The organism is Streptomyces sp. NPDC053541, assembly GCF_044544705.1.
Taxonomy (GTDB): Bacteria; Actinomycetota; Actinomycetes; order Streptomycetales; family Streptomycetaceae; genus Streptomyces.
The window spans coordinates 122918-234021 of sequence record NZ_JBITXM010000004.1 but is presented as its reverse complement, the minus strand read 5'-3'; the positions used below and the strand labels follow the sequence as shown (position 1 = coordinate 234021).

At 73.0% G+C, this 111104-nt stretch carries 104 protein-coding genes, 1 tRNA gene and 1 pseudogene (1 of these 106 cut by a window edge); 66 read left to right on the top strand and 40 right to left on the bottom strand.

The genetic code is table 11. The features are described 5' to 3' along the window. Window positions 1–795, bottom strand: partial view of a heterodisulfide reductase-related iron-sulfur binding cluster gene (locus ACIGW2_RS11610; RefSeq protein ID WP_391654136.1) — the beginning only. It extends 1461 nt beyond the left edge of the window; only the first 795 of its 2256 coding nucleotides appear in the window; it begins with the start codon at window positions 793–795; its stop codon lies beyond the left edge, outside the window. Window positions 796–915: 120 nt separating this feature from the next. Next, window positions 916–1425: a sugar transferase gene (locus tag ACIGW2_RS11605; RefSeq protein ID WP_391654137.1), complete on the bottom strand. Its 510-nt coding sequence runs from the start codon at window positions 1423–1425 to the stop codon at window positions 916–918. A gap of 230 nt (window positions 1426–1655) precedes the next feature. On the opposite strand from ACIGW2_RS11605, the gene dnaK reads away from it, so the two are divergent. From dnaK to ACIGW2_RS11585, 4 genes are read left to right on the top strand one after another with little or no spacing between them, the layout of a single operon-like run. Further along, on the top strand, window positions 1656–3497 hold the full coding sequence (gene dnaK / locus ACIGW2_RS11600) for a molecular chaperone DnaK (protein ID WP_356063441.1): 1842 nt from the start codon (window positions 1656–1658) through the stop codon (window positions 3495–3497). Next, a complete protein-coding gene (grpE, locus tag ACIGW2_RS11595; RefSeq protein WP_399842987.1) occupies window positions 3497–4147 on the top strand; it encodes a nucleotide exchange factor GrpE in 651 nt (216 codons plus the stop codon). The genes dnaK and grpE overlap by 1 nt, the downstream gene beginning before the upstream one ends. Window positions 4148–4177: 30 nt before the next feature. Next, window positions 4178–5359 (top strand): molecular chaperone DnaJ, encoded by a 1182-nt coding sequence (gene dnaJ / locus ACIGW2_RS11590; protein WP_356063436.1) that lies wholly within the window; start codon window positions 4178–4180, stop codon window positions 5357–5359. A gap of 4 nt (window positions 5360–5363) precedes the next feature. Beyond that, window positions 5364–5813, top strand: a complete 450-nt coding sequence (locus ACIGW2_RS11585; RefSeq protein WP_356063433.1) for a heat shock protein transcriptional repressor HspR — start codon at window positions 5364–5366, stop codon at window positions 5811–5813. A 96-nt stretch (window positions 5814–5909) separates the two neighbouring features. Here the strand turns inward: ACIGW2_RS11585 and ACIGW2_RS11580 are convergent, their stop codons facing one another. Beyond that, window positions 5910–6974: a helix-turn-helix transcriptional regulator gene (locus ACIGW2_RS11580; RefSeq protein ID WP_399842982.1), complete on the bottom strand. Its 1065-nt coding sequence runs from the start codon at window positions 6972–6974 to the stop codon at window positions 5910–5912. Window positions 6975–7295: 321 nt separating this feature from the next. Between ACIGW2_RS11580 and ACIGW2_RS11575 the strand changes: the two genes are divergently transcribed. Further along, entirely contained in the window at window positions 7296–7631 is a 336-nt protein-coding gene (locus tag ACIGW2_RS11575) for a (2Fe-2S)-binding protein (RefSeq protein WP_356063428.1), read from the top strand. 200 nt (window positions 7632–7831) lie between these two features. On the opposite strand, the gene ACIGW2_RS11570 is transcribed toward ACIGW2_RS11575, so the two are convergent. After that, window positions 7832–8245 carry a pyridoxamine 5'-phosphate oxidase family protein gene (locus tag ACIGW2_RS11570; protein WP_356063425.1) on the bottom strand — a complete coding sequence of 138 codons (414 nt, stop codon included), beginning with the start codon at window positions 8243–8245 and terminating at the stop codon, window positions 7832–7834. 121 nt (window positions 8246–8366) lie between these two features. Between ACIGW2_RS11570 and clpB the strand changes: the two genes are divergently transcribed. Further along, window positions 8367–10961 (top strand): ATP-dependent chaperone ClpB, encoded by a 2595-nt coding sequence (gene clpB / locus ACIGW2_RS11565; protein ID WP_391654140.1) that lies wholly within the window; start codon window positions 8367–8369, stop codon window positions 10959–10961. On the opposite strand, the gene ACIGW2_RS11560 is transcribed toward clpB, so the two are convergent. Next, window positions 10958–11392 (bottom strand): hypothetical protein, encoded by a 435-nt coding sequence (locus ACIGW2_RS11560; RefSeq protein WP_399842979.1) that lies wholly within the window; start codon window positions 11390–11392, stop codon window positions 10958–10960. The genes clpB and ACIGW2_RS11560 overlap by 4 nt on opposite strands. Before the next feature lie 104 nt (window positions 11393–11496). On the opposite strand from ACIGW2_RS11560, the gene ACIGW2_RS11555 reads away from it, so the two are divergent. Further along, window positions 11497–12039 (top strand): YbjN domain-containing protein, encoded by a 543-nt coding sequence (locus tag ACIGW2_RS11555; RefSeq protein ID WP_356063419.1) that lies wholly within the window; start codon window positions 11497–11499, stop codon window positions 12037–12039. A 21-nt stretch (window positions 12040–12060) separates the two neighbouring features. Here ACIGW2_RS11555 and ACIGW2_RS11550 read toward each other — a convergent pair whose 3' ends face one another. From ACIGW2_RS11550 to ACIGW2_RS11540, 3 genes are all read right to left on the bottom strand, one after another. Next, window positions 12061–13197, bottom strand: coding sequence for a glycosyltransferase family 39 protein (locus ACIGW2_RS11550; protein ID WP_399842975.1), 1137 nt, complete (start codon window positions 13195–13197; stop codon window positions 12061–12063). A gap of 150 nt (window positions 13198–13347) precedes the next feature. Next, entirely contained in the window at window positions 13348–15111 is a 1764-nt protein-coding gene (locus ACIGW2_RS11545; RefSeq protein ID WP_399842972.1) for an NlpC/P60 family protein, read from the bottom strand. An 85-nt stretch (window positions 15112–15196) separates the two neighbouring features. Continuing rightward, entirely contained in the window at window positions 15197–16366 is a 1170-nt protein-coding gene (locus tag ACIGW2_RS11540; protein WP_399842969.1) for a pyridoxal phosphate-dependent aminotransferase, read from the bottom strand. Between the two features lie 114 nt (window positions 16367–16480). On the opposite strand from ACIGW2_RS11540, the gene ACIGW2_RS11535 reads away from it, so the two are divergent. From ACIGW2_RS11535 to ACIGW2_RS11455, 17 genes are all read left to right on the top strand, one after another. Continuing rightward, complete coding sequence (locus tag ACIGW2_RS11535) at window positions 16481–16684, top strand: hypothetical protein (RefSeq protein ID WP_356063408.1); 204 nt, start codon at window positions 16481–16483, stop codon at window positions 16682–16684. A 313-nt stretch (window positions 16685–16997) separates the two neighbouring features. Beyond that, window positions 16998–17516, top strand: coding sequence for a DUF2617 family protein (locus ACIGW2_RS11530; RefSeq protein ID WP_356063405.1), 519 nt, complete (start codon window positions 16998–17000; stop codon window positions 17514–17516). Window positions 17517–17591: 75 nt separating this feature from the next. Then, window positions 17592–19361 (top strand): spermidine synthase, encoded by a 1770-nt coding sequence (locus ACIGW2_RS11525; RefSeq protein ID WP_391654146.1) that lies wholly within the window; start codon window positions 17592–17594, stop codon window positions 19359–19361. Window positions 19362–19489: 128 nt separating this feature from the next. Beyond that, window positions 19490–20479, top strand: a complete 990-nt coding sequence (locus ACIGW2_RS11520) for an SRPBCC family protein (RefSeq protein WP_391654148.1) — start codon at window positions 19490–19492, stop codon at window positions 20477–20479. A gap of 96 nt (window positions 20480–20575) precedes the next feature. Next, window positions 20576–21370 (top strand): aldose 1-epimerase, encoded by a 795-nt coding sequence (locus ACIGW2_RS11515; protein WP_391654149.1) that lies wholly within the window; start codon window positions 20576–20578, stop codon window positions 21368–21370. Window positions 21371–21403: 33 nt separating this feature from the next. Next, entirely contained in the window at window positions 21404–21943 is a 540-nt protein-coding gene (pyrE, locus tag ACIGW2_RS11510; RefSeq protein ID WP_356063395.1) for an orotate phosphoribosyltransferase, read from the top strand. A 421-nt stretch (window positions 21944–22364) separates the two neighbouring features. Beyond that, the gene (gene fbaA / locus ACIGW2_RS11505; protein ID WP_361584866.1) at window positions 22365–23387 is read left to right on the top strand and encodes a class II fructose-bisphosphate aldolase; all 1023 of its coding nucleotides are present in this window, start codon (window positions 22365–22367) and stop codon (window positions 23385–23387) included. A 270-nt stretch (window positions 23388–23657) separates the two neighbouring features. Continuing rightward, the gene (locus ACIGW2_RS11500) at window positions 23658–25592 is read left to right on the top strand and encodes an Ig-like domain repeat protein (RefSeq protein ID WP_391654150.1); all 1935 of its coding nucleotides are present in this window, start codon (window positions 23658–23660) and stop codon (window positions 25590–25592) included. A gap of 87 nt (window positions 25593–25679) precedes the next feature. After that, window positions 25680–27167 carry an MFS transporter gene (locus ACIGW2_RS11495; RefSeq protein ID WP_399842962.1) on the top strand — a complete coding sequence of 496 codons (1488 nt, stop codon included), beginning with the start codon at window positions 25680–25682 and terminating at the stop codon, window positions 27165–27167. A gap of 15 nt (window positions 27168–27182) precedes the next feature. Further along, window positions 27183–27596: a DUF3151 domain-containing protein gene (locus ACIGW2_RS11490; RefSeq protein WP_356063383.1), complete on the top strand. Its 414-nt coding sequence runs from the start codon at window positions 27183–27185 to the stop codon at window positions 27594–27596. A 314-nt stretch (window positions 27597–27910) separates the two neighbouring features. After that, a complete protein-coding gene (locus ACIGW2_RS11485) occupies window positions 27911–28702 on the top strand; it encodes a DUF3152 domain-containing protein (RefSeq protein ID WP_391654152.1) in 792 nt (263 codons plus the stop codon). A 117-nt stretch (window positions 28703–28819) separates the two neighbouring features. Continuing rightward, window positions 28820–29692, top strand: coding sequence for a tryptophan 2,3-dioxygenase (locus ACIGW2_RS11480; RefSeq protein WP_361584878.1), 873 nt, complete (start codon window positions 28820–28822; stop codon window positions 29690–29692). Continuing rightward, complete coding sequence (kynU, locus tag ACIGW2_RS11475) at window positions 29685–30953, top strand: kynureninase (RefSeq protein WP_391654153.1); 1269 nt, start codon at window positions 29685–29687, stop codon at window positions 30951–30953. The genes ACIGW2_RS11480 and kynU overlap by 8 nt, the downstream gene beginning before the upstream one ends. Before the next feature lie 147 nt (window positions 30954–31100). Continuing rightward, on the top strand, window positions 31101–31970 hold the full coding sequence (locus tag ACIGW2_RS11470; protein WP_356063372.1) for an alpha/beta hydrolase: 870 nt from the start codon (window positions 31101–31103) through the stop codon (window positions 31968–31970). A gap of 106 nt (window positions 31971–32076) precedes the next feature. After that, window positions 32077–33459: a sensor histidine kinase gene (locus tag ACIGW2_RS11465; protein WP_399842956.1), complete on the top strand. Its 1383-nt coding sequence runs from the start codon at window positions 32077–32079 to the stop codon at window positions 33457–33459. Continuing rightward, a complete protein-coding gene (locus ACIGW2_RS11460; RefSeq protein WP_391654156.1) occupies window positions 33456–34118 on the top strand; it encodes a response regulator in 663 nt (220 codons plus the stop codon). Before ACIGW2_RS11465 ends, ACIGW2_RS11460 begins: the two co-directional genes overlap by 4 nt. A 143-nt stretch (window positions 34119–34261) precedes the next feature. After that, window positions 34262–35473 carry a cytochrome P450 gene (locus tag ACIGW2_RS11455; protein ID WP_399842952.1) on the top strand — a complete coding sequence of 404 codons (1212 nt, stop codon included), beginning with the start codon at window positions 34262–34264 and terminating at the stop codon, window positions 35471–35473. Between the two features lie 110 nt (window positions 35474–35583). Here the strand turns inward: ACIGW2_RS11455 and ACIGW2_RS11450 are convergent, their stop codons facing one another. Further along, the gene (locus ACIGW2_RS11450) at window positions 35584–37092 is read right to left on the bottom strand and encodes an ABC transporter permease (RefSeq protein WP_391654261.1); all 1509 of its coding nucleotides are present in this window, start codon (window positions 37090–37092) and stop codon (window positions 35584–35586) included. Between the two features lie 56 nt (window positions 37093–37148). Further along, complete coding sequence (locus ACIGW2_RS11445; protein ID WP_391654158.1) at window positions 37149–38042, bottom strand: ATP-binding cassette domain-containing protein; 894 nt, start codon at window positions 38040–38042, stop codon at window positions 37149–37151. 296 nt (window positions 38043–38338) lie between these two features. Between ACIGW2_RS11445 and ACIGW2_RS11440 the strand changes: the two genes are divergently transcribed. After that, entirely contained in the window at window positions 38339–38773 is a 435-nt protein-coding gene (locus ACIGW2_RS11440; RefSeq protein ID WP_399843519.1) for a GbsR/MarR family transcriptional regulator, read from the top strand. Between the two features lie 52 nt (window positions 38774–38825). On the opposite strand, the gene ACIGW2_RS11435 is transcribed toward ACIGW2_RS11440, so the two are convergent. After that, window positions 38826–39635, bottom strand: a complete 810-nt coding sequence (locus ACIGW2_RS11435) for a diacylglycerol kinase (RefSeq protein WP_399842948.1) — start codon at window positions 39633–39635, stop codon at window positions 38826–38828. A gap of 143 nt (window positions 39636–39778) precedes the next feature. Here ACIGW2_RS11435 and ACIGW2_RS11430 point away from each other — a divergent pair, with 143 nt between their 5' ends. Next, a complete protein-coding gene (locus ACIGW2_RS11430; protein ID WP_356063355.1) occupies window positions 39779–41062 on the top strand; it encodes an adenylosuccinate synthase in 1284 nt (427 codons plus the stop codon). 206 nt (window positions 41063–41268) lie between these two features. On the opposite strand, the gene ACIGW2_RS11425 is transcribed toward ACIGW2_RS11430, so the two are convergent. After that, the gene (locus ACIGW2_RS11425; RefSeq protein WP_356063352.1) at window positions 41269–42102 is read right to left on the bottom strand and encodes an oxidoreductase; all 834 of its coding nucleotides are present in this window, start codon (window positions 42100–42102) and stop codon (window positions 41269–41271) included. Window positions 42103–42188: 86 nt separating this feature from the next. Here ACIGW2_RS11425 and ACIGW2_RS11420 point away from each other — a divergent pair, with 86 nt between their 5' ends. From ACIGW2_RS11420 to ACIGW2_RS11410, 3 genes are all read left to right on the top strand, one after another. Further along, window positions 42189–43100, top strand: a complete 912-nt coding sequence (locus ACIGW2_RS11420; RefSeq protein ID WP_391654160.1) for a LysR family transcriptional regulator — start codon at window positions 42189–42191, stop codon at window positions 43098–43100. A gap of 189 nt (window positions 43101–43289) precedes the next feature. Further along, window positions 43290–43871 carry a DUF6232 family protein gene (locus tag ACIGW2_RS11415; RefSeq protein ID WP_399842944.1) on the top strand — a complete coding sequence of 194 codons (582 nt, stop codon included), beginning with the start codon at window positions 43290–43292 and terminating at the stop codon, window positions 43869–43871. Then, complete coding sequence (locus ACIGW2_RS11410) at window positions 43871–44209, top strand: hypothetical protein (protein WP_361584905.1); 339 nt, start codon at window positions 43871–43873, stop codon at window positions 44207–44209. Before ACIGW2_RS11415 ends, ACIGW2_RS11410 begins: the two co-directional genes overlap by 1 nt. A 36-nt stretch (window positions 44210–44245) precedes the next feature. Here ACIGW2_RS11410 and ACIGW2_RS11405 read toward each other — a convergent pair whose 3' ends face one another. Then, window positions 44246–46114 (bottom strand): serine/threonine-protein kinase, encoded by a 1869-nt coding sequence (locus ACIGW2_RS11405; RefSeq protein ID WP_399842940.1) that lies wholly within the window; start codon window positions 46112–46114, stop codon window positions 44246–44248. 40 nt (window positions 46115–46154) lie between these two features. Beyond that, window positions 46155–47630 carry a substrate-binding domain-containing protein gene (locus ACIGW2_RS11400; RefSeq protein WP_399842937.1) on the bottom strand — a complete coding sequence of 492 codons (1476 nt, stop codon included), beginning with the start codon at window positions 47628–47630 and terminating at the stop codon, window positions 46155–46157. Window positions 47631–47796: 166 nt separating this feature from the next. Here ACIGW2_RS11400 and ACIGW2_RS11395 point away from each other — a divergent pair, with 166 nt between their 5' ends. Continuing rightward, a complete protein-coding gene (locus tag ACIGW2_RS11395; protein WP_391654167.1) occupies window positions 47797–48750 on the top strand; it encodes an NADP-dependent oxidoreductase in 954 nt (317 codons plus the stop codon). A 181-nt stretch (window positions 48751–48931) separates the two neighbouring features. On the opposite strand, the gene ACIGW2_RS11390 is transcribed toward ACIGW2_RS11395, so the two are convergent. Further along, a complete protein-coding gene (locus ACIGW2_RS11390; protein WP_399842934.1) occupies window positions 48932–49438 on the bottom strand; it encodes a MarR family transcriptional regulator in 507 nt (168 codons plus the stop codon). A gap of 231 nt (window positions 49439–49669) precedes the next feature. On the opposite strand from ACIGW2_RS11390, the gene ACIGW2_RS11385 reads away from it, so the two are divergent. After that, complete coding sequence (locus tag ACIGW2_RS11385; RefSeq protein ID WP_399842932.1) at window positions 49670–50110, top strand: MarR family winged helix-turn-helix transcriptional regulator; 441 nt, start codon at window positions 49670–49672, stop codon at window positions 50108–50110. A 109-nt stretch (window positions 50111–50219) separates the two neighbouring features. Further along, on the top strand, window positions 50220–51113 hold the full coding sequence (locus tag ACIGW2_RS11380; RefSeq protein WP_399842930.1) for a glycoside hydrolase family 19 protein: 894 nt from the start codon (window positions 50220–50222) through the stop codon (window positions 51111–51113). On the opposite strand, the gene ACIGW2_RS11375 is transcribed toward ACIGW2_RS11380, so the two are convergent. Both ACIGW2_RS11375 and ACIGW2_RS11370 read right to left on the bottom strand, forming a co-directional pair. Beyond that, window positions 51110–51637 carry a MarR family winged helix-turn-helix transcriptional regulator gene (locus ACIGW2_RS11375; protein WP_399842928.1) on the bottom strand — a complete coding sequence of 176 codons (528 nt, stop codon included), beginning with the start codon at window positions 51635–51637 and terminating at the stop codon, window positions 51110–51112. The two genes, ACIGW2_RS11380 and ACIGW2_RS11375, sit on opposite strands and share 4 nt — an antisense overlap. Next, window positions 51634–52239 carry a DJ-1/PfpI family protein gene (locus ACIGW2_RS11370; protein ID WP_391654173.1) on the bottom strand — a complete coding sequence of 202 codons (606 nt, stop codon included), beginning with the start codon at window positions 52237–52239 and terminating at the stop codon, window positions 51634–51636. Before ACIGW2_RS11370 ends, ACIGW2_RS11375 begins: the two co-directional genes overlap by 4 nt. A gap of 151 nt (window positions 52240–52390) precedes the next feature. Here ACIGW2_RS11370 and ACIGW2_RS11365 point away from each other — a divergent pair, with 151 nt between their 5' ends. From ACIGW2_RS11365 to ACIGW2_RS11355, 3 genes are all read left to right on the top strand, one after another. Next, a complete protein-coding gene (locus ACIGW2_RS11365) occupies window positions 52391–53752 on the top strand; it encodes an aspartate aminotransferase family protein (protein WP_391654174.1) in 1362 nt (453 codons plus the stop codon). A gap of 195 nt (window positions 53753–53947) precedes the next feature. Further along, entirely contained in the window at window positions 53948–54658 is a 711-nt protein-coding gene (locus tag ACIGW2_RS11360; protein WP_361584931.1) for a GntR family transcriptional regulator, read from the top strand. Between the two features lie 95 nt (window positions 54659–54753). Beyond that, window positions 54754–55407, top strand: coding sequence for a hypothetical protein (locus ACIGW2_RS11355; RefSeq protein WP_361584934.1), 654 nt, complete (start codon window positions 54754–54756; stop codon window positions 55405–55407). Window positions 55408–55464: 57 nt separating this feature from the next. On the opposite strand, the gene ACIGW2_RS11350 is transcribed toward ACIGW2_RS11355, so the two are convergent. Next, on the bottom strand, window positions 55465–56235 hold the full coding sequence (locus tag ACIGW2_RS11350; protein WP_399843516.1) for an SLATT domain-containing protein: 771 nt from the start codon (window positions 56233–56235) through the stop codon (window positions 55465–55467). A gap of 281 nt (window positions 56236–56516) precedes the next feature. Here ACIGW2_RS11350 and ACIGW2_RS11345 point away from each other — a divergent pair, with 281 nt between their 5' ends. The 3 genes from ACIGW2_RS11345 to ACIGW2_RS11335 all read left to right on the top strand — a co-directional run bounded on the left by ACIGW2_RS11345 (window position 56517) and on the right by ACIGW2_RS11335 (window position 58284). Continuing rightward, window positions 56517–56855 (top strand): YbaB/EbfC family nucleoid-associated protein, encoded by a 339-nt coding sequence (locus ACIGW2_RS11345; RefSeq protein ID WP_356063626.1) that lies wholly within the window; start codon window positions 56517–56519, stop codon window positions 56853–56855. A gap of 125 nt (window positions 56856–56980) precedes the next feature. Next, window positions 56981–57580, top strand: coding sequence for a recombination mediator RecR (gene recR, locus ACIGW2_RS11340; protein WP_361584939.1), 600 nt, complete (start codon window positions 56981–56983; stop codon window positions 57578–57580). Window positions 57581–57630: 50 nt separating this feature from the next. Continuing rightward, window positions 57631–58284, top strand: coding sequence for a DUF5063 domain-containing protein (locus ACIGW2_RS11335; RefSeq protein WP_356063308.1), 654 nt, complete (start codon window positions 57631–57633; stop codon window positions 58282–58284). Between the two features lie 112 nt (window positions 58285–58396). Here the strand turns inward: ACIGW2_RS11335 and ACIGW2_RS11330 are convergent, their stop codons facing one another. Genes ACIGW2_RS11330 through ACIGW2_RS11320 form a run of 3 tightly spaced genes read right to left on the bottom strand, consistent with a single transcriptional unit; the run spans window position 58397 to window position 61142 of the window. Then, window positions 58397–59224, bottom strand: a complete 828-nt coding sequence (locus ACIGW2_RS11330; RefSeq protein WP_399842922.1) for an amino acid ABC transporter ATP-binding protein — start codon at window positions 59222–59224, stop codon at window positions 58397–58399. Then, window positions 59221–60171, bottom strand: coding sequence for an amino acid ABC transporter permease (locus ACIGW2_RS11325; RefSeq protein ID WP_399843513.1), 951 nt, complete (start codon window positions 60169–60171; stop codon window positions 59221–59223). The genes ACIGW2_RS11330 and ACIGW2_RS11325 overlap by 4 nt, the downstream gene beginning before the upstream one ends. Window positions 60172–60200: 29 nt before the next feature. Continuing rightward, complete coding sequence (locus ACIGW2_RS11320; RefSeq protein WP_391654177.1) at window positions 60201–61142, bottom strand: ABC transporter substrate-binding protein; 942 nt, start codon at window positions 61140–61142, stop codon at window positions 60201–60203. A gap of 291 nt (window positions 61143–61433) precedes the next feature. Here ACIGW2_RS11320 and ACIGW2_RS11315 point away from each other — a divergent pair, with 291 nt between their 5' ends. From ACIGW2_RS11315 to ACIGW2_RS11300, 4 genes are all read left to right on the top strand, one after another. Continuing rightward, entirely contained in the window at window positions 61434–62705 is a 1272-nt protein-coding gene (locus tag ACIGW2_RS11315) for an aspartate kinase (protein WP_361584947.1), read from the top strand. Window positions 62706–62745: 40 nt separating this feature from the next. Continuing rightward, entirely contained in the window at window positions 62746–63786 is a 1041-nt protein-coding gene (locus tag ACIGW2_RS11310) for an aspartate-semialdehyde dehydrogenase (protein WP_399842918.1), read from the top strand. Between the two features lie 303 nt (window positions 63787–64089). After that, the gene (locus tag ACIGW2_RS11305; RefSeq protein ID WP_391654179.1) at window positions 64090–64767 is read left to right on the top strand and encodes a SigE family RNA polymerase sigma factor; all 678 of its coding nucleotides are present in this window, start codon (window positions 64090–64092) and stop codon (window positions 64765–64767) included. Then, a complete protein-coding gene (locus ACIGW2_RS11300) occupies window positions 64764–65957 on the top strand; it encodes a hypothetical protein (RefSeq protein WP_391654180.1) in 1194 nt (397 codons plus the stop codon). The genes ACIGW2_RS11305 and ACIGW2_RS11300 overlap by 4 nt, the downstream gene beginning before the upstream one ends. Window positions 65958–66121: 164 nt before the next feature. Here the strand turns inward: ACIGW2_RS11300 and ACIGW2_RS11295 are convergent, their stop codons facing one another. Continuing rightward, on the bottom strand, window positions 66122–66862 hold the full coding sequence (locus ACIGW2_RS11295; RefSeq protein WP_356067660.1) for an SURF1 family protein: 741 nt from the start codon (window positions 66860–66862) through the stop codon (window positions 66122–66124). Between the two features lie 23 nt (window positions 66863–66885). Beyond that, window positions 66886–68703 carry a prolyl oligopeptidase family serine peptidase gene (locus ACIGW2_RS11290; protein ID WP_399842915.1) on the bottom strand — a complete coding sequence of 606 codons (1818 nt, stop codon included), beginning with the start codon at window positions 68701–68703 and terminating at the stop codon, window positions 66886–66888. Between the two features lie 71 nt (window positions 68704–68774). Here ACIGW2_RS11290 and ACIGW2_RS11285 point away from each other — a divergent pair, with 71 nt between their 5' ends. Beyond that, window positions 68775–69611 carry a class I SAM-dependent methyltransferase gene (locus tag ACIGW2_RS11285; RefSeq protein ID WP_391654183.1) on the top strand — a complete coding sequence of 279 codons (837 nt, stop codon included), beginning with the start codon at window positions 68775–68777 and terminating at the stop codon, window positions 69609–69611. Between the two features lie 22 nt (window positions 69612–69633). On the opposite strand, the gene ACIGW2_RS11280 is transcribed toward ACIGW2_RS11285, so the two are convergent. Then, a complete protein-coding gene (locus ACIGW2_RS11280; protein WP_399842912.1) occupies window positions 69634–69918 on the bottom strand; it encodes a DUF6191 domain-containing protein in 285 nt (94 codons plus the stop codon). A gap of 124 nt (window positions 69919–70042) precedes the next feature. Here ACIGW2_RS11280 and ACIGW2_RS11275 point away from each other — a divergent pair, with 124 nt between their 5' ends. Both ACIGW2_RS11275 and ACIGW2_RS11270 read left to right on the top strand, forming a co-directional pair. Further along, complete coding sequence (locus ACIGW2_RS11275; protein WP_399842909.1) at window positions 70043–71062, top strand: YdcF family protein; 1020 nt, start codon at window positions 70043–70045, stop codon at window positions 71060–71062. Window positions 71063–71182: 120 nt separating this feature from the next. Then, a complete protein-coding gene (locus ACIGW2_RS11270; RefSeq protein ID WP_361584968.1) occupies window positions 71183–71464 on the top strand; it encodes a hypothetical protein in 282 nt (93 codons plus the stop codon). 9 nt (window positions 71465–71473) lie between these two features. On the opposite strand, the gene ACIGW2_RS11265 is transcribed toward ACIGW2_RS11270, so the two are convergent. From ACIGW2_RS11265 to ACIGW2_RS11250, 4 genes are all read right to left on the bottom strand, one after another. Then, window positions 71474–72562 (bottom strand): serine/threonine-protein kinase, encoded by a 1089-nt coding sequence (locus ACIGW2_RS11265; RefSeq protein WP_399842906.1) that lies wholly within the window; start codon window positions 72560–72562, stop codon window positions 71474–71476. A gap of 333 nt (window positions 72563–72895) precedes the next feature. Beyond that, window positions 72896–72969, bottom strand: a tRNA-Pro gene (locus ACIGW2_RS11260). Between the two features lie 37 nt (window positions 72970–73006). Beyond that, window positions 73007–73687 (bottom strand): Pr6Pr family membrane protein, encoded by a 681-nt coding sequence (locus tag ACIGW2_RS11255; RefSeq protein WP_361584973.1) that lies wholly within the window; start codon window positions 73685–73687, stop codon window positions 73007–73009. 50 nt (window positions 73688–73737) lie between these two features. Further along, a complete protein-coding gene (locus ACIGW2_RS11250) occupies window positions 73738–74676 on the bottom strand; it encodes a metallophosphoesterase (RefSeq protein WP_399842903.1) in 939 nt (312 codons plus the stop codon). Window positions 74677–74750: 74 nt separating this feature from the next. On the opposite strand from ACIGW2_RS11250, the gene ACIGW2_RS11245 reads away from it, so the two are divergent. Then, window positions 74751–75215, top strand: coding sequence for a GatB/YqeY domain-containing protein (locus ACIGW2_RS11245; protein WP_361584978.1), 465 nt, complete (start codon window positions 74751–74753; stop codon window positions 75213–75215). 258 nt (window positions 75216–75473) lie between these two features. Here the strand turns inward: ACIGW2_RS11245 and ACIGW2_RS11240 are convergent, their stop codons facing one another. Continuing rightward, the gene (locus ACIGW2_RS11240) at window positions 75474–77705 is read right to left on the bottom strand and encodes a transglycosylase domain-containing protein (RefSeq protein ID WP_361584981.1); all 2232 of its coding nucleotides are present in this window, start codon (window positions 77703–77705) and stop codon (window positions 75474–75476) included. A gap of 554 nt (window positions 77706–78259) precedes the next feature. Here ACIGW2_RS11240 and ACIGW2_RS11235 point away from each other — a divergent pair. Further along, window positions 78260–78604 (top strand): WhiB family transcriptional regulator, encoded by a 345-nt coding sequence (locus ACIGW2_RS11235; protein WP_046910200.1) that lies wholly within the window; start codon window positions 78260–78262, stop codon window positions 78602–78604. A gap of 134 nt (window positions 78605–78738) precedes the next feature. Here the strand turns inward: ACIGW2_RS11235 and ACIGW2_RS11230 are convergent, their stop codons facing one another. Further along, window positions 78739–80115 carry an ArsA family ATPase gene (locus ACIGW2_RS11230; protein ID WP_399843512.1) on the bottom strand — a complete coding sequence of 459 codons (1377 nt, stop codon included), beginning with the start codon at window positions 80113–80115 and terminating at the stop codon, window positions 78739–78741. A gap of 86 nt (window positions 80116–80201) precedes the next feature. Further along, complete coding sequence (locus tag ACIGW2_RS11225) at window positions 80202–81164, bottom strand: ArsA family ATPase (RefSeq protein WP_399842899.1); 963 nt, start codon at window positions 81162–81164, stop codon at window positions 80202–80204. A 157-nt stretch (window positions 81165–81321) separates the two neighbouring features. Here ACIGW2_RS11225 and ACIGW2_RS11220 point away from each other — a divergent pair, with 157 nt between their 5' ends. The 5 genes from ACIGW2_RS11220 (at window position 81322) to ACIGW2_RS11200 (ending at window position 85126) form a co-directional block, all read left to right on the top strand. Beyond that, window positions 81322–81483 carry a DUF4177 domain-containing protein gene (locus ACIGW2_RS11220; RefSeq protein ID WP_005314434.1) on the top strand — a complete coding sequence of 54 codons (162 nt, stop codon included), beginning with the start codon at window positions 81322–81324 and terminating at the stop codon, window positions 81481–81483. Next, window positions 81480–81956, top strand: coding sequence for a RidA family protein (locus ACIGW2_RS11215; protein WP_356067605.1), 477 nt, complete (start codon window positions 81480–81482; stop codon window positions 81954–81956). The genes ACIGW2_RS11220 and ACIGW2_RS11215 overlap by 4 nt, the downstream gene beginning before the upstream one ends. A gap of 91 nt (window positions 81957–82047) precedes the next feature. Beyond that, window positions 82048–83172 (top strand): NUDIX hydrolase, encoded by a 1125-nt coding sequence (locus tag ACIGW2_RS11210; protein WP_399842897.1) that lies wholly within the window; start codon window positions 82048–82050, stop codon window positions 83170–83172. Then, entirely contained in the window at window positions 83169–83999 is an 831-nt protein-coding gene (locus tag ACIGW2_RS11205) for an MBL fold metallo-hydrolase (protein ID WP_361584989.1), read from the top strand. The genes ACIGW2_RS11210 and ACIGW2_RS11205 overlap by 4 nt, the downstream gene beginning before the upstream one ends. 242 nt (window positions 84000–84241) lie before the next feature. Beyond that, window positions 84242–85126 carry a prohibitin family protein gene (locus ACIGW2_RS11200; protein WP_391654190.1) on the top strand — a complete coding sequence of 295 codons (885 nt, stop codon included), beginning with the start codon at window positions 84242–84244 and terminating at the stop codon, window positions 85124–85126. Window positions 85127–85202: 76 nt separating this feature from the next. Here ACIGW2_RS11200 and ACIGW2_RS11195 read toward each other — a convergent pair whose 3' ends face one another. Then, entirely contained in the window at window positions 85203–85877 is a 675-nt protein-coding gene (locus tag ACIGW2_RS11195) for a Crp/Fnr family transcriptional regulator (RefSeq protein WP_046910193.1), read from the bottom strand. Between the two features lie 249 nt (window positions 85878–86126). Here ACIGW2_RS11195 and nth point away from each other — a divergent pair, with 249 nt between their 5' ends. The 3 genes from nth to ACIGW2_RS11180 are packed head-to-tail and all read left to right on the top strand — an operon-like array spanning window position 86127 to window position 89114. Continuing rightward, window positions 86127–87107 (top strand): endonuclease III, encoded by a 981-nt coding sequence (nth, locus tag ACIGW2_RS11190; protein ID WP_391654191.1) that lies wholly within the window; start codon window positions 86127–86129, stop codon window positions 87105–87107. A gap of 60 nt (window positions 87108–87167) precedes the next feature. Continuing rightward, window positions 87168–87866 (top strand): NUDIX hydrolase, encoded by a 699-nt coding sequence (locus ACIGW2_RS11185; RefSeq protein ID WP_399842895.1) that lies wholly within the window; start codon window positions 87168–87170, stop codon window positions 87864–87866. A 48-nt stretch (window positions 87867–87914) separates the two neighbouring features. Further along, window positions 87915–89114, top strand: a complete 1200-nt coding sequence (locus tag ACIGW2_RS11180) for a MarP family serine protease (protein WP_391654193.1) — start codon at window positions 87915–87917, stop codon at window positions 89112–89114. A 367-nt stretch (window positions 89115–89481) separates the two neighbouring features. On the opposite strand, the gene ACIGW2_RS11175 is transcribed toward ACIGW2_RS11180, so the two are convergent. From ACIGW2_RS11175 to ACIGW2_RS11155, 5 genes are all read right to left on the bottom strand, one after another. After that, window positions 89482–90432, bottom strand: coding sequence for an alpha/beta fold hydrolase (locus ACIGW2_RS11175; RefSeq protein WP_391654195.1), 951 nt, complete (start codon window positions 90430–90432; stop codon window positions 89482–89484). After that, a complete protein-coding gene (locus ACIGW2_RS11170) occupies window positions 90429–90926 on the bottom strand; it encodes a phage holin family protein (protein ID WP_399842891.1) in 498 nt (165 codons plus the stop codon). Before ACIGW2_RS11170 ends, ACIGW2_RS11175 begins: the two co-directional genes overlap by 4 nt. Before the next feature lie 37 nt (window positions 90927–90963). Next, entirely contained in the window at window positions 90964–92367 is a 1404-nt protein-coding gene (gene nhaA, locus ACIGW2_RS11165) for a Na+/H+ antiporter NhaA (RefSeq protein ID WP_399842889.1), read from the bottom strand. A 260-nt stretch (window positions 92368–92627) separates the two neighbouring features. Continuing rightward, the gene (gene acs / locus ACIGW2_RS11160) at window positions 92628–94583 is read right to left on the bottom strand and encodes an acetate--CoA ligase (protein ID WP_399842887.1); all 1956 of its coding nucleotides are present in this window, start codon (window positions 94581–94583) and stop codon (window positions 92628–92630) included. Window positions 94584–94778: 195 nt separating this feature from the next. Continuing rightward, complete coding sequence (locus ACIGW2_RS11155; RefSeq protein ID WP_399842885.1) at window positions 94779–97214, bottom strand: SulP family inorganic anion transporter; 2436 nt, start codon at window positions 97212–97214, stop codon at window positions 94779–94781. 319 nt (window positions 97215–97533) lie between these two features. Between ACIGW2_RS11155 and ACIGW2_RS11150 the strand changes: the two genes are divergently transcribed. Continuing rightward, window positions 97534–98853: a hypothetical protein gene (locus ACIGW2_RS11150; RefSeq protein ID WP_399842882.1), complete on the top strand. Its 1320-nt coding sequence runs from the start codon at window positions 97534–97536 to the stop codon at window positions 98851–98853. A gap of 40 nt (window positions 98854–98893) precedes the next feature. Here the strand turns inward: ACIGW2_RS11150 and ACIGW2_RS11145 are convergent, their stop codons facing one another. After that, complete coding sequence (locus tag ACIGW2_RS11145; protein WP_391654201.1) at window positions 98894–99880, bottom strand: ATP-binding protein; 987 nt, start codon at window positions 99878–99880, stop codon at window positions 98894–98896. 102 nt (window positions 99881–99982) lie between these two features. Here ACIGW2_RS11145 and ACIGW2_RS11140 point away from each other — a divergent pair, with 102 nt between their 5' ends. Then, the gene (locus ACIGW2_RS11140; protein ID WP_356067578.1) at window positions 99983–100801 is read left to right on the top strand and encodes an oxidoreductase; all 819 of its coding nucleotides are present in this window, start codon (window positions 99983–99985) and stop codon (window positions 100799–100801) included. 376 nt (window positions 100802–101177) lie between these two features. On the opposite strand, the gene ACIGW2_RS11135 is transcribed toward ACIGW2_RS11140, so the two are convergent. Continuing rightward, window positions 101178–102038 (bottom strand): HAD family hydrolase, encoded by an 861-nt coding sequence (locus ACIGW2_RS11135; RefSeq protein WP_391654202.1) that lies wholly within the window; start codon window positions 102036–102038, stop codon window positions 101178–101180. A 590-nt stretch (window positions 102039–102628) separates the two neighbouring features. On the opposite strand from ACIGW2_RS11135, the gene ssd reads away from it, so the two are divergent. The 7 genes and pseudogenes from ssd to ACIGW2_RS11100 all read left to right on the top strand — a co-directional run. After that, entirely contained in the window at window positions 102629–103672 is a 1044-nt protein-coding gene (gene ssd, locus ACIGW2_RS11130) for a septum site-determining protein Ssd (protein ID WP_399843509.1), read from the top strand. Continuing rightward, window positions 103669–104820, top strand: a complete 1152-nt coding sequence (locus ACIGW2_RS11125) for a TadA family conjugal transfer-associated ATPase (protein WP_361585024.1) — start codon at window positions 103669–103671, stop codon at window positions 104818–104820. Before ssd ends, ACIGW2_RS11125 begins: the two co-directional genes overlap by 4 nt. Next, window positions 104817–105662, top strand: coding sequence for a type II secretion system F family protein (locus ACIGW2_RS11120; RefSeq protein WP_399842877.1), 846 nt, complete (start codon window positions 104817–104819; stop codon window positions 105660–105662). The genes ACIGW2_RS11125 and ACIGW2_RS11120 overlap by 4 nt, the downstream gene beginning before the upstream one ends. Window positions 105663–105780: 118 nt before the next feature. Continuing rightward, window positions 105781–106563: a type II secretion system F family protein gene (locus ACIGW2_RS11115; RefSeq protein ID WP_399842874.1), complete on the top strand. Its 783-nt coding sequence runs from the start codon at window positions 105781–105783 to the stop codon at window positions 106561–106563. Window positions 106564–106709: 146 nt separating this feature from the next. Then, window positions 106710–106847: a DUF4244 domain-containing protein gene (locus tag ACIGW2_RS11110; protein ID WP_361585035.1), complete on the top strand. Its 138-nt coding sequence runs from the start codon at window positions 106710–106712 to the stop codon at window positions 106845–106847. Beyond that, window positions 106834–107190, top strand: coding sequence for a TadE family type IV pilus minor pilin (locus tag ACIGW2_RS11105; RefSeq protein ID WP_391654205.1), 357 nt, complete (start codon window positions 106834–106836; stop codon window positions 107188–107190). Before ACIGW2_RS11110 ends, ACIGW2_RS11105 begins: the two co-directional genes overlap by 14 nt. Continuing rightward, window positions 107187–107453: pseudogene (locus tag ACIGW2_RS11100) on the top strand (Rv3654c family TadE-like protein); the annotation flags it as partial. The gene ACIGW2_RS11105 and the pseudogene ACIGW2_RS11100, both read left to right, overlap by 4 nt. A 40-nt stretch (window positions 107454–107493) precedes the next feature. Here ACIGW2_RS11100 and ACIGW2_RS11095 read toward each other — a convergent pair. Further along, a complete protein-coding gene (locus ACIGW2_RS11095) occupies window positions 107494–110076 on the bottom strand; it encodes a DEAD/DEAH box helicase (protein ID WP_399842869.1) in 2583 nt (860 codons plus the stop codon). A gap of 77 nt (window positions 110077–110153) precedes the next feature. Between ACIGW2_RS11095 and ACIGW2_RS11090 the strand changes: the two genes are divergently transcribed. Beyond that, the gene (locus ACIGW2_RS11090) at window positions 110154–110507 is read left to right on the top strand and encodes an STAS domain-containing protein (protein WP_345487142.1); all 354 of its coding nucleotides are present in this window, start codon (window positions 110154–110156) and stop codon (window positions 110505–110507) included. 55 nt (window positions 110508–110562) lie between these two features. Next, window positions 110563–111027, top strand: a complete 465-nt coding sequence (locus ACIGW2_RS11085) for an ATP-binding protein (protein WP_391654207.1) — start codon at window positions 110563–110565, stop codon at window positions 111025–111027. The last annotated feature ends 77 nt before the right edge of the window (window positions 111028–111104 follow it).

The window sequence follows — 111104 nt, the reverse complement described above, 5'->3', positions numbered from 1 at the left end:
CATCGGCTGCAGCGGGCCGAGGGCGGTGGAGCCGTCGGCGTTGCGCTTGAACCAGATGTTCGGGAAGCCGAGGAAGCGGTGCCAGGCGACGCCCATGTTGGTGTTGAGCGACACCACGATCATCCAGATGAACGAGGTGCTGATCTTCACCATGGCGGTGAAGTAGATGAGGTTCTGCAGGGCCGCGGTGCTCAGGCCCTTGAAGGCGAGGACGAGCGGGTACGAGGCGAAGTACGCGGCCTCGTAGTGCTCCACGTGGTGGATCGCGCCCTCGAGGCCGCGCAGCACGTAGATCGCGAGGCCGATGGTGAGGATGACGTACTCGACGAAGTAGGCCTGGCCGGCCTTGGAGCCCGCGAAGCGGGACTTGCGGCCCGCGCGCGAGGGCAGGTTCAGCAGGCGGATCACGATGAGCACGGCGATGCCGATCGTGGTCATGACGCCGATGAACTCGATGTACAGCTCGAACGGCAGGAAGCCGCCGATGACCGGCAGCGTCCAGTCGGCCTGGAAGAGCTGTCCGAAGGCCTGGGCCAGGGTCGGCGGCAGGGTCAGGAAGCCGACCGCCACGAACCAGTGGGCGAAGCCGATGATGCCCCAGCGGTTCATCCGGGTGTGGCCGAGGAACTCCCGCACCAGCGTCACGCTGCGCTGGTAGGGGTTGTCGGTCCGGGTGCCGGCGGGGACGGGCTGGCCGAGCTTGAAGTAGCGGACGAACTGACCGATGGCGCGAGCGAGCAGGGCAACGCCGACCACGGTCAGGGTCAGCGACACGATGATCGCGGCGAGTTGCATGACGGGCTCCTCGAGCGGGCCTCTGCTTCGGGCCTACTAAGCGGTAACTTATTGAGTCCGTGCCGAGATTACCCGGGAGAGCGCCGCCCTTGTAGCGGATCTCACGGTGATCTGTGTCGCTCAGGCAACCCTTGCCGTGGCGAGCGGCGTCCGCGCGGCCGCGCGACGTTTACGGACTGCTGGAAGCGTACGCGCCAGGATCGCCAGATCCATCCCCAGCCAGTGGTGGTCCACATAGTGGAGGTCCAGCAGCTCGCGCTCCTCCCAGGGCAGCTCGGAGCGCCCGCTGATCTGCCACAGGCCGGTCATCCCCGGGCGTACGGAGAGCCGGCGCCGTCCCTCGCCGGTGGACTCGCGGTGGCCGGGTGCCAGCGGGCACGGCCCGACGAGGGACATCTGGCCGCGTACGACGTGCAGCAGCAGCGGCAGCGAGGCCAGCGGGCTCCTGGTGCGGAAGGTCAGCATCGTGAAGGTGCGGCCGCCGAGGCCCGCGACGGGGCGGCGGCGCAGCGCGCCGGCGGCGCTGCCGGTCCCGAGGGTCAGGGAGAGGGCGACGCCGGCGATCAGCGGGGACAGCAGGAGCAGGAGCGCGAGCCCGCCCGCGACGTCGACCGCGCGCTTCACCGTCATGCGTTCACACCCTCTGGCGGGAATCATGGGACGAGAATCATGGGATATGTCCGGACTCTCGGTCCGGACTCTCTCACGCGCGCGTGGACGAGGCCGGGAGCGACATGCGCCTTTGAGTGGGCGGGGAAAAGAAGACTTGAGCGACCCACGCTCAAGTCTGTTGACTCTTTTCCCGGCGTCATGCATCCTTGAGTCAGTTCCACTCAAGTCAGTCAGCTGGAGGAATCGAAATGGCACGTGCGGTCGGCATCGACCTGGGCACGACTAACTCCGTCGTCAGCGTTCTCGAAGGCGGCGAGCCCACCGTCATCACCAACGCCGAGGGCGCCAGGACCACGCCGTCCGTCGTCGCCTTCGCCAAGAACGGTGAGGTGCTCGTCGGCGAGGTCGCCAAGCGCCAGGCGGTCACCAACGTCGACCGGACCATCCGGTCCGTGAAGCGCCACATGGGCACCGACTGGAAGATCGAGCTGGACGGGAAGAGCTTCAACCCGCAGCAGATGTCGGCCTTCATCCTCCAGAAGCTGAAGCGCGACGCCGAGGCCTACCTGGGCGAGAAGGTGACCGACGCGGTCATCACCGTCCCGGCGTACTTCAACGACTCCGAGCGCCAGGCCACCAAGGAGGCCGGCGAGATCGCGGGCCTCAACGTCCTGCGCATCGTCAACGAGCCGACCGCCGCCGCCCTGGCGTACGGCCTCGACAAGGACGACCAGACCATCCTCGTCTTCGACCTCGGTGGCGGCACCTTCGACGTGTCCCTCCTGGAGATCGGCGACGGCGTCGTCGAGGTGAAGGCCACCAACGGTGACAACCACCTCGGTGGTGACGACTGGGACCAGCGCGTCGTCGACTACCTGGTGAAGCAGTTCCAGTCCGGCCACGGCGTGGACCTGTCCAAGGACAAGATGGCCCTCCAGCGTCTGCGCGAGGCGGCCGAGAAGGCGAAGATCGAGCTGTCCTCCTCCACGGAGACCTCGATCAACCTGCCCTACATCACGGCCTCCGCCGAGGGCCCGCTGCACCTGGACGAGAAGCTCACCCGCGCCCAGTTCCAGCAGCTCACCGCCGACCTGCTCGAGCGCTGCAAGACCCCGTTCCACAACGTCATCAAGGACGCGGGCATCCAGCTCTCCGAGATCGACCACGTCGTCCTCGTCGGTGGCTCCACCCGCATGCCGGCCGTCGCCGAGCTCGTCAAGGAGCTGACCGGCGGCAAGGAGGCCAACAAGGGCGTGAACCCGGACGAGGTCGTCGCCATCGGCGCCACCCTCCAGGCCGGTGTCCTCAAGGGCGAGGTCAAGGACGTCCTGCTGCTCGACGTCACCCCGCTGTCCCTCGGCATCGAGACCAAGGGCGGCATCATGACCAAGCTGATCGAGCGCAACACCACGATCCCGACCAAGCGCTCCGAGATCTTCACGACGGCCGAGGACAACCAGCCGTCCGTGCAGATCCAGGTCTACCAGGGCGAGCGCGAGATCGCGGCGTACAACAAGAAGCTCGGCATGTTCGAGCTGACCGGCCTCCCGCCGGCCCCGCGCGGCGTCCCGCAGATCGAGGTCGCCTTCGACATCGACGCCAACGGCATCATGCACGTGACCGCGAAGGACCTGGGCACGGGCAAGGAGCAGAAGATGACCGTCACCGGCGGCTCCTCGCTGCCGAAGGACGAGGTCGACCGGATGCGCCAGGAGGCCGAGCAGTACGCGGAGGAGGACCACCGCCGCCGCGAGGCCGCCGAGACCCGCAACCAGGGCGAGCAGCTCGTCTACCAGACCGAGAAGTTCCTCAAGGACAACGAGGACAAGGTCCCGGGTGACGTGAAGACCGAGGTCGAGGCCGCCGTCGCCGAGCTGAAGGAGAAGCTCAAGGGCGAGGACTCCGCCGAGATCCGCACCGCCACCGAGAAGGTCGCGGCCGTCTCCCAGAAGCTCGGCCAGGCGCTCTACGCGGACGCCCAGGCCGCCCAGGCCGCGGGCGGCGACGCCGGCCAGGCCCAGGCGCAGGACGACGACGTCGTCGACGCCGAGATCGTGGACGAGGACAAGCCGAAGGGTGGCGCTGCCTGATGTCGGAGGACACCCCGGGCTTCGAGGAGAAGCCCGACGTCCCCGCCGACGGCACGCCCGAGGAGACCGAGGCCGCCGACTCCGCCGCCCGGGCGGAGGGAGCGGCCCCGGCCGGGGACGCAACGGACGCAGGCCTGCTGGCCCAGCTGGACCAGACCCGGACCGCGCTCTCCGAGCGCACCGGTGACCTCCAGCGCCTCCAGGCCGAGTACCAGAACTACCGCCGCCGCGTGGAGCGGGACCGGGTCACGGTCAAGGAGATCGCCGTCGCGAATCTCGTGACCGAGCTCCTTCCCGTGCTCGACGACATCGGCCGGGCCCGGGACCACGGCGAGCTCGTGGGCGGGTTCAAGTCGGTCGCCGAGTCGCTGGAGACCGTCGTCGCCAAGATGGGTCTGCAGCAGTTCGGCAAGGAGGGCGAGCCCTTCGACCCGACGATCCACGAGGCCCTGATGCACAGCTACGCGCCGGACGTCACCGAGACGACCTGCGTGGCGATCCTGCAGCCGGGGTACCGGATCGGCGAGCGTACGATCCGCCCCGCGCGGGTGGCCGTCGCCGAGCCCCAGCCGGGCGCCCAGCCCGGCTCGTCGGCGAAGGCGGAGGAGTCGGAAGACCCCGACGACTCCGAGAAGGACAACGATCAGTAGCCGTACCCGCACGCGGGAGGAGGGACGTCGATGAGCACGAAGGACTTCGTCGAGAAGGACTACTACAAGGTTCTCGGCGTCCCCAAGGACGCCACTGACGCCGAGATCAAGAAGGCGTACCGGAAGCTCGCACGCGAGAACCACCCGGACGCCAACAAGGGAGACACCCAGGCGGAGGAGCGCTTCAAGGCCATCTCCGAGGCGAACGACGTCCTCGGCGACCCGAAGAAGCGCAAGGAGTACGACGACGCGCGCGCCCTGTTCGGCAACGGCGGCTTCCGGGCCGGCGGGCCGGGCGGCGCGGGCGGCTCGTTCAACTTCGACCTGGGCGACCTCTTCGGCGGCGCCCAGGGCCCCGGCGGGGCCGGCGGCTTCGGCGGCGGTCTCGGGGACGTCTTCGGCGGACTGTTCAACCGCGGCGCGGGCGGTGCGGGCACCCGCACCCAGCCGCGCCGCGGCCAGGACATCGAGTCCGAGGTGACGCTCAGCTTCACCGAGGCGATCGAGGGGGCGACCGTGCCCCTGCGGATGTCCAGCCAGCAGCCCTGCAAGGCCTGTTCGGGCACCGGCGACAAGAACGGCACGCCCCGGGTGTGCCCGACCTGTGTCGGCACCGGCCAAGTCTCGCGCGGCAGCGGCGGCGGCTTCTCGCTGACCGACCCGTGCGTGGACTGCAAGGGCCGCGGCCTGATCGCCGAGACCCCCTGCGAGGTCTGCAAGGGCAGCGGCCGGGCCAAGTCCTCGCGCACCATGCAGGTCCGCATCCCGGCGGGGGTCAGCGACAACCAGAAGATCCGGCTGCGCGGCAAGGGCGCCCCGGGCGAGCGCGGCGGACCCAGCGGCGACCTCTACGTCGTCGTGCACGTCGACGCCCACCCGGTGTTCGGCCGCAAGGACGACAACCTCACCGTCACCGTGCCCGTCACCTTCGACGAGGCGGCGCTCGGCGGCGAGATCAAGGTGCCGACCCTCGGCGGCCCGGCGGTGACGCTGAAGCTGCCCGCCGGCACCCCCAACGGGCGCACCATGCGCGCCCGGGGCAAGGGCGCGGTCCGCAAGGACGGCACCCGCGGCGACCTCCTCGTCACGGTCGAGGTCGCGGTGCCCAAGGAGCTGGGCGACAAGGCCCGTGAGGCCCTGGAGACCTTCCGCGAGGCCACCGCGGACGAGGACGTCAGGGCAGAGCTGTTCCAGGCCGCGAAGGGAGCTTGAGGAGATGGAAGGACGCCGCCGCAACCCCTATGAGCTGACCGAGGAGACCCCGGTGTACGTCATCTCGGTGGCGGCCCAGCTCTCCGGTCTGCACCCGCAGACGCTGCGCCAGTACGACCGCCTCGGCCTGGTCTCGCCGGACCGCACGGCGGGCCGGGGCCGGCGCTATTCGGCCCGGGACATCGAGCTGCTCCGCCAGGTGCAGCAGCTGTCCCAGGACGAGGGCATCAACCTGGCCGGCATCAAGCGCATCATCGAGCTGGAGAACCAGGTCGCGGCCCTGCAGGCCCGGGTGGCCGAGCTGTCCAGCGCGGTCGAGGGCGCGGCGGCGGCGATGCGCCAGCGCGAGGCCCAGGTGCACGCCTCGTACCGGCGCGATCTGGTGCCGTACACGGACGTGCAGCAGGCCGGCGCGCTGGTGGTCTGGCGTCCGGGCCACAAGCGCGGCGAGTAGCCGGTGTCCTGAGTCCCGTCCGGTCCCCGTAGAGGCCCCCTCCGCAGCAGCGGAGGGGGCCTCTACGCGCGTCGTCGGCCCGTCGTCGCCCCGCCGTCAGTCCTGCGCCTGCGCGCCCCGGTCCTGCTCCCGGTCCTGCTCCTGGTCCTGGTCCTGCTCCTGGTCCTGTTCGAGGATGCCGGACTGGGCGATGAGGTAGCCGAGTTGGGCGCGGCTGCCGCTGCCGAGGGCGGCGGCGAGCTTGGCGATGTGGGCGCGGCAGGTGCGCACGTTCATGCCGAGGCGGCGGGCGATGGCCTCGTCGACGTGGCCCTCGACGAGCAGTTTGGCGATGGAGCGCTGGACACCGCCGATGCCGTCCACGGAGGGCGTGTAGGGCACTTCGTCGTCCCAGGGGACGGCGTGCAGCCAGAACTGGTCGAAGACGCCCACGAGATACCGCACGAGGCCCTCGTGGCGCAGTTCGAGGGCGACCTGGCGGTCGCTGCGGGCCGGCACGAAGGCGACCTTGCGGTCGACGATGATCAGCCGGTCGATGATCTCCTCGAGCGTGCGTAGTTCGAGCCCGTAGGGGGCGACGCGCTCGACGTAGGCCAGCGTCGCGGGGTGGTGCCGGGCGGTGTGCTGGTAGAGCGTGCGCATGCGGACGCCGCGGTCGAGCAGCGGTTCCATGCGGCGCAGGGCGGCTTCGAGGGTGTCGGGGCGGCGGCCGCTGCCGGGCTGGATGGTGAGCAGTTCCTCCATGCACTCGCTGATGACGCGGTCCAGGGTGGCGTTGATGGCGCCGAGCCCTTCGAGGACGGTGATCGCGTTGCCGGTGGAGGACTCGCGGGTGCTCATCGCCATGAACGGCTCGAAGGCGTCGGCCAGCTCGATGGCGTGTTGCCGCCGGGTCTGGATCTCCTGCTCGATGGGGTGTATGAGCTGGTTGAGGGCGACGGAGGGCGGGACCGGGTACAGCCAGGCGGCGTCGTCCGGGTCGGGGCGCAGAAGGGCCAGCTCAGTGAGGCACGGCGCGGAGTCGGCCGCGGCGCGGGCGAGGCGACCCGTGCGCAGGGCGTGCGCGTACAGCTCTTTGGCCACGTCGCACAGTTCACCGCGACTGTGATTATGTCTGGATTCGCTGGTTTCTGGCCTCATTTGCACCCCCCTCAGGGTCATGAATTACAGGAACATGATGCCCGGCGCGGCTGGTGTGGGGAGCGATCGTGGGCCATCGTTTTGGACGCGGGGGGGAGGTAGTGATCAAAAGAGGTGGAGATCGGCCATGACCAGGATGGTTCGTGCACTTGGCGCCATAGCCGTTGCGGCGGCTGCTCTCGGCGCACTCGCCCTGACCGGCGAGCCCTCGTGGGAGATCCCCCCGTCGCACTCGGTGGTGGCGGGACCGAACGAGCCCTCGTGGGAGAGCGCACCTGCGGACGTCGTCCTCGCAGCCCCTGGTGAACCCTCCTGGGAGTTCACCCCGGCGGGCCAGGAAGCATGATCGTCCCGCCGGACGACCGGTCCTTCCGCCGGGAGATGGCTTCGGCCTATCGATCCGGGTGGCACTTCATCGATCTCGTCACGGCCATCCCCCACCGTGGCGACTCGTTGATGGTGACCCTCTTCGGAGAACCGATCGTGGTCGCTCGCGAGCAGGACGAGGACGTCCGGGCCTACCGGTGCCTGCGCCGCCCGCGCGGCGCCCCGCAGCCCGTCCGCTGTGCCATCCGGTACGGCATGATTTTCGTCAATCTGGATCAGCGCGACCACCAGCTGGTCGAGTCCCCGTCGATCCAGACCGAGACCATCACCGCCACCCCCCGCAGTGCCTGAGCGATTCCCCCGTCGTTGTAGATCGCTCCGGCACTTCCCCCACACAGCGGCGCCATCGCGGACCTGAAACGCGATGGCGCCGCTGTGCGTCCGCGTGCGGAAACGCCCGGCGGGCCCTCCGGCGCACCGGCCGGCCGGCCGCCGGGCGCGCGCGTCCCGGACGCCGAGCCCCGGGCGCGCGCGTCCCGGGCGCCGGCGTCTCAGGCCCGGCCCATCGCCCGGGTCAGCGCGATCTCGATGACCACCCGGTCCGGGTTCGGCGTCGGGACCCGGTTGTAGCGGGCGGCGTAGCGCTCGACCGCGTCCGCGACGACCTCCGCCTCGGTGCGGATCCGCGCCACGCCCTCCAGCGTGGCCCAGCGCCCCTTGTCCACCTGGCAGACCGCGACCCGCGCGCCGTCCGGGCCCGCCGCCAGGACGTTGGCGACCTTCCGGCTGTGCTTGTTGGTGATGACCCGGGCGATGCCCTTCTCGCCGCCCTCGGGGTCGTACGTGACGCCCACCGCCACCACGTGCGGGGTGCCGTCCGGGCGGGGCGTGGTCAGCGTGCACATGTGGTACTCGCGCCAGAAGCTGAGGTACGAGTCGCTGGGCTTGCTGGGATCGATGGCCATGCCCCGGAAACTACCCCCGGCCGAACCCTCCCGAATACCTTGAGCGGAATAGACTCAACTTTGTGTACGCTGTAAGAGTCATAAAGAAGGAGTCGTCGCATCCGAGGAGGAGAGTCCGCACGTGGACGCCGAACTGACCAACAGGAGCCGGGACGCGCTGAACGCGGCGAGCAGCCGCGCCGTGTCCCAGGGGCACGCCGATCTGACCCCCGCGCATGTGCTGCTGGCCCTGCTGGCAGGCGCGGACAACGAGAACATCACCGATCTGCTCGCCGCCGTCGAGGCCGACCAGGCCGCCGTCCGCGCCGGTGCGGAGCGCCTGCTGGCCGCGCTGCCGAGCGTCACCGGGTCCACGGTCGCGCCGCCGCAGCCCAGCCGTGAGCTGCTCGCCGTCATCGCGGACGCCGACGCCCGGGCCAAGCAGCTCGGCGACGAGTTCCTCTCCACCGAGCACCTGCTGATCGGCATCGCCGCCAAGGGCGGCCGCGCCGGCGAGCTGCTCGACGGGCAGGGCGCCACCGCCGCCCGCCTCCAGGACGCCTTCACCAGGGCCCGCGGCACCCGCCGGGTCACCAGCGCCGACCCCGAGGGCTCGTACAAGGCCCTGGAGAAGTTCGGCACCGACTTCACCGCCGCCGCCCGCGAGGGCAAGCTCGACCCGGTGATCGGCCGCGACCACGAGATCCGCCGCGTCGTCCAGGTCCTGTCCCGCCGCACCAAGAACAACCCGGTCCTCATCGGCGAGCCCGGCGTCGGCAAGACCGCCGTCGTCGAGGGCCTCGCCCAGCGGATCGTCAAGGGCGACGTGCCCGAGTCGCTGCGCGACAAGCGCCTGGTCTCCCTCGACCTCGGCGCGATGGTCGCCGGCGCGAAGTACCGCGGCGAGTTCGAGGAGCGCCTGAAGACCGTCCTGTCCGAGATCAAGGAGAGCGACGGCCGGATCATCACCTTCATCGACGAGCTGCACACCGTCGTCGGCGCGGGCGCCGGCGGCGACTCCGCCATGGACGCGGGCAACATGCTCAAGCCGATGCTGGCCCGCGGCGAGCTGCGCATGGTCGGCGCCACCACCCTCGACGAGTACCGCGAGCGGATCGAGAAGGACCCCGCCCTGGAGCGCCGCTTCCAGCAGGTCCTGGTCGCCGAGCCGTCCGTCGAGGACACCGTCGCCATCCTGCGCGGCCTCAAGGGACGCTACGAGGCCCACCACAAGGTGCAGATCAACGACAGCGCCCTGGTGGCCGCCGCGACCCTGTCCGACCGCTACATCACCTCGCGCTTCCTGCCCGACAAGGCCATCGACCTGGTCGACGAGGCCGCGTCCCGGCTGCGCATGGAGATCGACTCCTCGCCCGTCGAGATCGACGAGCTCCAGCGCACCGTCGACCGGCTGCGCATGGAGGAGCTGGCCCTCTCCCAGGAGACCGACGAGGCCAGCCTCCAGCGCCTGGAGAAGCTGCGCCGCGACCTCGCCGACCGCGAGGAGGAGCTGCGCGGCCTCACCGCCCGCTGGGAGAAGGAGAAGCAGTCCCTCAACCGGGTCGGCGAGCTCAAGGAGCAGCTCGACGAGCTGCGCGGGCGCGCCGAGCGCGCCCAGCGCGACGGCGACTTCGACACCGCCTCCAAGCTGCTCTACGGCGAGATCCCGGCCCTGGAGCGCGAGCTGGAGGCCGCCAGCGAGGCCGAGGCCCAGCAGGAGGCGGCCAAGGACACGATGGTGAAGGAGGAGGTCGGCCCGGACGACATCGCCGACGTCGTCGGCGCCTGGACCGGCATCCCCGCCGGCCGTCTCCTGGAGGGCGAGACGCAGAAGCTGCTCCGCATGGAGGACGAGCTCGGCCGGCGCCTGATCGGCCAGGGCGAGGCCGTGCGGGCCGTCTCCGACGCGGTGCGCCGCACCCGGGCCGGCATCGCCGACCCCGACCGGCCCACCGGCTCCTTCCTCTTCCTCGGCCCCACCGGCGTCGGCAAGACCGAGCTGGCGAAGGCGCTCGCCGACTTCCTCTTCGACGACGAGCGGGCCATGGTCCGCATCGACATGTCGGAGTACGCGGAGAAGCACTCCGTGGCCCGGCTCGTCGGCGCGCCCCCCGGCTACGTGGGCTACGAGGAGGGCGGCCAGCTCACCGAGGCCGTCCGCCGCCGCCCGTACAGCGTCGTGCTCCTGGACGAGGTGGAGAAGGCCCACCCCGAGGTCTTCGACATCCTGCTCCAGGTCCTCGACGACGGCCGGCTCACCGACGGCCAGGGCCGCACGGTGGACTTCCGCAACACGATCCTGATCCTCACCTCGAACCTGGGCAGCCAGTTCCTGGTGGAGCCGCTGACCTCCGCCGAGGAGAAGCGGCAGCAGGTCCTGGAGGTCGTCCGGGCGAGCTTCAAGCCGGAGTTCCTGAACCGGCTCGACGAGATCGTGGTCTTCTCCGCCCTGGAGCAGACCGAGCTGGCCCGCATCGCCCAGCTCCAGATCGACCGCCTGGCCCGCCGCCTCGCCGACCGCCGCCTCACCCTGGACGTCACCCCGGAGGCCCTGGCCTGGCTCGCGGAGGAGGGCAACGACCCGGCGTACGGCGCCCGCCCGCTGCGCCGCCTCATCCAGACCGCGATCGGCGACCGCCTCGCCAAGGAGATCCTGTCCGGCGAGGTCCGCGACGGCGACACGGTCCGGGTGGACCGCTTCGAGGAGGGCCTGATCGTGGGGCGGGCCGAAGGCTAGAAGTCGTAGGCCACGACGCGTACGAGGGCGGTGTCCCCGCCCTCGTACCGCACGTGGATCCCCACCTCGTACGCCTGCCCGGCCTCCGGCGGGTACGAGGCGTGGAGCCCCTCCTCGGAGGACGAGGCCTCCGCCGCGGGAAAGGTTCCGGCCACCCAGCCGGCCGCCTCGGCCGCGGGCATCCGGAACTCGATCTGGATGTAGGTGTCCATCCAGTGCATCTCGGTGCAGTGGGCGTCCCGCGCGCTGACCGGCATCGTGGCGTACGCGAAGTCCGCCGCGTCCTCGCAGTCCACCGGCCACGGCTCACCGGCCTGCGAGAACGAGTACGCGGCCAGACCGGCGCAGCCGGCCGGAAGGAGCAGGAGGGCGCTGAGCCCCAGGGTGATCCAGATCCATCGACGGTCGAGCCGCCTTTTCGTGTCCCCCATGGGGCGAGATCATGTCAGCCCGCAGCTGATCGCGCCGTGAGGACTTGCCACCCCCCGCCCGGCATGGGGGAGGATGGCGGGCATCCGTACGAAGGGAAAACCCGGTGAGCATCGACCCGTCCTCGATTCCTAATTTCGGGGCCCAGCCCCAGCCTCAGGCCGGAGGACCGGCGGGCCCGGTCGTCCCCGACCAGGACCTGGTCAAGCAGCTGCTCGACCAGATGGAGCTGAAGTACATCGTCGACGACGAGGGTGACCTCGCGGCGCCGTGGGAGGACTTCCGCACGTACTTCATGTTCCGCGGCGAGGCCGAGCAGCAGGTCTTCTCGGTCCGCACGTTCTACGACCGGCCGCACGCCGCCGACGACCGCGCCCGGATCCTCGACGCGATCGACGACTGGAACCGGCGCACCCTGTGGCCCAAGGTCTACACCCACCTGCACGAGGAGGAGGACGGCTCCGCCACCCTCCGTCTCATCGGTGAGGCGCAGATGCTGATCGGCACCGGCGTGTCCCTGGAGCACTTCGTGTCCTCCACGGTCAGCTGGGTCCGCGCGTCGATCGAGTTCGACAAGTGGATCGTCGAGCAGTTCGGTCTGGAGTCCCCGGAGGACAAGGCGTCCGGCGAGGGCGACTCCGCCGAGTGACGGAGCCGGCCTGAGGGCCGCTCACAGGGCCATGCGCGCGAGCGTCAGCGCGTACGGCGCATAGGCGAAGGAGAGCCCGGCCAGGCCCGCGACCACCAGGATCGCGGCGCGTGGCCGGGCTCTCGTCATGGCCCGGGCCAGCGGCAGCAGCAGCGGGAAGGCCGGCAGCAGGAACCGCGGCTTCGACTCGAAGAAGCCCGAGCCGCCCACCGTGATCAGCACCAGGACGCCGGTGTAGACGAGCACCGGCAGCGGCGGGCGCTCCTCGCGCCCCCCGGCCACCAGGAGCGCGAAGAGCAGCACCCCGGCCCCGGTGATCACCAGGGCCATCACGTAGCCGAACTGGGTGGGTCCGGTCAGCATGTCCCGGACGAAGCGCAGCGCGCCCCGCCCGAAGTCGAAGCGGGAGGTCCAGCCGTCCTGGACGGCGAAGTAGCCGCCGAGCAGATCGCCCCGCCGGGCCCCGACCCAGAGCAGGTACGAGAGCCAGCCGACGGGCGCGAGCGCGGCCCCCGCCCACACCGCCCCGCCGGCCCGGCCGCGCCGCCGCCACAGCTCCAGGCCGGCGGCGACGAGCACCGCGGCGGCGACGGCCACCCCGTTGGGCCGGGACAGACCGGCGAGCGCGGCCAGCGCCCCCGCCCACAGCCAGCGCCGGGTGAGCACGGCGTACAGCGCCCAGGCCGCGAAGGCGGTCATCAGCGGCTCGGTGTAGGCCATGGACAGCACGACCGAGTGCGGCAGCAGCCCCCACAGCAGGACCGTGAGCACCGCCGCGGGGCGGCCCGCGATCCGCTCCGCGACCAGGAAGATCCCCCAGGCCGCCGCCCCGGCCGCGGTCCAGGACAGCAGGAGGCCGGCCGTGCCGCCGCTGACCGGCAGCACGGCCGTGACGGCCCGGACGAGGCCCGGATAGAGCGGGAAGAAGGCCAGGTCGGACTGGACGACGCCGTCCGGCCAGGTCAGGGTGCGCCCGTAGCCGTGGGCGGCGATCCGGGTGTACCAGTCGGAGTCCCAGGACGTCGCGAGCAGCGCCCGCGGGGACCGGTCGATGTGCCAGGCCCACAGGGCGAGCACCAGGGTCCCGGTGAGCCGGGCGGCGGCGAAGAGCCCGAGGGCGGGCGCCGCGCGGCGCAGCGACGCCCGCCACCGGGGCACCCGCCGGACGGTCGCGGGGGCGGCGGCGGACGTCGGCCGGTCGAGGGTCTCGGCGGACAGGGGGCACCTCCGTGCGCACGGGGAGAACCGATCATTACCCGACAAATCGGTTTACCCGACCGGTGGTCCCCGGCGCCGGAAGCGCGCCCGTCAGAAGCGCCGGATCACCCGCAGCTTGGCCGTGTAGAGCTCGCCCGGCTCCCCGTCCAGGACCGACCGGCCGCCGACGTCGCCGATCGTCGGCCCGTCCGGCGTCTTGCGGCTGGACACGAAGCGCAGCCTGCCGTCCGTGTCCCGGCCCAGGACGATCCCGATGTGGCCGCCCGCGTCCGAGGACTCGTCGGTGTCGAAGAAGACCGTGTCGCCGATCCGCAGCCCGTCCAGCGGCGGCGCCTGGCCGGTGGCCTGGGCGATCACCACACCGGGCCCGGAGGCGGCCAGGTCCTTGGACTCGCGCGGCAGCCGGCCCTCGCCGAAGCGCTGGTAGCGGACCATCGGAAGGCCCAGGTGGTGGCCGTAGACCATCCGGACGAAGCCCGAGCAGTCCAGACAGCCGGCGAAGTCCGGGTTCGCGTCCCAGTGCTCCCCGCTCTCGGTGAAGTCCCAGTCCACCCCCAGGAACTGGTGGAAGTCCGCGCCGACCTTCCGCAGTCCGGTCACCGGGTCGGCCTTGCTGTAGCCGGCGGTGCCGAGCAGCCGCCCGCCCGGCCGTGCCGGATCGGCGACGTCGGGGGCGAAGGGCCGGTACATCGAGGTGTACGCGAGGACGTCCGGCGAGGTGTCGCCGGCCCAGTCCCGGATCCGCTGCTCCACCGCGGGCGTCCACGTGCCGTCGAACGGCTCGGGCAGCACCCGCACCCAGGTGTCGTGGACGACGAGCGGCGGGTCGTCCCACAGCGCCGAGTCGATCCGGAAGTCGTAGATCCGGGCCTGCGGGCTCACCGTCGCGCCGAGCGAGGACAGCCCGCGCACGCCCACGGTGCCGGCGCCGAGCACCCTCGCCGGGTCCGGCTCGGGATCGCGCACCGCGTGCTGCCAGACGGTGGGCTCGGCCACGCCCGCGCCGTGCTTCCAGGCCCGCGCCCGCAGCACGTCGCCGGTCCGCTCGACCCGCACCCACCAGTGGTCGAAGGCGGCGAAGCCGGTGCCGACCGTGACCGCCGGGCCGAGCACCGAGGAGACGTCCGCCAGCTCCTTCTCCAGGACCAGCTGCACCTCGCCCGCCGGGGTCACCACGAGCCGCGCCCGGTAGTGGTTGTCGACGTCCCGCGCGCCGAACACCAGGGCCAGCGAGACCGGCGCCCCGGCCGGCAGCCGGTCGAAGGAGAACCGGGCCGCCGCGGACAGGTCGCCGATGCCGTGGTCCGGGAGCAGCGCGTAGCGGCTCTTGTTGGGGGCCAGGGTGATGGCGGCGCGGCCGGACTCCAGGAAGTAGTCGGTGTCGGCGCCGTTCACGTGGGTCCAGCTGCCGCCGCCCGGCGACATGCCCCAGCCGCCGGCCGGCGGGGTCCGGGCGAAGGCGTCCGCGACCGGCTTCTTCTGCTCGGTGAACCAGCGCCGCGGCCCGCGCACCGTCACCGTCCGCGCCCCGGTGGTCAGCGTGGCGAGCACCCCTCCGGCGTCCGAGACCTCCAGACCGCCGGCCACCGCCCGGGTGGTGAGCGGGCCCGCCGGGTGCGCGGTGAAGTGCCAGGGGTCGGTCGGGTCGACCACCATCGGCAGCCGCCCGCCGGCCCCCGGCCCGGCCGCCCCCGCCGCGCCCTGCGCCCCCGCCGCGCCCTGCGCGCCCGCCGTCTCCGCGGCCGCCGGGGCCGCCGCCCCGAGCGGCAGCGCCCCGCCCGCCGCCACCCCGGCCAGCGCCCCGAGCAGCGCCCGGCGGCTCGGCCGGACCGTCCCCGACTCTCGTGTGGACATGGGTCCCCCTGCTCCGTACGGCCGCCCGCCCCTCGGACGCCGATCAGTCCGGGACCCTACTGGCGGCCGGCTTCCCACGGGCGGGCTACCCCATGCGCTTCAGGCGGTCCACCGCCTCCTGGAGGACCTCGACGCGCTTGCAGAAGGCGAAGCGCACGAAGGGCGCGCCCTCCTCACGGTGGTCGTAGAAGACGGCGTTGGGGATGGCGACCACGCCGGCGCGTTCGGGGAGCGCGCGGCAGAAGGCGAAGCCGTCGGTCTCGCCGAGGGGGCGGATGTCGGTGGTGACGAAGTAGGTGCCGGCCGGGCGGTGGACGCCGAAGCCGGCCGCCGTCAGGCCCTCGCTCAGCAGGTCCCGCTTGGCGAGGAGTTCGGCGCGCAGGCCCCGTACGTACGTGTCCGGGAGGCGCAGGGCCTCGGCGACCGCGTACTGGAAGGGGCCGGAGGAGACGTACGTGAGGAACTGCTTGGCCGAACGGACGGCGCCGGTCAGTTCGGGCGTGGCGGTGATCCAGCCGACCTTCCAGCCGGTGAAGGAGTACGTCTTGCCGGCCGAGCCGATGGTGACGGTGCGCTCGCGCATGCCCGGCAGGCTCGCCAGCGGGATGTGCTCGCCCTCGTCGAAGACCAGGTGCTCGTACACCTCGTCGGTGACGACGAGCAGGTCCCGCTCCTGGGCGAGTTCGGCGATCGCGGTGAGCTCGGCGCGGCTGAGCACGGTGCCGGTCGGGTTGTGCGGGGTGTTGAGCAGGATCAGCCGGGTGCGGTCGGTGACGGCGGCGCGCAGCTCGTCCAGGTCGAGGGCGAAGGCGCCGGCGTGCGGGCGGAGGGTGACGGGGACGCGGACGCCGCCGGCCATGGCGATGCACGCGGCGTACGAGTCGTAGTACGGCTCCAGGGCGATGACCTCGTCGCCCGGCTCGACGAGCGCGAGCAGCGCGGCGGCGATCGCCTCGGTGGCGCCGGCGGTGACCAGGACCTCGCTGTCGGGGTCGTACTCCAGGCCGTAGAACCGCCGCTGGTGCTCGGCGACGGCGGCGCGCAGCTCGGGCACGCCGGGCCCCGGCGGGTACTGGTTGCCCCGCCCGTCGCGCAGCGCGCGGACGGCGGCCTCGCGGATCTCCTCGGGGCCGTCGGTGTCGGGGAAGCCCTGGCCCAGGTTGATCGAGCCGGTGCGCGCGGCGAGCGCGGACATCTCGGCGAAGATCGTGGTGCCGAACTCCGCGAGCCGGCGGTTGAGCAGCGGTCGTGTCATGACCGTCATCCTGGGGCGAAGCTCTGGACTTGCTCAAGTGTGCTTTGACGGTTCGGCGGTGCGGGAATCCCCCTCGCAGAGCCGACCGGGCTCTCTTCACCGACGGGGGACGTCATGGAAATCTTCGTGGTCATCGTGCTGGTGGCCCTGGTGGTGTTCGGCTTCGCGGCGGCGTCGGGCGGCAGCTCCCGGCGGCGCCGGCGGCGGCGCGGGGGCTGGGCGGGCGGTTCCGGCGGGTCCGGGGGCGGCTGTGGTTCCTCGTCGTGCGGTTCGTCCTCGTGCGGGGGCGGCGGCTGCGGCGGCGGGGGCGGCGACTAGGGGGTGTCCGGCGGACGGCTGGTTGGTGTGCCGGGGCAACGGCCTTTCATGAACGTTCCGTTGGACGCTCCTGTGAGCGATGCGATCGATTCCGACTGAACAGTTGAACCCAGAGGCCCCCGAGGGGATGGAAACCACGCCAAGTTGGGCAAAAACGCTGTGAGCCGACCATGGTTCGTGATTCCCTCGCTGTCGAGAACATCCAGCCCTCGGACCGTGTGTGGACCCGAGCCGGCGATCCCCACTCCCGGTCGAGACCCTCGACCGGGACGCCCCCGGCCCACCCGTCAAACCGTGTTTGCGGAGCCGATCCATGCTCACCACCCTGAAGACCTCCTACACCGACACCCGCGCGGCCGACCTGGCCTGGGCGCTGGGGCGCGACCCGCTGCCCGCCCTCGCGGTGCTCGACCTCGAACTCGCCGGGGCCAAGCTGCAGTTGCGGCTGCTCGGCGCCTCCCACCAGGTCCTCCTGGAGGAGGAGAGCCGCAACTGCTCGGAGACCGTCGCCTGCATGCCCGGCAGCAGCACCCCGCTGCCGCTGGGCGTGTCCAAGCGGGTCGGCGAGTGGGAGTACGAGTTCGCCGCCCGCGTCGAGAACCTCACCCAGGGCTCGTTCGCGGGCCGCGCCCAGGAGTTGCTCGCACTCGTCGCCGACCATCCGCACGGCCTCGCGGGGACCTTCCCCGGCTCGCCGCACGCCTTCACCGCGATGCTGGCGCAGCGCCACGAGGGCCAGGTGCGGTGGCGCACCTGGCACGCCTATCCGCAGGAGGGGCAGTTGGTGGTGACCAGGACCCGGATCGGCGCCCGTATGCCCGCCGCGCTCTGACGCGCCGTACACATGCCTCAGGTGCACTCGTGTGGGTGACAAGCGGCGATGGGTGCGTGACGTAGCGTTACGAACATGATCGACCCGCCCGTGACCGTGACCCGCCCTGCCGAACGGGCGGCGCGGGTGCCCGTGCGGCCGGGCGCCGTGCGGTACCCGGTCCTGGCGGTGGTGTTCGTGTGCGCCGCCTGCGGCCTGGTCTACGAGCTCGAACTGGTCGCGCTCGCCTCCTATTTGATCGGCGACTCGGTCACCCAGGCGTCCGTCGTGCTGTCCGTCATGGTCTTCGCGATGGGCCTCGGCTCGCTGCTCGCCAAGCGGCTGCGCTGCCGTGCCGCCGTCGGCTTCGGCCTGGTCGAGTGCGGACTCGCGCTGATCGGCGGCTGCTCGGCGATGGTGCTGTACGCCTCCTTCGCCTGGTTCGGCGCGTCACGCTGGGTGCTGGTGGCCTTCTCGCTGGCCATCGGCGTGCTCACCGGGGCGGAGATCCCGCTCCTGATGTCGCTGATCCAGCGCGCCGAGTCCGGCCGTTCACCGGGGTACGGCGCGGGTCCCGGCCCCCGCCCGGGCGCAGGCCCCGACGCGGGCGGGTGCGCCACCGGCGGCCGCGGCGGGGCCCGGGGCGCGGTACGGGGCGGGGGCGAGCCCCGGCGGCGGCGCGAGGCGCACGACGCGGCCGGCACGGTCGCCGACCTCTTCGCCGCCGACTACGTGGGCGCGCTCGTCGGCGGGCTCGCCTTCCCCTTCCTGCTGCTGCCCTGGCTCGGCCAGCTCACCGGCGCGCTGGTCACCGGCGCGGTCAACGCGATCGCCGGCGGCGGCCTGGTCCTCTGGCTGTTCCGGCACGACCTGACGGCCCGCTCGCGCACCCTGCTCATCGGCGCCAACCTCTCCGTGCTCGTGGTGCTCGCCACCGCGACCGTCCTCGTCGACGACTTCGAGCAGGCCGCCCGGCGCGCGGTGTACGGCGACGGCATCCGGGTCGCCGTCCACACCGAGCTCCAGGAGGTGGTCGTCACCGGCGGCCGCGGCGAACCGCCCGACCTGTTCCTGGACGGCCGGCTGCGGGTCGGCGGCCGGGACGAGTACCGCTACCACGAGGCCCTGGTGCACCCCGCGATGAACGGGCCGCACACGCGCGTGCTGATCCTCGGCGGCGGGGACGGCCTCGCCGCCCGCGAGGTGCTGCGCTACGCCGACGTGGCCGCGGTCACCGTCGTCGAACTCGACCCGGGCGTCGCCCGGCTCGCCCGCACCGACCCCGGGCTCGCCGCCCTCAACGAGCAGGCCCTCCGGGACCCCCGGGTCACCGTCGCCCACGGCGACGCCTTCACCTGGCTGCGCTCGGTCCGGCCCGTGCAGGAACGGTACGACGTGGTGATCTCCGACCTCCCGGACCCCGGCATCACCGCCGGGGCCAAGCTCTACTCGGAGGAGTTCTACGGGCTCGCCTCCCGCGCGCTCGCCGACGGCGGGCGGCTCGTGGTGCACGCCGGCTCGGCGAGCGACCGCCCCCGCACCTATTGGACGATCGACGCCACCCTGCGCGCCGCGGGCTACGCCACCCGGCCCTACGCCGCGGGCGGCCGCACCGCCGGGCTGACCGCCGGGCCCGACCGGGCCGGGCGCTCGACCGGCGGCGCGCCGCCCGTCGAGGGCACCTGGGGCTTCCTGCTCGCCGCGCCCGGCCCCGTACCGCCGCCGCTCGGGCTCGACGCGGGCGCGCCGCCGCTGCGCTCGCTCACCGCGCGGACGCTCGCGGAGGCGGAGAGCCGGGTGGAGCGCAGCCGGACCGGCGCGACGGACGCCCTGCCGCCCTCGACCCTCGTGCACCCGCGGTACTGACGCGGACAGCCCGTGACGCGGACAGCCTGTAGGTGGGGAGTCCGTGAGGTGGGGAGTCCGTGTGGGTGGCGTGCGCCGGGCGCGCAAACAGGCGACGGGCGGGCCGGGCCTGAGTAGGCTCGGCTCCCATGGAGCATGAGGTGTTCGTCCCGGTCCCGGCCGAGGTCCTGCGCGACACGCTGACGGACCCGGCCCGGGTGGCGCGCTGCGTCCCCGGGTTCCAGCAGGACGCCGACGGCACGGCCGGGCCGTTCACGGGCCGGCTCAAGATCCGTGTCGGCGGCAACACCATCACCTACCGGGGCGCCCTGCGGCTCGGCGAGCGGGACGGGCGCTTCGCCGTCGAGGGCGAGGGCACCGAGGTGCGCGGCAAGGGCACCGCGGAGCTGGCCCTGACCCTGGCGCTCACCCCGGTGGCCGAGGGCACCACGATCGGCTTCACCGGCCGGGTCACCGCCGCCGGCCGGCTCGCCGAGGCCGACGCGGAGGCCCGGGCCCAGGCGGGCGCGCGGCTGCTCGACCGGTTCGCGGAGGCGCTGGCCGCCGTGTCGGACGTGGCGGCGGAGGTCGCCGCCGAGGAGGCCGCGGAGGAGGCCGCAGAAGCGGCCCGGGCCGCCGAGGCCGCGGGTGCCGCCGAGGCCGACAGCGACGACGACGGGGTGGACGACGGTGTGGAGGAGCCGGCCCGCCCCTCGGTCTTCGACACCCCGGTGCCGCCGCCGTCCCTGGACCCGCTGGCCGACGCGGACTTCGACCGCGCCGACGGCGAGGACGACGGCGACGGCGACGGCGAGGACGGGGACGAGTACGAGGACGACGAGACGGCGGGCGGGTACGGGGACGAGGACGGCGCGCTGGCGGGCGGCGCGGCCGGAGCCGGGGCGGGGGAGCGGGCCGGGGGCGGCCAGCCCGCCGAGGCCGCGCACGCCCGGCGCACCATGATCGGCCGGAGCGCGGAGGAGGTCGACCACGCCCCGCCGCGCGGCCGTTACGCCCCCGTCCCGGCCGCCGAGGCCGCCGGGAGCGGCGCGACCCTGCGCTGGATCGCCCCGGCCGCCGCCCTCGCCCTCGCCTCCGCCGTCGTCGTCGGCCGCGCCCTGCGCCGCCGCCGCGGCTGACCCCCGCCCGCACCACGCTCGTACCGCGCCCGAGCCACGCCCGCACGCGCCGCGATCGGGCGGCGGAATCGGCCGGGCACGCCGTAGGGTCGGGGCGTGAGCACTCTGACGCGACTGACGGCCGGCGACGCCGAGTTGACCCTCGACCCGGAGCACGGCTGCTGGATCCACAGCCTCCGCATCGGCGGCACCGAACTGCTGCTCTCCGGCGAACGGCACGGCTGCTTCGTGATGGCGCCCTGGGCGGGCCGCACCGGCTACGGGCGCTTCCGCGACGGCGCCACCGTGCACCAGCTCCCGGTCAGCGGGCATGCCGCGCCGCACTCCCTGCACGGCACGGTCCGTGACGCCGCCTGGAAGACCGCGTACGTCACCGGCGCCACCGCCGCCTTCACCACCGAGCTGGGCGAGCCCTGGCCGTACGCCGGGAAGGTCACCCAGGTCGTCGAGCTCGGCGAGGACGAGCTCACCCTGCGGCTCGGGATCGAGACCGCCGGGGAGTCCTTCCCGGCGCAGGCCGGCTGGCACCCCTGGTTCCGGCGCAGCCTGGACGGCGGCCCCGAGGTCGAGCTCGACTTCCACCCGGCCTGGCAGGAGGAGCGCGGCGAGGACCACCTCCCCACCGGACGGCGCATCGACCCGCTGCCGCGCCCCTGGGACGACTGCTTCGGCATGCCGGACGGCGTCGACGTCACGCTGACCTGGCCGGGCGCGGTGGAGCTGAGGATCACCAGCGACGCCCGGTGGGTGGTGGTCTACGACGAGCCGGCCGACGCGGTCTGCGTCGAGCCGCAGTCGGGTCCGCCGAACGGCCTCAACACGCTTCCGCGCCTGGTCACGCCCATCGACCCGCTGGAGGTCACGACCACCTGGTCCTGGCGTCGGCTGTGAGCCCCCGGGGCATCCGCCCTTAAGCTCATGGGCATGACTGACGTACGCGCCGATCTGCTCCAGCAGATCAAGGACAAGGCCGTGGTGCACGGCAAGGTGACCCTCTCCTCGGGTCGTGAGGCCGACTACTACATCGACCTCCGCCGGATCACGCTCGACGGCGAGGCGGCCCCGCTGGTCGGTCAGGTCATGCTCGACCTCACCAAGGACCTGGACTTCGACTGCGTGGGCGGTCTGACGCTGGGCGCCGACCCGGTCGCCACCTCGATGCTGCACGCCTCCGCCGCGCGCGGCGAGCGGCTCGACGCCTTCGTCGTCCGCAAGGCGCAGAAGGCCCACGGCATGCAGCGCCGCATCGAGGGCGCCGACGTCAAGGGCCGCCGCTGCCTGGTGGTCGAGGACACCTCCACCACCGGCGGCTCCCCGCTGACCGCGGTCGAGGCCGTGCGCGAGGCGGGCGGCGAGGTCGTGGCCGTGGCCACCATCGTCGACCGCGGCGCCGCCGGTGCGATCGCCGAGGCCGGTCTGCCGTACCTGACCGGCTACGAGCTGTCGGACCTGGGCCTCTCCTGACGCCTGGGCCTGTCCTGATGCCGGGGCCTGCCCCGTCCGCCGGTCCGCCCCGTCCGCCGGTCCGCCCCGTCCGCCGGTCCGGCCCGTCCGCCGACCCGGGACTGACCGCCGGCCCGACGCTGACCGCCGGGGTCCGGCCATGGACCGCCGGGGTCCGGCCATGGACCGCCGGGGCCCGGCGCTGACCGTCCCGGCGGAACCGCCGCGAACTCGTGACGTGGTTCCCGGGAGCCGGTCATTCAGGCTCTGACCTGCTGTTTTACGAAGGGGCGGGGTGTTTCACGTGAAACACCCCGCCCCTTCGCGTGCCGTGCCCGTGGGAGCCCGCACAAGAGTCTGGAAAGATGGGCCGCGACGATGACGTCGCCCCTAGGTCAGGGACAGCAACGCACACACCCCGCACATCACAAGGAGCGGACGAATGCCCATCGCAACCCCCGAGGTCTACAACGAGATGCTCGACCGGGCGAAGGCAGGCAAGTTCGCCTACCCGGCCATCAACGTGACCTCGTCCCAGACCCTGCACGCGGCCCTGCGCGGCTTCGCGGAGGCCGAGAGCGACGGCATCATCCAGATCTCGACCGGCGGTGCCGAGTTCCTGGGCGGCCAGTACAACAAGGACATGGTCACGGGCGCCGTCGCCCTGGCCGAGTTCGCCCACATCGTCGCGGCGAAGTACGACATCACGGTCGCCCTGCACACCGACCACTGCCCGAAGGACAAGCTGGACGGCTACGTCCGCCCGCTGCTCGACATCTCCGCCGAGCGCGTCAAGGCCGGCCGGAACCCGCTCTTCCAGTCGCACATGTGGGACGGCTCCGCCGAGACCCTTGCGGACAACCTGGCCATCGGCCAGGAGCTGCTCGCCAAGGCCGCCGCCGCCAAGATCATCCTTGAGGTCGAGATCACCCCGACCGGCGGCGAGGAGGACGGCGTCAGCCACGAGATCAACGACGAGCTGTACACCTCCGTCGACGACGCCATCCGCACGGCCGAGGCCCTGGGCCTGGGCGAGAAGGGCCGCTACCTGCTGGCCGCCTCCTTCGGCAACGTCCACGGCGTCTACAAGCCGGGCAACGTCGTGCTCCGCCCCGAGCTGCTCAAGGACCTCCAGGCCGGCGTCTCGGAGAAGTTCGGCAAGACCGCCCCGTTCGACTTCGTCTTCCACGGCGGCTCCGGCTCCACCGCCGAGGAGATCGCCACCGCCATCGACAACGGCGTGGTGAAGATGAACCTCGACACCGACACCCAGTACGCCTTCACGCGTCCGGTGGCGGACCACATGTTCAAGAACTACGACGGCGTCCTGAAGGTCGACGGCGAGGTCGGCAAGAAGTCCACCTACGACCCGCGCACCTGGGGCAAGCTGGCCGAGGCCGGCATGGCCAAGCGTGTCGCCGAGGCCTGCGTGGCGCTGCGCTCGGCGGGCACCAAGCTGAAGTAAGCCCACGTCGGCACCGTCAGCACCGCTGCACGACCGCCCGAGGGCCCGGCACCACGCGAGTGGAGCCGGGCCCTTCGGCATACCGGGGCCCTTTCCGGACAGTGCGGCGGCCCTTGGGGCCCGGTAAGCGGATACCGGGAGGCGGACTGTCGGCGGCGTGATCTAGTCTGCGCTCACCAGGCCTCCGTTGGTGAGAGGCCGGAGACTCATAGGGGGGGTCTCTTCATCGTGCGCAAGCGCACCCTTTCCGCTACGACCGCACTGGCGGTCATGTTCAGCTCCGCGGCACTCGTCGCGACGACGGCGGGCCAGGCGGCCGCCGACACCAGCAAGACCCTGCCCGTGTCGTCCGTGGGCGACATGGTGGTGGACGGCGTCCACCAGAAGGTCTTCATCAGCGACCCGAGCGGCGGCAAGCTCGTGGTCACCGACTACGCGGGCACGGTCCTGGCGACCGTCCCGGACCTGCCCGGCGTCCGCGGTCTGGAGATCGCCGGCGACTCGTCGCGGGTCTTCGCGACCGTGGCGGGCAACGACTCGATCATCGCCGTGAACACGGTGACGCCGACCGAGGTCATGACCTATGACCTGGGCGCGGACGCGCCGGGCGACCTCGCCCAGGCGGGCGGCAAGCTCTGGTTCGCGTACGCGGGCGCCCAGCTCGGCTCCCTCGACCTGTCGGGCGCGGAGCCGGTCGTCACGCTCGCCCACAGCCTCGGCGAGACCAACCCGTGGTCCTCCGGCGCCACGCTGCTGCTGGGCTCCGACCCCGGCGCGCCGAACGTCCTCGCGATCGGCGACCGGGACTCCAGCCCCACCACGCTGGGCGTCTACGACGTTTCCGCCGGGGCCCCGCAGCTCAAGGTCAGCAAGAGCGGCCAGTACGGCAGCCTCCAGGAGCTGGACGTCACCCCCGACGGGCAGAACGTCATCACCTCCAGCGGCAGCCCGTACTACCACCCGGCGTTCTCCACCACGGACCTCTCCGAGGTGACCCGGTACAGCAGCAACACGTACCCGAACGCCGTGGACATCGCGCCGGACGGCACCATCGCCGGTGGCACCAGCTCGTGGTACGAGCCGGACCTCCACGTCTACAAGCCCGGCAAGACGATGCCGGTCCGCGAGTACGACTTCCCGGCGAGCAACGGCAGCACCAGCATGCTCGACACCGGCGCCCTCGCCTGGGCTCCCGACAGCAGCAGGCTGTTCGCCGTCTCGAACGCCTCCGGCGTGCACACGCTGCGCGTCTTCGACGGTCCGGCCAAGTCCGTCCCGACCATCACGATCAAGGCTCCCGCCACCGCGAACCGCGGCGCGCAGCTCACCGTCACCGGTACGGTCACGGCGTCCCTGCCGCTCCCGGCCGGTGCGCCGCTCACCGTGACGCGCTACGACCTGGACTCCCCGCTGGGCAAGTCCCTCGGGACCAAGACGCTCGGGGCGAACGGGGCCTACTCCTTCACGGACACGCCCACCGCGGGCGGCAACGTGACCTACAAGGTCGAGTACGCCGGCGACGCGGAGCACACCGGTGCCTCGGCGAAGACCAACGTCTCGGTCTCGCGGACCAAGACCGCGCTGACCCTCGACCGCAACGGGACGACCGTCAACTTCAACACCCCGGTCTGGTTCACGGCCACCCTCGGCCCGACCTACAAGAACCGCGAGGTGGAGATCTGGGCCGACCCGCTGGGCCCGGAGCCCAAGAAGCTGCTCCGGCGCGGTCTGGTCAACTCCGAGGGCAAGCTGGCGGCCCAGCTGAAGATGACGCGTGACACCTGGGTGTCCGTGACCTTCGCCGGTGACGCGCGCAACGCCCCGGCCGAGGCCCGCTCCGGCGTGTACACGCGGGCCGGCGTGACGAACACGACGAGCCGCCACTACCAGTGGACGAAGATCAGCGGCGTCTGGTACCGGACCTACCACCAGACGACCGACCCGCTGATCTCCGCGTGGCACAACTCGTACCCGGGCCGCAGCACCCGACTGGACCTCCAGGTCTGGTACGGGGGCACCTGGCAGCCCGTCGCCTCGGAGTACTTCGCGCTGAACGCCAACGGCATGGCGTACGTGTCGCTGGACGGCGACGGGGCGGCCGGCCTCCGGTTCCGCGTCCGCGCGGCCTACATCGACGGTGCCGCCGGTGACAACGTGAACACCACCGTCTACGGCGCCTGGCAGTACTTCAACTTCACCCGCTGAGGCCCGGCCCTCAGGCACGAGTGAACCGACGCGCCCCGTCCGCCCACCCGGCGGGCGGGGCTCCGTCGTTCGCGGGACGATGCAGGCATGGACATCAGGCTCGCCTCCGGGACGGGGCGGTGGATCGTCCTCACCACCGTCCTCGGGTCCGCGATGGCGCTGCTCGACTCCACCGTCGTCAACGTGGCCCTGCCGCACATCGGCGAGGACCTCGGGGCCGATCTGGCCGCCCTGCAGTGGACCGTCAACGCCTACATGGTGGCCCTCGCCGGGCTGATCCTGCTGGGCGGGGCGCTGGGGGACCGGTACGGGCGGCGGAGGGTCTTCGTGGTCGGCGTCGTGTGGTTCGCGGCGGCCTCGCTGCTGTGCGGGCTCGCGCCGAACGCCGGCGTGCTGATCACCGCCCGCGCCCTCCAGGGCGTCGGCGGGGCGCTGCTCACCCCGGGCTCGCTCGCGCTGATCCAGGCCAGTTTCCACGAGGACGACCGGGCCAGGGCGGTCGGCCTGTGGTCCGGCTTCGGCGGGGTCGGTGCGGCCGTCGGGCCCTTCGTCGGCGGCTGGCTGGTGGACGGCCCCGGCTGGCGGTGGGTGTTCCTGCTGAACGTGCCGCTGGCGCTGGTCTGCGTGCCGGTCGCGCTGCGGCACGTGCCCGAGTCCCGGGACGTGGCCGCACACGGGCGGTTCGACGTGCTCGGCGCGGTGCTGGGCGCGGCCGCCCTCGCCCTGGTCACGTACGCGCTGATCGACCAGGTCTGGTGGCCCGGCGTCCTCGGCCTGGCGGCCGGCGCGGGCTTCGTGCTCGTGGAGCGGCGGCGCGGCGAGGACGCGATGATGCCGACGTCGATCTTCCGCTCGCGCACCTTCAGCGCCGTGAACGGGGTGACGCTGTGCGTGTACGCGGCGTTCAGCGGCTTCTTCTTCCTGGCCGCGCTCCAGCTCCAGGTGGTCTCCGGCTACTCGGCGCTCGCCGCCGGCACCGCGCTGCTGCCGACCACGGTGCTGATGCTGCTGTTCTCCGCGAAGTCGGGCGAGCTGGGCGAGAAGACCGGGCCGCGGCTGCCGCTGACGGTGGGGCCGCTGCTGTGCGCCGCGGGGATGCTGCTGATGCTGCGGTCCGGGGAGGACGCCGCGTACCTGACGGATGTGCTGCCGGCGCTGCTGGTGCTCGGCCTCGGCATGACGACCCTGGTGGCGCCGCTCACCGCGACCGTGCTCGCCTCCGTGGACGTCTCCCGGTCCGGCCTGGCCAGCGGCATCAACAACGCCGCGGCCCGCGCGGCCGGCCTCGTCGCGGTCGCCGCGCTGCCGCTGCTCGCGGGCATGGGCCCGGAGGCGTACCGCTCGGCGGAGGAGTTCGACGCCACCTTCCGGCGCGCGATGCCGATCTGCGCGGGGGTCCTGGTGGCGGGCGCGATCCTGGCCTTCGCGACCCTGCGGGCCCCGGCCCGTGCGGACTGTCACCCGGAGTGCAAGGTGCACTGCGGGGTCGGTGCCCCGCCGCTCGACCCGGGCCGGGAAGCCGGCACGGACCCGGGCCCCGACCCGGCCGCGGGCCGGGCGAAGGGTGCCGGCTGAGGCAGACTGGGCCCCATGGCCATCCACGAGAACCTGCTGGGGGGACCGCCCCCCACCCACCTGCCCGACGACCCGGAGCCGCGTGAGCTCCTGGCGAGCGGGGCCGCGCCGGCCGATGTCGCGGCGAAGTACCCCACCTCCTCGCTCGTCTGGGCGCAGCTCGCCGACGACGCGTACGAGGGCGGCCGGGTCATCGAGTCGTACGCCTACGCCCGTACCGGCTACCACCGGGGCCTGGACGCGCTGCGCCGCAACGGCTGGAAGGGCCACGGCCCGGTGCCGTGGGAGCACGAGCCGAACCGCGGCTTCCTGCGCGCCCTGCACGCGCTGGCCCGGGCGGCCGGCGAGATCGGCGAGAAGGAGGAGTTCGAGCGCTGCACGACCTTCCTGCGCGACTCCTCGCCCACGGCGGCCGACACCCTCGGCTGACCCGCCGGGCCCGGGGCGTACCCCGGGCCCACCCCCCGACGGCCCCCGCCCTTGGCGGCCCCGACGGCCCGTGCACCGGTGCTGTCACAGTCGCCCCCTGTCGTTCGAGTGGATCGAACACGTGGTTACGATCGCCGGGACGGCACGGCACACCGGGCCGTCGGGGGTGGGCCGTCTCTGCGAGGCGGGCCGGTTTTTGGGGGGAAGGCCGCTTGGGGAAGCGCCGTGCCACACAGCAGAGCCGTCGACAGCAGAGCCGTCGACAGCAGAGCCGTCGGGGCCGCGCGGGCAGATCGCGGGGGAGGCGCCGATTCGTGCTGCCCGTGCTCGCGCTCGTGCCGGTCGCGCTGGCCGGCGGGGCCGCGCTCGCGCACTACGAGGGCCGGGACGGCCCCGCGGCCGCCGCGCCGCCGCCCCGGCCCGTGACCGCGCCCCCGTCGCCGGGGCCCACCACGGCGCGGCCCACGCCGCCGCCCGCGCCGAAGCCCACGGCCACCGCCCGCCCGACTCCGAAGCCCACGCCGAAGCGGACCGCCGTGCCGCAGCACGGCGCGGGCACCTTCACCACCGCCCGGGCCACCGGCGAGCCGGTCGGCAGCGGCGGCACCCTGCGCCGCTACCGCGTCCAGGTCGAGGACGGCATCGACCTCTCCGCCCGCGAGGCCGCCGCCGAGATCGAGGGCATCCTGGCCCACCCGCGCGGCTGGGCCGCGCACGGCCGCGGCCGCTTCCAGCTGGTCAGCGAGAACGCCGACTTCGTGATCAGGATCGCCACCCCCGACACCGCCGACCGGCTCTGCGCCGCCAACGGGATGAACACCCACGGCGAGCTGAACTGCGAGACCTCCACCGGCGTCGTGGTCAACCTCAAGCGCTGGATGCTGGGCTCCCCGACCTTCGCCGGCCCGCCCCACGAGTACCGGCACCTGATCATCAACCACGAGGTCGGGCACGAGATCGGGCTGCGCCGGCACATGGGCTGCGCCGGGCCGGGCCGGCTCGCGCCGGTCATGATGCAGCAGATCAAGGGACTCGACGGCTGTCGTTCGAACGCGTATCCGTATGACGAAGAGGGGATCTACATCGAGGGCCCGCTCGTGTCATGATGCGCGTGGGAGGACGGGCGACGAAGCCCGCCTCCCGAGGGGACCGGGGCTCCCGTGCCGGATGGGCCGGAGGAGAGGAGCGGACCGCTACCCGGTAGTTCGTATCAGGAGACAGAAATGTCGACCTTCCAGGGTTCTCCCGATGCCTCCGGAGCCGGTGCGGTCGCCGACGCCGCCGCCGACGCGCCGAACCTCGACTTCGCAGGCACCACGCCGTACGAGGACTACGTCCAGGCGGACGTCCTCACCCACCTCCAGCACCTCCGCTCGGACGATCCCGGCGAGATGGTCTTCCTGGTCACCACCCAGGTCATGGAGCTGTGGTTCACCGTGATCGTCCACGAGTGGGAGACCGCGAGCCACGCGCTGCGCCGCGACGAGGTCCCGGTCGCCATGGACGCGCTCAAGCGCTCCGTGCGCGAGCTGGAGGCGCTCAACCACTCCTGGCGCCCGCTCGCCCAGCTCACCCCCGCCCAGTTCAACTCCTACCGCGGCGCCCTCGGCGAGGGCTCCGGCTTCCAGTCGGCGATGTACCGGCGCATGGAGTTCCTGCTCGGCGAGAAGTCCGCGTCCATGCTGGTGCCCCACCGCGGCGCGCCCCGCGTCCACGCCGAGCTGGAGAAGGCGCTCCACGAGCCCAGCCTCTACGACGAGGTGCTCGGCCTGCTCGCCCGGCGCGGCCTGCCCGTGCCCGCCGCCGTCCTCGGCCGCGACCTGGCGCAGCGCTACGAGCCCTCGCCCGAGGTCGAGGCGGTCTGGGCCCGCGTCTACGCGGACCCCGACCAGAACGCCGAGCTCGTACGGCTCGGCGAGGCGCTGAGCGACGTCGCCGAACTCGTCTGGCGCTGGCGCAACGACCACCTCGTGGCCACCCGGCGCGCCATGGGCGCCAAGACCGGCACGGGCGGCTCGGCGGGCGTGGCCTGGCTGGAGAAGCGCGCCCAGAAGAACGTGTTCCCCGAGCTGTGGACGGCGCGCAGCCATGTCTGACGACCTGAGGGAGACGGCCGCACTCACCGAAAGGGCCGCCCGTCTCGACGCGGCCGACGAACTGGCCAAGCACCGCGAGAAGTTCGCCCTCGACGCCACCGTCTACCTGGACGGGAACTCGCTCGGCGCGCTGCCCGCGCACGTCCCCGCCGTCATGGCCGACGTCATCAGCCGCCAGTGGGGCGAGCTGCGCATCCGCTCCTGGGACGAGTCCGGCTGGTGGACCGCGCCCGAGCGGCTCGGCGACCGCGTCGCCCCGCTCGTGGGCGCCGCCCCCGGACAGATCGTGGTCGGCGACTCGACCAGCGTGAACGTCTTCAAGGCGCTCGTGGCGGGCGTGCGGCTCGCGGACCCCGGCCGCGACGAGATCCTCGTCGACGCCACGACCTTTCCCACGGACGGGTACATCGCCGAGTCCGCGGCGCGCCTCACCGGCCACCGGATCGTGCCGCTCGACCCGGCCGAGATCCCCGGCGCCGCCGGCGCCCGCACCGCGCTCGCCCTGGTCAACCACGTCGACTACCGCACCGGACGGCTCCAGGACCTGCCCGGCACGACCGCCGCGCTCCACGCGGCCGGCGCGCTCGCCGTCTGGGACCTGTGCCACAGCGCCGGCGCGCTGCCCGTCGGCCTCGACCGGCACGGGGTGGACCTGGCCGTCGGCTGCACCTACAAGTACCTCAACGGCGGCCCCGGTTCGCCCGCGTACCTGTACGTCGCCGAGCGCCACCAGGACCGCTTCGACTCGCCGCTGCCCGGCTGGAACTCGCACGCCGACCCCTTCGGCATGACCCCCGGCTACCGGGCCGCCGACGGCGCCGTGCGCGGCCGGGTCGGCACGCCCGACATCCTGTCGATGCTGGCCCTGGAGGCCGCCCTCGACGTGTGGGACGGCGTCCGGATCGAGGACGTGCGCGCCAAGTCGCTCGCCCTGACGGACTTCTTCCTGGAGTGCGTGCGGGCGTACGCCCCCGAGGGCCGGGTCGTCTCCGTGACGCCCGAGGCGCACGGGGAGCGGGGCAGCCAGGTCGCGCTGCGCTGCGCCGAGGCGCCCGCCGTCATGGCGGAGCTGATCCGTCGCGGGGTGGTCGGCGACCTGCGCCGCCCGGACATCCTGCGGTTCGGCTTCACCCCGCTGTACGTGGGCTTCGCGGACGCGGAGCGCGCGGCGCGGGTCCTCGGCGAGGTGCTCCGGGACGTACCGGCGACCGGACCCGGGGCAGGCTCGGCAGCCGGGCCGGAGGCCGGGCCCGCCGCCTGACCCGGGCCCGCCCGCGCCCAGCCTCGTCACGGGTCGGACGATCCGACGATCACCTGATCTGCGGGGGCCGCACTCCTGGTACGGTCCCCGCAGGTCAGGCCGATGGATCGGTCAATCGGCCCCGTCTGAGGAGAGGTTGGAAGCACCATGCCGGACCCCGCCGCGCGCGACGCCGCCGAAGAGGCATCGGCTTTCTCGCACCCGGCCGTCGCCCCGGACGCCTCCGCCGCGTACGGCGCGCACCCCGACCAGGTCGTCGACTTCTACGCGCCGCGCGACGGCCGGCCGAGCGCGCCCCTGGTCGTCGCCCTGCACGGCGGCGCCTGGCGCGCCCCGTACGACCGGCAGCACCTGACCCCCTTCGTGGACTTCCTGGCCCGCCGCGGCTTCGCCGTGGCCAGCGTCGAGTACCGGCGCGGCAGCGACATCCCCCGCCAGGGCGGCACCGCCCCGGTCGCCGGGCGCTGGCCCGAGACCTTCGACGACGTGGCCGCCGCCCTCGACGCCCTGCCGGAGCTCGCCGCCGCGCACCTCCCGCAGGCCGATCCGCGCCGGACCGTGCTCACCGGCCACTCCGCCGGCGGCCACCTCGCCCTGTGGGCCGCCGCCCGGCACGTGCTGCCGGCCGGCTCGCCCTGGCGGCTGCCCGCCCCGCCCGCGCTGCGCGGGGTCGTGGCGCTCGCCCCCATCGCGCACTTCGCGCGCGCCGTCGAACTCGGCGTGTGCGGCGGAGCCGTCACCGAACTCCTCGGCGGCGAGGCCGAGTTCGAGGCCCGTGCGGCGCTCGCCGACCCGGCCGCGCTGCTGCCGACCGGCATCGCCACCACCCTCGTCCAGGGCCGCACCGACATCGTCGTCCCGCCCGCCGTCGCCGAGGCCTACGCGACCGCGGCGGCCGAGGCCGGCGAGACCGTCGGCTGCACCTTCCTGGAGGACGTCGGCCACTTCCCGCTGATCGACCCGGCGGCGGACGCCTGCGCGGTGGTCGCGGAGGAGATCGCCCAGCTCGCCTTCTGAGCACGGTCGGGCGCTCCGGACGGACCCGGGTAGTCCTCAAGGGGGACCCGCCGGGATCCGTACGCAGCCGGACGACCCCGGCGCGGGCCGCCCGTACGGTGGTCCGGTGACTTCGACCCGGACCACCGACACGAGCCGCAGCCCCGAGCTCCGCCTGACCCTGAAGGCGCTCGGCGGTCTGCGCGCGGACCTCTTCACCGACGCCTTCGCCTACCGCCCGCTGCCCCGCATGGAGGTGGAGCGGGGGCCGCTGCGGTTGCTGCCGGAGCGCATCCGCGACGAACTCGGCGTGCTCCCGCACCTCACCGTCGGCCTCGCCGCGGTGATCGTCTTCTTCCTGGGGCTCGCCGAGGCCAGGAGCTCCTTGAATCCGGCCGTGCTCTTCTACGCCGTCGTACCGGCCGCGACCGTGGTGCTCACCCTGATCCGCCCGATGCTCGCCTTCTGGGCCTCGCTCGTCTCCACGCCCTTCATCGCCTTCCTGGGCGGCCACGGCGGGGACTGGCCGTGGGCCCCGAACTCGCTCGCCGCGCACCTCGTGGTCCTCGTCGTCGTCGCCCTGCGCACCCGGCCGCGCACCGGCGGCTGGATGTGGCTGGTCACCGCCGGCTACGCCCTCTTCGCCACGGTCCTCATCGGTGCGAGCGGCGCCGACAACGCCCTCGCGCTGCTGTTCGTCGCCGGAGTGTGCCTGCTGATCGTCACCACCTCCCAGGTCCGCCGCCAGGCCGCCCGCGAAGTCACCGCCCAGCAGACCGTCACCGCCGCCGAGCGGTCCAGGCGGACCCTGCTGGAGGAGCGCACCACCATCGCCCGCGAGCTGCACGACGTCGTCGCGCACCACATGTCGGTGGTCGCGATCCAGGCCGAGGCCGCCCCGTACCGGGTGGAGAACCCGCCGCCGGAGCTGGAGCAGGCCTTCCTCACCATCCGCGAGAACGCGGTGGCCGCGCTCACCGAGCTGCGCCGCATCCTCGGGGTGGTCCGGGCCGAGGACTACGAGGCCCCGGACGCGCCCCAGCCCACGCTGGCCGACCTCGACGCCCTGGTCGCCAACGTCCGCGAGGCCGGGCTCGACGTGGAGAAGGCGGTGACCGGCGCGGTGCGGGAGCTGCCGCAGGGTGTCGAGCTCTCCGCGTACCGGATCGTCCAGGAGGCCCTGTCGAACGTGTTGCGGCACGCGCCCGGCGCCGCCGCCCGGGTTGAGATCGGCTACGTCCTCGGCGGCCTCGGCCTGCGGATCGCCAACGGCCCGGCGCGCGGCCTCGTGAAGCCCTCGCCCGGGGCGGGCCACGGGATCACCGGCATGCGCGAGCGCGTCACGATGCTGGGCGGCGACATGACCGCCGAGGCCACCCCCGACGGGGGCTACGAGGTCACCGTCTTCGTCCCCGTCAGCCGGGAACGCGACGAGCGCGACGGGCGGCAGGAACAGAAGGAGCGGGACCAGCGGGACGAGCGGGACGAGCGAGAGGAGTCGCGGCCGTGATCCGGGTGCTGATCGTCGACGACCAGATGATGGTCCGCGAGGGCTTCTCGGTGCTGCTGGGCGCGATGCCCGACATCGAGGTCGTCGGCGAGGCGGTGAACGGCCGCGAGGCCGTCACCCAGGTCGCCGCCCTGCGCCCCGACGTGGTCCTCATGGACATCCGGATGCCCGAGCTGAACGGCATCGAGGCCACCCGCGAGATCGTCGCCGCCGACGCGGACGCGAAGGTCCTGGTGCTCACCACCTTCGACCTCGACGAGTACGTGTACCAGGCGCTGCGCGCCGGCGCCTCCGGCTTCCTGCTCAAGGACGCCTCCGCCCGGCAGCTCGCCGAGGGCGTCCGGGTGGTCGCGGCCGGTGAGGCGCTGCTCGCGCCGACCGTCACCAAGCGCCTCATCACGGAGTTCGCCAAGGCGGCGGCCGCCTCCCCGCGCCCGCCCGCGGTCTCCCGGATCGGCGAGCTGACCGAGCGGGAGACGGAGGTCCTGGTGCTGATCGCGCAGGGCCTGTCGAACGCCGAGATCGCCGAGCACCTCGTCGTCGCCGAGTCCACCATCAAGACCCATGTGAGCCGCGTCCTGGTGAAACTGGGCCTGCGCGACCGGACGCAGGCGGCCGTCTTCGCGTACGAGGCTCGCTTGGTGCGGGTAGGCGGGTAGGCCTGTGGACCGGTAGGCCTGTGGACCGGCAGACCCGTGGACCGGTAGGCCTGTGGACCGGCAGGCCTGTGGACCGGCAGGCCTGTGGACCGGTAGGCATGTAGGTCGGTCAGGAGACGGCCGGCACCGGGTAGCGTCCAGCCATGGACGCTGCCGATGCCGCTCACGCCGCCTTCGACCCCTGGTCCCCGGAGTTCGTCGCCGATCCCTATCCGGCCTACGAGCGCCTGCGCGCCACCGGCCGGGCCCACTGGTACGCGCCGACCCGCCAGTGGCTGATCCCGCACTACGAGGACGTGTCGGCGCTGCTGCGGGACCGCCGCCTGGGCCGCACGTACACCCACCGCTTCAGCCACGAGGAGTTCGGCCGCCCGGCGCCCGACCCGGCGCACGAGCCCTTCCACACGCTCAACGACCACGGGCTGCTCGACCTGGAGGGCGCCGACCACAGCCGGATCCGGCGCCTGGTGTCGAAGGCGTTCACGCCGCGGACCGTGGAGCGGCTGGCCCCGACGGTGCGGCGGCTCGCGGCCGGGCTGGTGGCGGACCTCGTGGCGGCGGGGGGCGGAGACCTCCAGGCGGCCGTGGCCGAGCCGCTGCCGGTGGCGGTGATCGCCGAGATGCTCGGCATCCCGGAGGAGGACGAGGAACGGGCCCGGCTGCGGCCCTGGTCGGCGGACATCTGCGGGATGTTCGAGCTCAACCCGTCCGAGGAGACGGCCCGCAGGGCGGTCCGCGCCTCGATCGAATTCTCCGACTACCTGCGGGAGTTGATCGCCCGCCGGCGCGAGGACCCGGGGGAGGACCTGATCTCGGGCCTGCTCGGCGTGACGGAGCTGACCGAGCAGGAGATGATCTCCACCTGTGTCCTGCTCCTGAACGCGGGCCACGAGGCCACCGTGAACACCACGGTCAACGGCTGGTGGACGCTCTTCCGGCACGGGGTCCGGCCCGACGTCGATCCCGGAAAGTTGTCCACAGCTGTGGAAGAACTCCTCCGGTACGACACCCCGCTGCAGATGTTCGAGCGCTGGGTCCTCGACGACATCGAGCTCGGCGGGGTCGTCATCCCGCGCGGCTCCGAGGTCGCCCTGCTCTTCGGCTCGGCCAACCGCGACCCCGCCCGCTTCGGCCCGAGCGCCGACGCGCTCGACCTGACCCGCGCCGACAATCCGCACATCACCTTCGGCGCCGGCATCCACTACTGCCTCGGCGCCCCGCTCGCCCGGCTCGAACTCACCGCCGTCTTCGCCGAGTTGCTCCGGCAGGCCCCCGGCCTGCGGCTCGCCGCCGAGCCGGTGCGCAAGCCGGGGTACGTGATCCGGGGCTTCGAGGAGCTGCTGGTCGAGGTGTGAGCGGGGCGAGGCGTGGGGCGGGGCAAGGTCTGGGGCGGGGCGAGGTGCGGAGCCGGTCGGGGTGCGGAGCCGGTCGGGGCGTGCGCCGGGCGGGCGGGGCCGTACGGGCGTCAGCTCAGCAGGTCCCGGCGGCGCAGGCCCGCCAGGCCGGCCGTCACCAGCGCGGCGGCGAGGGCCGTGAGGACGAGCAGCGGGGTCCAGGAGGGATCCGGGCCGGGCAGCTTCGGCAGGTGACCGAAGGGGGAGAGGTTCAGGACCGCCTGCGGAAGGTCCAGCGCCGGGCCGATCCAGCCCAGCGCCAGGCACACCCCGGCGACCCCCCAGGCCGCCGGCGCCGCCTTCGGGAAGGCGCCCCACAGCAGCACCGCGAGGCCCGCGAGCGTCCACACCGCCGGGAGCTGCGCGAGCGCGGCGCCCAGGACGGGGCCGGTCTCCTTCCCGTACGCGAGGGCCAGGCCGGCCCCGGCGAGCAGCATGATCAGCACCGAACCGGCGAAGGCGACCAGCAGGTGCCCGGCAGCCCAGCGGAGCCGTCCGACCGGGGCGGCGAGCAGCGGTTCGGCGCGCTGCGAGGTCTCCTCGCCGTGCAGCCGGAGCACCGAGCCGACCGCGAACAGGGCGGCGACCATGCCGAAGAGCCCGACCATGGTGGCGAGGAAGGCGTCGGTGAGCGCGTTCTGTCCGCCCATGCGCTCGAAGATCTGCCGGGCCTGTTCGTTGTCGCCGACGATGTCGGCCGCGCCCTCGACCATCCCGCCGAAGACGAGCCCGCCGAGCAGGAAGCCGAGTGCCCAGCCGAGCAGCGTGCCGCGCTGGAGCCGCCAGGCGAGCGCCCCGGCCGTCGCCAGTCCGCCGACGGCCGGTCCGGGGCGGGTGGGCAGGAAGCTCATGCCGACGTCGCGGCGCGCGGTGAGCACGTAGGCGAGGCCCGTCTGGAGCAGCACGGCGGCGCCGGTGAGCAGCAGCACCCACCAGCGTTCGCCGGCGAAGGCGCGCACGTGCTCGGCCCAGCCGATCGGCGAGAGCCAGGTCAGGACGGAGTCGCCGTCGGCGTTCCCGGCGTCGCCGGCCGCGCGCAGGGCGAAGGCGAGGCCGAGCACGCCGGCCGTCAGGCCCTTGGCGAGCCGGGCGCTCTCGGTGAGCTGGGCGGCGATCGCGGCCAGGGTCGCGAAGACCATCCCGGTGCCGCCGATGGCCAGGCCGAGCGCGAGCGCCCCGGCCGGTCCCTGGCCGGCGAGCCCGGCCGCGACGAGGAGCGTCACGGCGGTGTTGGCGGTGAGCGCGGCGAGCAGCGCCGCCGTCAGCGGGGCGCGGCGGCCCACCGCCCCGGCCGACAACATCTCCTGACGGCCCGTCTCCTCCTCCTCGCGGGTGTGCCGGACCACGATGACCAGGCTCATCACGGCGGCGAGCACGGCGGCGAAGGTGCCGAACCGCCAGGCCACCAGGCCGCCGAGGGAGTCGTCGAAGACGGGCCCGTAGAGCGAGCGCATCGAGCTGTTGGCGTTCATGGACGCGGCCAGCTCGGCGCGCTGCGCCGCCGTCCCGTACAGGCCCTGGAGGGAGCCGGCGCCACTGGCGACCATGCCGCCGGTGACCAGGGCCCAGACCGGCAGCATCAGGCGGTCGCGGCGCAGGGCGAGCCGGGTGAGGGTCCCGGTCCCGGTGAGGGCGGTCACGAGGCCACCTCGTCCGCGTAGTGGCGGAGGAAGAGCTCCTCCAGGGTGGGCGGGGTGCTGGTGAGGCTCCGCACCCCCGACGCGGTGAGCGAGCGGAGTACGGCGTCGAGCTTGTCGGTGTCGACCTGAAGCCGGACGCGGTGGCCCTGCACGTCGAGGTCGTGGACGCCGGGGAGGTGGGCGAGGCCGTTGGGGGAGGCGGCGAGCTCGGCGGAGACGCTGGTACGGGTGAGGTGGCGCAGCTCGGCGAGCGAACCGGACTCGACCGTGCGGCCCTTGCGGATGATGCTCACCCGGTCGCACAGCTCCTCGACCTCGCTGAGGATGTGGCTGGACAGCAGCACCGTCGCGCCGCGCCCGCGGGCCTCGGCGACGCACTGCTGGAAGACCTCCTCCATCAGCGGGTCGAGGCCGCTGGTCGGCTCGTCGAGGACGAACAGCTCGGCGTCGGAGGCGAAGGCGGCGACCAGGGCGACCTTCTGGCGGTTGCCCTTGGAGTAGGTGCGGCCCTTCTTGGTGGGGTCGAGCTCGAAGCGCTCGATCAGCTCCGCCCGCCGGGCCCGGTCGAGCCCGCCGCGCAGCCGCCCGAAGAGGTCGATGACCTCGCCGCCGGAGAGGTTGCGCCACAGGGTGACGTCGCCGGGGACGTAGGCGATGCGCCGGTGCAGGGCGACGGCGTCGTGCCAGGGGTCACGGCCGAGCACCTGGGCGGCGCCGGAGTCGGCGCGCAGCAGCCCGAGGAGGACCCGGATGGTGGTGGACTTCCCGGCGCCGTTGGGCCCGAGGAAGCCGTGGACCTCGCCGGTCTCGACGGTGAGGTCGAGGCCGTCCAGTGCGTGGGTGCGCCCGAACGCCTTGTGGAGTCCGGCGACGGTGATTGCCTTCGTCATGCTTCAGAACGTACGCTCATTTCACAAACTTGTGAAGTTAAGGAAGCGTATGGAAGGCGGGTGAGATAGTGGACGGCATGACTGAGGGCACGCCCGGGGGCACGACGAAGCACGCGACGGAGGACATGACCGAGGGCATGACGAAGGGCGTGACGAAGGGCATGACCCAGGACGTGACGGAGGGCGGGACGGACGAGCGGAGCCCGGCCGATACGGGCTCCGGGCCCGGAACCGACGCCGATACGGGCGCGGGCGCCGACGCGACGGCGCGCTTCGTGGAGCGCTTCGCCGCCGAGATGACCGCGGCCGGCATGCAGCGCATGGCCTCCCGCGTCTTCGCGGCCCTGCTCGCCTCCGAGACCGCCTCGATGACCTCGGCCGAGCTCGCCGAACGGCTCCAGATCAGCCCGGCCGCCGTCTCCGGCGCGATCCGCTACCTCTCCCAGGTCGACATGGTCAGCCGCGAGCGCGACCCCGGCACCCGCCGCGATCTGTACGTGCTCCACAACGAGCTCTGGTACGAGACCTTCACCCGCCGCGACCAGGTCCTCACCCGCTGGGAGAAGATCCTCCGCGAGGGCACCGACACCCTGGGCACGACCACGGCGGCGGGCCGCCGCCTCGCCGAGACCGCCGAGTTCTTCGCCTTCCTCCACGGCGAAATGACCGGAATCATGGACCGCTGGCGCGCCCACAGGGAAGCCCAGCACCAGGCCGGGTCCCAGAACTAGGGCCTGTCCGGTGGATCAGGGACGAACCCGGCCCTGATCCACCGGACAGGCCCTAAGCCTCCTCCCGCGGCACCGTCAGCCCCCACGCGCTCGCCCGGACCGTCCAGGTGCGGCGGCGGACCGGGCCCGTGACCGTCGTGTCGGCGCGGTAGCGGAAGTCCGGGCCCGCGACGGTCAGGGTGCGGGCGGTGGTGGTGCGGGGCGGGTCGGTGGTGGGCGGGCGCAGGGTCAGGGCGAGGGTGCCCGCGAGGGCGCGGACGGTGAGGCCGGCCAGCGGGGTGTCGAGATCGCTGAGCAGTTCCCCGTCCGCCTCGACGCGCAGCCGGTGCACGGGCGGGGCCAGGACCGCCGGGGCGGGCCGCACCAGGGTGCGGACCAGGGAGCGGCAGGTGTCCCACACGGTCGGCGGCGCGGGCGCGGGCCCCCCGCCCGAGGCGGGCACGTCGAGGCGGTCGAGCACCACGCCGCCGCTGTCGTCGACCAGCAGGTCCAGGCGTCGTACCGCCCCGTCAAGCACCGCCCGCGCGGCGGCGACCGTGCCCGGCGGCACACCGAGCGCACGGGCGGTCGCCACCCGGTCGGGCGCACCGATCGGAACGAGCGAGAGCGCCCCGCCGGCCGTCTCCTGCTCGCGCTGGAGCAGGGTCACCGTACGGAGCAGCGCGCGGTCGTCGCCGAGGACGACGGGGTGCCGGGAGCCGCGCCGGGCCAGGGCGCGGGCGAATTCCTCGGGACCGTCCGGAAGGCAGATCTTCGCTTCCGCGCCCGCCGACAACACATCTTTCGCGATCCGCACGGACTCGCCGTCACTTCGGCGGGCGACCGGGTCGATGATGACCAGCAGCTGGTCGTGAGCCGACACCTCGGTCCTTCCTCGGGTAGTCTCTTTGTGCAAGAGCCCCTTGCGCTATTGCGCCAGGGGCTTCGTCTATTCCGGGGCACACCGGTGAGGCGGCGTCGGCCCCCTGACCTTGGTCTTGCCCCGCCCGGAAGGGGTGTACGCCTGTGCCCGCACTTGTGCTGCTCGGTGCTCAGTGGGGTGACGAGGGCAAGGGAAAGGCCACCGACCTGCTCGGTGGGTCCGTTGACTACGTGGTGCGTTACCAGGGCGGCAACAATGCCGGCCACACGGTCGTCGTGGGCGACCAGAAGTACGCGCTGCACCTTCTCCCTTCCGGAATCCTCTCCCCGGGGTGCACCCCGGTCATCGGAAACGGCGTCGTCGTCGACCCGGCGGTCCTGCTCTCCGAGCTGAGCGGGCTGAACGAGCGCGGCGTCGACACCTCCAAGCTCCTGATCAGCGGTAACGCCCACCTGATCACCCCGTACAACGTCACCCTCGACAAGGTGACGGAACGGTTCCTCGGCAAGCGCAAGATCGGCACCACGGGCCGTGGCATCGGCCCGACCTACGCCGACAAGATCAACCGCGTCGGCATCCGGGTCCAGGACCTGTACGACGAGTCGATCCTCACCCAGAAGGTCGAAGCGGCCCTGGAGCAGAAGAACCAGCTCCTCGCCAAGGTCTTCAACCGCCGCGCGATCGAGGCCGACCGGATCGTGGAGGAGATGCTCCAGTACGCCGACCAGATCAAGCCGTACGTCGCCGACACCACGTTGATCCTCAACGACGCCATCGACGAGGGCAAGGTCGTCCTCTTCGAGGGCGGCCAGGGCACCCTGCTCGACGTCGACCATGGCACGTACCCCTTCGTCACCTCCTCGAACCCGACCGCCGGCGGTGCCTGCACGGGCGCGGGCGTGGGCCCGACGAAGATCAGCCGGGTCATCGGCATCCTCAAGGCGTACACCACCCGCGTCGGCGCCGGCCCGTTCCCGACCGAGCTGTTCGACGAGGACGGCGAGGCGCTGCGCCGGATCGGCGGCGAGCGCGGTGTGACCACCGGCCGTGACCGCCGCTGCGGCTGGTTCGACGCGGTCATCGCCCGCTACGCGACCCGCGTCAACGGCCTGACCGACTTCTTCCTCACCAAGCTCGACGTGCTCACCGGCTGGGAGCAGATCCCGGTCTGCGTCGCGTACGAGATCGACGGCAAGCGCGTCGAGGAACTGCCCTACTCGCAGACCGACTTCCACCACGCGAAGCCGATCTACGAGATGCTGCCGGGCTGGTCCGAGGACATCACCAAGGCCAAGACCTTCGCCGACCTGCCGAAGAACGCGCAGGGCTACGTGAAGGCCCTGGAGGAGATGTCCGGCGCCCCGATCTCCGCGATCGGCGTGGGCCCGGGCCGGGACGAGACGATCGAGATCAACTCGTTCCTGTAGGCCGTGAGGCCCGTCGTGCGACATGCGGTCGTGCGACATGCGGTCGTGCGACATGCGGTCGTGTGACACGAGGTCGTGCCACTGAGGTCGTGAGGCCGGCCGTGTGACATGAAGTCGTGTGACGTGCGGCCGTGTGACATGCGGTCGTGTGACATGCGGAGGAGGCCCGCACCCCCACGGGGGTGCGGGCCTCCTCCGGTTTCCGCTCAGACGTCGAAGGTGGTCTCCCGGCCGACCTTGTCCCAGGCCTCCAGGTCCGCCCGGACCTGGTCGAGGTGGGCGTGGATCATGTCGATGGAGTCCGCGCCGAGGGCCAGCCGCAGCGGCGGGTGCTCGGCGTCCAGGGCGGTGAGGACGGCCGCCGCGGCCTTGGCCGGGTCGCCGGCCTGGGTGCCGTCGCCGCCCTCGACGAAGGCGCGGGTCGCGCCGACCGTCTCCGCGTAGTCCGGGATGGTGTCCGCGCTGAGGCTCTTGCCCGCGCCGAACAGCGAGGTGCGGAAGGCGCCCGGCTCGACGATCAGGACGTGGATGCCGAGCGGCTTCACCTCGGCGGCCAGCGCCTCCGACAGGCCCTCCAGGGCGAACTTCGTCGCGCTGTACGCCCCGAACCCGGGCAGCGAGCCCTGCCCGCCCACGCTGCTGAGCTGCACGATTGCGCCGGAGCGGCGGGCCCGCATGTGCGGCAGCACCGCGCGGGTCAGCGCCGCGGGACCGAAGACGTGCAGGTCGAAGAGCGAGCGCAGCTCCGCGTCGCCGGTCTCCTCGACCGAGCCGACGTGGGTGCGGCCCGCGTTGTTGACCAGCACGTCGATGCGCCCGTGCCGCTCGGCGACCTCCGCCACCACCCGCTCGATCGCCGCCGTGTCGGTGACGTCCAGGGTGACCGGGTGGACCTGGTCCGGGTGGGCGGCGACCAGGTCGTCCAGGGTGCCCACGCGGCGCGCGGCGGCGACCACGACGTCCCCGGCGGCGACCGCCGCCTCGGTGAAGGCGCGCCCGAACCCGCTGTTCGCCCCGGTGATCAGCCAGACCTTGCTCATGTCCTCGGTTCCCCTCGTCGTCGGTGCAACCAGCCTGCGGGAGCGGGCAGTTGGCCGTCCAAGACCTGTCGTGATAACCCATGGGCATGACCATCACGGACGTGCACGGCCGGGACCTGCGCTACTTCCTCGCGGTCGCCGAGGAGCTGCACTTCACCCGTGCCGCCGAGCGTCTGTACGTGTCGCAGCCCGCGCTCAGCAAGCAGATCCGGGCCCTGGAGCGGCAGCTCGGCGCCCCGCTCTTCGACCGCGACCGGCACGGCGTCCGCCTCACCGAGGTCGGTACGGCCCTGCTGCCGCACGCCCGCGCGGTGCTCGCCGCCTGGGCGGAGGCCGCGGGCGCGGTACGGGCCGCCCGGGCCGCGCGCGAGGCCACCCTCGTCATCGGCATGTCGACCAGCCCCGGCCGCGGCGGCCTGCTGCCCGCGATCCGCTCCCGCTTCACCGAGGCCCGCCCCGGGGTCCGGCTGCGGCTGCGCCAGATCGGCTGGGACGACCCGACCGCCGGCCTCGCCGACCGCACCAGCGACCTGGCCTTCGTCTGGCTCCCGCTGGTCGATGCCGAGCGCTACCGCTGGGTCGTCGTCGCCACCGAACCGCGCCTCGTCGCCCTGTCCGAGCGGCACCCGCTGGCCGGCCGCGAGCGGATCGCCTTCGCCGAACTCCTCGACGAGCCCTTCCTCGCCCTCCCCGGCGACGTCGCCCCCGGACTGCGCGACCACTGGCTGGCCCTGGACGCCCGGGACGGCCGCCCGGCCCGGATCGGCGCCGAGATCGGCTCCACGGACGAGACGTACGAAGCCCTCGTCGACGGCCTCGGCGTCTGTCTGGTCGCCGAGGGCAACGCCCCGCTGCTCACCCGCGAAGGCGTCGTCGTCCGCCCCGTCGACGGCGTCGCCCCGACCCGCTTCGCCCTCGCCTGGCGCGCCGACGACGCCCGCCCGGAGGTGCGCGACTACGCCCGCGTGGTGTCCGAAGTCGTCTCCCGGGAGTCCTGAACTCGCCTTGTGAGGCGGGTGGTTCGGCTGCGTAATGAGTGGCACGTCATTGCCGGCTCCACATCGGGGGAACGCATGGACACGAACGGAACGCCGCCGTCATCGCCACCACCGTCATCGCCGCCACCGCCGTCGTCGCCACCGCCGTCGTCGCCACCGGCACGGGGGCGGGCGCAGACCCCGCCGCCGATGCCGGCCCAGGCACCGCCGCCCGGGTCCGGGCTGGTGATCAGCAAACGGCTGCTGTGGGTGCACGGCGGCGCCTACCCGCTGGAGAACATCGTCCGGGTCTACACCTTCGTGCTCCGGCCCCGGCGCGGCGAGGCCTTCGTCCGCTTCCTGAAGCGGGGCGGGCTCACGGCCCTGGTCCTCCTGCTGCTGATGATGTTCTCGGACTCCTCGTCGTCGGGGTCGTGGGACTCCGGGTCGTACGGATCGAGTGACAGCGGTTCGGAGGGGATCCTCCGCCTCGCCGTGATCCTGGCCGTGATCCTGCTGATCTACTTCTTCGCCGACATGGCGGGCGTGGTCTTCGCCTCGTCCCACGACGTCCTCGCCGTCGAGACGAACGGGCAGTCCACGGCGCTGGTGACCGGCAGGCCCGAGTACCTCAGGGGCCTCGTCCACTCGATCGCCGAGGCGATCGACAAACCGGACGCGGAGTTCCACGCCACGGTGGGCACCCTCGCCGTCACCAACTACGGCAACTACTACTTCGGAGACGCCGTGAACATGTACGGCGGCAGCGGCAACACGGGGGTGGCGAAGTGATGGCCGGTGACCACTACCACGGCGACGTGGTGCACATGAACCAGACCACGAACAGCGTCGGCATCGACAAGCGCACGCTCGTGACGGGCGCGGGCGGCGCCGAACTGGAGCGCGCGCTCGCGGAGTTGCTGCCGCTGCTCCAGGAACTCCACGGCCGGCTGCAGCCCCTGGGCGCCCGGACGGTGGAGACCGCCGTGGCGGAGATCGGCGAGTCCACCGACCCGGCGGTGCGGCGCAGCGCCCTGGAGCGGATCGGTGGCATCCTCGAGTCCGCGGCGCCGCTCGGCGCCCCGGCGCTCGCCCTCATCCAGCAGATCCTGCCGATGCTCGGCGGCTGAGGGGCCGGGTCCCGGAGCCTCGGGGCTCCGGAACCCTCAGGAGCGGTAGTACTCGTTCGGCTCGCTGTCGAGCATCGGATAGAGCAACAGCCGGTCCTTGCCCTTGAACGTGTCGACGACCGCGTAGCGGGACATGCCCTCCTGGCACTCGCGGTCCCAGGCCGTCGCGTCCTTGGTACTCGGGCCGAGGATCAGCTTGTCGCCGACGCCCGCGAGGACCGCCGTGGTGCCGCAGGACCAGTCCTCGGAGGTGTTCACGCCGTCGACGGTGCGCGGATAGCCGTCGATGACGCTGATCACGGGGGCGCCGACCGGGCCCTGGGTGATCGTCACCTCCGAGGTGTAGCGGGAGTCGTCCGCGCCGTACATCTCCGGTGCGGGGACGCGCGACCAGTGGCCGAGGAAGCGGGCGGGGACGACCGCCGGTCCGCTCGGCGCCTTGCGGAACGTCGCCTTCACCGTGCCCGAGGTCCATTCCAGGACGTCGGGGGAGCGCAGGGTGAGGGTCTGCTGGGCGGCCGGGGTGCAGCGGTCGGCGGGCACGCTCGTGGTCACGGCGGAATCGCCGTAGACGACCTTGTCCTCGTCGGCCGAGACGAGCCGGGAGCGCCCCATGCACAGCCGGTTCTCGGTGACCTGCACGTACACGGCGCTCTTGGAGCCCGCGGCGCCCTGGGTGATCTCGATCCGCGCGGTCTCCCGGGGAGCCTCGGCCGAGCCCTGGAGGACGCCCTCCCAGGCGCCGAGGAAGCCGGCCGGAACGATCCCGGCCGGGCGGGCCGAGACCGAGCCGCCGTCCCCGCGCGCCTTGTTCTTCTGCTCGTCGGTGCCGATGCCCGTGTCCGGCCAGAACGTGTACGCCAGGCCGCCCGCCGCTGCCACCACCACGGCCGTGACGGCGGCGAGCAGCGCGGTACGGCCCCGGCGCCGGGGCGCGGCGAGCGCCGCCGGCGCGGTGTCGGCGGCCCGCGACTCGCCTGCGCGGGGCGTGGCGGGGGCGTTCTCGGCGAGAGCCGTGCTCTCCGCCTCCAGCAACTGCGCCGCGTGCCGTCCCAGACGCGCCAGGACGTCCGCGGGGAGCCACGGGTCGGACACCGGGAGCGTCTCGACGATCTCGCCCGCCGTGGGCCGGCCCGCCGGGTCCTTGGTGAGGCAGGCCCGGATCAGACCGGCGAGCTCGGGCGCCAGACCGGTCAGGTCGGGCTCGTCGTGCGCGATCCGGAACATCGTGGCGTGCACTCCGCTGTCCGACCCGCCGAACGGCGAACGCCCGGTCGCCGCGTACGCCAGCACCGACCCCAGACAGAAGATGTCCGCCGCCGGACTGAGCCGCTCGCCCCGCACCTGCTCCGGCGACATGAAGCCGGGCGAGCCGACGACCGCGCCGGTGGTGGTCAGCCCGCCGTCGGTGACGGTGTCGAGCGCACGGGCGATGCCGAAGTCGATGATCTGCGGCCCGTCGACCGTGAGCAGCACGTTCGACGGCTTCAGATCCCGGTGGACCAGGCCCGCCGCGTGGATGTGGGTGAGCGCGCGGGCCAGCCCGGCGGCCAGGGTGCGCACGCTGTCGGGCGGCAGTGGCCCGTACTCGTCGCCGACCACGGCCCGCAGCGAGGGCCCCGGCACGTAACCCACGGCCACCCAGGGAAGTTCGGCCTCCGTGTCGGAGCCGAGCACCGGCGCCGTGCCCGTCCCGCCCACCCGCTCCAGGGCGGACACCTCCCGCGCGAAGCGGCGCCGGAACTCGTCCTGCGCCGCCAGCTCCGGGTGCACGACCTTCACCGCGACGGCGCGCCCGCCGGCCGACCGGGCCAGGTACACCCGCCCCATGCCGCCCACGCCGAGCCGCCCGAGCAGCCGGAACGGGCCTATGGTGACCGGGTCTTCCGCGTTCAAGGGATCCACGTCGCAAGAGGATGCCAGACCCCGGGGCCGGGCCGCCCCGTCATCCCGCGCCGCAGATCCGCAGGCCCTTGGGCGTCGCACACGGCAGGTGCCCGTGCGCGAGCACCACGTCCTGCCCGGCGCCCCGCCCCAGATAGGCGAGGAAGCTCGCGGTCAGCGAACCGGCCTCGGGCAGCCCCCACGTGTAGGCGTACTCGACCTCCCGGTACGGATAGGGCGAGCTGCCCAGCTCCGTCACCTCGGGTCTTCGCCCGTCGACGGCGACCCGGTGCAGTCCCTTCGGCCGGCTTCCGGTGCGCAGCTCCGCGTAGCCGAGGGCACCGGGCAGGGCGGCGACGGTCGACAGCACCTGCTCCGTGCTGTCGAGCTCGCAGCGCACCACCAGGGCCTCCGGATCGTCCTTGGCGGCGCAGTTACGGGAGGAGTTGGCCGGCTCGTTGCGCCCGAGGACCCGGCGCTGGAACACCTCGCGGGTACCGGAGTCCGCGTCCCGGCTGACCAGCCGCACGGGCAGGTCGGGCCCGCCCAGGCTGCGCCAGTTGGTGATGTCGCCGCGGTACAGGGCGCGGATGTTCTCCAGGGTGAGGTTGTCCAGCGGCACCCGGTCGTTGACGACGAGCGTGAAGAGGGAGACGGCGATGCCGGTGTCGCGCAGCTGCGGGTAGCCGTCCGGCTTGGGGCCGTCCGACAGCGCGATCAGTGCGGGCGGGCCGCCCTTGCCCTGTCGCCCGCCCTGCTCGGCGAGCCGCCGTATGCCGGCGGTGGAGCCGCGCGTGTCGACCAGGACGGTGGCTCCCGCGCAGTCCCGCTCGTACTGCCGGGCGACGTCCACGAGGACCGGCTCGAAGGCGGTGGAGCCGATGACGGTGAGCGTGCCCCGGGCGCAGCCGATGGGCGGCGGCACGTCGTCGCGGAGCACGATGATCGCGGCGAGCGTGATCACGCAGGCGGTCAGGGCGACGGTGACCCGCCGGGCGGCGCGGCCGAAGGCGGGCGGCTTGTCGTCGAAGGTCGCGCTGTGGTTGACCCGCACGCTGCCGTCGCGGATCGGCCCCTCGACGGCGATCTCGTCCTTGGCCTCGCCGCCGGTGAGGAGGACCAGCACCTTGAAGTAGTCCCCCGGGTTGAGCGCCACCTTCGGGATGGTGATCCGGTCGGTGCCGACGCCGAGGTCGTTGCTGCCGAACGGCGCCTGGGAGGCCGCCGCCGCCTCGATCCTGCGGTGGGTGAACCGCACGGTCAGCCCGTGGTTCTCCTGGTTGTAGTCCTCGCGCCCGATCGAGACCCCGCCGTCGTTCTCGAAGCGCAGCAGCACGAGGGTGGCGTCGGTCATGTCGTCCCGCCCGTTGAAGAGCCGGGTGACCCGGTCTCCCACCGGGGTGTCCAACTGCACCCGGTAGCCGATGCGCCGGCGGCGCGGGACCCGTCGCTCGATGACGAGCACGGCGAAGGTGACGACCACGCCGAGCAGCGCGGTGACGACGGCGATGACGTTCTCGGGGCTGACCCAGTCCACGGGCGCCACCGTACGGACAGGTGTGCGGTTCGGTACGAGAGCTTGATTCCGGCCATCTGGAGTTCGTCCTTCCGACAGGTTCCCCCGGGCTTCCGTCAGCTGTTGCCGGGGGTGGCGGGCATGGGTGTAATGGGCCACGAGGGGGCTGCCGCAGGAGGAGAACCCCATGCGTGTCGTCGAAGTGACCGCCTACGGCGGACCCGAGGTCCTGCACATGGCCCGCCGCCCCGAGCCCGAGGCGGGCGAGGTGCCGGGCAAGGTCCGGGTCCGGCTGAAGGCGGCCGGTGTGACCGTCGCGGACCTGAGGATCCGGGCGGGCTACTACGCCGACGAGCTGGACCCGCTCCGTCCCCCCTTCGTCCTGGGCACGGACTTCGCGGGCCGGCTGCTCGACCCCGCGCCCGGCCCCGCGGGCACCCTTCCGGCCGGCACGCGTGTGGCGGGCTTCGTGCCGTGGTTCACCGAGCGGACCGGCGAGGGCACCTACGCGGAGGTCATCCGGGTCGACCCCGAGTGGCTGGCGCCGATCGCGGACGACGTGGACTTCACCCAGGCGGCCTCCGTGCCGCTGGCCGCCGCCACCGCCCAGCAGGGCCTGGACGTCCTCCGCCTGACCCCGGGCTCGACCCTCCTCGTCACCGGTGCCAGCGGCGTCGTGGGCCGCTTCGCGGTCCAGTTCGCCTCCGCGGCCGGCCTGGAGGTCGTCGCCGTCGCCCACGAGGGCGACGAGAGCGAGCTCAAGGTCCTCGGCGCCAAGCACTGCGTCACCCGAGGCGAACCCGCCGAGGTGCTGACCCAGGTCCTGGCGGCCGTGCCCGACCGTGTCGACGGCGTCTTCGACGGCGCCCTCGTCGGCTCCCCGGCCCTCCCCGCGGCCAAGGACGGCGGCGCCTTCGTCGCCCTCGCCACGGACCGGACCCCCGAAGCCGAGCGCGACATCCGCGTCGACACCGTCTTCGGCCGCCCCGACCCCGCCGAGCTGGCCACCATCTTCCAGAAGGTCGCCGACCGCGAACTCATCACCCGGGTGGCCGACGTCATGCCCCTCGAAGAGGCCGCCGAGGCCCACCGCCGCGCCGAGGCGGGCCGCCGGCCCGGGCGGATCGTCCTGATGATCTGAGCGCGCGGACCCGCCGGGCACCCGGCGGGCCCCCGACCAAGGCGCCGGGCACCCGGATGGTCCAAGCCCCCCCGTCACTCCGTCCTTCCGTCAGGCGGTCGGTCCATCAGTCGGTCGGTCCGTCAGTCAGTCCGTCAGTCGGTCGGTCGTCCGCCAGTCAGTCGGTCCGTCAGTCGGTCCGTCAGTCGGTCGGTCCGACCGTCCGCGCCGCGAGGCCCGCGAGCTCCGCGTTCGCCCGCTCGGTGACCAGGGCCAGGACCCGGCCCGCGGCGGTCAGGTCCTCGGCCGGTATGCCGGACCAGATCCGGGCCGAGACCGGCGCGGTCTCGGCCGCGACGGCGGCCAGGAGTTCGCGGCCCGCCTCCGTGGGCCGCAGATGGTCGCCGTCCGCGACCAGCAGCCCGCTCGCCAGCAGTTCGTCGAGCGAGGCGTGGACGTCGGCCGGGCCGCACCTGAGGGAGGCCCGCACCTGGGAGACCAGGGCGTCGGCCGGCTGCGGGGCCTCGGCCGTGACCGCCGCGCGCAGGGTGACCTGCTGCAGGAAGGTCGCACCGTGCCGGGCCAGCAAGTGCTCCAGGACGCCCCGGGCGGCGTAGTGGGCGAGACCGAGGGCCCGGGAGTCGGCCGGGGCGGCCGGAGCCGAGACGGTCGTGGGCGTGGTCGCGGTCGTGGACACAGAAGTGGTCATGAGAAGGTCCCCCTCTAACGTTCGCTTCACTAACGTTTGTGGCACTAACGACAGTAAATCGTTCGGGCCACTAACGCAAGAGGTAATCTGCCTCGCATGAGCGAGAGCCCCGACCACGCCGGTGACCCTGACGGCCCCGATCGCCCCGATCGCCCCGATCGCCCCGACCGTCCCGGCGACTCCGGCAGCCCCGACCGTCCTGACGGTCCTTCCAGCCCTGTGAGCCCCGGCGTGGACGAGCACCAGGCGCAGGCCCCCGACCGGCTCCGCGCCCTGCCCAGCCGGCTGCTCGCGCTGACCTCGGCGCGGGCGGACCGTCTGGTCGGCGAGCGGCTGGCCGTCGAGGGCGCCCGCAAGTGGCACTACGCGGTCCTGGCCTCGCTGGACGCGTACGGCCCGGCCAGTCAGGCCGATCTGAGCCGGCGCACCGGCATCTACCGCAGCGATCTGGTCGCCGTCATCAACGAGTTGGAGGCGGGCGGCCATGTCGCCCGCACCCCCGACCCCGACGACCGCCGCCGCAACGTCGTCACCCTCACTCCGCAGGGCGCCGAGCACCTCGAACGCCTCGACGGCATCGTCACCGAGGTCCAGGACGAGCTGATGGCGCCGCTCTCCGTGGCCGAACGCGCCCTGCTCGTCGGCCTGTTGGAGCGTGTGCTCTCCAACTGAGCGGAAAGGTCCGGTCCGGTGCGGACGGGTTCATTCTGGTCCAGACCATTGACAGGTGCAGACCAATCGCGGTTCCGTGGGCCTTCCCCCCACCGGAAGGACGAGCCGCATGCTGCGACGTCTTCTCACCGTCCTGGCCGCGATCTGTACGGTCGCCGGCCTCGCCGTGCTCCTGCCCGCCGCCGCGGCGGGCGCCGCCCCCACCTGCGTGGCCGCCTGGAACTCCGGCAGCGTGTACACGGGCGGCATGACCGCCTCGTACAACGGCCACAACTGGTACGCGAAGTGGTGGACCCAGAACGAGCGCCCCGGCACCGCCGACGTCTGGCGCGACGAGGGCGTCTGCGGAGGTGGCGGCGGTGGCACCACCCCGCCGCCCACCAGTGGATTCGTCGTCTCCGAGGCGCAGTTCAACCAGATGTTCCCGAACCGGAACCCCTTCTACACGTACGCCGGCCTCACCGCCGCGCTCGGCGCGTACCCCGGCTTCGCCACCACCGGCGGCGACACCGTGAAGAAGCAGGAGGCCGCCGCCTTCCTCGCCAACGTCAGCCACGAGACCGGCGGCCTGGTCCACGTCGTCGAGCAGAACACCGCCAACTACCCGCACTACTGCGACGCGAGCCAGCCCTACGGCTGCCCCGCCGGCCAGGCCGCGTACTACGGCCGCGGTCCGATCCAGCTCTCCTGGAACTTCAACTACAAGGCCGCCGGCGACGCCCTCGGCATCAACCTCCTCGCCGACCCCTACCGCGTCGAGCGCGACGCGGCCGTCGCCTGGAAGACCGGCCTCTGGTACTGGAACACCCAGAACGGCCCCGGCACCATGACCGCCCACAACGCCATGGTCAACGGCGCCGGCTTCGGCGAGACCATCCGCTCCATCAACGGCGCGCTGGAGTGCAACGGCGGCAACCCGGCCCAGGTCCAGAGCCGGGTCACCAAGTACCAGCAGTTCACCCAGATCCTCGGCGTCCCCACCGGGGCGAACCTGTACTGCTAGTCGGCCCGCGACCGCTGGTCGCCCCGCGCGCCCAGTCCCTTCGGCCCCTCGGGACCCTCCGGCGCGTCCAGCCTCTCCGGCGCGTCCAGCGCGTCCAGTGCGCGGGAGAGGCGCTCCAGGGTCCGCACGGTCTCGTCGAAGGCCTCCTGGCCGCCCAGTTCGCGCATGAGCCGGGCGGCCAGTTCGGCGTGTCCGGGGTCGATGCGGCGGATCGCGGCCCGGCCGGCCGCGGTCGGGGCGAGGAGCTTGGCGCGCCGGTGGGCCGGGTTCGGCTCGTAGGCGGCGAGGCCCTCCCGCACGAGCAGGTCGGCGACCCGCTGGACGCTCTGCCGGGTGATGCCCATGACCCGGGCGATCCCGGACACCGGGAGGGGCTCGGGCAGTACGGCCCCGAGGACCTGCCACCACGCGGCGGTCAGGCCCGCCGGCTCGGCCAGCTTCTCGGAGAGCGCGAGGAACTGGCCGTTGAGCCGGAAGACGCCCAGTGCGGTACGGGACAGGGCGTCCTGCTGTCGTCGGCTCATCCGTTCAGCTCGGCGTAGGCCGCCGGGTCGGAGTCGTGGAACAGGCGGAACCAGGCGTCCCGCTTCCCCTCGTACGCGCCGAGGCGGGCGAAGATCTCGCGCGCGAAGGCCACCGGCTCGGTCGGCCCCGCGGTGATGAGGTCGCCGTCGCGGACGGCGTCCGCCTCGACGTACCGCTCGCCGCCCCGGTAGCCGGTGGCGGCCAGGTAGCCGGCGGCGGCGCTGGTGTGCGGGCGGTCGTCGAGCAGGCCCTCCCGGGCGAGGCCGGCGGTGGCGCCGCAGATCGCGGCGACCGGCACGCGCGCGTGGAGGAAGGCTCGGGCCTTGGCGGTGAAGGGCGCGAGCTCGTCGCCCTCGTCGTACTTCTCGGCGCCCGGCAGGATCAGCAGCGCGCTGTCCTCGGGGTTCAGGTCGGCGAGGGAGAGGTCCGGGACGATCCGGATGCCCGCGATCGTGGTGACCGGGTCCCCCGCGCGCGTGCCGACGGTTCGCACGGTGTACCCGGCCCGGGCGAGCCAGGCGGTGGCGTGTCCCGTCTCCCAGTCGGCGAGGGTGTCGTAGACGGCGAGATGGACGGTCCTGGGTGTCTCGATCTCAGTCATGACAGCAGACTGTCATCATGGCAGTCTGCTGTCAATAGGTGCTCGTACGGGCCGGCCGCCGCGCCGCCACGGCACTCTGTCTCGTCGCCTCCGGTCTCGGTGGACAAGATGGTCATGGCCGGCCCGACCTGCGCTTCCTTACCCTCGACGCATGACCCCTCATGTCGAACCCGACCCCCAGGCCGGAGCGGCCGTCAAGGCCGCCGACCGCGCGCACGTGTTCCACTCCTGGTCCGCCCAGGGCCTGATCGACCCGCTCGCCGTCGCCGGCGCCGAGGGTTCGTACTTCTGGGACTACGACGGCAACCGCTACCTCGACTTCACCAGCGGCCTCGTCTACACCAACATCGGCTACCAGCACCCGAAGGTCGTCGCCGCGATCCAGGAGCAGGCCGGGAAGCTCGCGACCTTCGCGCCCGCCTTCGCCGTCGACGTGCGCTCCGAGGCCGCACGCCTCATCGCCGAGCGCACCCCGGGCGACCTGAACAAGATCTTCTTCACCAACGGCGGCGCCGAGGCCGTCGAGAACGCCGTCCGCATGGCCCGGCTGCACACCGGCCGCGCCAAGGTGCTCTCCGCCTACCGCTCGTACCACGGCGCCACCTCCACCGCGATCAACCTGACCGGCGACCCGCGCCGCTGGGCCTCCGACACGGCCTCCGCCGGCGTGGTGCACTTCTGGGCGCCCTTCCTCTACCGCTCGCCCTTCTACGCCGCCACCGAGGCGGAGGAGTGCGCGCGGGCCCTCCAGCACCTGGAGGACACGATCGCCTTCGAGGGTCCGGCGACGATCGCCGCGATCATCCTGGAGACCGTGCCCGGCACCGCCGGCATCATGACCCCGCCGCCCGGCTACCTCGCCGGGGTCCGCGAGATCTGCGACAAGTACGGCATCGTCTTCGTCCTCGACGAGGTCATGGCCGGCTTCGGCCGCACCGGCACGTGGTTCGCCGCCGAGCACTTCGACGTCGTGCCCGACCTCATGACCTTCGCCAAGGGCGTCAACTCCGGTTACGTGCCGCTCGGCGGCGTCGCGATCAGCGAGCGGATCGCCGCCACCTTCGAGACCCGCCCCTACCCCGGCGGCCTCACCTACTCCGGGCACCCGCTGGCCTGCGCGGCCGCCGTCGCCACCATCCACGTGATGGAGGACGAGAAGGTCGTCGAGCACGCGGCCCGCATCGGCGAGACCGTCCTCGGCCCCGGCCTGCGCGAGCTCGCCGAGCGCCACCCCTCGGTCGGCGAGGTCCGCGGCATGGGCGTCTTCTGGGCGCTCGACCTGGTGAAGAACAAGGAGACCCGCGAGCCGCTCGTCCCGTACAACGCGGCGGGCGAGGCCAACGCGCCCATGGCCGCCTTCGCCGCCGCGGCGAAGAAGAACGGCCTGTGGCCCTTCGTCAACATGAACCGCACCCACGCGGTCCCCGCCTGCACCATCACCGAGGCGGAGGCGAAGGAGGGCCTCGCGGCCCTGGACGCGGCGCTGAGCGTCGCCGACGAGCACACGGTCTGACGCGTCCGACCCCTCGGACCCGGCCGTGCACCGGCGGCGGCCGCTGTTCACCGGCGGCGGCCGCTGTTCACGGCGCCGGCCGCTGTTCACGGCGCCGGCCCGGGTCGTCATCCCACGGTGACACGTCTGTGATCCGCCCCCTCCCCGGCCCTGGACTAGGGTGTTCCGGAAGTCGTACGGAGGGGGCCGGTCACCATGGCCGCGAGCGGAGCAGGCGTCACCCGCAGCACCCTGCGACAGCAGATCGCGGACGCGCTGCGTGACGAGATCCTCGCGGGGCGTCTCCAGCCGGGCCAGGAGTTCACGGTCAAGCAGATCGCCGAGCAGTACGGCGTCTCCGCCACCCCGGTCCGCGAGGCCCTGGTCGACCTCTGCGCCCAGGGGCTCCTCGACTCCGACCAGCACCGCGGCTTCCGCGTGCACGAGTTCTCGGTCGACGACTACCGGGGCATGGTCGAGGCCCGGATGCTCGTCGTGGACGGCATCTTCCGCCGCCACGCCCCCGCCCCCCACCCGCCGGCCGAACCCGACGTCTCCTACGGCGTCGCCCTGGTCTCCATACGCCGCCGCGGCGAGGCCGCCGCCCGCGCCGCCCGCGCCGGGGACCTCGACGTCCTCATCGGCTACGACATTCGCTACTGGCGCGAACTCGGCCGGCTCGTCGCCGCCAACGACTACATCGCCGACTTCCTGCACCGGCTCCGCGTGCAGGCCTGGGTCTTCTCCGTGCCGTACCTGCGCTCCGACCGCGACCTGCTCGGCTGGCTGTGGAGCGGCCACATCGACCTCGTCGACGCGATCACGCGCGGCGACGCCGACGGCGCGGTCGCCGTCGTACGGGACTACAACACCCGCTCCCTGGAGTGGGCGGACCGCCTGGACGCCCGCGCCGGCCGTACGGGTTGAGCACCCGCCCGCGGGGGCAGGCACCCAGCGGGTGTGCGGGGCCACGAGCCGCACTACCCTGACGGTCCCTGCAACTGACGGAGAGCGAGCCTGTCTTGGCCTGTGACCTGTGGCTGGTCCCCCTCGTCGACGTGCTGTGCCACAGCCCCGACAACCCGTTCGCCGAGGAGATCGCGGTCTACGACCACGCCCTGACCGCGGCCGGCCTGCCCACCGTGCCCGTCTACGCCTACATGCCGGGGCTCTCCGGGGACGTCGCCCCCGTCGCCGGTTTCGACTACGAGGCGCTGCACTTCCTGCGCCGCGCCTATCTGCTCCAGATGTGCGGGCTGCCCGTGGAGCCGGTCGGCGAGCTCGGCGGGGACTACGAACAGCTCCTGGAGATGTTCGAGGCGACCGCCCAGCAGTCCCACCTGGTGTGGCACTACGACCACGCCGGCGCCTATGTGCCGGTCGACTTCCCGGTGCCGCTCTCCAACGACGAGCTGCTCGCCGGCGGCGGCCCGCTCGGCTCCTCGCACGGGCTGCTGCGGGAGCTGGAGTTCGTGGCGCCCGCGATCGGCATCGACCCGGCGAACCCGCCGGCCGCGCCCCGGCCCCCGGAGCGCCCCACCGACCTGGACGAGCCCGCCGCCCCCGTGCCGTACGAGGACGACAGCCCCTTCGCCCGCGAGCGGCACGTCTGGCTGGGCCTGCACGCGGCGGCGACCCGCAGCCTGGGGCAGGGCTCGATGATCATCCTCAGCTGAGGGCCGCACCCACCAGGTCGGGCCCGTTGTCCAGCGGCCCGGAGCAGCCTCAGCGGCTCAGCGCGGCTCCGGGGGCCGCTGGCGGGGCATGTTCGGCCGGGTGCCGGGCGGCAGGGGGAAACGGCCGGAGGGGTGCGCGGTCTCGGGGCGGGCCGGGGCGGTGCCGACCGACTGGAGGGCCAGCGGCGCGGGCCCGGAGCGGAACTCGACCATCCAGTCGGCGGTCTCCGCCCGCACCAGCTCGGTGATGTCCTCCGAGAAGCGCCGCAGGACCCCGAGGCAGCGCTCGGCGGCCTCGCTGGCCGTGCCCTCGGTCGGGCCGAGCACCTCGCGGACGCTCTCCGAGGCCCAGTCGAACTGCAGCGCCTGGAGCCGGCGCTGCACGGCCTGGGCGGTGGCGACGTTCCTTATCCAGCCCGAGGTCAGGCCGAAGTAGCGGTCGCAGGCCAGGCAGGCGGCGCCCAGCAGCAGTGAGAGGTAGCCCCAGCCGGCCGTGCCGTCGGCCACCCCGGTGAGGTCGAGCAGCGGCAGCGCGGCGCCCGCGATCACGCCGAGGGCGGTGCCGACCCGCAGGGCGCGGGCGCAGCGGCGCTTCCAGACGCGGTCGGACAGGTACCACTCGGCGGTGCGCAGGGCGTTGGACTCGACCCAGCGGTAGAGCTCGTCGAGGCGTTCGGCGGGCTCGCCCCAGTCGCCGAGCGGGAAGGGCGACCCGGTCAGGTCGCGGGGGGCTGCCGGACCCGCGGGCGCGCCCGGGGCTCCGGGCGTGGCACGGCCGTCGGTGGTGCCCGGGCCCGGGCCGTCGGGGTTCCCCGGCTGCGGCTGCATGTCCGGCTGCTGGCTCACCGGGGAACTCCTCTGTTCAGCTCAGCGCTCGTGTCCTTCTGTGACGTGCGGTGCACGTGGTGCCTGCCCTTCCTACCGCCGAATGGTGGGCTGTGGGCCCGGAATCCCGGGATTTCCGCCCGCAAGAGGGTGTTGATCAGGTAGAGGAGCCCGCAGTTTCTCACTCGAAAGAGTTGTGTCGGCACCCCGGTCCGCGAGCACGTAGGCTCGGCTTACCGACCCGCGTCCGAAGCCGGACGACCGACCAGCAGGAGTGAGTGACCGTGTTCCCCGGTGGTGGCCAGCCCAACATGCAGCAGCTCCTCCAGCAGGCCCAGAAGATGCAGCAGGATCTCGCCCGTGCCCAGGAGGAGCTCGCGGCGACCGAGGTCGAGGGGCAGGCGGGCGGCGGCCTGGTCAAGGCCACCGTGACCGGCTCCGGCGAGCTGCGCGGCCTGGTGATCGCCCCCGAGGCGGTCGACCCGGAGGACACCGAGACCCTCGCCGACCTCGTCGTGGCCGCCGTGCAGGCCGCCAACGAGAACGCGCAGCAGCTCCAGCAGGCCAAGCTGGGCCCGCTGACGCAGGGCCTGGGCGGCGGGATGCCGGGCCTCGGCTTCTGAGCGGCCCCGGGCTCGCCGGATGAGCCGCGCGGCTCCGGGGCGGCTCTCTTGAGCCGTACGGCTTCAAACGCCGCTTTCAAGCCACTACCGTAAGAAACAAGCACTCCCCGAGAAGGGCGCTGACGTTGTACGAAGGCGTGGTCCAGGACCTCATCGACGAGCTGGGCAGACTGCCCGGTGTCGGTCCCAAGAGCGCCCAGCGCATCGCCTTCCACATCCTCCAGGCCGAGCCCACGGACGTGCGCCGGCTCGCCCAGGCGCTCCTGGAGGTCAAGGAGAAGGTCCGGTTCTGCGCGGTCTGCGGCAACGTGGCACAGCAGGAGCAGTGCAACATCTGCCGCGACCCGCGCCGCGACCAGGCCGTCATCTGCGTGGTCGAGGAGCCCAAGGACGTGGTGGCGATCGAGCGGACGCGCGAGTTCCGCGGCCGCTACCACGTGCTGGGCGGCGCCATCAGCCCCATCGAGGGCGTCGGCCCGGACGACCTGCGGATCCGTGAGCTGCTCGCGCGCCTCGCGGACGGCACGGTGACCGAGCTGATTCTCGCCACCGACCCGAACCTGGAGGGCGAGGCCACCGCGACGTACCTGGCGCGGATGATCAAGCCCATGGGCCTCAAGGTGACCCGCCTGGCCAGCGGACTTCCGGTCGGCGGCGACCTGGAGTACGCCGACGAGGTCACCCTGGGGCGTGCCTTCGAGGGGCGGCGCCTGCTAGATGTATGACGACGACCGGGTCCGTGCGCACGACGGCGCACTCTCAGGGAGGCTCCTCGATGTCTGACGCCACGCTGCACTCCATCACTCAGGACCCTGACGACTTCGCGGTGCAGATCGCGGACTCGATCGAGAGCTTCATCGTCGCCACGACGGAGGTCGCCAAGGGCGACGAGCCGGACAGCGCGGTGCCCTTCCTGCTCCTGGAGGTCTCGCAGCTGCTGCTCGCCGGCGGACGGCTCGGCGCGCACGAGGACATCGTCCCCGAGGAGCGGTACGAGCCGGACGCGGGCCCGGACCTGGACGTGGACGAGCTGCGGGAGCGGTTCGCGGCGATGCTGGAGCCGGTGGACGTGTTCTCCGAGGTCTTCGACCCGTACGAGCCGCGCAAGGCGCCCGTACCGGCCCGGATCTCCGACAACCTCGCCGACATCATCACCGACCTGCGGCACGGTCTGGCGCACTACCGGGCGGGCCGCACCAGCGAGGCGCTGTGGTGGTGGCAGTTCTCGTACTTCTCGAACTGGGGCCCCACCGCCTCCGCCACCCTGCGCGCCCTCCAGTCCCTCGTCGCGCACGTCCGGCTCGACCAGCCGCTCGCCGACCTGGCGGGCCTGGACACCGACGAGGACCTCACCGAGGACGCCCTCGCGGAGGAGGCGGGCCGCGTGATGGCGCAGGAGCTCGGCGGGCTCGGCCGGCACGGACTCTGACGGACCCGGGACTCCGGCGGACCCCGGGCCCCGGACTCCGGACCCCGGCGGACTCCGCGGCCGGCTGCCGCGGGCTCCGACGGGCCCTGAAGGACTCCGGGGGACGGGCGGGTTACAGCCGTCCCGCCTCCACGATCCGGCCGAGGAACCGGCGGGTCCGTTCGTGCGCGGGCGCGCCGAAGACCTCGGCCGGGGTGCCGCGCTCCAGGACGACGCCGTCGGCGAGGAAGCAGACCTGGTCGGCGACCTCGCGGGCGAAGCCCATCTCGTGGGTGGCGACGACCATGGTCATGCCGTCCTCCTTGAGGTCGCGGACGACGTTCAGGACCTCGCCGACCAGCTCCGGGTCGAGCGCGGCGGTCACCTCGTCGAGGAGCAGCAGCCGGGGCCGGTTCGCCAGGGCGCGGACGATGGCGACCCGCTGCTGCTGGCCGCCGCTGAGCCGGTCCGGGTACTCGCCTGCCTTGTCCGCGAGGCCGAGCCGGGCGAGCAGTTCGCGCGCGTGGTCCTCGGCCTCCCGGCGGGCGGTCCGGTGGACCCGGCGCGGGGCGAGCGTGACGTTGTCGAGCACGCTCATGTGCGGGAAGAGGTTGTACGCCTGGAAGACGACGCCGATCCGGCGCCGTACCGCGTCGGCGTCCGCGCGCGGGTCGGTGATCTCCTCGCCGTCGAGGAAGATCGCGCCGTCGTCGATCTCCTCCAGGAGGTTGGCGCACCGCAGGAGGGTCGACTTGCCGGAGCCGGAGGCGCCGATGAGCACGGTGACGGTGTGCGGCGGGACGGTGAGGTCGACGTCGCGCAGGACGACCGTGCGTCCGTAGGTCTTGCGCACGGACTCCAGACGCAGCACCGGCTGCCCCGTCTCCGGCGGCTCCGCCGGGCTCGTGCGGTGTTCCGGGCCCGTGCCGTGTTCCGGGTCCTTGCCGCGTTCCGGGCTCATACGGCGCCTCCCTGCGACTGGCGGCGGTTCATCCGGGCGGTGACCCAGTCGGTGAACCGGGTCATCGGGATCGTCAGGACGACGAAGACGAGGCCCGCGACGACGTACGGGGTGTAGTTGAAGGTCTTGCCGGCCAGGATCTGGGCCGCGTAGACGGCGTCCACCGCGCCCGCGATGGAGACCAGGCCGGTGTCCTTCTGGAGCGAGACCAGGTCGTTGAGGAGCGGCGGCACCACCCTCCGTACGGCTTGGGGCAGCACGACGAAGCGCATGGTCTGCGCGCTGGTCAGGCCGAGGGAGCGGGCGGCGGCCCGCTGGGCGGGGTGCACGCTCTCGATGCCGGCCCGGAAGACCTCCGCGAGGTAGGCGGAGTACGTGAGGACCAGCGCGATCCCGCCGAGGACGACGGGGTCGGTGGGGACGCCCTGGAGGCGCAGCGCCGGCAGCCCGAAGATCACGGCGAGCAGGCAGATGATCAGCGGCAGGCCGCGGAAGAAGTCGACGTACGCGGTGGCCAGCGCGCGCAGCGGGAACAGCGCGGGCCCGCGCACGGTGCGGGCGAGGGCGAGCAGCATCCCGAGGGCGAGCGCGACGGCGCCGCAGACCACCAGCAGGCGCAGGTTGAGCCACAGGCCGTCGAGGACCAGGGGCAGCGCCTGCCGGGCGTACTCGGCGCTGAAGAAGGTCTCCTTGGTCCGCGGCCAGCCGGGGGAGCGGGTGACGACGAGGTAGAGCACCACCAGGGTGACGGCGGTGCTGAGGGCGGCGACGGCGGTCGCGCGGCGCGTGCGGGAGCGCTTGTGGCGCTCCCGCGCGATCCGGCGCGCGGACGGGGTGTAGGCGTCCGTGTACGTGTCGGTGTCCGGGCCCTGCCGGTACGGGTCGGGGCCGGGCGCCTTCGACAGGCCGCCGCCCGGCACGTCGCCGTCCGGCACGTCACCGCCCATCGGGTCGCCGCTCGTCAGCTCGCCGGCGGTCACTTCAGCACCGGCGCGCCCGCCGCGTCGGACAGCCACCGCTTCTCCAGGGCGGCGAGCGTGCCGTCCCGGCGCAGCGCGTCCACGGCGCGCGAGACGCAGGAGGTGAGCGGGGAGCCCTTGTCGAGGACCAGGCCGAACTGCTCCTTGGCGCCGGCGGCGCCGGCACCCGTACCGCCGGCCCCGCCGGTGCCGCCCGCCGCCTCCAGCTGGCCGACGACCTTGGCCTCGGGCACCTCGGCGCCGGTGATGTAGAAGGCGGTGGGGAGGTCGACGACGATGGCGTCGACCTGGCCGTTCTTGAGGGCGGACTTGGCGAGGTCGTTCTTCTGGAAGACGGCGGCCGGGCGGTCCGGCTTGATCTGTTCGTTGATCACGTCGAGGCTCGTGGTGCCGACCTGGGCGCCGAGCCGGACGCCCTTGAGGCCGGCGAGGTCGGTGGCCTTGGCGGCGGGGGAGTCCTTGAGCGCGATGACGGCCTGGCGCACGTCGTAGTAGCCGCTGGAGAGGTCGACGGCCTTGCGGCGGTCCTCGTTGATCGACACCTGGTTGATGTCGAAGTCGAAGGTCTTCGCGCCGGGCGCGAAGGCGTTGTTGAAGGCGACCTTCTGCCAGACCACGTCCTTCTCGGCGAAGCCGAGGCGCTGGGCGACGGCGTAGGCGACGGCCGACTCGAAGCCCTTGCCGTTGGAGGGGTCGTCGTCCTGGAACCAGGGGGCGTACGCGGGCGTGTCCGTGCCGACGGTGAGCTTCCCGCGGGCCTTCGTGGCCAGCGCGGCGGGCGCGCAGGACGCGGCCGTGGCCGCGGAACCGGCCGAGGAGGCGCCGGACGAGGGGCCGGAGGCGGTGCCGTCGGCCTCCTGCGGCGCGCAGGCGGCCGCGGCGAGGGCGGTCAGCGCGGCGAGGACCGCGAGAGCGGAGGGGGCGGGACGTGATCGCATGGCGGGAGACTCCCAGCCGTGGCACGCCCTGTCCAGGGTCGCAATGAGGAGTTCACGACATGGGTCGGCCGGCATGTGAGACGGCCCACACGCCGCGTACATCCCGGGCGCCGGGGAAGGCGGTGGCCCGGGCGGTACCGGGCCTGCGGGGCATCCCGCGCGCTGCCGGGCATGATCACGTACCGAGCATCGCATCTCAGGATGTGATATACGGACGGCGATTCCGGCCCGCTCGATAAACTGACGCAGACCGCAGTGTTCACTGCGGCAGAGACTGAGCGAGGAGCGCACGTGGGCCTTGTCGTGCAGAAGTACGGAGGCTCATCCGTTGCCGATGCCGAGGGCATCAAGCGCGTCGCCAAGCGGATCGTGGAAGCCAAGAAGAACGGCCACCAGGTGGTCGTCGTGGTCTCCGCGATGGGCGACACGACGGACGAGTTGATCGATCTCGCCGAGCAGGTATCCCCGATGCCGGCCGGCCGTGAGTTCGACATGCTGCTGACCGCCGGAGAGCGGATCTCCATGGCCCTGCTGGCCATGGCGATCAAAAACCTGGGCCACGAGGCCCAGTCGTTCACGGGCAGCCAGGCGGGTGTCATCACCGACTCGGTCCACAACAAAGCGCGCATCATCGACGTCACGCCGGGCCGGATCCGTACCGCGCTCGACGAGGGCAACATCGCCATCGTGGCCGGCTTCCAGGGCGTGTCCGCCGACAAGAAGGACATCACCACCCTGGGTCGCGGCGGCTCGGACACGACCGCCGTCGCGCTGGCGGCGGCGCTCGACGCCGAGGTCTGCGAGATCTACACCGACGTGGACGGCGTGTTCACCGCCGATCCGCGCGTGGTGAAGAAGGCGAAGAAGATCGACTGGATCTCCTTCGAGGACATGCTGGAGCTCGCCGCCTCCGGCTCCAAGGTGCTGCTGCACCGCTGCGTCGAGTACGCGCGCCGCTACAACATCCCGATCCACGTCCGCTCCTCCTTCTCGGGGCTGCAGGGCACGTGGGTCAGCAACGAACCGACAGGGGACCAGAAGGTGGAGCAGGCCATCATCTCCGGTGTCGCGCACGACACCTCCGAGGCCAAGATCACGGTCGTCGGCGTGCCGGACAAGCCGGGCGAGGCCGCCGCCATCTTCCGGGCCGTCGCGGACGCCGAGATCAACATCGACATGATCGTGCAGAACGTGTCCGCGGCCTCCACCGGCCTCACGGACATCTCCTTCACGCTCCCCAAGGCCGAGGGCCGCAAGGCCATCGACGCCCTGGAGAAGACGAAGGCCACGATCGGCTTCGACTCGCTGCGCTACGACGACCAGATCGGCAAGATCTCCCTGGTCGGCGCCGGCATGAAGACCAACCCGGGCGTCACCGCGGACTTCTTCCGCGCGCTGTCCGACGCGGGCGTCAACATCGAGCTGATCTCGACCTCCGAGATCCGCATCTCGGTCGTCACCCGCGCCGACGACGTCAACGAGGCCGTGCGCGCCGTGCACACCGCCTTCGGCCTGGACAGCGACTCCGACGAGGCCGTCGTCTACGGCGGCACCGGCCGGTGACGTGAGCCCACTGGGCACCGGCGGGCCGACGCTCGCGGTCGTGGGAGCGACCGGAGCGGTCGGTGAGGTGCTGCTCCGGACGCTGTCGCACCACGCGGACGTCTGGGGCGAGATCCGTCTCCTCGCCTCCCCCCGCTCGGCCGGCCGCAAGCTGGCCGTACGGGGGGAGGAGTGCGAGGTCCTCCCGCTGAGCGAGGCGCACGAGGACCACCTGGCGGGCGTCGACCTCGCGCTCTTCCTGGTGCCCGAGGCCGTGGCCGCCCGCTGGGCGCCGATCGCCGCCGCCAAGGGCGCGGTGGTCGTGGACACCTCCGCCGCCTTCCGTGGCGACCCCGACGTGCCGCTCGTGGTCCCCGAGATCAACGCGCACGCCGCCCGGGTCCGCCCCCGCGGCATCGTCGCCAGCCCCGGTTGCGCGACCCTCACCCTGGTCGTCGCCGCCGGCGCGCTGCACGCCGAGTACGGCCTCACCGAACTCGTCGTGACCGTCCAGCAGGCCGCCAGCGGCGCCGGACGGGCCGGTACGGGCGCGCTGCGCGAGCAGCTGGCCCTGGTCACCGGCAGCGAGCTCGGCACCCACCCCGGGGACGTCCGGCGGGCCGTCGGCGACCACACCGGCCCCTTCCCCGGGCCGCTCGCCCTGAACGTGCTGCCCTGGTCGGGCGAGCCCGCCGCCGACGGCTGGTCGTCGGAGGAGCTGGCCGTCCGCGAGGAGACCCGCAAGATCCTCGGCCTGCCGGGGCTGCGGGTCAGCGCCACCTGCGTCCGGGTGCCGGTGATCACCGGGCACTCCGCCGCCGTGCACGCCCGCTTCGAGCGGCCGGTCACGGTCGGCCGGGCGCACGAGATCCTGGCCACCTCGCCCGGCGTGGTGCTGTACGACGACCCGGCGGCCGGCGACTACCCGACCCCGGCCGACGTCGTGGGCACCGACCCCACCTGGGTGGGGCGGGTCCGGCGCGGCCCGGACGACGAGCGGGCCCTTGAGTTCTTCGCCTGCGCCGACAACCTGCGCAAGGGCGCCGCCCTGAACGCCGTGCAGATCGCCGAGCACATCGCGGCGGAGCTCTCCGGCCACTGACCGTCCGGAAATCGATCTCCCCGCACCGCTCGCCTTTGTAGGATCTGTGAACGCCTTGTGAGCAAATCGGCGTCGGATGCCTCTTGATCAGGTCAGATGTCCTGGACGACGATGCTCTTCCCTCCCTCCGCAACCAGTGGTCGGGCGGGAGCGTCTTCGCGTGCACCCGAGCCGTGGGCCGCGGAGCACGCCGCACAAGCGGGGCATTGGGGGAGAACGGGTACGCATGAGGGCAAATGACGCACCGCCAAAAACGGTGGCGTACGCGTACAACCCTGACGGGGGGAAGCGTGTCCAACAGGCGTGGCAGAGGTACTCGACATCGCGGCGGTCATCCCGCTGCGCAGCACCGCGGTGCGCCCGCTCAGGCGGCCGCGCCCGGCCGGCGGCATGCCGGTGATCGCGCCGATGCCCCTCAGGACCGGCCGGCCGGCCACCGTCAACGGCATTCCGGCGCCCCGCGACGGCGCTGACGACACGATGGCAGCCGGCACCACCGTCGACCACCTCACCGAGACCTACCGCGCGCACTACCGCTCGCTGCTGGGTCTCGCCGCGCTGCTCCTCGACGACACCGCCTCCTGCGAGGACGTCGTCCAGGAGGCCTTCATCCGGGTGCACTCGGCGCGCAGCCGGGTGCGCGACCCCGAGAAGACCCTGGCCTATCTGCGGCAGACGGTCGTCAACCTCTCGCGCTCCGCGCTGCGCCGGCGCATCCTCGGGCTCAAGCTGCTCTCCAAGCCCATGCCCGACATGGCGAGCGCGGAGGAGGGCGCCTACGACCAGCTGGAGCGGGACGCGCTCATCAAGGCGATGCGCGGTCTCCAACGGCGGCAGCGCGAGGTCCTGGTGCTGAGATACTTCGCGGACATGACGGAGGCCCAGGTGGCGGAGACCCTCGGGATCTCCCTGGGATCCGTCAAGGCGTACGGCTCCCGCGGCATCGCGGCGCTGCGCGTCGCCATGGAGGCCACGTCATGAGCGGGCCGCTGGACGGCGCCGGTGACGGCACCCGGGAGGGTGCCCGTGACGGCGTCGCGGAGAGGCGCGCCACGGCGCGGCACAACCGCCCCCCGCGGGGCGGTGAGCACGACGAGCACGGTGACCGGGACGACCTGAGTGGACGCGGGATGGTGAACGAAGCGCCGGACAACGGCACGCCCGACGAACTGGCGCTACGGCGGCTGCTCCAGGGCGCGGTGGCCGGTCTCGAACCCGCCGAGGGCACGCTCGACCACCTGCGCCGGGCGGTGCCCGCCCGGCGGGCCCGCAAGCGGCAGGCACTCGTCGGCATGGCCGCCGCGGTCGTCCTGGTCGGCACGGCCGTCCCGGCCCTGGTGCACGTGGCCTCCTCGGACGGGATCACCGCCGACAAGGCGGTCAACGCCGGACACGGCGAGCAGGCCCAGGGCGGCACCGGCACCGAGACCGGCATCGAGGGCGGCCTGCACACCGCCACCCCCCGGCCCGGCACGGCCGCGCCGAGCCCGGGCGAGGCCGACGGCACCAGCGGCAGGCCGAGCGCCTCGGCCCAGAACCCGGGCACGGGCACCGACCCGGCCGGCACCCCCACCGAGGCCCCGGCCTCCCAGCCGGCCTGCGCGGCCGCCCAGCTGGGCGTCAGCTCCGTCCAGACGGGCGCCCCCGACGCCAACGGCACGGTCTACGGCACCTTCCGCATCGCCAACGTCTCCGGCAGCGACTGCGTGGTCGGCGGCGCCGGCCAGGTCGGCTTCGCCGCCCGCGGCGCGGCCGACGGCGCGAAGATCGCGGTCGTCGAGCACACCAGCGGCGACCCGGCGAGCGGCCTGCCCGACCCCTCCCAGGAGGCGCCGAAACTGCTGCTGACCCCGGACAACGCCTACGAGGTGCGGTTCGCCTGGGTGCCCAGCGAGACCTGCCCGACCACCGGCCCCACCCCGACCCCCAGCCCCACCCCCTCGACGGGCGGCGGCTCCACGTCGGCGGGCGCGGGCACGACCGGCGGCTCCGCCGGCACCGGCTCGTCGGACGGCGCCACGGCCCCCCAGCTGGTCACCGACGGCACCCCGGCCGACGGCAGCGTCGAGGTGACCCACACCGCCGAGCCGGGCGGCCCGGTCGCCGCGGCCACCATCCCCAACGCCTGCGCCGGCACCATCTACCGCACCGGAGTCCTGGACGCCTCCTGAGGCGCGGAGTGGGCGTCCCTGAGGGCCCGCCGGGTACGGGCCCCAGGCCGGAGAGCGGGCCGGGCGGGGCCGTGGGCGTCCGTTGCCGCCAGGCTCGACCGGCCGCCGGGCCTCGGAGAACCAGGCCGCCGGGCGCTGTCCGGCGGATCAGGGTCGGACAGGACCTAGAGGCCCAGGGCGGCGTCCCGCGAGGCCTCGGCCTCGCGGCGCAGCAGCCGGAACCACATGAAGAGCACGAAGCCGGCGAACACGAACCACTCGGCCGTGTAGCCCAGGTTCTGGAAGGCCTTCATGTCCAGGCCGGTGCCCGCGGCCGCCTTCGCCGGGACCGGGGTGAGCCCGGCCGGCGACTCGGTCAGGGTGATCCAGGCGTCGTACACGTCGTCCGGCACCACGTTCACCAGCGAGGCCGCGCTGATCATGCCCAGCTGGCCCTGCGGCAGCCCGCCCGCCGTCCGCACGCCCTTGGTGCCCTGGCTCTCCGAGGCCTGCAGCGCGCCCGTCACGGTGACCTCGCCGGCCGGCGGGGCCGGCGCCTTCGCGCCGGCCGGCAGCCAGCCCCGGACCACCGGCAGCGCCCGGCCGCCGTCGGTCTTCAGGAGCGTCAGCACGTACGCGCCGGAGCGCCCGTCCAGCTCCCGGTCCGGGACCAGGAACTGCTCGCCGTACCGCCCGCTGGCCCGGGCCACCCGGCCCGAGGTCTCCTTGTCGACCGGCAACAGCGCGTCCAGCGCCTCGGGCGCCTGCGCCGAGGGGTCGGGCCGCCGCTCCGCCTGCTCGTGCGACGCGACCCGGTCCTCGAACTTCCCCATCTGCCAGGTCCCCATGAACAGGCAGAACGGGATCGCCAGCAGGACGAAGACGTTGATCCCCCACCAGCGGGGCGTTCTCAGGAACCGGTACACACCCCCACGGTACGCAAGGCCGCTCAGTCCACCTCCTTCCGGGTCCCCAAGTGACGGGCCGCGAAGTCCAGGTCCAGCGCGACCTGCTTGATCCGCTCGTCCACCACGAGCGAGCCGTGCCCCGCGTCGTACCGGTACACCTCGTGCACCGCCCCGCGGGCGGCCAGCCGTTCCACGTAGTTGTCGATCTGGCGGATCGGGCAGCGCGGGTCGTTGACGCCGGCCGAGATGTGCACCGGGGCCTTCACCCGGTCCACGTAGGTCAGCGGCGACGAGGCCGCGTACCGCTCGGGCACCTCCTCCGGCGAGCCGCCGAGCAGCGTGCGGTCGAGCGCCTTCAGGGCCTCCATCTCGTCCTCGTAGGCCGTCACGTAGTCGGCGACGGGCACCGCGGCGAGGCCGACCGCCCAGGCGTCCGGCTGGGTGCCGAGGCCGAGCAGGGTCAGATAGCCGCCCCAGGAGCCGCCGGCGAGCACCAGGCGCTCCGGGTCCGCGAGCCCGCTGTCCACCGCCCAGGCGCGGACGGCGGCGATGTCCTCCAGCTCGATCAGGCCGACCCGGTGCTTCAGCGCGTCGGTCCACTCCCGGCCGTAGCCGGTGGAGCCGCGGTAGTTCACCCGCACCACCGCGTAGCCGTGGTCGACCCAGGCGGCCGGGCCGGACGCGAAGGCGTCGCTGTCGTGCCAGGTCGGGCCGCCGTGCACCTCGAACACGGTCGGGAACCGGCCCTCGCCCCGCTCCGGCCGCTGCACCAGGGCGTGGATCCGGCCCCCGGGGCCCTCCACCCACACGTCCTCCACCGGCACCGACGGCGGCGCCTTCGGCCCCGGAGGATCGAGGACGACCGAGCCGTCCGTGGAGCGCACCACCGGCGGCTGCGCCGCCGAGGACCACAGATACTCCACGGTGCCGTCGGGACGGGCCGTCGCGCTCGACACCGAACCGGCCGGGGTGTCCACCCGCACCAGAGCGCCGGTGCCGATCTCGTACCGCCAGAGCTCGCTGCGGGCCTCGAAGCCGTGCACGATCAGCAGCCCCGAGCCGTCCGGATACCACTCCGCCGACACGTCTCCGGGCAGGTCGAGCCGCAGATCGGTCTCCACGCCCGTGGCCACGTCCCACAGCATCGGCTCCCAGCGGCCGCGCCGCTGGTGCCCGACGAGCAGCCGGGTGTCCCCGGGGAGCGGAGCGAAGCCGAGGACGCTCAGGCCCAGCTCCTCCGTGCCTCCCTTGGTGTCGTCCAGCTCCGCCACCACCGAGGCGTCCGAGGCCCGCAGCACCCGGATCGCCGAGTGCATCGCGTCCCCGTGCTCGGTGTGCTCGACCGCGACCAGGGACGCGTCGTGCGACAGGTCGCCGACCCCGGCCGACTCCCGGTGCCGGTAGATCTCCACCGGCCGGTCGGCGCCCGGCCGCAGCAGGTGCACGGTCGAACCGTCCTCGTCCGTGGACCGGCCCACCACGACCGTGCCGTCCCGGCCCAGCGCCAGACCCGCCGGATAGGAGGGGGCGAGCCCCGGCACGGCCTCCTCGTCGGCGCCGCCGTCGAAGGGCTGCCGCATCCACACCCCGAACTCGTCGCCGTCGGTGTCCGCGAACCACCAGATCCACTGCCCGTCCGGGCTGAGCGTGCCGTCCGTCGTCCCGTTCGGCCGGTCGGTGACCTGGCGCTGCCCGCCGGTCGCCCGGTCCCACGCGTACAGCTCGTACGTCCCCGTCGCGTTCGACACGAACAGCGAGCGGTCCGGGGCCTCCACCGCCCACTCCGGCAGCGACACCCGGGGCGCCCGGAACCGCTGCTCCCAGAGCGGGACCGTGCCTTCGTCCTTGATCTCAGTCATGCAGCCATGATGCTCCGGCCGACCGACAAATTGTTCGCCCCACCCACGAACCTGTGGATAACCTCGCGGGCATGTACGCATCGCAGCCGCCCGAGGACTGGTACGAGTCCAACCGCGCCCGTTGGGACGAGCGCGTCCCCCTGCACGCCGCCAGCGAGTTCTACGGCCTCGCCGACTTCCGCGCCGGCAAGGACGCGCTGCGTGACTTCGAGCTCGCCGAGGTCGGCGACGTCACCGGCCGCAGCCTGCTGCACCTGCAGTGCCACATGGGCCTCGACACCCTGTCCTGGGCCCGGCACGGCGCCGCCCGCGTCGTCGGCCTCGACTTCTCCGAGCCCGCCGTGGAGACCGCCCGCACCCTCGCCGCCGACCTCGGCCTCGGCCCCGAGCGGGCGGCGTTCGTCGCCGCCGACGCGTACGACGCGGTCGCGGCCGTGCCCGACTCCGCGTACGACATCGTCTACACCGGCGGCGGCGCGCTGTGCTGGATGCCCGACATCGACCGCTGGGCGGAGACCGCCGCGGCCCTGGTGGCCCCGGGCGGCTTCCTCTACGTCGCCGAGTTCCACCCGCTCACCGACGTCTTCGACGACGAGACCGGCTCGCGCGTGATCAACGACTACTTCACCAGCGACGTGTGGGTGGACACCACCCCCGGCACCTACGCCGACGCCGAGGCCGAGACCGTCCACAACCGCAGCGTCGAGTGGCAGCACCCGATCGGCGAGGTCGTCACCGCCATAGCCAGGGCGGGACTGCGCATCGAGTTCCTGCACGAGCACGACGTCACGCTCTTCGGGCGCTACGGCACCCTGCGCCGGCAGGACGACGGCTACTACCGCTTCCCGGCGGACCGGCCCCGCATCCCGCTGATGTACTCGATCAAGGCCTCCCGGCCGGCGGTCTGAGCCCCTACGGCTCGGGCGCGGCTCAGGGCAGCCGGATGACCGCGCGCCCGCCGGTCAGGTCCACCGTGGAGCGGTGCGGCGGGGCGCCGTCCTCCTCGTCGTCGCGCAGCACGAGGGAGCTCTGGCGCTCCTTCAGCTCGTTCTGCTTGCCCTGCGAGAAGGTGGCGTGCAGCTGCTCGAAGCCGGTCGCGGAGACCTGGCCGCGCCGTCGGCCGCGCCCGGTCATCCGCAGGCAGTGATCGGCGAAGGCGATCACGGTCAGCAGGATGACCAGTCCGGGCAGCGTCACGAACACGGCGAATCCCATGCGCCCCATTCTGACCGCGCCCGCCGCGCGGCGGCAACGGCCGGAAGCCCCGCGCACCAGGTGTGGTGGGCCATTCCGCCTGCGGTCAGGGCCGGTTGTCGGTGGTGGTGCCTACGATGTCCGCATGATCGGATTCGTCGCCGTCGCCGCCGTCTTCGCCGCGCTGTTCGGGCTCGGTGTGCTGCGCGACCGGCGGCGCTTCAGCAACGCGGTCTATCTGGGCCTCGCCGTCAGCTTCCTCGGCCTCGGACTGCTCGCCGGGATCGACGAGGCGCCGCACGGCGTGGCCGAGACGGTGATGGTGGTCGGACTGCTCGTGCTCGCGCTCGGTCCGGTGGCCCTCGCCGGACTGCTGTGCGCCAACGGCGTCAAGATGGTCCGCAAGGAGGGCAGACGCCCGGCGAACCTGCTCTCGCTGCTGGCCGGCCTCGGCATCCTCGCCATGATGGGACTGATGGCCGCGGCCTTCGCCACCGGCTCGAAGCCGCTGGGGATCGTCGTCGCCACCCTCCTGATGATCCTCGGCTACGTCTCCTTCCTCTTCCTCTGCTTCATCGGCTACGCCTTCCTGTACGGGCGGATGCGCATCCGCCGGGACGCCGACTTCGTCGTCGTGCTCGGCTCCGGGCTGATAGGCGGCCGCCGGGTGCCTCCGCTGCTGGCGAGCCGGCTGGAGCGCGGGCGTGAGGTGTACGAGACGCTGGCCCGGCGCCGCGAGGTGGACCGCACCCCGGTCCTGATCACCTCGGGCGGGCAGGGGCCGGACGAGCAGCTGCCCGAGTCGCACGCCATGGCCGCGTACCTGGTGGAGCGCGGTTTCCCGGCGGAGCGGATCGTGCGCGAGGACCGCTCCCGCACCACCGAGGAGAACCTGCTCTTCAGCAGGGACCTGATGGAGGCCGAGCGACCGGGCGCCGAGTGCGTGATCGTCACCAACAACTTCCACGCCTTCCGGGCCGCCCTGATGGCCCGCAAGGCGGGGGTGAACGGCCAGGTGGTCGGCTCGCCGACCGCCGCGTACTTCTGGCCGAGCGCGACGATCCGCGAGTTCGCCGCGGTCTTCCTCGAGTACAAGGCGGTCAACCTGGGGATCTGCGGCTCCCTGGTGCTGCTGGGCGCCCTGGCCCTCGCCTTCGCGGGCTGACCTGACCGGTGACTCCCGGCCATCCGGTGGACGTACTACCTGATGTCGGACATAAAGGGAGGTAATGTCCTCGGCGTCCTACGCTTGAGGGAAGCGGCCCGGCGCGGCGGAGGCGACGTCATGAGAGCACGGCACCACTTCCACATCGACTACCGGGGTCACTCGGTCAGCGCCACCGTCCAGACCGGTCACCACCCGGTGGTCGAGATCCTGGTGGACGGCAAGGAGACGGGGTACGCCACCGGGCGCAACGACCGCCCGGTGTCGGTCCCGATCGAGCTGCCGACCGAGCCGCCGACCGTGGTGGTCGTACGGGCCACCCCCGGCCCGGGCGTGCCGCGCTGCCTGCTGCTCGGCCCGGACGACGAGGAGGGCCACGTCATGGCCCCGCGGGTGTACTGACACGGCGGCTCAGCTGAGCCAGGCCATCCCGATCAGCAGGAAGACGACGAAGGCGACCGCACCGGCGACGGCGGCGGTTCTGCGGGGTCTGCGCCGGGATATCGCCGCCAGCGGGTTCTCGGCGGCCGGCTGCACGGCGCGCCGGGACGCCCGCGGCTGCGGCTGTGGATGAGGCCGAGGTGGCGATGCCACCGGAGCCGTGACCGGCGTGCGCGGGGCGTACGCGCCGGCCTGGGGCGCCGGCTGGGGCGCGGGCTGCGGTACGGCCTGGGGCAGCGGCATCGGCTGGTCGCGCCACGAGCCCGAGGCGAACCAGTCGGCGATGGCCTGCGCCGAGGGGCGCTGCTCGGGCTGCTTCGCGAGCAGCGACAGCAGGTAGGCCTCGAAGGCGGCCGGCATGGGGACGCCCAGCTGTCGCGGCGGCGTCGGCGGGGTGTCGATGTGCTGGTAGAGCAGCGCGGTCGCGGTGTCGGCGCGGAACGGCGGCTGCCCGGTGAGCAGTTGGTAGAGCACGCAGCCCAGCGAGTACACGTCGGAGGCAGGCGAGGCGGGCTGCCCGAGGGCCCGCTCGGGCGCGAGGTAGAGGCCGGTGCCGACGATCTGGCCGGTGGTGGTGAGGCCGGCCGACGGGTCGTCGACGAAGCGGGCGATGCCGAAGTCGGCGAGCTTCACGGTCCCGTCGGCGTCCATCAGCAGGTTGCCCGGCTTGATGTCCCGGTGCACCACGCCCTGCCGGTGCGCCGCGGCGAGCCCGGCGGCCGCGTGCGCCGCCACCGTGGCGACCTGCTCGGCGCCGAGCACCACCGGACGGCCCCGGTCCCCGGCCAGGCTGTCGCCCGAGACCAGCTCCATGACGAGGTACAGCTTCCCGTCCCAGGTCCCGAAGTCGAAGACGCCGACCACGTGCGGGTGGCTCAGCCGCGCCGCGGTCTGCGCCTCCATCCGGAAGCGCTCGGCCGCCGACGGATCGTGCTCGTGACCCAGCATCAACTTCACTGCCACGTCCCGCCCGAGCACCTCGTCGGTCGCCCGCCACACCTCGCCCATACCGCCGCGCCCGACGCACGCTTGGAGCTGATATCGGTCCGCGACCAGCACCTGAGACCCACCCTTCTTCTCGACGCCTCATCGTAGAGCGGCTCTTGAAGCCCCCACGCCCCGCATCCACCCCGCGGCCCCGCAGTTGCTCACCGCGGCGCGCCCCACTGAAGGGCGCGCGGAGCGCAGCGGGTGCCGGGACGGCGTCGACGAGGGGTCCACCAGAACCGGAGCCGGCTCCGGCTTCCGTGATCCAGACCGGTGCCGTGGTCATGAAGGGGATCTTCGGCGCAGACCCGCGACCGCAGCCACGTGGGAAGCGGCGCTCACGCAGACAGAAACAGGTGAGGCAGGTACTGAATCCAGTACCTGCCTCACCTGCTGTTTCGGCTGTCGGGGTGGCGGGATTTGAACCCACGACCTCTTCGTCCCGAACGAAGCGCGCTGCCAAGCTGCGCTACACCCCGATGTCGCTGCTTTGTTCTTCACTCGCGGCGACATCGATTACTTTAGCCCACCCGCGCCCAGAGACGAAATCCGGTTTTCGCGGCCCGCCACCGCAGGTCGGAAGCGGTCCACCGTGACCAGGGCGAGGCCCAGGGCGTAGAAGGCCAGGGCGAGCACCGCGGCGTTGGTGAGGACGCCGGTGTAGCCGTGGGCGGGGACGTCGAGGAAGGGGTATGTGTAGCGGGTGGGGGTGTCCGGGGCGAGGAGGGCGCCGCGGATCAGGGCGAAGGCCAGGTAGGCGCCGGGGGCGGCGAGCCACTGGGCGGCGTGGCGCCAGCGGAGCGCGCCCGGGCGGGTGAGGAGCAGCCAGTCGAGGGCGACGCCGAGCGGGGTGACCGTGTGCAGGAGCTGGTTGGCGACGGCCCGGGCTCCGGTGAGGCGGGCGATCTCGGCGGCCTGGTTGAACTGGCTCGCCGGGTTGTCCAGGACCAGGTGGAAGACGAGTCCCACCACGGAGATGCAGAGCAGCACTCCGCCCGTCCACAGTGGTGCCACCGGCGGGAGCCGCCGCCAGGCGCGGACGGCGCCCAGGCCGAGGACGACGGCGACGGCCGTGTTCGACCAGATCGTGAAGAAGGAGAAGACGACGAGGGGGCTGCCCTCGACGCACTCGATCACGATGCCGGTGAGGGCCGCCAGGGCGATCAGCCCGCGCAGGAGTGAGGTCACGTACGCCATGGGGGCACCGTACGCGCCGGTGCCCCCTCCCGTACGGCCGCTCACACGGCTCAGGCGCGGGCGGTCAGGGTGAGCAGGGTCGCCTCGGGCGGGCAGGCGAAGCGGACCGGGGTGTAGCGGTTGGTGCCGCAGCCGGCCGAGACGTGCAGGTAGGAGGTGTGTCCGCCGGCCGTGTGCGTGGAGAGGCCCTTCACGCGGTCGGTGTCGAGGTCGCAGTTGGTGACCAGGGCCCCGTAGAAGGGGATGCACAGCTGCCCGCCGTGGGTGTGGCCGGCGAGCAGCAGCTCGTAGCCGTCGGCGGTGAAGGCGTCCAGGGCCCGCAGGTACGGCGCGTGCACGACGCCCACCGAGAAGTCGGCGTCCCGGTCGGGGCCGCCGGCCACCCGCTCGTACCGGTCCCGCTTGATGTGCGGGTCGTCGACGCCGGTGAAGGCGAGGTCCAGGCCGGGCAGCTTGAGCCGGCCCCGGCTGTTGGTGAGGTTCACCCAGCCCGCCGCGTCGAAGGCGTCCCGCAGGCCCTCCCAGGGGTTGTGGACGGCGCCGACGACCGGCGGGTTGCCGTTGAGCCCGTGCCGGCCCTGCACCTTCTCCTTCAGGTAGAGGGCGGGGTTGCGCAGCCGCGGCCCGTAGTAGTCGTTGGAGCCGAAGACGTACACGCCGGGGAACTCCATCAGCGGCCCCAGCGCGTCCAGCACCTCCGGCACCGCCTCGGTGTCGGAGAGGTTGTCGCCGGTGTTCACGACGAAGTCGGGGCGCAGCCCGGCGAGCGACTGGAGCCAGGCGCGCTTCTTGCGCTGGCCGCAGACCATGTGGATGTCGGAGACCTGGAGGACCCGCAGGTCGCGCATGCCCCGGGGGAGCACCGGGATGGTCACCCGGCGCAGTCGGAAGGAGCGGGCTTCGAAGCCCGCCGCGTAGACGAGGCCGGCCGCCGCCGTCGCCGTGAGGCCTGCCGTGATCTTCAGGGGGATCCCGTACCGTGCGCGCATCCCCATATCGTCGCAGACCCGCTGGGCCGAAATGAGCGGGCGGTCGGGGCCGGGCACCTGCCACACTTGACCCCATGACCACGCTGAAGGCCAAGCTCCAGGACGACCTCAACGCCGCGATCAAGGGACGCGACGAGCTGCGCTCCTCCACGCTGCGGATGACCATCGCCGCCATCACGAAGGAGGAGGTCGCGGGCAAGACCAAGCGCGAGCTCTCCGACGACGAGGTGCAGAAGGTGATCGCCAAGGAGGCGAAGAAGCGCCGCGAGGCCGCGGAGGCCTTCACGCAGGGCGGCCGCGCCGATTCGGCCGCGCGTGAGCTGGCCGAGGGCGAGGTTCTCGACGCGTACCTGCCGAAGCAGCTGAGCGACGAGGAGCTGGAGGCCGTGGTGGCCGCCGCCGTCGAGGAGGCGAGGGCCGCGGGCGCCGAGGGGCCGCGCGCGATGGGCGCCGTCATGAAGATCGTGAACCCGAAGGTGGCCGGTCAGGCGGAGGGCGGCCGAGTGGCCGCCGCCGTGAAGAAGCTGCTCGCGGGCTGACCTCGCGGTCCGTCCTCGCGGGCTGGCCTCGCGGACCGTCTTCACGGACGGTCCCGCGGACGCTCGACGCTCGTCGGGCCGACGCTCGCCGAGCGAGGCGCCCCTCGCCGTGGCGCGCGGGCCCGCCGCCCGCTCCACGACTCCTGGGCCGACCGGCGCGAAGCCGTCCCGTCCGTGTACCCACGTACGCATGAGGGCGCCCCTCCCGAACCGTTCGGGAGGGGCGCCCTCATGCGTACGAGAGGGGCTGCCGGCCGGCTAGCCGTTGCCGCGGCCGTGGCCGGGCTTGCCGGACGTGCCGCCGATCAGGTCCGGCGGGAGGACGATCCCGCCCGGCAGGGTGGTGCCGGGGTTCGGGCCGCCCGGCTTGTTGTCGTCGCCCGGCTTCTGCTTGTCCTTGTCCTTGTCCTCCGGCTTCGTGCCGCGCGGGACGTTGATCGGGACGAAGCCGGGGGTCTCGCCGGCGTTCAGGGCGCCGGTCATCGCGATCCGCCAGATCGGGCCGGGGAGGCAGCCACCGCAGACCTTGTCGTAGTACTGGCCGCCGATGGTGATGTCGTACATCGACTTCTTCTCGCCGATGTCGTCGCCGACCCACACCGCCGTGGACAGGTTCGGCGTGTAGCCGACGAACCAGGCGTCCTTGCGGTCGTTGGTCGTACCCGTCTTGCCCGCGTTGTCGCGGTCGCTGAGGCCGGCCTTGGTGCCGGTGCCGTCCTCGACGACGCCCTTCAGCATCTGGTTGATCGTGTCCGCCGTGCGCTCGGTCATCGCCCTGGAGCACTCGGTCTGCGGGACCTTGAGCTTCTCGCCGTTCGCCGTCTTGATCGACTCGATGGCGATCGGGGTGCAGTAGACGCCGCGGTTGGCGAAGGTCGCGTAGACCGAGGCCATGTCGAGCGGGGTGCTCTCGACCGCGCCGAGGGTCGCGGAGGGGCTCTGGATGATCGGCTTGCCCAGCTCGCGCTCGTAGCCGACCTTCTTCGCCATCGTCAGCGTCTCGCAGAGGCCGGCCATCTGCTCGAGACGGGCGAAGTACGTGTTGATCGACTTGCCCAGCGCGCTGGTCATGTCGTACATGCCCTTTTCCGACGTGAGCTCGTTGCCGACCTTCCAGTCGGCGTAGCCGGAGGGCTTTCCGTCGCAGCGGGTGTAGTCCCGCTCCGAGAGGGTGATCTCCGTCGGGTCGTCGAAGCTCTGCGCCGGGCTGAGGCCCTTCTCCAGCGCGGCGGCGGCCGTGATCGGCTTGAAGGTCGAACCGACCTGGAAGCCGTAGGTGGTGCCGCCCATCTTCTTGCCGACGGAGAGGTTGAGGGTCGTCTGGTGCAGCTTCTGGTCGAGGCCGTACGGGCGGGACTGACCCATCGAGAGGATCTTGCCGGTGCCGGGCTGGACCTGGACCACCGCGGCGGCGACCGGGTCGTCCTTGTCGACCTTGGCGATGGCGGCCTCGTTCGCTGCCTCCTGGGCGCGCGGCGAGAGGGTGGTCCGGATGGTCAGACCGCCCAGGTTCCACAGCTTCTGGCGCTCCTCGGCGGTCTTGCCGAAGACGGGGTTGCTGAGGATCGTCTTGCGGACGTAGTCGCAGAAGAAGCCGGCGCCGTCGACGGCGGTGATGCAGCCGTTCTTCGGCGCCTTCACCTTCAGCTTGATCGGCGTGGCCTTCGCCTTGTCGGCCTCGGCCTGGCTGATGTCCTTGACGTCGGCCATGCGCTGGAGGACGACGTTGCGCCGCTTGGTCGCCTCCTGGATGTCGTTGACCGGGTCGTAGCGGCTCGGCGACTGGACCAGGCCGGCCATCATCGCGGCCTCGGGGAGGGTGAGGTCGGCGGCGGGCTTGGAGAAGTAGCGCTGCGAGGCGGCCTCGATGCCGTACGCCTGCTGCCCGAAGAACGTGATGTTGAGGTAGTTCTCCAGGATCTTCTTCTTGCCGAGCTCCTCCTCGACCTGGATGGCGAACTTCAGCTCGCGCACCTTGCGGCCCATGGTCTGCTGGGTGGCCTGGGCGACCTTCTCGGGGTCGTCACCGGCCTCCTCGACGAAGACGTTCTTCACGTACTGCTGGGTGAGCGTGGACGCGCCCTGCGCGACCCCGCCCGACTGCGCGTTGCGGTTGATCGCGCGCAGCACGCCCTTGAGGTCGATCGCGCCGTGCTCGTAGAACCGCGAGTCCTCGATCGCGACGATCGCCTTCTGCATGTACGGGGAGATCTTGTCGATCGGCACGACCTTCCGGTCGCGCGAGTACACGGTGGCGATGTGGCCGCCCTCTGAGTCGAGGATCGTGGTGCGCTGACTCAGCGGCGGTGTCTTCAGGTTGGACGGGATTTCGTCGAACCCCTCGACCGTGCCCTTGGCCGCCAGTCCCAGCGCCCCGGCCGCGGGCAGGGCGATGCCCGCCAGCACGGCTCCGGAGAGCACACTGACCCCGAGGAACTTGGCGGCCTGCTGGGTCCCGGTCAGACCTCCGCCCGAGCGCTTCTTTGCCATGGAGGGCAGCCTAATCCGTAGTGATGTGCGAACCGATGGAGCGGGTCCTTCTCGGAGCGTTCGAGTACCAGACCGTGACATCCGCCCACGGCGGGGCCTGCCCCAGCCGCCCGGGCTCCCGGACCGGCCGAGGCCCGTGGGCCGCGCCGGGGCCGCGAAGCCGTCGACCGTCCGCGGCCGGGCGCACCGCAACGCGAAGGGCCGACGTTCCCATTCGCCGGACACACGTATATGCCTTGGCCTAAGCTGCTCCCAACTGTCACAGCAGTGAGGTCCCGCATCAAGACCCGTGCGTGGCGTCGGCAGGAATTCCCGCGTCCCCGAAGCGCGGTGGCTTCGTGCCTGAATCCGGCTCATGTCCGTTAGATGCGGCATGTCCTGGCGTCACTCCCCTGGGTGATCTGCCGGGCACGCATAGTCCGTTCGGGCCATTCAAGATTGGGCCCGAAGGGGGTGTTGCGCTGTCCCCACCTTCCGTAACGTCCCAACTGGCAGCGGTGAATATGCCGCTACCGCCGTGGGGGAGCCTCGATTCGGGAGAGGACGGCGCCGGTATGGGCTGGGTAGCTGACTGGAGTGCGCAGGCGGCCTGCCGCACTACCGATCCGGATGAACTTTTCGTGCAGGGCGCGGCGCAGAACAGGGCGAAGGCGGTGTGCACCGGGTGTCCGGTGCGGACCGAGTGTCTCGCCGACGCCCTCGACAACCGCGTGGAATTCGGCGTGTGGGGCGGCATGACGGAGCGCGAACGGCGCGCCCTGCTGCGCCGCCGGCCGACCGTCACGTCGTGGCGCCGGCTTCTGGAGACCGCGCGCACCGAGTACGAGCGGGGAGCGGGCCTGCTTCCCGTGGCGATGGACGACGACGCGACGTACGAGACGTACGCGGCGGTGGGCTAGTCCCAGCGGGCCCTACGGGTGCCACAGGCATCCGGACAGCACGGGCCCCGGCAGCACGGGCCTCAGGGCCCACGGCCTGCCGCCCCGCGGCACACCGCACCACACGGCGTCGTGCCGGTCGGGCGTGCCCGTCCTCAGGGCATGCGGCCTGCCGCGAGGCGCTCTCCGATGGCCCGCAGCCCGTCGAGGTCGTGCACATCGCCGGGCAGGGCGGCCACTTCGGCGACGGCCACCTCCGGGTGGAGCGCGGTGAAACGGTCCCGCGTGCGCTGCTCGCGCGCGAGCACCTGCATCCGCTCGGCATGGAGACGGAGCAGTCCTGCGGTCAGGCGCTGAACGTTCGTGTCCGGGTACGGCGTATCCGTGTCGACGGCTTGGGCATCCGGGTCCGCTCCGGCTGTGGGGGCAGCCTCGGACTCGGGACGTGCGGCGGCGGTGGCGAGGTCTGCGGTGGGGTCCGCAGAGGGATCTGACGGCTCGGGAGAGGTGGCACGGGAGCCACGCCCAGTAGGTTTCCCGGCGCCCTGATCCACAATGCGCCCCTCGTCAAGATTTTCCGCGGCGGCCCGCGCCCGCTCGGCCGAGAGCCGGGACGCACCGCTGCCGTGGACCCGGTTGAGGACGATCCCGGCGAGCGGCATCTCCTCCGCGGCCAGCCGCTCCACGAAATACGCCGCCTCGCGCAGCGCGTCCCGCTCCGGCGTGGCGACCACGAGGAAGGCCGTGCCCGGAGCCTGGAGCAGCTTGTACGTGGCGTCCGCGCGGGTCCGGAAACCGCCGAACATGGTGTCCATCGCCGCCACGAAGGTCTGCACGTCCTTCAGGAACTGACCCCCCAGCAGCTTCCCGAGCGTCCCGGTCATCATCGACATGCCGACGTTGAGGAACTTCATCCCCGCCCGGCCGCCCACCTTCGCGGGCGCCATCAGCAGTTTGATGAACGTGCCGTCCAGGAAGGAACCGAGCCGCTTCGGCGCGTCCAGGAAGTCGAGCGCCGACCGCGACGGCGGCGTGTCGACCACGATCAGGTCCCACTCGTCCTTGGCCCGGAGCTGGCCCAGCTTCTCCATCGCCATGTACTCCTGCGTACCGGCGAAACCGGCCGACAGGGACTGGTAGAAGGGGTTCTCCAGGATCGCCCGGGCCCGGTCGGCGTCCGCGTGCGCTTCGACGATCTCGTCGAAGGTGCGCTTCATGTCGAGCATCATCGCGTGCAGCTCGCCGCCGTCGCTGCCCTTGATGCCCTCCACCTTGCGCGGCACGTTGTCGAGCGAGTCGATGCCCATCGACTGGGCCAGCCGGCGCGCCGGGTCGATGGTGAGCACGACGACCCGCCGGCCGCGCTCCGCCGCCCGCACGCCGAGCGCCGCCGCCGTCGTCGTCTTGCCGACCCCGCCCGCGCCGCAGCACACCACGATGCGCGTCTTCGGGTCGTCGAGCAGCGGGTCCACGTCCAGGACCGCCACGCCGTCCAGACCGCCGCCCGGAGCCCCGCCCCCGAGGGCCGCCACCTCCAGCCCCTCGTCGCCGGCGCCCGTGCCCGGCCCCGCACCCGTGCCCGCGGCGGCCTTCGGCGACCGCCCCGCCGTGCCCTGCGTCACGCGCCCACCCCTTGTCCGCGCAGCTCCTTCGCCAGCCGGTACAGACCGGCGATGTCCGCCCCGTCCCCCAGGTAGGGCAGTTCGTACGACGGGACGCCGATGGCGTCCAGCGCCTCCCGCTGGGCCCGCTCCAGCTCCACCCGCTGGGCGTGCTCGGCCGCCTGCTCCAGCAGGGGCTCGACCAGCCTCGTGCCGCCCTTCACGCCGACGGACGCCAGCGTGTCGGCGATGGCCTCGCGGTGGGCGCCGGAGGCGGCCCGTACCGCCGCCTCGTCGAGGACGTGCGGGCGCACCATGTTCACCACCACGCGGCCCACCGGCAGTTCGGCGGCGCGCAGCTCGGCGATGCCGTCCGCGGTCTCCTGGACCGGCATCTCCTCCAGGAGCGTCACCAGGTGCACCGCGGTGTCCGGGGACTTCAGGAAGCGCATGATCGCCTGGGCCTGGTTGTGTATCGGGCCGATCCTCGCCAGTCCGGCCACCTCGTCGTTGACGTTGAGGAAGCGGGTGATGCGGCCGGTCGGCGGGGCGTCCATCACCACGTAGTCGTACGTGAAGCCGCCGTGCTTCTCGCGGCGGCGGACCGCCTCGCAGGCCTTGCCCGTCAGCAGCACGTCCCGCACGCCCGGCGCTATCGTCGTCGCGAAGTCGATCGCGCCCAGCTTCTTCAGGGCCCGGCCCGCACTGCCCAGCTTGTAGAACATCTGGAGGTAGTCGAGGAGGGCCCGCTCGGCGTCGATGGCCAGCGCGAACACCTCGCCGCCGCCCGGCGCGACGGCGATCTTCCGCTCCTCGTACGGCAGCGCCTCCGTCTCGAAGAGCTGCGCGATGCCCTGCCTGCCCTCCACCTCGACGAGGAGGGTCCGCTTGCCCTCCCTGGCGAGGGCGAGCGCGAGTGCGGCGGCGACCGTCGTCTTACCGGTACCGCCCTTGCCGCTGACGACCTGGAGCCTGCTCACGTCTTCGAGCCTAACCACTGCCGGCCCGCCCCAATCAAAGGGCCGCCCCGGACGCGCCCCCCGAACCTGCCGCCCGATCACCTAGGGGATCACCCGGTGGTCCCCTCCCGGGGACCGCCTCGGCGGAGTGCCCCCGCGCAGCGGCTACAGTCGGCTCATGACCAAGTGGGAGTACGCGACTGTGCCGCTGCTGGTGCACGCGACGAAGCAGATTCTTGACACCTGGGGCGAGGACGGCTGGGAGCTCGTCCAGGTCGTGCCGGGCCCGAACAACCCCGAGCAGCTCGTGGCCTACCTGAAGCGGGAGAAGTCCTCGTGAGCGGGGCCGGTGCCGTCGAGGCGAAGATCGCCGAGCTGGGCCTGACGCTGCCCGAGGTCGTCCCGCCGATCGCGGCCTACCAGCCGGCCGTGCAGTCCGGCGTGTACGTCTACACCTCGGGCCAGCTCCCGATGGTGGCCGGCAAGCTTCCGGTGACCGGCAAGGTCGGCGCCGAGGTCACGGCCGAGGAGGCCAAGGAACTCGCCGCCACCTGCGCGCTCAACGCGCTCGCGGCCGTGAAGTCGGTCGCCGGTGACCTGGACCGGATCAAGCGTGTCGTGAAGGTGGTCGGCTTCGTCGCCTCCGCCCCCGACTTCACCGGCCAGCCCGGCGTCATCAACGGGGCCAGCGAGCTGCTCGGCGCCGTCCTCGGCGACAAGGGCGTGCACGCGCGCAGTGCCGTCGGCGTCACGGTCCTCCCGCTGGACGCCCCGGTCGAGGTCGAGGTCCAGGTGGAGCTCGAGCAGGCCTGAGGCCCGCACCGCCCCCGTCGCGGAGCCGGTTCCTCCCTCCCGGGAGGAATCGGCTCTCGTGCATTCCGATGCTTGCGCATAGCATCCGGCCATGCCGAATGGTGAGACGAACGGAACGGCGAGCGGGCCGGCCAACGGACCGGTGAACGTGCCGACGAGCGGACCGGCGGGCGCGCCGGCGAGCGAGCCGAGCAGCGGCGCCCGGCCGAACGGACAGTGGTACCCACCGGAGTGGCCCGGACTCATCCGCGCCCTCGCCGCCGGCGAGCTGGTCCCCGCGACGCCCCGGCGGGCCGCCACCGTGCTGCTCCTCAAGGACGGCGCCGACGGCCCGCTGGTCCACATGCTGCGCCGGCGCACCTCCATGGCCTTCGCGGGCGGCGCCTACGCCTACCCCGGCGGCGGCGTGGACCCGCGCGACGAGCACCCGGTGCGCTGGGCGGGCCCCGCCCGCGAGGAGTGGGCGGCCCGCCTCGGCCTCGCCGACCCCGCGCAGGCCCAGGCCGTGGTCTGCGCCGCCGTGCGCGAGACGTACGAGGAGGCGGGCGTCCTGCTCGCCGGGGAGACCCCGGACACGGTCGTCGGCGACACGACCGGCGAGGACTGGGAGAAGGACCGCGCGGCGCTGGTCGCCCGCGAGCTGTCCTTCGCCGACTTCCTCGACCGGCGCGGGCTCGTCCTGCGGTCCGACCTGCTCGGCGCCTGGGCGCGCTGGATCACGCCGGAGTTCGAGCCCCGGCGTTACGACACCTGGTTCTTCGTCGCCGCCCTCCCGGCCGGCCAGCGCACCCGCAACGCCTCCACCGAGGCCGACCGGACCGTCTGGATCCGGCCCGCCGACGCCGCCGCCGGCTACGACCGCGGCGAGCTCACGATGATGCCGCCGACCATCTCGACCCTCCGCGCCCTCGCTCCGTACGGCACCGCCGCCGCTGCCCTGGCCGCGGCGGCGGACCAGGACATGGCCCCGGTCCTCGCGCAGGCGCGCGTGGAGGGGGACGAGGTGATCCTGAGCTGGCCGGGGCACGACGAGTTCACCAAGCACGTCCCCGCGACCGGGGAGGCCCCCGCAGACCCCACCGCCGCCCGTCCGGCCACGGCGGGACCGGCCACCGCGGCAGGACCGGCCACCACGGCAGGCCCGACCGCCGCCCGTCCGGCCACCGAGGACGCCACGCCTGACGGGCCCGCAGCGGGGGAAGGAGGCACGATATGAGCGACGCCCACACCCTCCCCGGACAGCCGCGCGGGGCCGTCGTCTCCGGGCCCGCGACCGCCCGCGCCGTCAACGTCCTCGCGCCGAACCCGTCCGCGATGACCCTGGACGGCACCAACACCTGGATCGTCGCCGAGCCGGACTCCGACCTCGCCGTCGTCATCGACCCCGGGCCGCTCGACGAGGGGCACCTGCGCCGTGTCGTCGCCACCGCCGAGGGGCTCGGCAAGCGGATCGGGCTCACCCTGCTCACCCACGGGCACCCCGACCACGCCGAGGGCGCGGCCCGCTTCGCCGAGCTGACCCGCACCAAGGTGCGGGCCCTCGACCCGGCGCTCCGGCTCGGGGACGAGGGCCTGGCGGAGGGCGACGTGATCACCACGGGCGGGCTCGAACTCCGGGTCGTCCCGACCCCCGGCCACACCTCCGACTCGCTCTCCTTCCACCTCCCGGCCGACCGGGCGGTGCTGACCGGCGACACGATCCTGGGCCGCGGCACGACGATCGTGGCCCACCCGGACGGGCGGCTCGGCCAGTACCTGGAGTCGCTGCGGCGGCTGCGCTCGCTCACGCTCGACGACGGGGTGCGGACCGTGCTGCCCGGGCACGGGCCGGTCCTGGAGGACGCGCAGGGCGCCGTGGAGTTCTACCTCGCCCACCGCGCCAGCCGGCTCGCCCAGGTCGAGACGGCCGTCGAGAACGGTCTGCGGACCGCCCCCGAGGTCGTGGCCCACGTCTACGCGGACGTCGACCGCTCCCTCTGGCCGGCCGCCGAGCTCTCCGTACGGGCGCAGCTGGACTATCTGAAGGAGCACGGCCTGATCTGAGCCCCGGGCCCCGGACCTGATCCGAGCCCGGGGTCCCGGGCCTGATCCGAGCGGTGGGGCCGGGTCTGGTCCCCGCCGGCCCGGGCCTGATCCGAGCCCGGGGCCCCGAGCCACGGGTCCCGGGTCCCGGGCCTGATCCGAGCCCAGGCCCTGGGACTCACGCCCCGGCCCCGGAACCTTCCGGCCTCCCCGTGTGTCTTACGCTCCGCTTACATCTGGCCGTAGCTCTCGGGGGGAAGCCCGTGTTCGTCATAGCCATCCTGCTGGTCATCACGGCGGTGGTGCTCTACATCGTCGGCCGTGTCAACGACACCCGCGGCCTGAAGCTCGGCGCCGTCGGCGCCCTGCTCGCCGCCGTCTTCTCGCTGATCGTGAGCATGACCTACGTCATCAGCGCGTACGAGGTCGGCGTCCCGGTCGCCTTCGGCAAGGTCGGTACGCCGATGACCTCCGGCATGCACCTGAAGTCGCCGTTCACGAACGTCACCACCTTCTCCACCCGGCCCGTCGACCTCAACCTCTCCGACAAGGACGTGGTCGAGGTCCGCTCCTCGCAGGGCGGCGTGATGTACGCCGAGGTCACCGTGAAGTGGGCGGTCCACCCGTCCAAGGCGGTCGAGCTGTACAAGCTGGCCGGCAGCGAGGACGCCATCCAGCAGCGCCTGGTCTACCCGGACAGCCGCGAGATCGTGCGGAACGTCTTCGCCCGCTACACCAGCGAGCAGGGGTACGCCTCGGACCGCGAGAAGATCAACGCGGAGATCGCCGGGCTCATCAAGGAGCGGCTGGCCCCGCGCGGCATCGACGTCACGACCGTGAACCTGCGCAACGTGAAGCCCTCGCAGGCCCTGCAGGACCAGATCGACCGCAAGATCCAGCAGCAGCAGGCCACCGAGCGGGCCCTGGAGGCCTCCCGTACGGCCAAGGCGGAGGCCGACCGGCGCCGCATCGAGGCGGAGGGCATCGCCCGCGCCAACAAGATCCTCAACGACTCGCTGACCGACAAGGTCCTGATGAACCAGTGCATCGACGCCTACAAGGAGGCCGCGGCGAAGAACCCGGTCTACGCGGTGCCGTGCGGCGGCGGCGGCTCGAATCCGCTGATCGTGGACGGTACGAAGCGCTGATCACCCGTCCCGCGGACGCGGAAGGGGCCGCCCGGGCGAACCGGGCGGCCCCTTTCCCGTACGTACGGGGTGCTGCTCAGCGCGAGCGCTTCGCGAGGCGCTCCACGTCCAGCAGGATCACGGCGCGGGCCTCCAGGCGCAGCCAGCCGCGCTGGGCGAAGTCGGCGAGCGCCTTGTTGACCGTCTCGCGGGAGGCGCCGACCAGCTGGGCCAGCTCCTCCTGGGTGAGGTCGTGGACGACGTGGATGCCCTCCTCCGACTGCACGCCGAAGCGGCGCGACAGGTCGAGGAGCGCCCGGGCGACACGGCCGGGCACGTCGGAGAAGACCAGGTCGGACATCTGGTCGTTGGTCTTGCGCAGGCGGCGGGCGACGGCGCGCAGCAGGGCGCTGGCCACCTCGGGCCGGGCGTTCAGCCAGGGCTGGAGGTCGCCGTGGCCGAGGCCGAGCAGCTTGACCTCGGTCAGCGCGGTCGCGGTGGCGGTGCGCGGGCCCGGGTCGAACAGGGACAGCTCGCCGATCAGCTCGCCGGGGCCGAGCACGGCCAGCATGTTCTCGCGGCCGTCGGGCGAGGTGCGGTGCAGCTTCACCTTGCCCTCGGTGACCACGTAGAGCCGGTCGCCCGGGTCGCCCTCGTGGAAGAGTGCGTCGCCTCGGGCCAGCGTCGCCTCACTCATCGAGGCGCGCAGCTCAGCGGCCTGCTCGTCGTCGAGCGCCGCGAACAGCGGGGCGCGCCGCAGAACGTCGTCCACGAGTTCTCTCCTATGTCGACCTCAGTGCGATCAATCACAACAAGTTTGACGCACCGGACCGCCTTTCCGTACGTCAGGGGCCCGATTGGGTCGTGATCGGGGGCACGCGGGGCGGATGTCGGTGGCGGCCCCTAGGCTGGCCGGGTGTCCAACTCGCCGGTGAGAGCACAGGCCAAGGGGGCTGGAAGAGTGCGGGACGAAGACAATTCCGCTGTGGGCGAACGCGGCGCGTCGAAACAGACGAATGCGATGAAAAGCCCCCGGAGCGGGCCGGCAGGACCCGACAAACCGGCCGATGCCGAGACGGGTGGGACGGCTCCGGTGAAGCCCGCCGCGAAGAAGGTCGCGGCGAGGCGGACCGGCGGGAAAAGGGCCACGGAGGAGACCCTCACGAAGACCACCGTGAAGCCCGCCGCGAAGAAGGCCGCGGCGAGGAAGACCGGTTCCGTGAAGCCGGCCAAGCCGGAGTCGCACCTCGCCATGGTGCGGCGGGCCCGGAAGATCAACCGGGAGCTGGCCGAGGTCTACCCGTACGCCCATCCCGAGCTCGACTTCCGCAACCCCTTCGAGCTGCTCGTCGCCACGGTCCTCTCCGCCCAGACCACGGACCTGCGGGTCAACCAGACCACGCCGGCCCTCTTCGCGAGGTACCCGACCCCCGAGGACCTGGCCGCGGCCGTGCCCGAGGAAGTCGAGGAGCTGATCCGGCCCACCGGCTTCTTCCGCGCCAAGACCAAGTCGATCATGGGGCTCGCCACCGCCCTCCGGGACGACTTCGGCGGCGAGGTGCCCGGCCGGCTCGAAGACCTGGTCAAGCTGCCCGGCGTCGGCAGGAAGACGGCCTTCGTCGTCCTCGGCAACGCCTTCGGGGTGCCCGGCATCACCGTCGACACCCACTTCATGCGGCTGGCCCGGCGCTGGAAGTGGACCGAGTCCGACGACCCGGTGAAGATCGAGGCCGAGGTCGCCGGGATCTTCCCGAAGAGCGACTGGACGATGCTCTCGCACCGGGTGATCTTCCACGGGCGCCGCATCTGCCACGCCCGGCGGCCCGCGTGCGGTGCCTGCCCGATCACCCACCTCTGCCCCTCGTACGGCGAGGGCGAGACCGATCCCGAGAAGGCGCGCAAGCTCCTCAAGTACGAGAAGGGCGGCTTCCCGGGCCAGCGGCTCAACCCGCCGCCCGACTACCCGGGCCGGCCCGCGCCGCCGCTGGGCGCCGACTCCTGAGCCGGGAACGAACCGGAAGGCCGACCGCGTTGAGCAACACGGGATGAGACGGGGGTGCCGATGACGCGCACGGGTGAAGACGTCCAGGGCTCGGGCGGCCTGCTCAGCCGGGCGGGGCTGCCCGACTGGCTGGCGCCGGTCGACCACGCCGCCCGCACGGTCGCGCCGGAGCAACTGAGCCGCTTCCTGCCGCCCGAGGACGGCGCGGGGCGGCAGTCCGCCGTGCTCGTCCTCTTCGGCGAGGGCACGCGCGGCCCGGAGCTGCTGCTGATGGAGCGCTCCGGCAGCCTCCGCTCGCACGCGGGCCAGCCCTCCTTCCCGGGTGGCGCCCTCGACCCCGAGGACGGCGATCCGGCGGAGGGCGGGCTGCTGCGGGCCGCGCTGCGCGAGGCCCGCGAGGAGACCGGCCTGGACCCGGCCGGTGTCCAGCTGTTCGGGGTGCTGCCCCGCCTCTACATCCCGGTGAGCGGATTCGTCGTCACGCCCGTCCTCGGCTGGTGGCGGGTCCCCAGCCCGGTCGGGGTCGTCGACCCCGCCGAGACCGCCCGGGTCTTCACCGTCCCCGTGGCGGATCTCACGGACCCCGCGAACCGAGCCCTCGCCGTCCACCCGCTCGGCCACGAAGGCCCCGCATTCCTCGTCGAATCGGCCCTGGTCTGGGGTTTTACCGCGGGTGTGATCGACCGCATCCTGCACTTCGCAGGCTGGGAGCGCCCCTGGGACCGGTCGAAGCGGGTCCCGCTCGACTGGAGGGCATGACAGGCTGGCCCCGGGGCGACCGATGACGAATCTGCGAGGCTATTGACGGTGAACGTGCTGGACATCCTGTTGCTGCTCGCCGCCGTCTGGTTCGCGATCATCGGTTATCGCCAGGGGTTCGTCGTGGGCATCCTCTCGGTGATCGGCTTCCTCGGCGGCGGCCTGGTCGCCGTTCTGCTGCTGCCGGTGCTCTGGAACCAGCTCACCGACCACAGCGAGGTCACCACCACCGCCACGGTGATCTTCGTGATGGTCGTGATCATCTGTGCCTCGGTCGGCCAGGCCTTCACCACCCACCTGGGCAGCAAGCTGCGCCGGCACATCACCTGGACGCCCGCCCGCGTTCTGGACGCCACCGGCGGCGCCCTGGTCAACGTGGTCGCGATGCTCCTGGTCGCCTGGCTCATCGGCACCGCCCTGGCCGGCACGGCCATGCCCACCCTGGGCAAGGAGGTGCGCGGCTCCCGGGTGCTGCTCGGGGTCGACCAGGTGATGCCGGATCAGGCACCGGGCTGGTTCTCGGACTTCACCTCCGCGCTCGCCCAGAACGGCTTCCCGCAGGTCTTCAGCCCCTTCTCCAACGAGCCCATCACCGAGGTGCTGCCGCCCGACCCGGCGCTCGCCGGCAGCCCGGTGGCCGCCCGCGCCCAGGACTCCATCGTCAAGGTCGTCGGCACCGCACCCAGCTGCGGCAAGGTCCTCGAAGGCACCGGCTTCGTCTTCGCCGACCGCCGGGTCATGACCAACGCCCACGTCGTCGGCGGGGTCGACGAGCCGACCGTCCAGATCGGCGGCGAGGGCAGGCTCCACGACGCCAAGGTCGTCCTCTACGACTGGAAGCGCGACATCGCCGTCCTCGACGTGCCCGATCTCAAGGCCCGCCCGCTGGAGTTCGCCGACCAGGACGCCCGCAGCGGCGACAACGCGATCGTCGCCGGCTTCCCCGAGAACGGCGCCTACGACGTGCGTTCGGCGCGCGTCCGCGGCCGGATCGCCGCCGAGGGCCCCGACATCTACCACCGCGGCGAGGTGCGCAGGGACGTGTACTCGCTGTACGCGACGGTCCGTCAGGGCAACTCCGGCGGACCGCTGCTGACCGCCGACGGCAAGGTGTACGGCGTCATCTTCGCCCGCTCCCTGGACGACGCCAACACGGGTTACGCGCTGACGGTCGACGAGATCCGCGACGACATCCTCCGCGGCCGCTCGGCCGCCCAGCAGGTCGACAGCCAGGGCTGCGCCCTGTAGGGGGTGTCACCGCGCCGTCCCGGTGCGCGGCAGCGCGGCAGCGCGGCGGGACGGCGGTGCGGCGGCTTAGGTACGAGCGTGGCGCAGCCGGGCCGACATCCAGCGGGCCCGGCGGCGGAGGATGCGCGAGATCCCCACGGTCCCCGCCGGGTGCGGATGGCCCTGGTCCTGCGTGCCGCCGCCCCGCTCCGGGGCCCCGGAGCCGCCGATCGAGCGGCGGTCGCGTGCTGTGTCACTGTAGTCGTGCGTCCAGCCCATACCCGGACGTCTGCCCGGGGCCCAAGGTCGGTAACCGCCCCGGGGGCCGCCAATTGGAGTATGCGCGAGGCACATGGCAGTTCGACGGACGCCCGTGCGCCGCCGCGGCTCAGCGGTCGGGCTCGGGGTCCTTCAGCCAGTTGACGAGCTCGGTGGTGAACGCCACCGGGTCCTCCTCGTGGGGGAAGTGCCCGAGGCCGTCGAAGAGCCGCCAGCGGTAGGGCGCCTCCACGTACTCCCCGGAGCCGGCCGCGCTACGGGTCCGCATCACGGGGTCGAGCGAACCGTGCAGGTGCAGCGTGGGCACCCGTACCGGCCGCTTCATGCGCCGGTTGAACTGGACGCCGTCCGGGCGGGCCAGCGAGCGCACCATCCAGCGGTACGGCTCGATGGAGCAGTGCGCGGTCGACGGGATGCACATGGCCCGGCGGTAGACCGCGAGGGCCTCCTCCTCGTCGTCCGTCGTCCGCGGGTTGGGCCCGGACCAGTCCTGGATGAGCCGGCCCACGAGCGCCGCCTCGTCGGCGACGAGCTGACGCTCCGGCAGCCACGGGCGCTGGAAGCCCCACACGTAGGAACCGGCGCGGGTCTGTGCGAAGTCGGAGAGCATCGCGGAGCGCCAGCGGCGGGGGTGCGGCATCGAGGACACGGCGAGCCGGCGCACCAGCTTGGGGCGCATCACGGCGGCCGTCCAGGCGAGGTAGCCACCCAGGTCGTGTCCGACGAGGGCGGCGTCCGGCTCGCCGAGCGAGCGGATCACGCCGGTGATGTCGAGGGCCAGGTTGGCTGGGTCGTAACCGCGCGGTGTGCGGTCGCTGCCGCCGACGCCCCGCAGGTCCATGGCCACGGCCCGGAAACCGGCCTCGGCGAGCGCGGGCAGCTGGTGCCGCCAGGTCCACCAGAACTGCGGGAAGCCGTGCAGCAGCAGCACCAAGGGGCCGTCGCCCATCTCGGCGATGTGGAAACGGGCGCCGTTGGCCGCCACGTCGCGGTGGGTCCACGGTCCGTCGATGCGGACGGGGCTCCCGCCGTTGGCGCTGCTGCTCTCAGGGACGGTCATGCGGACGAGCGTGCCACAGTCGCGCCCTTCTCCAGGGCGATCCGGGCCGCGTCGGCCTCCACCGTTCGCGGGTGCGGCTTGACGTTCTGCATGATCGCCGCGGTCCGCTTGGCGGAGTCGATGGTCTTCTCCGGCTTCTTGACCTTCTTGAACTTGGCGACCGCGACGGCCCCGAGCAGGCCCGCGAGCAGCACGTTGAAGGCGAAGGACAGCAGGAAGCACCAGACCAGGTTCCAGCCGCCGTTGCCGTTGTGCCCGCCGGTCCAGGTGTTGATGGCGTAGGCGAGCGCGAAGCTCAGCATCGGGAGCGAGAACAGCAGCACCACCAGGGCGCCGATGCCGAGGATCGCGCCCATGCCGCCGCGCTTCACGTCCTGGCGGATCTCGGCCTTCGCGAGGGCGATCTCGTCGTGCACCAGGGCGGACATCTCGGCGGTCGCCGAGGCGACCAGCTGGCCGAGGCTGCGCTCGGTTCCGTCGAACGGGTCGCTCATGGCTGCTCCCTCTTCTCCTGTTTCGTCTGCCCTCAGATCATGCCGGACGGTCGCCCTCTGCGCGCGATGCCCCCGCCAGTTGGGCGCGCTGTCGGTGTTCGGCGGCCTTCCGCTCGTAGATCGCGGCCATCCGCAGGTGGTATTCGGGGGTGTGCTCCTCGTAGACGTCCGGGATGCCGTCCTGGTCGTCGTCGCGCTCCTCCTCCACGACCAGCGCCTGGTACGTGCGGACCCGCAGCTTCAGCAGGACGGAGGCGAACATGGCGGCTATCAGGGAGCCGGCCAGGACCGCGGCCTTCACCTGGCTGGTCTGCGCCGGGTCGTCCTCGAAGGCCAGCTCGCCGATGAGCAGCGAGACGGTGAAGCCGATGCCGGCGAGCGCGGAGACGGCGAAGACGTCCGGCCAGGCAAGGTCGGGGTTGAGCTCCGCCCGGGTGAAGCGGGCGGTCAGCCAGGTGCCGCCGAAGATGCCGACCGCCTTGCCGACGACGAGTCCGAGGACCACGCCGAGGGTGACGGGCTCGGTGAACACCTCGCCGAGGCTCTTGCCGGAGACGGTGACGCCGGCGGAGAACAGGGCGAACAGCGGCACGGCGAGCCCGGCGGACAGCGGCCGGACGAGGTGCTCGATGTGCTCGCCGGGGGAGTGTTCCTCGCCCTCGAGGGTGGTGCAGCGCAGCATCAGGCCCATGGCGACGCCCGCGATGGTGGCGTGGACGCCGCTGTTGTACATCAGGCCCCAGATGACCAGGGCCAGCGGCACGTACACGTACCAGCCGCGGACGCCCTTGCGCAGCAGCAGCCAGAAGACGACGAGACCGGCGAAGGCGCCGCCGAGGGCGGCGAAGTTGAGGTCGCTGGTGAAGAAGACCGCGATGATGATGATCGCGAGGAGGTCGTCCACGACGGCGAGGGTGAGCAGGAAGGCCCGCAGCGCCGAGGGCAGCGAGGTGCCGATCACGGCGAGGACGGCGAGCGCGAAGGCGATGTCGGTGGCGGTGGGCACGGCCCAGCCGTCGCCGCTGCCGCCGCCGGTGACGTTGACCAGGGTGTAGACCAGGGCGGGCACCGCCATGCCGCATATCGCGGCGATGACGGGGAGCGCGGCGGCCTTGGGGTCGCGCAGCTCGCCCGCGACGAGCTCTCGCTTGAGCTCGATGCCGGCCACGAAGAAGAAGATCGCGAGCAGCCCGTCCGCGGCCCAGTGCTGCACGGACAGGTCGAGTCCGAGGGCGGCCGGCCCCAGGTGGAAGTCCTGTACGGCCGTGTAGCTGTCCTTCAGCGGGGTGTTGGCCCACAGGAGCGCGGCGACCGCGGCGACCAGGAGCAGCACACCGCCGACGGTCTCGGTGCGCAGCGCGTCGGTGAGGAAGCGGCGCTCGGGCAGCGAGAGGCGGCCGAGGAACCTGCGGTCGGTGGGCGGGGGCGCGGACGCGGGCACGGTGAGAACCTCCGGTCGGTGGGCAGGGCTTAGCACATGCCGACCAGACTTCCCGGCGCACCCAGATGTTCTTCTCGCGTCACTGACGCGATCCTTACTTTACCTAAAGGTGCCCGGTGGTGTCCGGTGATCTTCACTTTAGGTGCATAGGCGGACACCGGCACCCCCTGTGGACAACGCCCTGTGGACAACCGCGCCGGCATGCGGAAGCGCCCGCCCCGGATGCTTCGGGACGGGCGCTCACCTGCGGTTCTGTCGGATCAGTCCTCGCTCGGCGCGGCCGGCAGCTTGGTCTGGATGAGGTCCATGACCGAGGAGTCCGTCAGGGTCGTGACGTCGCCCAGCTCGCGGTTCTCGGCGACGTCGCGGAGCAGCCGGCGCATGATCTTGCCGGAGCGGGTCTTGGGCAGCTCGGCCACCGGCAGGATCCGCTTGGGCTTGGCGATCGGGCCGAGGGTCGCGCCGACGTGGTTGCGCAGGTCGGTGACGAGGCCCTCGTCCTCGCTGGCCGTGCCGCGCAGGATGACGAAGGCGACGATGGCCTGGCCGGTCGTCTCGTCGGCGGCGCCGACCACGGCGGCCTCGGCCACGGAGGGGTGGGAGACCAGCGCGGACTCGACCTCGGTGGTGGAGATGTTGTGGCCCGAGACGAGCATGACGTCGTCGACCCGGCCGAGCAGCCAGATGTCGCCGTCGTCGTCCTTCTTGGCGCCGTCGCCCGCGAAGTACGTGCCCTCGAAGCGGGACCAGTAGGTGTCGATGAAGCGCTGGTCGTCGCCCCAGATGGTGCGGAGCATCGACGGCCACGGCTCGGTGAGGACCAGGTAGCCGCCACCCCCGTTCGGCACCTCGTTCGCCTCGTCGTCGACGACGGTGGCGGAGATGCCGGGCAGCGGGCGCTGCGCGGAGCCCGGCTTGGTCTCGGTGACGCCGGGCAGCGGCGAGATCATCATCGCGCCGGTCTCGGTCTGCCACCAGGTGTCCACGATCGGGCAGCGGTCGGCGCCGATGTGCTTGCGGTACCAGACCCACGCCTCGGGGTTGATCGGCTCGCCGACCGAGCCGAGGACGCGCAGCGACGACAGGTCGAACTTCGCGGGGATGTCGTCGCCCCACTTCATGAACGTGCGGATCGCGGTCGGCGCCGTGTAGAGGATGGTGACGCCGTACTTCTGCACGATCTCCCAGAACCGGCCCTGGTGCGGGGTGTCCGGGGTGCCCTCGTACATGACCTGCGTCGCGCCGTTGGCCAGCGGCCCGTAGACGATGTACGAGTGGCCGGTGACCCAGCCGATGTCGGCGGTGCACCAGTAGACGTCGGTCTCCGGCTTGAGGTCGAAGACGGCGTGGTGGGTGTAGGCGGCCTGGGTCAGATAGCCGCCGGAGGTGTGCAGGATGCCCTTCGGCTTACCCGTGGTGCCCGAGGTGTAGAGGATGAAGAGCGGGTGTTCGGCCGGGAACGCCTCGGGGGTGTGCTCGGCGGACTGGCGGGCGACGATGTCGTCCCACCACACGTCGCGGCCCTCGGTGAAGGCGGTGTCCTGGCCGGTGCGGCGGACCACGAGGACGTGCTCCACCTGCGGGCACTTGGTCAGCGCCTCGTCGATGGCCGGCTTGAGCGCGGACGGCTTGCCACGGCGGTAGCCGCCGTCGGCGGTGACGACCAGCTTGGCGTCGGCGTCCTGGATCCGGGAGGCGACGGCGTCGGCCGAGAAGCCGCCGAAGACCACCGAGTGGGCGGCGCCGATCCGGGCGCAGGCCAGCATGGTGACCGCGGCCTCGGGGATCATCGGAAGGTAGACGGCGACCCGGTCGCCCTTGCGGACGCCCAGCTCGGTCAGGGCGTTGGCGGCCCGCGAGACCTCGTCCTTGAGCTCGGCGTAGGTGAGGGAGCGGCTGTCGCCCGGTTCGCCCTCGAAGTGGATGGCGACCCGGTCGCCGAGGCCGGCCTCGACGTGCCGGTCCACGCAGTTGTACGCGACGTTGAGCTCGCCGTCGGCGAACCACTTGGCGAACGGCGGGTTGGACCAGTCGAGGGTCTCCGTCGGTGCGGTGGCCCAGCTGAGCCGCTTGGCCTGCTCGGCCCAGAAGCCCAGCCTGTCCGCCTTGGCCTGCTCGTACGCCTCCGCCGTGACATTGGCGTGCGCGGCCAGCTCGGCGGGCGGCGCGAAGCGGCGCTCTTCCTTGAGCAGATTGGCCAAGGATTCGTTGCTCACGACATCTCCCTTTCCCAGGGCGTCCTATGTGCCTGTGTGTCCCGCGTCATAGCTCATCAGGCAGATGCCCGGGTGACAAGAGCCTCCGGGCAATTGGTTTAGACCTGTGGGGTGACATGCGGAGGTGACCCCTCCCTCCCCGAGCGGAAGGGAGCGAGGGGTCACACACTTGCACGCACCGGCGGAACGGAAGGTTCAGGACGCGCGCGCCGCCGGGCGCGTCCAGGCCCCCGCCGCCGTGCCGCCCGCCGCGGGCGGCACGTGGTTGAACACGTCGTCGTAGCTGTGCACCTCGTCGGTGCCGGCCAGCAGATAGGCCTGCGCCTCGCCCACGTGGAAGTACATCCCGTGCAGCGTCAGCGTCCCCTCGGCGATCCGCCGCGCGACCGACTCGTACGCCCGCAGGTGCTCCAGCTGCTGCACCACATTCGTCAGGCACAACTGTTCGACCACGTCGGCGGGCAGCCGGCCGGAGATCCGCGCCCACGCGTGGCGCCGGCTCGCCATCCGCTCCAGGCTCGGCAGACCGTGCCGCAGCCACCGCCGCAGCGGGCTCGGCGGGTCGTCCGGGCCGCTGCTCAGCAGGGCCTGCATCGCACCGCAGCCCGAGTGCCCGCAGACCGTGATCGACTCGACCCGCAGCACCTCCACCGCGTACTCGATCGCCGCGGCCACCGAGTCGTCCCCGCTCTCCTCGCCCGGCAGCGGCACCAGATTGCCCACATTGCGCACGGTGAACAGATCGCCCGGGCCACTGGAGGTGATCATGCTCGTCACGACCCGGGAATCGGCGCAGGTCAGGAAGAGCTGCGAGGGCCGCTGCCCCTCCCGGGCCAGCCGCGCCAGCTCGTCGCGCACCAGCGGCGCGGTGTCCCGCTGGAAGGCACCGATACCGCTCGCCAGCCGGTGCCCGGTGGTCCCGGCGGCCGGCTCCTCGCCGTCCTCCGCGCCCTCGGCCCCGGCGGGCCGCTGCTCCAGGCACTGGTGGTTGCGCCACGGCGTCCACGGACGGCAGCAGGTGTGCGCCCCCGCGGACCCGCCGGAGCCGTCCTCCGCGCCCGAACGCGCCCCGTGGGACCCGGTGTCGGCGATCCGCCCGCCACCGGGACCGGTGGTCTCCACCGTCCCGCCGTGCGCCAGATGGGACGCCTGCCAGTCGTGCAGCGCCTCGTAGGCGGCATGGTCCATGAACGAGCCGTCCAGCTCCACGACCGCGTCGGCACCGGCCGGGATCTGGTGCAGCGCACGGCTCAGCCGCGGTACCGCGAGAAAGGTCAACTGGCCGCGGATCCGCACCACATGGCACCCGTCCCGCTCCTCGTGGGTGATCCTGGTGCGGGCCAGCCGGTGCAGCGCGACCGCGACCGCCACCGCGATCCCCAGGGCCACGCCCTCGAGAATCCCGACGAACACCACGCCCGCCAGCGTCACCGCGTACACCAGCACTTCACGATGACGGGTGACCGTCCGGATGTGCGTGATGCTGACCATCTGGATGCCGACCACCATCACCAGGGCGGCCAGCGCGGGCAGCGGGATGAGGTCGAGGACCGGCACCGCGAACAGCGCCGCCAGCACGACCCACACGCCGTGCAGTATCGAGGAGTTGCGGCTGACCGCCCCTGCGGAGACGTTCGCGACGCTGCGCACCGCGACCCCCGCCACCGGGAGACCGCCGAGCGCGCCGGACACCATGTTCGCCGCGCCCTGGCCCGCGAGTTCGCGGTCCAGCCGGGAGCGCGGCGCGGCGCCGCCGCCGGTCTCCGCGGCCCGCTTCGCCACCAGCTTGTCGACCGCGACGGCCGACAGCAGCGACTGCACGCTGGTGACCAGCGTGATCGTGAGCACCCCGGCCGCGATGCCGAGCACCGGCCCCTCCGGCAGCCCGGGAAGGGCGTGGCTGCTCCACGAGGGCAGGTCCACCCGGGGCACGGCCAGCCCGGCGAGGGCGGCGGTCGCGGTCGCGGCGGCCACCGCGACGAGCGCGGCGGGCGCCGTGCGCAGCAGCCGTCCCGTACGCCCGGGAAGCCGTGGCCAGAGCAGCAGCAGGGCGATCGTGAGGGCGCTGACGGCGAGCGCGGCGCCGGAGGCGTGGGCGAGCTGGGCGGGAAGCCCCAGCGCGTTGTCCACGGCGGAGCTCTGGGGGGTGCCGCCGAGCACGACGTGCAGTTGGGCGAGGGCGATGGTGACGCCGATGCCGGCCAGCATGCCGTGCACGATCGCGGGGGAGACGGCGAGTGCGGAGCGGGCCACCCGCAGGGCGGAGAGGCCGAGTTGGGCCAGCCCGGCGAGGACCGTGATGGCGCAGGTGGTGCGCCAGCCGTAGCGCTGGATCAGCTCGGCGGTGACCACGGTCAGTCCGGCGGCCGGGCCGCTGACCTGGAGCGGTGAGCCGCCGAGGCGCCCGGCGACGATGCCGCCGACGGCGGCGGCCACCAGGCCGGCCTGGAGCGGCGCGCCGGTGGCGAGGGCGATGCCGAGGGAGAGCGGCAGCGCGATGAGGAACACGGTCACCGACGCGGACAGGTCGGCGCCGGCGAGGTGGAAGCGGCGGCGCGGTCGGTCCGGCGGGCTGTGCGGCCGCTGGACGCGGGGCCGGTTCATCGTGCGGGCAGGGCTGGTGAGGGTCATGTTCCCGTCTCCTCCGTAGGGGCGCGTGGCGCGGCTCGTGCGGGGTGCAAGCGGCGGGTACAGCGATCACGTACTAACGCTCGGTAAATGAATGGTAATGGAGGGTAAAGTCTCCGGCATTATTTTCGGGGCAAACAGGGCAATGATTCACCGGATCCGGTGACAGAACGTGGTCATGCCGCTTGTCGTTGCCGCGTTCCCGGCGTCGTGGTGCGAGGTTGACGCCGCTTGTACGGCTTGTACGGAAATCCGAGGAAACCGTACGAACGGGCAGGCGAAGACCGCGCGACCGAGGACGCAACCGAGGAGAGGTGGGCGGATGTCAGCCGCCGCGAGAAGGACCACTGTCCAGAAGAGGGCGCTCGCCGTCGGCGCCCTCGCCGTCGCCCTCACGGCCGGGCTCGCCGGCTGCTCGGGCTCCGGCGGTTCCGCCCCCCAGGGGGCGCCGGGCGGTACGGGTGCCAAGAAGGGCCCGGCCGCGGCGCCGCAGAGCGCGGTCCGGCTGATCGGCGACGGCTCCACCGCCTTCACCGGCGCGCAGCCCCACCAGCCGAGCTGGCAGCGCCTGAAGCCGGGTCAGGAGCCGCCGCAGTTCGTGGTGTTCTCCTGGGACGGCGCCGGCGAGGACAGCCAGAAGCTGTTCTCTCACTTCCGCAAGGTCGGCAAGCAGTACGGCGCGACCATGACCTACTTCCTCAGCGGCGTCTACCTGCTCCCGGAGTCCAAGCGCGAGCTGTACGACCCGCCCCAGCACTCCCCGGGCCGCTCGGACATCGGCTTCAACGACGTCGAGGGCATCCGCGACACCGTGCGCGAACTGCGCGGCGCCTGGGAGGAGGGCAACGAGATCGGCACCCACTTCAACGGGCACTTCTGCGGCAAGGACGGGGGCGTGGGCACCTGGTCGGTCGAGGAGTGGAAGAGCGAGATCAACCAGGCCAAGTCCTTCGTCAAGCACTGGAAGACCAACGCCGGCCTGAAGGCGGAGAAGCCGCTTCCGTTCGACTACGACAAGGAGCTCGTCGGCGCCCGCACCCCGTGCCTGGAGGGCCGCGCGAACTTCGTGAAGGCGGCGTCCCAGATGGGCTTCCGCTACGACACCAGCGGGGTCAACGACCAGATCTGGCCCAAGAAGGACCAGGGTCTCTGGGACCTGTCGATGCAGCTCGTCCCGGTCCCCGGCCGCGCCTTCCAGACGCTGTCGATGGACTACAACTTCCTGGTCAACCAGTCCGGTACGACGCAGGGCGACCCCTCGCGGCACGAGTACTGGGGCAACCAGATGCGGGACGGACTGGTGCAGGCCTTCGAGCGCTCCTACCGGGGCAACCGGGCGCCGCTGATCATCGGCAACCACTTCGAGTCCTGGAACGGCGGCACCTACATGCGCGCCATCGAGCAGACGATCGCCACGGTCTGCGTGCAGAAGGACGTCAAGTGCGTCTCCTTCCGCCAGCTCGCCGACTGGCTCGACGCCCAGGACCCGGCCGTCCTCGCCAAGCTCCGCACCCTGAAGGTCGGCGAGGCCCCGGCGGGCGGCTGGCAGTCCTTCCTCGCCCCGCAGCCCGCCGCCCCGGCCGGAGCCCCGGCGGGAGCGGCGGGCACGACGGGCGCCGTGAAGCCGGCCGAGCGGCGCTGAGCCCCGAGCCGCGCCGCGGCCGAGCGGCCGGTCCGTGTCGTCAGCTCGGCTGCGGCACGGCCAGGCGCTCGTCCAGGACGAAACCGGGGTCGACCTGCGCCGCCAGGTCGGCCCCGGTCTTGGCGTTGCCCCAGCTCTCCGCGTTGCGCAGGTGGAAGTGCACCATCTGGCGCGTGTAGCGCTCCCAGTCGCGGTGGGCGTACGAGTCGTCCGCCGCGTCCCGCAGGGTCTGCAGGGCCGTGCGGTTGCCGGCCTCCAGGAGCTCGAAGAGCGGCGGGCGGCCCTTCTCCATCGAGCGCACCCAGTCGGAGTGGCCGACCGTCACCAGCAGGTCGTCACCGACCTCCGCGCGCAGGAACTCGACGTCGTCCGGGCCCTGCACCTTGTTGCCGACGACCTTCAGCGCGACCCCGAAGTCCCGCGCGTACTCCTTGTACTGGCGGTAGACGGACACGCCCTTGCGGGTCGGCTCGGCCACCAGGAAGGTCATGTCGAAGCGGGTGAACATGCCGGAGGCGAAGGAGTCCGAACCGGCGGTCATGTCGACCACGACGTACTCGTCCGGCCCGTCCACCAGGTGGTTCAGGCACAGCTCCACCGCGCCGACCTTGGAGTGGTAGCAGGCGACCCCGAGGTCCGACTCGGTGAACGGGCCCGTCGCCATCAGCCGGATCGTGTCCCCGTCCAGCGTCACCGGGCGCGCGCAGGCCTCGTACACCGGGTTGTCCTCGCGGACCCGGAGCAGCCGCGAGCCTGCCCCGGGCGGCGTCGTCTTGATCATCGTGTCGGCGGAGGCGATCCGCGGGTTGTCGCCCCGCAGGTAGTCCTTGATCAGCGGCAGGTGCGCCCCCATGGCGGGCAGCGCGGCGGCCTCGTCGTCGGAGAGGCCGAGCGCCGCCCCGAGGTGCTGGTTGATGTCGGCGTCGACCGCCATGACCGGGGAGCCGGCGGCGGCGAGGTGTCGGATGAAGAGCGAGGACAGCGTCGTCTTGCCGCTGCCGCCCTTCCCCACGAAAGCGATCTTCATGTTCACCTAGCGTAGTGGTGTGCGTGCCGTGCGTGGTCGTGTCGCGTGAAGAAGACCACTCCAAGGTGGGGCGCGAGCCGCAGGCGCGTAGCCTCCCTACTTATGAGTACGCACGCCTCTGACCCCCTGGCCGCCCTCGGCTCCCTGCCGGGCGTCGCCGATTCGGTGGACTCCGTACGCAAGGCCGTCGACCGGGTCTACGGCCACCGTGTGATGCGCCGCCGCAGCAACGAGATCACCTCCGAGGCGGCGCTGCGCGGGGCGCGCGCCTCCGCCGCGCTCGCGGGCGCCGACTGGGCCCTGGAGGAGGTCCGCCGGCGCACCGACTTCGGCGCGGACCCCGAGGCCCGCACCGTCGGCGCGGCGCTGCGGCTGAGCGCGGAGAGCGGGCAGCTGCTCTCCATCTGGCGGCAGTCGCCGCTGCGGGTGCTCGCCCGGCTGCACCTGGTCGCCGAGGGCGAGCCGCGCGAGTCCACGGGGCGCCCGCGGCAGGCGGGCGAGCCGGTGGACGAGCCGCTGGTCGAGGCGCCGTTGCCGGACCCGGCCGAGGTCTCGGGCCGGCTCGACGGCCTCGCCGACCTGATCATCGCGGGCGGTGCCGCCCCGGCGCTCGTCACGGCCGCCGTGGTGCACGGCGAACTGCTCGCCCTGCGCCCCTTCGTCTCGCACAACGGCCTGGTCGCGCGGGCGGCGGAGCGGATCGTGCTGATCGGCAGCGGACTCGACCCGAAGGCGATCTGTCCGGCCGAGGTCGGGCACGCGGAGCTCGGCCGGGCGGCCTATCTCGCGGCCTTCGAGGGCTACCTGTCCGGGACCCCGGAGGGCATGGGGGCCTGGATCGCGCACTGCGGGCGCGCGGTGGAACTCGGGGTGCGGGAGTCGACGGCGGTCTGCGAGGCGCTGCAGCGCGGCGCGGCCTGAGCGGCCCGGAAGGGTCCCGGTTCCCGCCCGGACATGGGTTGCGGCGGTACCAGACTTCGGTACCGCCGCTGGCACGTCCACCCAGTTACCAAGCGTCCTCGATATGTGCCCATCAAGCGGGGTTCTTTGCCCTGCGCCTGGTGCGGCTGGCCCTTAATCGAAGGGTCGACGTCGCGTGGGTGCCAGGTTTCTGTGCGTCAGGTCCGTGGGGCCTTCTTGCTCAACAGGTGATCCTCTCGGATGTCCCAGGTCTCGCGGGCCTGATTCCTTTCTACTCCTGTCCGGATGGAAGCGAAAGTCGTGCTTCCGTTTCTTTGCGTTTCGCTCAAAGGCGGGCAAAGCGAACGGCAAGTCCCGAGGTGGGAGACCCCCGGCGTCAGGCGATGGCCCCGGCCGCCGCGCGGGCGAGGGCGGCCTGCCGGCGGCGGCTCGCGTACCAGACCAGGCCCGCGGTGGCCGCGGCCGCACCCACCGCCGCCGCGGCGACGAGCGCCGGACGCGGCGGCATCCGGAACTCCGGCAGGCGCTGCTTGAGCCGCACCGGCTTGTCGAAGACCAGCACCGGCCAGTCCCGCGCGGTCGCCTCGCGGCGGAGCGCCCGGTCCGGGTTGACCGCGTACGGGTGGCCCACCGCCTCCAGCATCGGGACGTCGGTCGCCGAGTCGCTGTACGCGAAGCAGCGCGAGAGGTCGTAGCCCTCCGACTCGGCGAGCTCGCGGACCGCCTCCGCCTTCGTCGGGCCGTACGCGTAGTACTCCACCTCGCCCGTGAAGCAGCCGTCCTCGCCGACCACCATCCGGGTGGCGACCACCCGGTCGGCGCCGAGCATCTCGCCGATGGGCTCCACGACCTCGGCCCCGGAGGTGGAGACGATCACGACGTCGCGCCCGGCGGCGTGGTGGTCCTCGATGAGCGAGGCCGCCTCGTCGTAGATGATCGGGTCGATCAGATCGTGCAGGGTCTCGGCCACGAGCTCCTTCACCTGGGCGACGTTCCAGCCTTTGCAGAGCGCGGAAAGATATTCGCGCATCCGCTCCATCTGGTCGTGATCGGCGCCTCCGACGAGGAACACGAACTGGATGTACGCCGTCCGCAGTGCGGCACGGCGACTGATCAGTCCGCCCCGGTAGAAGGACTTGCTGAAGGTCAGCGTCGAGGACTTCGCAATGACCGTCTTGTCCAGGTCAAAGAAGGCGGCTGCGCGCGGCATCGAGTGGTTTTCCACGTGCCCGAGCATAGGTGCCCGCCATTCGGCGTACGCTGGGGCGCGTGGGTTTGCCTGAGAAGGCTCTCGGGTACACCATGGAAGTCACGGATCGTTCGCGACCGTGCTAACCCGGTCCGGCTCCTCCCCCCCCGAGTCGGCCGGAGAGACGACCCCCGCTCTCCCCCCCGGCGGGGGTCGTCGCATGTCCGGACGCGTTTTCGTCCCGTCGACCAGCATCCTCGCTCCTTTCCCCGGCCCGCGTCGCCGCGACGGCCGGGTGCGCGCACGAACCCTTGATTCGTCACACAGCGTAGCCGTCGGGCTGCTCTCCGGGCAGTCCCGGATCGGGTGACGAAGTTATTCACAGGCGGCCGGTTATCCACAGTTTTCGAGCAAGATCCACATGATTTCCGGAGGCGCTGCACGGTGATTCCGGTCGCGAAGTCCGCGAACCGCAAATCACGTGAGGGGTGGGTGCCGTGGAGGGACCGAAGACTTCCGGAAGGCCGGTGCGAGGCAGGGCGGCCTGGCGCGTGACCACGGGCCCGGGCACGGATCCGGGCGCCGGGCGGGAAAGGGACGCGGGAGCGGGGGAAGGCGGAGCGCCGCCGGCCCGGCCGCTGCTCGTCACCGAGGACCTGGCACTGCTCGACGACCTGCTGCGGCTGTGCGCCGCGGCCGGAGCCGAGCCCGAGGTGCACCACACCGTTCCCGAACGCCGGGCGAGCTGGACCGACCCGCCGCTGGTGCTCGTCGGCGACGACGCGGCGGCGAGCTGCCGCGCCGCCGCCCGCCGGCCCGGCGTGCTGCTCGTCGGCAGGGACCCCGACGACCCGGGCGTCTGGCAGCGGGCCGTCCGGATCGGCGCCGAAGACGTGCTGACCCTGCCCGACGACGAGGCCCGGCTGGTGGATCTGCTCGCCGACGCCGTCGAAGGCGTCGGACCACAGGCCCCGACCGTCGGCGTCATCGGCGGACGCGGCGGAGCCGGCGCCTCCACCCTGGCCTGTGGCCTGGCCCTCGCCGCCGTCCGGGCCGGACAGCGCACCCTCCTGGTCGACGGCGACCCGCTGGGCGGCGGACTGGACGTCCTGCTCGGCGGGGAGCGCGCCGAAGGGCACCGCTGGCCGGACTTCGCGGCGTCGAAGGGGCGGGTCGCCGGCGCCGCCCTTGAGGAGTCCCTGCCCGAGGTGCACGGACTGCGGGTGCTCAGCTGGGACCGGGGCGACCCCGTCCACGTGCCGCCCGAGGCCATGCGCTCGGTCCTCGCCGCCGCGCGGCGGCGCGGCGGGGTCGTCGTGGTCGACCTGCCCCGCCGGATCGACGCCACCGTCACCGAGACCCTCGCCCAGCTCGACCTCGGACTGCTGCTCATCCCCGGCGAGCTGCGCGCCGTCGCCGCCGCCCAGCGGATGGCCGGCGCCGTCGGCACCGCCCTGCGCGATCTGCGCGCCGTCGTCCGCGGGCCGTACGCGCCCGGGCTCGACGAGGAGTGGATCGCCGAAGCCCTCCGGCTCCCCCTCGTCGGCGACCTCCCCCACGACCCGGACCTGTCGGCGGCCGGAGACGGCGGGCCTCCGCCCGGCGCGGACGCTCGCAGCCCGCTGGCCCGGTTCTGCTCCGCGTTCTGGGACCGGGCACTCACCCCGGAGCGTGCGGCATGAGCGGTACGGGACTGCTGGACGCCGTGCGACAGCGGCTCGCCGAGAGCGGCGCCGAGCCGACCCCGGCCCGGGTCGCCGCCGCGCTCCGCGCCCAGGGCCGCCTGCTCGGGGACACCGAAGTCCTCGGCGCGGCCGAGGAACTGCGCAGCGAACTGATCGGCACCGGCCCGCTGGAGCCCCTCCTCGCCGACCCGCGGGTCACCGACGTCCTCGTCTCCGCACCCGATCAAGTCTGGGTGGACCGCGGCGCCGGCCTGGAGACGACCGGGGTGACCTTCCCCGACGCCGCGGCGGTACGGCGCCTGGCGCAGCGCCTCGCGGCGGTGGCCGGACGGCGGCTGGACGACGCCCGGCCCTGGGTCGACGCCCGCCTGCCCGACGGCACCCGCATGCACGCCGTGCTGCCGCCGGTCGCCGTGGGCTCGACCTGTCTGTCGCTGCGGGTCGTGCGGCCCCGGGCCTTCGCGGTGCGCGAGCTGACCGAAGCCGGCACCGTCCCGCCCGGTGGCGAGCCGGTGCTGCGGGCGCTGATCGAGGCGCGTGTCTCCTTCCTCGTCAGCGGCGGCACGGGCTCGGGCAAGACCACCCTGCTGTCCACGCTCCTGGGCCTGGTCGGCCCGCGCGAGCGGATCGTCATCGCCGAGGACTCCGCCGAACTGCGCCCCGATCATCCGCACGTGGTGCGTCTGGAGGCCCGCCCGCCGAACCAGGAGGGCGCCGGCCTGGTGACCCTGCGGGACCTGGTGCGCCAGGCGCTGCGGATGCGGCCGGACCGGCTGGTGGTCGGAGAGGTCCGGGGCCCCGAGGCCGTCGACCTCCTGGCGGCCCTCAACACGGGCCACGAAGGCGGCTGCGGCACCGTCCACGCCAACGCGGCGGCCGACGTGCCCGCCCGGCTCGAGGCACTGGGGACGGCCGCGGGCCTCGACCGGGCCGCCCTGCACAGCCAGTTGGGGGCCGGGCTCTCCGCGGTGCTGCACCTGGTGCGGGACCGCTCCGGGACCCGCCGGATCGCCGAGGTGCACGTCCTCGAACGCGACCGGGAGGGACTGGTCGTGACGGTGCCCGCGCTGAGCTGGAAGCCCGGTGGGTTCCAGCGGGAGCGCGGCTGGGGACGGCTGCGGGCGCTGATCGGGGGCGAGCGATGACGACGACACTGCTCGGAGCGGCTCTGTGCGCGGTGCTCGCCCTGGCCTGGACGGCCGGGCACGAGCGGGCGGCGCGCCGGGCGCGGGCGGTGCTGGCGGCGCCCGGGAGCCCGGCACGTACCTGGTGCGCCACGGTAGGCCCCTGGTGGGAGCGCGTCCGGGGACGCCGCGAGTGGCTGTGCCTGCCGGCGGCCGCGGTACCGGCACTGCTCGGCTCCTCGCCGCTGCCGCTGCTCCTGGGCGCCGCCGCGGTGCCGCTGGTCGGGCGCCGGCTGAGGGCCGCCCGGGCACGCCGGGAGCGTACGGAGCGGGCCGACCGGGTGGTCGCGCTGTGCGGCGCCGTCGCGGGAGAGCTGCGGGCCGGTTGGCAGCCCGCCCAGGCGCTGGCGTTCGCGGCCCGCACCACCGGGGCGCTCGGCGGGCAGGAGGCCGCCGTCCTCGCCGCGGCCCGCTTCGGCGGCGACGTGCCCGAGGCGCTGCGCCGGGCCGCCCGCGGGGACGGCGCCGACGGCCTGGCCGGCTTGGCCGCCTGCTGGCAGGTCGCCGTGGACGGCGGCGCGGGTCTCGCCGCCGGCCTCGACCGCCTGGAGACCGCCCTGCGGGCCCACCGCGACCAGCGGGAGCGCTTGCGCGCCCAACTGGCCGGAGCCTGGGCCACGGTGGGCGTCCTCGCGGTGCTGCCCGTCGCCGGCCTCGGCCTCGGCGCGGCCCTCGGCGCCCGCCCCCTGTGGGTGCTGCTCCACACCCCCGCCGGCCTCGGTTGCCTGGCCGTCGGCGGCGCGTTGGAAGCGGCCGGCCTGTGGTGGGCGGCGCGGATCGTGCGTGGGGGTGAGGCGTCGTGACCGCGGTGCTCGGGGTGGTGTGCGGCGTCGTCGGGGTGGGCTGCTTCGTTCTCGGCGGGGTGCTGGAGGTCGGCGGCGCCTGGTGGGCGGCGCGGGGCGCGCGAGGAGGTGGGCGTCCGTGATCACGCTGCTGAGCGTGGTGTGCGCGCTCGCGGGACTGGGGCTGACGCTCGCCGACCGGCGGCGCTGCCGGAGGGTCCGTGGGCGGACGGCGGCGGCCCTCGCGACCGAGCAGGCATCCGCGCGGCGGCGCCGGTGGCCGGCCCTGCCCGCCCTGGTGCGGAGATGGGGCGTGCCCTGCGCCGCGGGGCTCGGCGGGTTCGCACTCGTCGGCGGGCTGCCCGGCCTCGTGGCCGGGGCGGGCGCGGCCTGGGCCGTGTGGTGGCTCCGGGTGCGGCGCGCGAGGACGGAGGGGCGCGATGGCGAGGCAGGTGGGCCGGGGGAGGCGGAGAGGGCCGAGATGGCCCGTCAGTTGCCGCTCGCGGCCGATCTGTTGGCGGCCTGTGCCTCGGCCGGCGCGGCGCCGGGGGAGTCCGCCGAGGCGGTGGGCCGGTCGCTGGGCGGTCCGGTCGGGGACCGGCTGGTGCGCACCGCCGCAGAGCTGCGGCTCGGTGATGAACCGGCCGAGGTGTGGCGGAGGTTCGGCGCGATACCCGGCGCGGAGGGGCTGGCCCGCTGCCTGGAGCGGGCGGCCTCCTCCGGGGCGCCCGCGGCCGAGGCCGTGGCGCGCCACGCCGAGGGGTTGCGGGCCGCCCGCGCCCGTACGGCGGCCGCCCGGGCGCAGCGGGCGCAGGTGCTGATCACCGCACCTGTCGGGCTGTGCTTCCTGCCCGCCTTCCTGGCGGTGGGGGTGGCGCCCGTGGTGATCGGCCTCGCGAGCGGACTGCTCGGCGGCCGGTGAGCAGGACCGGGCGACCCCACCAGGGGCGCCCGTGGAGACGACGACAGGTCCGGGGACGGACCGAGGAGGTTCGGATGATGCGGTTCGGGAAGCGGCTGGGTGCGTGGTGGTGGGCCCGGAGGGACGCGGCGCGGCGGGACACGGGCATGAGCACCACGGAGTACGCGATGGGCACGATCGCCGCGGCGGCCTTCGCCGCCGTGCTCTACAAGGTGCTCACCAGTGGCACGGTCTCCAAGGCCTTGGAATCGGTGATCGGGAAGGCCCTCGATGCGCCGTTCTGACCGGGGGTCGGTCACCGCGGAGACGGCGGTCGCGCTGCCCGCGCTGGTGCTGTTCACGGCGGCGTTGCTGTGGGCGCTCGCGGCGGCCGCCGCGCAGATCCAGTGCGTGGACGCGGCCCGGGCCGGGGCGCGGGCGGCGGCCCGGTCCGAGCCGATGGCCGACGCCGAGGCAGCGGCCAGGGCGGCGGCGCCGGAGGGCGCGACGGTCGCGGTGGCACGCGACGGCGAGTTGTGGCGGGTGACGGTCGAGGCGTCCGCACCGGGGCCCGGCGGCCTGGGCCTGACCTTGCGGGCCGGCGCGGTGGCGCTCGCCGAGGACACGCTGGGGGAGGCGGTGCCATGAGCCGACGGCTGGCCGACCGGGGAGCGGCGACGGTGTGGACCGCGTTCGCCGCGTGCGCCCTGTGTGTGGTGTTCGGTGCGATTCTGGCGCTCGGTCAGGCCGTTGCCGCCCGCCACCGGGCCGGCGCGGCCGCCGATCTGGCGGCGCTCGCGGCGGCCGACCGTGCCCTGTGGGGCGAGGCGGACGCGTGCGCCGCCGCCGGCCGGGTGGCCGCCGCCCAGGCGGCCGAGCTGACGCGCTGCCGGATCCGGGAGGACATCGCGGACGTCACCGCCCGCGTGGCGGGCCCCTGGCCGGTGGAGATCAGGTCCCGGGCCGGCCCTCCCGCCCCACAGGGGCTCCCGGTCGGGACGGGTCAGGGCCTGTCGCCGCCGGAGCCGATTCCGGAGCCGCCTCGTGATCTGCGGCTCCCGGAGCCATCGGTTCCGGCTCCCGGGGGTGGGGCGCCTCGCGGAGGAGTTCGGTGAGGAGGCGGACGGCGCCGCGTTTGTGGAGGGGGTCGTTGCCGTTGCCGCACTTGGGGGACTGGATGCAGGACGGGCAGCCGGCGTCGCACTCGCAGGAGGCGATGGCCTCGCGGGTGGCGGTGAGCCAGGCGCGGGCGGTGTGGAAGGCACGCTCGGCGAAGCCGGCGCCGCCGGGGTGGCCGTCGTAGACGAAGACGGTCGGCAGCAGGGTGTCCGGGTGCAGGGGGACGGAGACGCCGCCGATGTCCCAGCGGTCGCAGGTGGCGAAGAGCGGGAGCATCCCGATGGAGGCGTGTTCGGCGGCGTGCAGGGCGCCGCCGAGGATCTCCGGGTTGATCCGGGCGGCGTCGAGCTGGTCCTCGGTGACCGTCCACCACACGGCCCGGGTGCGCAGGGTGCGGGGCGGGAGGTCGAGCTTGGTCTCGCCGAGCACCTCGCCGGTGATCAGACGGCGGCGGAGGAAGGAGACGACCTGGTTGGTGACCTCGACGGAGCCGTAGCAGAGGCGGCCGGCTCCCCAGGGGATCTCGGTGTCGGTGGACAGGACGGAGATGGAGGTGGTGTCGCGGGCGACGGTGGAATAGGGCGGGTTCGCCTCTTCGACGAGGGCCACGGAGTCCTTGAGGTCGAGCTCGCGGACGAGATAGGTGCGGCCCTGGTGGAGGTGGACGGCGCCCTCGTGGACGGCGGTGTGGGAGGCGGCCTCGTCGACGGTGCCGAGCAGCCGGCCGGTGCCGGACTCGACGATCCGGACGGGGCTGCCCCCGCCGCCCCGGATGTCGGTGAGGTCGGCGGCCCGCTCGCGGCGGGTCCAGTACCAGCCGGTGGAGCGGCGGCGGAGCAGTCCGGCGGACTCCAGCTGGGGCAGCAGTCCGGGCACGGCCGGGCCGAAGAGGGCCAGGTCCGCGTCGGTGAGCGGCAGCTCGGCGGCGGCCGCGCACAGATGGGGGGCGAGGACGTAGGGGTTGTCGGGGTCGAGGACCGTGGACTCGACGGGCTGCTGGAAGATCGCCTCCGGGTGGTGGACCAGGAAGGTGTCCAGCGGGTCGTCGCGGGCGACCAGGACCGCGAGGGCGCCCTCGCCGGAGCGCCCGGCGCGGCCGGCCTGCTGCCACAGGGAGGCGCGGGTCCCGGGGTAGCCGGCGATCACCACGGCGTCGAGGCCGGAGATGTCGATGCCGAGCTCCAGGGCGCTGGTGGCGGCCAGGCCGAGGAGCTCGCCGGAGTGGAGGGCCTGCTCCAGGGCGCGCCGCTCCTCGGGCAGGTAGCCGCCCCGGTAGGCGGCCACCCGGCGGGCCAGGGAGCGGTCGACCTCGGCGAGGCGTTCCTGGGCGATCACCGAGATCAGTTCGGCGCCGCGCCGGGAGCGCACGAAGGCGACCGAGCGGACGCCCTGCACGGTCAGGTCGGTCAGGAGGTCGGCGGTCTCGGCGGTGGCGGTGCGGCGGACCGGGGCGCCCTGTTCGCCGTGCAGCTCGGTGAGCGGCGGCTCCCAGAGGGCGAAGACCAGTTCGCCGCGCGGGGAGGCGTCGTCGGCGACCTCGGTGACGGGGAGGCCGGTGAGCCGGGCGGCGGCGCGCGCGGGCTCGGCGGAGGTGGCCGAGGCCAGCAGGAACACCGGCTCGGAGCCGTAGCGGGCACAGATCCGGCGCAGCCGGCGCAGCACCTGGGCGACGTGCGAGCCGAAGACGCCCCGGTAGGTGTGGCACTCGTCCACGACGACATAGCGGAGGGAGCGCAGGAAGGAGGACCAGCGGGGGTGGGAGGGGAGGATGCCCCGGTGCAGCATGTCGGGGTTGGTGAGCACGTAGTTGGCGTACTGGCGGACCCATTCGCGTTCCTCGACCGGCGTGTCGCCGTCGTAGACGGCGGGGCGGATCCGGTTGCCCAGCGGGGCGGCGAGCTCGCGCACGGCGCGCCGCTGGTCGGCGGCGAGGGCCTTGGTGGGGGCGAGGTAGAGGGCCGTGGCGCCGCGCCCGTTCGGGGCCTCGGAGCCGTCCAGGAGTGCGGAGAGGACGGGGGTGAGATAGGCGAGCGACTTGCCCGAGGCGGTTCCGGTGGCGATCACCACGGAGGTGCCGTCCAGGGCGTGCTCGGCGGCTTCCGCCTGGTGGGCCCAGGGGTGTGCGATGCCGGCCTGCTCGACGGCCGCGATCACCTCGGCCCGGATGCGGTGCGGCCACACGGCATGGCGGCCCTCACGGGCGGGCATGTGCTCCGTATGAGTGATGCGCGCGGCGCGGCTCTCGCCTCGCGAGAGCCGGTCGAGGACCTCGCCGGGAGAGGGGCGGCTGCCCGTGTCTCCCGTGGGTCGGCTGGGGCGGTGATTCTTGGCCATCGGCTCCGAGTGTGTCACCGGCGTGACGGACAATGCTTCCAAGGCGTCGTGCATGGCTGCCGGTAAGTGATTGAATGCCATCGCGGCCGGCGATCCGTCCCGTGCTCCGCCCGGGAGACCGAGGGACGGCCGCTCGATAGCTAGGTGCTGGAGGACCCGTGGACCTGTCTCTGTCGACTCGCACTGTGCCCGGCCCCAACGGCGACCGTACGGTCGTCGAGGTCGGTGGCGAGATTGATGTGTATACCGCGCCCAAGCTGCGCGAGCAGTTGGTCGAGTTGGTGAACGACGGCAGCTACCACCTGGTTGTCGACATGGAAGGCGTGGACTTCCTCGACTCGACCGGCCTCGGCGTGCTCGTGGGCGGGCTGAAGCGCGTGCGCGCGCACGAGGGATCGCTGCGTCTGGTGTGCAACCAGGAGCGCATCCTGAAGATCTTCCGGATCACCGGTCTGACCAAGGTGTTCCCGATCCACACCTCGGTCGACGAGGCCATCAACGCGGCCGACTGAGCCCGCGGCACCAGCCGTCGTCCCGTGCAGCCGCCGAGAATCCCAGGGGGATCGCATGGCCACCGTTGAACTGCTCTTCAGCGCCCAGCCCGAGCACGTCCGCACGGCCCGCCTGGTGGCGGCCGCGGTGGCGCGCCGGGCCGGGGTCGACGAGGCGGTCCTCGACGAGGTCCGGCTCGCCGTCGGCGAGGCCTGTTCCCGCGCGGTGGGGCTGCACCGCAGCAACGGGGTCGGCACCCCCGTCCGGGTGGTGCTGACCGAGGAGGAGAAGACCTTCTCCATCGAGGTCGGCGACGAGGTGCCCGGCGCGGGCGTGGCGGCCGCGGATGCCGCCGGAGTGCCCGGTGAGCGCGACGCGGCTCCGGCACCCGCCGAGGACTTCGACGACGCCGGCGGCGAGGACGAGATGGGTCTCGCGGTGATCCGCGGGCTCGTCGACGACGTCGAGGTGAGCGCCGGTGAGGACGGCGGCACCATCAGGATGAGCTGGCCCGCCAACCCGGACGCCGCACTCACCTGATCCGGCGCCCGCCGGACGGCCGGACGGCCGCGACACACCCGAGAACGAGAAGAGGCCCTGCCCCGCGCAGGGCCTCT

Excerpts from the sequence above, each read along its gene's own strand:
- ACIGW2_RS11605 (WP_391654137.1), bottom strand. The coding sequence starts at position 1,425 with ATGACGGTGAAGCGCGCGGTCGACGTCGCGGGCGGGCTCGCGCTCCTG.
- dnaK (WP_356063441.1), top strand. The coding sequence starts at position 1,656 with ATGGCACGTGCGGTCGGCATCGACCTGGGCACGACTAACTCCGTCGTC.
- grpE (WP_399842987.1), top strand. The coding sequence starts at position 3,497 with ATGTCGGAGGACACCCCGGGCTTCGAGGAGAAGCCCGACGTCCCCGCC.
- dnaJ (WP_356063436.1), top strand. The coding sequence starts at position 4,178 with ATGAGCACGAAGGACTTCGTCGAGAAGGACTACTACAAGGTTCTCGGC.
- ACIGW2_RS11585 (WP_356063433.1), top strand. The coding sequence starts at position 5,364 with ATGGAAGGACGCCGCCGCAACCCCTATGAGCTGACCGAGGAGACCCCG.
- ACIGW2_RS11580 (WP_399842982.1), bottom strand. The coding sequence starts at position 6,974 with ATGACCCTGAGGGGGGTGCAAATGAGGCCAGAAACCAGCGAATCCAGA.
- ACIGW2_RS11575 (WP_356063428.1), top strand. The coding sequence starts at position 7,296 with ATGATCGTCCCGCCGGACGACCGGTCCTTCCGCCGGGAGATGGCTTCG.
- ACIGW2_RS11570 (WP_356063425.1), bottom strand. The coding sequence starts at position 8,245 with ATGGCCATCGATCCCAGCAAGCCCAGCGACTCGTACCTCAGCTTCTGG.
- ACIGW2_RS11560 (WP_399842979.1), bottom strand. The coding sequence starts at position 11,392 with ATGGGGGACACGAAAAGGCGGCTCGACCGTCGATGGATCTGGATCACC.
- ACIGW2_RS11545 (WP_399842972.1), bottom strand. The coding sequence starts at position 15,111 with ATGTCCACACGAGAGTCGGGGACGGTCCGGCCGAGCCGCCGGGCGCTG.
- ACIGW2_RS11540 (WP_399842969.1), bottom strand. The coding sequence starts at position 16,366 with ATGACACGACCGCTGCTCAACCGCCGGCTCGCGGAGTTCGGCACCACG.
- ACIGW2_RS11535 (WP_356063408.1), top strand. The coding sequence starts at position 16,481 with ATGGAAATCTTCGTGGTCATCGTGCTGGTGGCCCTGGTGGTGTTCGGC.
- ACIGW2_RS11530 (WP_356063405.1), top strand. The coding sequence starts at position 16,998 with ATGCTCACCACCCTGAAGACCTCCTACACCGACACCCGCGCGGCCGAC.
- ACIGW2_RS11525 (WP_391654146.1), top strand. The coding sequence starts at position 17,592 with ATGATCGACCCGCCCGTGACCGTGACCCGCCCTGCCGAACGGGCGGCG.
- ACIGW2_RS11520 (WP_391654148.1), top strand. The coding sequence starts at position 19,490 with ATGGAGCATGAGGTGTTCGTCCCGGTCCCGGCCGAGGTCCTGCGCGAC.
- pyrE (WP_356063395.1), top strand. The coding sequence starts at position 21,404 with ATGACTGACGTACGCGCCGATCTGCTCCAGCAGATCAAGGACAAGGCC.
- fbaA (WP_361584866.1), top strand. The coding sequence starts at position 22,365 with ATGCCCATCGCAACCCCCGAGGTCTACAACGAGATGCTCGACCGGGCG.
- ACIGW2_RS11500 (WP_391654150.1), top strand. The coding sequence starts at position 23,658 with ATGTTCAGCTCCGCGGCACTCGTCGCGACGACGGCGGGCCAGGCGGCC.
- ACIGW2_RS11495 (WP_399842962.1), top strand. The coding sequence starts at position 25,680 with ATGGACATCAGGCTCGCCTCCGGGACGGGGCGGTGGATCGTCCTCACC.
- ACIGW2_RS11490 (WP_356063383.1), top strand. The coding sequence starts at position 27,183 with ATGGCCATCCACGAGAACCTGCTGGGGGGACCGCCCCCCACCCACCTG.
- ACIGW2_RS11480 (WP_361584878.1), top strand. The coding sequence starts at position 28,820 with ATGTCGACCTTCCAGGGTTCTCCCGATGCCTCCGGAGCCGGTGCGGTC.
- kynU (WP_391654153.1), top strand. The coding sequence starts at position 29,685 with ATGTCTGACGACCTGAGGGAGACGGCCGCACTCACCGAAAGGGCCGCC.
- ACIGW2_RS11470 (WP_356063372.1), top strand. The coding sequence starts at position 31,101 with ATGCCGGACCCCGCCGCGCGCGACGCCGCCGAAGAGGCATCGGCTTTC.
- ACIGW2_RS11455 (WP_399842952.1), top strand. The coding sequence starts at position 34,262 with ATGGACGCTGCCGATGCCGCTCACGCCGCCTTCGACCCCTGGTCCCCG.
- ACIGW2_RS11450 (WP_391654261.1), bottom strand. The coding sequence starts at position 37,092 with ATGCTGCCGGTCTGGGCCCTGGTCACCGGCGGCATGGTCGCCAGTGGC.
- ACIGW2_RS11445 (WP_391654158.1), bottom strand. The coding sequence starts at position 38,042 with ATGACGAAGGCAATCACCGTCGCCGGACTCCACAAGGCGTTCGGGCGC.
- ACIGW2_RS11440 (WP_399843519.1), top strand. The coding sequence starts at position 38,339 with ATGACCGCGGCCGGCATGCAGCGCATGGCCTCCCGCGTCTTCGCGGCC.
- ACIGW2_RS11425 (WP_356063352.1), bottom strand. The coding sequence starts at position 42,102 with ATGAGCAAGGTCTGGCTGATCACCGGGGCGAACAGCGGGTTCGGGCGC.
- ACIGW2_RS11420 (WP_391654160.1), top strand. The coding sequence starts at position 42,189 with ATGACCATCACGGACGTGCACGGCCGGGACCTGCGCTACTTCCTCGCG.
- ACIGW2_RS11415 (WP_399842944.1), top strand. The coding sequence starts at position 43,290 with ATGCCGGCCCAGGCACCGCCGCCCGGGTCCGGGCTGGTGATCAGCAAA.
- ACIGW2_RS11410 (WP_361584905.1), top strand. The coding sequence starts at position 43,871 with ATGGCCGGTGACCACTACCACGGCGACGTGGTGCACATGAACCAGACC.
- ACIGW2_RS11395 (WP_391654167.1), top strand. The coding sequence starts at position 47,797 with ATGCGTGTCGTCGAAGTGACCGCCTACGGCGGACCCGAGGTCCTGCAC.
- ACIGW2_RS11390 (WP_399842934.1), bottom strand. The coding sequence starts at position 49,438 with ATGACCACTTCTGTGTCCACGACCGCGACCACGCCCACGACCGTCTCG.
- ACIGW2_RS11380 (WP_399842930.1), top strand. The coding sequence starts at position 50,220 with ATGCTGCGACGTCTTCTCACCGTCCTGGCCGCGATCTGTACGGTCGCC.
- ACIGW2_RS11375 (WP_399842928.1), bottom strand. The coding sequence starts at position 51,637 with ATGAGCCGACGACAGCAGGACGCCCTGTCCCGTACCGCACTGGGCGTC.
- ACIGW2_RS11370 (WP_391654173.1), bottom strand. The coding sequence starts at position 52,239 with ATGACTGAGATCGAGACACCCAGGACCGTCCATCTCGCCGTCTACGAC.
- ACIGW2_RS11365 (WP_391654174.1), top strand. The coding sequence starts at position 52,391 with ATGACCCCTCATGTCGAACCCGACCCCCAGGCCGGAGCGGCCGTCAAG.
- ACIGW2_RS11360 (WP_361584931.1), top strand. The coding sequence starts at position 53,948 with ATGGCCGCGAGCGGAGCAGGCGTCACCCGCAGCACCCTGCGACAGCAG.
- ACIGW2_RS11350 (WP_399843516.1), bottom strand. The coding sequence starts at position 56,235 with ATGCAGCCGCAGCCGGGGAACCCCGACGGCCCGGGCCCGGGCACCACC.
- ACIGW2_RS11335 (WP_356063308.1), top strand. The coding sequence starts at position 57,631 with ATGTCTGACGCCACGCTGCACTCCATCACTCAGGACCCTGACGACTTC.
- ACIGW2_RS11330 (WP_399842922.1), bottom strand. The coding sequence starts at position 59,224 with ATGAGCCCGGAACGCGGCAAGGACCCGGAACACGGCACGGGCCCGGAA.
- ACIGW2_RS11325 (WP_399843513.1), bottom strand. The coding sequence starts at position 60,171 with ATGGGCGGTGACGTGCCGGACGGCGACGTGCCGGGCGGCGGCCTGTCG.
- ACIGW2_RS11320 (WP_391654177.1), bottom strand. The coding sequence starts at position 61,142 with ATGCGATCACGTCCCGCCCCCTCCGCTCTCGCGGTCCTCGCCGCGCTG.
- ACIGW2_RS11300 (WP_391654180.1), top strand. The coding sequence starts at position 64,764 with ATGAGCGGGCCGCTGGACGGCGCCGGTGACGGCACCCGGGAGGGTGCC.
- ACIGW2_RS11290 (WP_399842915.1), bottom strand. The coding sequence starts at position 68,703 with ATGACTGAGATCAAGGACGAAGGCACGGTCCCGCTCTGGGAGCAGCGG.
- ACIGW2_RS11285 (WP_391654183.1), top strand. The coding sequence starts at position 68,775 with ATGTACGCATCGCAGCCGCCCGAGGACTGGTACGAGTCCAACCGCGCC.
- ACIGW2_RS11280 (WP_399842912.1), bottom strand. The coding sequence starts at position 69,918 with ATGGGATTCGCCGTGTTCGTGACGCTGCCCGGACTGGTCATCCTGCTG.
- ACIGW2_RS11275 (WP_399842909.1), top strand. The coding sequence starts at position 70,043 with ATGATCGGATTCGTCGCCGTCGCCGCCGTCTTCGCCGCGCTGTTCGGG.
- ACIGW2_RS11270 (WP_361584968.1), top strand. The coding sequence starts at position 71,183 with ATGAGAGCACGGCACCACTTCCACATCGACTACCGGGGTCACTCGGTC.
- ACIGW2_RS11255 (WP_361584973.1), bottom strand. The coding sequence starts at position 73,687 with ATGGCGTACGTGACCTCACTCCTGCGCGGGCTGATCGCCCTGGCGGCC.
- ACIGW2_RS11250 (WP_399842903.1), bottom strand. The coding sequence starts at position 74,676 with ATGCGCGCACGGTACGGGATCCCCCTGAAGATCACGGCAGGCCTCACG.
- ACIGW2_RS11245 (WP_361584978.1), top strand. The coding sequence starts at position 74,751 with ATGACCACGCTGAAGGCCAAGCTCCAGGACGACCTCAACGCCGCGATC.
- ACIGW2_RS11240 (WP_361584981.1), bottom strand. The coding sequence starts at position 77,705 with ATGGCAAAGAAGCGCTCGGGCGGAGGTCTGACCGGGACCCAGCAGGCC.
- ACIGW2_RS11235 (WP_046910200.1), top strand. The coding sequence starts at position 78,260 with ATGGGCTGGGTAGCTGACTGGAGTGCGCAGGCGGCCTGCCGCACTACC.
- ACIGW2_RS11220 (WP_005314434.1), top strand. The coding sequence starts at position 81,322 with ATGACCAAGTGGGAGTACGCGACTGTGCCGCTGCTGGTGCACGCGACG.
- ACIGW2_RS11210 (WP_399842897.1), top strand. The coding sequence starts at position 82,048 with ATGCCGAATGGTGAGACGAACGGAACGGCGAGCGGGCCGGCCAACGGA.
- ACIGW2_RS11205 (WP_361584989.1), top strand. The coding sequence starts at position 83,169 with ATGAGCGACGCCCACACCCTCCCCGGACAGCCGCGCGGGGCCGTCGTC.
- nth (WP_391654191.1), top strand. The coding sequence starts at position 86,127 with ATGAAAAGCCCCCGGAGCGGGCCGGCAGGACCCGACAAACCGGCCGAT.
- ACIGW2_RS11185 (WP_399842895.1), top strand. The coding sequence starts at position 87,168 with ATGACGCGCACGGGTGAAGACGTCCAGGGCTCGGGCGGCCTGCTCAGC.
- ACIGW2_RS11175 (WP_391654195.1), bottom strand. The coding sequence starts at position 90,432 with ATGACCGTCCCTGAGAGCAGCAGCGCCAACGGCGGGAGCCCCGTCCGC.
- ACIGW2_RS11170 (WP_399842891.1), bottom strand. The coding sequence starts at position 90,926 with ATGAGCGACCCGTTCGACGGAACCGAGCGCAGCCTCGGCCAGCTGGTC.
- ACIGW2_RS11155 (WP_399842885.1), bottom strand. The coding sequence starts at position 97,214 with ATGACCCTCACCAGCCCTGCCCGCACGATGAACCGGCCCCGCGTCCAG.
- ACIGW2_RS11150 (WP_399842882.1), top strand. The coding sequence starts at position 97,534 with ATGTCAGCCGCCGCGAGAAGGACCACTGTCCAGAAGAGGGCGCTCGCC.
- ACIGW2_RS11145 (WP_391654201.1), bottom strand. The coding sequence starts at position 99,880 with ATGAAGATCGCTTTCGTGGGGAAGGGCGGCAGCGGCAAGACGACGCTG.
- ACIGW2_RS11140 (WP_356067578.1), top strand. The coding sequence starts at position 99,983 with ATGAGTACGCACGCCTCTGACCCCCTGGCCGCCCTCGGCTCCCTGCCG.
- ACIGW2_RS11135 (WP_391654202.1), bottom strand. The coding sequence starts at position 102,038 with ATGCTCGGGCACGTGGAAAACCACTCGATGCCGCGCGCAGCCGCCTTC.
- ACIGW2_RS11125 (WP_361585024.1), top strand. The coding sequence starts at position 103,669 with ATGAGCGGTACGGGACTGCTGGACGCCGTGCGACAGCGGCTCGCCGAG.
- ACIGW2_RS11120 (WP_399842877.1), top strand. The coding sequence starts at position 104,817 with ATGACGACGACACTGCTCGGAGCGGCTCTGTGCGCGGTGCTCGCCCTG.
- ACIGW2_RS11110 (WP_361585035.1), top strand. The coding sequence starts at position 106,710 with ATGAGCACCACGGAGTACGCGATGGGCACGATCGCCGCGGCGGCCTTC.
- ACIGW2_RS11105 (WP_391654205.1), top strand. The coding sequence starts at position 106,834 with ATGCGCCGTTCTGACCGGGGGTCGGTCACCGCGGAGACGGCGGTCGCG.
- ACIGW2_RS11095 (WP_399842869.1), bottom strand. The coding sequence starts at position 110,076 with ATGGCATTCAATCACTTACCGGCAGCCATGCACGACGCCTTGGAAGCA.
- ACIGW2_RS11085 (WP_391654207.1), top strand. The coding sequence starts at position 110,563 with ATGGCCACCGTTGAACTGCTCTTCAGCGCCCAGCCCGAGCACGTCCGC.